A 115343-nucleotide genomic window follows, 5' to 3' on the forward strand; every position below is an offset into this window, starting at 1 on the left:
GTTCGACGACATGGCCGATGCGGTGGGGCCGGTGGAGGTGGCGCTGCTGCCGGTCGGCGGCTGGGGGCCCAATCTGGGCCACCATCACCTGGACGCGGCACGCGCCGCGCAGGTGCTGACCATGCTGAGGCCGCAGTCCGCGGTGCCGGTGCACTACGGCACGTACTGGCCGATCGGGATGGACGGTGTCCGGCCGCACGAGTTCCATGCGCCGGGGGACGAATTCGTGCGGCAGGCGGCGCGGGTGGCGCCGGAAGTGGCGGTGCACCGGCTGGGGCACGGCGAGCATGTGAGGCCGGAGGCCCGTAGGTGATGGAAGAAGTGCTGCGGCAGCTGCCGACGGAGTCGACGCAGCAGGCCGTTGCCTACCCGTCGTTGTTCCTGCTGGTGGCGCTGGGGGCGCTGGTGCCGGTGGTGCCGACGGGGGTGCTGGTGAGTTCGGTGGCCGTGGTGACGTTCCACCAGACGTCACCGTTCGCCCTGCTCATAGTGTTCGCCGTGGCGTCGGGGGCGGCGTTCCTCGGGGACATATGCCTGTACTGGCTGGGAAAGCGCGGGGTGCACTCCAAGAACGGTTCGAAGTGGCTGGAGGCGATCACCGGCCGGGCCGCTCCGGAACGGCTCGAGCAGGCGCAGCAGAAGCTGGACGAGCACGGCACGGTGGTGCTGGTGCTGTCCCGGCTGATACCGGCCGGGCGGATTCCGGTGATGCTGGCCTGTCTGCTCGGCGGGATGTCCCTGCGGCAGTTCGCCCGGGGTGACGTGCCCGCCTGTCTTGCCTGGGCGGCGACGTACCAGATGATCGGGGTCCTGGGCGGTTCGCTGTTCCACGAGCCGTGGGAGGGTCTGCTCGCGGCGGTCCTGCTCACACTTCTCGTCAGCGGGGCGCCGGCGCTCTGGCGCCGGCTGCGGGCCCGGCTGGCCGGCTGAGGAGGCGGCGCTCCGGCCGGACACGGTCAGGCCTCCAGGACCCGCGAGCCGCCGACCGGCAGGTCCCAGAGGTCGGCCCGCGGGAGACCCGCCCGCCGCCATGCCGTACGGAGCCGGGTCAGTGGTTCGAGCACCGGTTCGGCGGAGAGCAGGAACGTCGCCCAGTGCATCGGGGCCATCGCGCGGGCCCCGAGTTCCCCGTACGCCTGTACGGCCTCTTCGGGGTCGGTGTGCACGTCCGAGAGCCACCATCGCGGTTCGTACGCCCCGATCGGCAGCATGGCCAGGTCGAGGCCGGGATAGCGGCGGCCGATCTCCTTGAACCAGTGGCCGTAACCGGTGTCCCCCGCGAAGTAGATCCGCCGTCCTTCCGCGTCGCCGATCACCCAGCCGCCCCACAGGGACCGGCAGGTGTCCAGGAGGGTGCGCTTGGACCAGTGGTGGGAGGGCACGAAGTCGAACCGGACACCGCCCAGCTCCACCGATTCCCACCAGTCGAGCTCGGTGACGCAGGTGAAGCGGCGGCGCCGGCACCAGCGGCCGAGGCCGGCGGGGACGAGGAGCGGGGTGCCCCTCGGGAGCCTGCGGAGCGTGGGGGCGTCGAGGTGGTCGTAGTGGTTGTGGCTGATCAGGACCGCGTCGACGGGTGGCAGTTCCTCCCAGCGGACGCCGACCGGGGTGATTCTGGCGGGGGTTCCCAGGATGCGCCGTGACCAGACCGGGTCGGTGAGGACGGTGAGCCCGCCGATGCGGATGACCCAGCTGGCGTGCCCGGCCCAGGTGACGGCCGTCGTGTCCGGGCCGGCGGGGGGCAGCGGCCGGGGGGCGTAGGGCAGCCGGTGGATGCCGCGGAGTCCCTCGGCGCCGGGCCGCACGGCGCGCTCCCTGGCCAGGCGGGTCATGCCCCTGACACCCGGGAGCGGAGCGGTGAGCCGGTCGGCGAAGCTGTGGGGCCAGGTCCGGAACTCACCGAGCCGGCGCGGAGCGGTGACGGGACGGCCTGTGGGCGCGCGGCCGGGCCCGGCGGGCGGACGCTCGGTCTGTTCCGTCATCGAGAGGCTCCTGTCATCGGAGTTCATCGAGGGCTGCTGCGAAAATGCTCAGTGCTCCGGCGACGTGGGGCAATTCCAGGGGCTCCACCGCAGTGAGGGACTCCCTCTGCTGCTCCGGGGTCGAGCCGAGCAGCGGACCGGTGCTCAGTCGCACCCTCAGCGCTCCCAGTTCGTCACCGAAGCGGTGTCCGCCGGGAGCGGGGGCGCCGAGACGTCTCGTCAGGTAGTCCTCCAGCTCCATGGAGTCGGTGACGTCCCGGGTGGCCAGCCGGGCGCGCAGGGGGCCGAGATCGGCGTAGAGGTGCCGCCCTGCCTGCGGCGGCCTGGCCAGGGCGCCGGAGGTGAGGACCGCGCGGTGCGCCGCGGAGGCGACCTGGGCCTGGAGTCGCGCCGCCTGCCGGATCCTCGCCGTGACGGCCTCGGGTTCGCCCAGCGCGTGGGCGGCGGCCCTGGCGACCGGTTCGGCGACGAGGGCACCGAGCGCGGTGAGGACGTCGAGGACCCGGGCCCGGCGCGCGGCCGAGCGGGCGGTGGCCGGGAAGCGTGCCACAGCGACCGGCCAGGCGGACGGTGTGAGGGCTCCGGCCAGGTCGGACAGGACGGTGACCTCGTCGGGACACATCTCGGCCGGGCTGAGCAGGACGGTTTCGTGGGGCCGGTGCAGGGTGTCGCGCCAGGTCTCGTCGCTGATGATGTGCAGCCCCTCGGAGACCGCGGCCTCGCACACCTCACGGACCAGTTCCGGCGGGGCGAGGGTCGCGGTCGGGTCGTCGGCCACGGAGATCAGGAGCAGCCGGGGCCTGCCGCCCTCGGTGCGCACCCTGCGTACGGTCTCCAGCAGTGCGTACGGGTCGGGGATGCCGCCGCACTCGGCGGGCGTCGGCACGTGGTAGGCGGGCCGGCCCAGCAGCCGTGCCTGGGGCATCCACGTGGCGGGGCAGGGACGGGGCATGAGCACGTCGCCGCCGTACGCGGCGATCAGCGCGAGCAGCAGCGGCTGGATCCCCGGGGCCGCAGCGACGCCTTCGGGCCCGCCGTGCAGTCCCCGCCGCTCCCAGTAGGTACGGGCCGCCTCCCGCAGGGTCGCTCCGCCTCCGGGTGGCTCGGGACGGGTCCGTGCCGCCGAGGCCGCCAGTACGCCGGCGAGTTCCGGGAGCACCGGAAGGCCCGGGTCGGGGGCGGGCGGCCCGTACCTGACCGGGCCGTGGTCCTCCCTGAGGAGACGGGGCGGTTTCCGCTCACTCCAGTGCATCCCGGGGCCTCCCTCCGCCTGCGTCACCCTCAGGGCCCTTTATACGGAGGTTCTCCGGAGTCCGCCCGCGCACCGGCTCCGCGTGGGGGCGCTGTCCGGCCCCCGTCCGCTCACCCGGCGAACGGCGTCCCCGGCAGCCCCTGCCCCGCGTCCGGCAGCACGAGCAGGGAGCCCGACAGCGGGTGGGGGGCGTCCAGACCCGTCCGGGCGGTGGACACGTACAGGTCGCGCAGACCGGGCCCGCCGAACGCGCACGCCGTGGGCCGCCGGACCGGCAGCTCCACGACCCGGTCCAGCCGGCCGTCGGGGGTGTAGCGCCGGATCGCCGCGCCGTCCCACAGGGCGGTCCACACACAGCCCTCGGCGTCCACCGTCAGCCCGTCGGGCCACCCGGAGTCCTGCTCGACGGTGGCGAAGGGACGTCTGTTCAGCACGCGTTCCCCGTCCACGTCGAAGACATCGATGCGCCGTGTGGGGGTGTCGGTGTAGTACATCAGCCGGCCGTCCGGGCTCCATCCGGTGCCGTTGCTGACCGTCACCGTGTCCAGGATGCGGCTCACCGTGCCGTCCGGGGCGATCCGGGAGAGGGAGCCGCCCGCCTCCGCCTCGTCGTAGCGCATGGTGCCCGCCCAGAGCGCGCCGTCCGGACCCACGGCCGCGTCGTTGCCCCGCCGCCCGGGGACGGGATCGTGGACCAGCCAGGAGAAGGCGCCGCCGGCGTCGTACAGTCCCGTCCCGTCCCGCAGGACGACGACGAGGCCACCGCCCGCCCGCGGCTTCGCCGCCCCGACGTGCTGGCCGGTGGCCATGACCGTACGACGGCCGTTCGACGGGTCGTAGGTGTGGACGCGGGACGAGAGTATGTCGACCCAGATCAGCCGCCCTGCGGCCGGGTCCCAGGTGGGGCCTTCCCCCAGCTCGGCCTGCTCCCGCACGGCCACCTCCAGGACGGGCCTCATATCTGGGGCCGGTGGTGTCCGAGCCTGCCGGACAGCGCCTCGGCGCCGCTCGCCGCGAGCTGCGCCAGTTCCGCCTCACGCCCCTCACTCCAGCGGATCATCGGCACGGAGATGGAGAGCGCGGCGACGACCCGTCCGGACCGGTCCCTCACGGGCGCGGCCACACAGCTCACGTCCGGGTTCGACTCCCGGTGCTCCACCGCTATGCCCCGCTTGCGGACGACGGCGAGCGCGTCCCGCAGCTCCGCCGCGTCGGTGAGGCTGTTGTCGGTCATGGCGATGAGCTCGCGCCCGTCGAGGCGTGCGTCGAGCTCCGCCTCCGGGAGTGCGGCGAGCAGCAGCTTGCCGACGGATGTGCAGTGGGCGGGCAGCTTGCGGCCGGCGGCGGAGACCATCCGGACGGCGTGCGTGGAGTCCACCTTGGCGATGTAGATGACCTCGGTGTCCTCGAGGATCGCGACGTGGACCGTCTCGCCGCAGGTCTCGGCGACCTCACGGGCCACCTGCTGGCCCTCGGCCGCGAGGTCGAGCTGCTCGGCGTAACGGCTGCCGAGCTGGTAGGTGCGCACCCCCAGCCGGTAGCGGCCCGGCTGTTCCGGGACCGCGACCAGGTAGGACCTCGCGGCGAGCGTGGTGAGCAGTTCGTGGACGGTGGTCCGCGGCAGTTGGAGCTTGCGCGTGACCTCGGGGGCGGAAAGCGTTCCCTCTCCCTGGAGGAAGAGCTCGAGAACATCCAGCGCCCTGGTCACCGCAGGGACGAGTCGCCCCATGATCGCCCGCCAATCCTGTTCGGCACTCCGGCCAATGACCGGAATAACGAACGCAGGCTAGCCGCAGGAAACTTCTCCGGGCAACGTCCCGGGCCCGGCGGGGCGGGCCGATCGGGGACACTTCCGCGCATTCCGCATGTTCCGGTCGGGATTCCGCGGAGTCCGTCGTGCGCGCCTCCTGGTTCACCGCCCGGTCGCAGGGTATTCGCTGTCCCATGTCGACAACGAGCGGTTCCTCCTCCCCCGGCCGTCTCCGGGCCCGGTTCCACCAGCGGGATCTCGTCGTGTTCCAGCGCGTGGCCGAGAGACACTGGCCCGGCGCCGATGCCGTCCTGCCCCGGCTGAGCCGCAGCGCCAACCACGGGCTGCTGTGGGTCGGGGCGGCCGCGGGCATGGCGGTGCTGGGCTCCAGCGCGCGGTCGCGCCGGGCCGCGCTGCGCGGTGTCGCCTCGCTGGCCGTCGCCTCCGCCGCGATCAACACGGTCGCCAAGCAGGCGGTGCGCAGGGAGCGCCCGCTACTGGACAAGGTCCCGGTCGTGAGACAGCTGAAGCGCCAGCCCTTCACCACGTCCTTCCCCTCGGGGCACGCGGCGTCCGCGGCGGCCTTCGCGACGGGTGTCGCCCTGGAGTCCAAGGGCTGGGGCGCGGCCGTCGCGCCGGTCGCCGCCGCCGTGGCCGCGTCCCGCGTCTACACCGGTGTCCACTATCCGAGTGATGTGCTGGCCGGTGCGGCGCTCGGCGTGGGGGCCGCGTTCGCGCTGCGGGGCGTCGTGCCGACCCGTGGACAGCTGCCCGCCCCCGGCCGGCCGCCGGCCGAGGCCCCGGCACTGCCCGCCGGGCAGGACCTGGTGGTGGTCGTCAACCGTGAGTCCGGTTCCGCGACCAACGCGGCGGCCCTGATCCGCGATGCGCTGCCGCTCGCGGAGACGGTGGAGTGCGCACCCCCCGATCTGCCGGGGTGCCTGGAGCACGCGGCGCGGCAGGGCAAGGCCCTGGGCGTCTGCGGGGGCGACGGGACGGTCAACATGGCGGCGGCCGTCGCGGCGACCCACGGCCTGCCGCTCGCCGTCTTCCCCGGCGGGACCCTCAACCACTTCGCGTACGACCTCGGGATCGAGACCGTGCACGACACGGTCACCGCGCTCACCTCGGGCGACGCCGTCCGGGTCGACCTCGGCCGCTTCCGTCCGGGTCCGCAGGGGCCCGGCGGGGCGGACGGCTACTTCCTCAACGCCTTCAGTCTGGGCGTGTACCCGGAGCTCGTACGGACCCGGGAGCACTGGGCGCCGAGGATCGGCGGCTGGCCCGCCGGGGTGCTCGCGGCCTTCGAGGCGCTGCGCGGCTCACGCCCCCTGACCGCCGAACTCCAGGGGAGCCGACGGCCTTTGTGGCTGCTGTTCGTGGGCAACGGGTTGTTCCGGCGGGTCGGGCCCGCGCCGGGCCGCCGCCACAACCTGGCGGACGGCCTGCTGGACGTGCGCGTGGTGCACGGCGGACGCACCCCTGGGCTCCGGCTGCTCGCCGCAGCGATCGCCGGACCGCTCTCCCGCTCACCCGTCCACGCGGCCGTACGGCGGCGCAAGGTGCGGCTCGCAGGGCTCGCGCCGGGGACTCCCTATGCGTACGACGGCGAAGTAGCGCATTCCGGAACCGACCTGCTGATCGACAAGCTTCCCGAGGCATTGACGGTGTACTGCCCGATGCCCCTGTAGATCCCCACGGTTGACCACATGACGAGACAGAAATCTCAATATTCGACATGGCGGCGTACTGTCGGCCTCATCGCCTGCGACTGAGGTCCGAGAGAGGACGTACGGCCATGCCGAAAGAGACAGCGGTCTACACCCACGGCCACCACGAGTCGGTACTGCGCTCGCACCGCTGGCGCACCGCCGCCAACTCGGCGGCCTACCTGATCGGTGAACTCCGCCCGGGGCAGGCGGTCCTGGACGTGGGTTGCGGACCGGGCACCATCACGGCGGACCTTGCCGCGCTGGTGGCGCCCGGCCGGGTGACAGCGGTCGACACCAGCCGCGAGGTGCTGGACCGCGCGGCGGAGACCGCCGGCGAACACGGGCTGGAGAACGTGGAGTTCGTCGCTGCGGACGTGCACTCACTGGACTTTCCCGACGACTCCTTCGACGTGGTCCACGCCCACCAGGTGCTCCAGCACGTGGGCGATCCGGTGCGGGCGCTGCGCGAGATGCGGCGCGTCTGCCGGCCCGGCGGTGTCGTCGCGGCCCGGGACAGCGACTACGCGGCCATGACCTGGTATCCGGAGGTGCCCGGCATGCGGGAGTGGCTGGACCTGTACGGCCGGGTGGCCCGCGCCAACGGCGGTGAGCCCGACGCCGGACGCCGCCTGCTGTCCTGGGCACGACAGGCCGGTTTCACCGACATCACCCCGACCGCGGCGGCCTGGTGTTTCGCCACCCCGGAGAACCGCGCCTGGTGGAGCGGCCTGTGGGCGGAGCGCACGACCGCGTCGGTGTACGCGGAGCTGGCGGTGGACGGCGGACACGCGAGCGCCGGCCTGCTGACGGTGATCGCGGATGCCTGGCGTGCGTGGGGCGAGGAGCCCGACGCGTGGTTCATGGTGCCCCACGGCGAGGTGCTCTGCCGGGTGTGAACCGGTGGCGGGGCACCGAACGGATCACATCCGGCCGGCCCGGCAACTACCCTCGTGGGCATGGAGATCCTGGGAACCACGCTGCGTATCTGTGTCGACGACCTGGAGGCCGCGGTGGCCTTCTACGAGGGCCTGACCGGCACTCCGGCACAGCGCTTCGAGCGCGGCGGGGTGTCGGTCGCCGCGATCGGCTGCTTCCTGCTGATGAGCGGCCCCGAAGCCGAACTGGCGGTGCTGCGCAAGGTGTCGGCGACGATCGCGGTCAAGGATGTCGACGAGGCCCACGTGGCACTGACCCGGGTGGGGGCGAAGGTCGTCGCGGGGCCGGTGCCCACCCCGGCCGGCCGCAATCTGATCGCCCTGCACCCGGACGGCTCGGTCTTCGAGTACGTCGACCGGAACGTACCCGCCTGACGGCTTCAGCGGGCGGCGGCAGGTCGGCATCCGTCGCCGGACTCCGACCGCCCTCGCGGCCCTCACCGGCATGATCACCGCCCAGCGGGCGAGGGGGCCGCGGCCCGGGGTCCGAGAGGCGCCGAGGACCGCGGGTGTGCGCATGGCCCCCTGTTCACCGCCCGGGCGTGCGGATGTCCCCCCGGTCGGCGTACTCACCCGTTCCCACGCAGGTGCCGTCCCTCGGGAGTGAGTCCGTGGGCGCCCTCCGGCGGGTGCCCACGGACTCACTCACCCCCACTTCCTGCCGGCCAGCGGAGCGGTCTGCTCACCCTCCCCGCGAGAGACCCCGTGCAGGAAGGCACGCAGCGCGTCGGAGGCCGAGTACGCGGGGCGCCAGCCCAGTTCCCCACGGGCCCGGCCGCTGTTCATGACGGGGATCCGCAGCACGGCGTCGAACAGGTGCGGAGAGGCCGGCACCGCATGGGCCCGCCAGGCGGCGGCCAGTGCACTGCGCACCAGCGTCGTCGGGACGCGCACGACACGGGCGTCCAGCAGTTCGCCGAGCTGCCGGGCGTCGGTCACGGTGTCGGCGGCGAGATTGAAGGCGCCCCGGACGTCGCTGACGACGGCGAGCCGGTACGCCTCGGCCGCGTCGTCCGTGTGCAGCACCTGGAAGCGCAGCCCCTTCAGGTCGGGGACGAACGGCAGCAGGCCGGGGCGGAGCAGTGTGCCCGGCAGGTGCCGGCCGCCGAAGATCCGGCGCTGTTCGCTCGCCGCGGTCCTCTTGAACAGGAATCCCGGCCGCATGCGCACCACCCTGATCTGCGGGTTCCGCGGCTCGAAGGCGTCGAGCACACGCTCCAGGTACGCCTTCTCCCGGCAGTACGCCGCATCCGGCCACCCATGGGTGGGCCATTGCTCGTCCACCCCCGGTTCCTGCTTCGGCCCCGGCGAGTAGGCCCCCACCGACGAGGCGTGGACCAGAACCGGCACGCCCGCGTCCCGGACCGCGCCGAAGACCCGCAGCGAGCCCTCGACATTGCTGCGCCAGGTGACGACGGGGTCGTGCGTGGGCTGGAACCGCCAGGCGAGGTGGACGACGGCGTCGGCGCCGGACAGGTGTTCCGCCAGCCGCCGCGGACTGTCGCCGTGCTCCAGGTCCACCGTGCCCCACTCCACGCCGGGCACGGTGAGTCCGGGGAGCCGTCGCGCCAGGCCGAGGACCGAGGCGACGGAGGGATCCTTCACCAGCGCCCTGACGACACTGGTACCCACGTTCCCGGTGGCGCCGGTGACCACGACGCGCAGGCCCCGGGGTGCGTTCGTCATCGCTCCTCCTGCTCCGTGCGCCGGCCGCTGTCCGGCGGGGGGTTACGGGACGTCACGGCATGAGCAGGGTCTTCACCATGCCGTCCGCCTTCTTCTGGAAAGTCTCGTACGCCTTCGGTCCGTCGGCCAGCGGCAGGTGGTGGGTGGCGAAGCTGTCCACGCCCAGCGGATCGTCGTCGACGAGCAGCGGAAGGATGGACGGGACCCAGTTCCTGACGTTGGCCTGTCCCATCCGCAGCTGGATCTGCTTGTCGAACATCTTGAGCAGCGGCAGCGGGTCCACGGCCCCGCCGTAGACGCCGGAGATGGACACGGTGCCTCCCCGCCGCACGATGTCGACCGCGGCGAGCAGAGCGCTGAGGCGGTCGATGCCCGCACGCTCCATGAGGGGGCGCGCCGCGGGATCGGGCAGCATGCCCACGGCCCACTGCCCCGCCTTGGCCACGGGTGCCCCGTGCGCTTCCATCCCGACCGCGTCGATGACCGCGTCGGTGCCACGCCCGTCAGTGAGGTCGCGCACCGCGTCCGGCAGGTTCTTTCCGTACTTCCGCAGGTCCAGGGCTTTGACGCCCCGCTCGGAGGCCCGCTGCAGGCGGTCGGACACCAGATCCACGCCGATGACCAGTCCGGCCCCGCGGTGCAGGGCGATCCGTGCGGCCATGTCCCCGATCGGCCCGAGCCCCAGGACCGTCAGGCTGCCGCCGGGGGGCACAGCCGCGTACTCCACGGCCTGCCAGGCGGTCGGCAGGACGTCCGACAGGAAGACGAAGCGATCGTCGGGCGGGCCCTCGGGGACCTTGACCGGCAGGGTGTTGCCGAAGGGGACGCGCAGCAGCTCGGCCTGTCCGCCGGGCACCTGCCCGTAGAGCTTGGTGTAGCCGAACAGCGCGGCGCCGCTCCCGTACTCCCGTACCTGGGTCGTCTCGCACTGCGACTGGAGTCCCTGGTCGCACATGAAGCAGTCGCCGCAGGAGACGTTGAACGGGATCACGACGCGGTCCCCCGGCTTGACGGCGGTCACCTCGCGACCGGTCTCCTCCACGATGCCCATCGGCTCGTGCCCGAGGATGTCGCCCGGGGTGAGGTAGGGGCCGAGCACCTCGTACAGATGCAGGTCCGAACCGCAGACGCCGCTCGATGTGACCCGGACGATGATGTCCGTCGGGTCCTGGACAACCGGGTCGGGGACCGTCTCCACACGGACGTCCCGCTTTCCATGCCAGGTCAGTGCACGCATGGGCCTTCTCCTCGTTCGCCCGAGTGGGTTCGTTTCGCCGTCATGCCGTCCATCCGTTCTACCGCGCGTCCGCTCCCCCGGTGAACCGGACCCGGGTGGGGTCTCCGGGTGCCGGGAACGCCAGGGCACGGCGGCCCGCCTACGGGACGGGCAACGCCGCACTGGGCCGATCGGGTGATTCCCTGGAAGTCGCACCGGCCCGCGGCCGACGTGCGGCTCCGGTGGTGCCGCGTAGCATTGCTGGTGACTTCACCGCCCTTCCCACCTGTCCTGATGCCCGCGCGGGAGGCGTCCATGGCTGTCCGCCACCATCTGATCCATCACCCGCCCTCGGCCCTGTGGTCGGTGCTGGAGCGACCCGACCAGTACGGGGAGTGGGTTGTGGGGACGCAGGACTCCCGTCTTCTGGAGGGGCGGTGGCCCGAGGTCGGTTCCTCCATCGAATACACCGTGCGCCTCGGCCCGAAGGAGTTCCAGGGCCGCACCACCGTGCGGCGTCTGGAGCGTCCGGCCGCGCTCGAACTGGAGGCGTACAGCGGGGTCCTGGGCACGGCACGCATCGCGTTCGACATCCGGCCCTGGGGGGACAGGACCCTGGTGCTGCTCGACGAGCACCCGCTGCAGGGGCTCGGTGGCATCCTGCACAACGTCGCTCTCGACGCGGTGCTCCAGATCCGGCACCGCGCCATGCTGGCGCGGCTGGCCGAAGCGGTCGACGCGCAGGCGGCAGGAGGCCGTCCCGCCGGGTGACCTCCGCCGTCCGCCGACGCGGACGGCGGAGGTCATCCGCGGGTCCTGGCCGCGCACTCCGTCACGACGGTCCGGAGGCTGTCCGAGCCCTCCAGCAGTTCCCGCTGGACCCGGGCCCCGGTCCCCCGCGTCAGCACGGCCCGCAGCGCCATGTCCGCCGATGCGAGGTCCCCGCTGTCCTCCAGTGCGTCACCGACGTGGGTGAGGAGGGCGTGCGCGACGTCGGCGGCCGGCTCGGGGCGCATGGTGAGCGGATGGAGCAGCTGTCCCCCCATACCCGAGCGGGCCGCCTGCCAGGCGGCCATGCGCAGCACGTTCACCGGGACCGGCTCCGGCGGGTCGCCGGCCCGCCAGTCGCGCGACGCCGTCTCCACCAGGCCGCGCGCGAGCGTGGCGAGGAGCACGGTGTCCGCCGGATCCAGGCACACGTCCGCCACCCTGAATTCCACCGTGGGGTAGCGGTGCGAGAGCCGTGCGTCGAAGTAGATCATTCCCTCGTCGCGCAGCACCCCCGTGTCGACCAGCGCGCGTACCTCCTTGTGGTAGCGGTCCGCGGAACCGAACAGTTCCACCGGACCCGCCGACGGCCAGCGGCCCCACACCCTGCTCCGGTAACTGTCGTACGAGGTGTCCCGCCCCTGCCAGAAGGGGGAGTTGGCGCTCAGTGCCAGCAGGACCGGAAGCCAGGGCCTGACCCGGTCGAGCACGGCGACGCCCTCCTCGTCCGAGTCGACCGACACGTGTACATGGCAGCCGCAGGTCAGCTGCTCCTGCGCGGTCAGACCGAAGCGCTGCGCCAGCCACCGGTACCGTTCGTTCTCTCCGATGGAGGGGCTGACCGGCATCGGGGAGGTCGCCAGGGCCGCCACGGCGGCTCCCGCCTCGGCCGCGCTGTCCGCCGCCTCCGTCCGCCAGCGACGGATCTCCTCCGCCAGGTCCCCCATCTTGCTGCGCGGCTCGGTGGCGAACTCCAGCTGCTGGTCGTGCAGTTCGGATTCGAATACGGAATCACCCTCGGCGCGGCGTTCCGCCAGGGCCAGCACCGCGGTCGACAGGGCCCTGGGGTCACCGCTTTCCGCGTCGACGAGCAGGAGCTCTTCCTCGACACCGACAGTCCGCACGTTCATGTCCTCTCTGCCGCCCGCCGCCGTCCGGTACGGCCGTAGCGGGTCATGACCCGCGCATACCCCCGGTCGCACCTTTCAGACTGCCACCGCGCCATGACCTGGGCAGGTGAGGAGGACGGTGCCGGTTCCCCGACGGGCGGCCCGGGAGCGACGCGGCCCCGGGCATCGGGCTTCGGGCTTCCTTCGGCCGGGGGAGGTGAGCGTACCGGTGAGGTCAGCCGGTCACGGGGAGTTCCAGGACGCCGGTGTCCTGCGGGGCGCCGGCCACGGTGACCGGCCTGCCACCACGGTTGCCGAGGTACGCCGCGCCGCTCCCGGCGATCACGAACCTCGGTCGGTGCCCGGCCTCGCAGCGGTGGACGGCGCCGGGCAGCCCGACGGCGAACGCGCGGGGCGGGCCCCGCGCCGCCCGTGCTCCCACCGGTGTGTCACCCTGCGGTTCAGGTCAGCGCGGGCACCTGCGCGGTGAGCGTGCACCGGCCGCCGCCGGCCGGCGCGTCCAGCACCGCCGGCACGCCGAGCGGGACGGTCAGCGCCGTGGGGCCGTGTCCGAAGCCCAGTTCCTCGACCACCGGGATCCCGAGACCGCCGAGCCGGTCGGCGAGCACGGCCCGCACCCCCTCGTACGGCCCGCAGGCCTCCCACGAGCCGCACACCACCCCGGATATCCCCTCGAGAGAACCCGTGCGCCGCAGCCGGGTGAGGATGCCGTCGAGCCGGTACGGCTCCTCCCCGGTGTCCTCCAGCACCAGCAGCCCTCCCCGGGCGGAGGCCCGGGAGCCCGGGGTGCCGGCGTCAGCGGCAAGGAGACTCGCACAGCCGCCGTAGGTGATCCCCCGGGCCGTTCCGGGGACCAGTGCGGCCGCCGCTTCGAGACCCAGGACCTGCACCGACTCGGGTTCGAACAAGGTGGAGCGCAAGGCCTGCCGGGTGGCGGCGTCCTTCAGGAAGACCTCGGTGGCGACCATCGGACCGTGCAGGGTCGAGAACCCCGCACGCAGAGCGAACGCTTCGTGCAGCACGGTGATGTCGCTGTAGCCGACGAACACCTTGGGTCCGGCCGCCCGCATCGCGGGCCAGTCCAGGAGATCGACCATGCGGTGCGCGCCGTACCCGCCCCTGGCGCACAGCACCGCGTCCACGGACGGGTCGCACCAGGCCTCCTGGAGGTCCCGGGCCCTGCCCTCGTCCGATCCGGCGAGGTGGCCCAGTTGCGGGTGGACGTCGAGCGCGTGGGGCGCCACGACGGGGTCGAGATCCCAGCCGCGCAGCAGTTCGAGGCCGCGTTCCATCCGTTCGGCGGGCACGGGGCCGCTGGGGGACACGACAGCGACCCTGGCTCCCGGGCGCAGCCTGGCCGGGCGGGCGAGCGGCTCCAGGGTCACTTCTTCAGCTCCAGCCGGGGCACATCGGGACGGTCGAGGCCGAACGTCTGGGCGTACAGCGAGAGTTCGGCTTCCAGCGCGCGCCTCACCGTGTCCGCACGGCGGAAGCCATGCCCCTCCCCCTCGAAGCCGAGGTAGGCGTGCGGGACCCCGCGCCCTTCGATCGCGGCGAGGAACCGCTCACACTGGACGGGCGGACAGATCGGGTCCTCGAGCCCCTGGAGCAGCACGAACGGCGCGGTGAGCTCCTGCGTCCGGTTGACGGGCGAGCGCTCGCGGTAGCGCTCGGGGACCTCGGCGTACGGGCCGACGAGCGATTCCAGGTACTGCGATTCGAAGTCGTGCGTCTCACCGGTCGCCCAGCCCTCCAGATCGAGGATCGGGTAACTGATCGCCGCGCAGGCGTACACATCGGTCTGTGTGAGGGACGCGGCAGCGGTCCAGCCCCCCGCGCTCCCGCCCCGGATCGCCAGCCTCTCCCGGTCGGCCGAGCCCTCCTCGGCCAGCTCCAGGGCGACGGCGGCGCAGTCCTCCACGTCGACGACGCCCCACTGCCCGCGGAGCCGCTCGCGATAGGCGCGGCCGTAACCGGTCGAACCGCCGTAGTTGACCTCGGCGACGCCGATGCCCCGGGAGGTGAAGTAGGCGATCTCCAGGTCGAGTACGAGCGGGTCACGGCCGGTGGGTCCGCCGTGCGCCCAGATGACGTAGGGCGGCAGCTCACCGTCGGGCCCGGTGCGGTCGGGGTGGCGCGGCGGGTACACGTGGGCGTGGATCTCGCGGCCGGCCGGCCCGGTGAAGGTCCGGATCGACGGCTCGGGGCAGTAGGCGGGGTCGACCGCGTCCTGGTGGGGCGCCCCGATGGTCCGGGTGTGTCCCGTGGCCGTGTCCAGCTCCACCACCTCGTACGAGGTGCGGGGACTCGCCGCGATACCGATGACCCTGGTGTCCTGGACGGCGAGTGTCTCCGCCCACGCGGTCCAGGGGCCCACGGCGTCGACGAGTTCGCCGGTCTCCGGGTCGAGCACACCGAGCGCGGTGGTGCCCCGGCCGTGGATGACCGCGATCAGCCCGTTGTCCAGGAGGTGGAACCAGCGCAGGCCGATCCTCCACAGCGGTCCGCCGAATTCCTCGCTCCGGCCGGTGCAGAGCCGGCCGGCGGGCCCGGCCGCACCGCCGGCGCCGGGCCTGATCCGCTGGAGCTCCCACCAGCCGTCGGCGTCCGACACGAAGAGCAGCGAGCCGTCCCGGTCCCACTCCACCTGGACGACCGACTCGTCGGTTCCGCCGGCGACGGGCCGGGCTCCGGTGAAGGCACCCTCCTCGGTGATGTCGGCCGTCATCGCGACGGTGCCGTCCCACGGCATCCGCGGATGGTCCCACGCGATCCAGGCGGCGCGGCGGCCGTCGGGCGAGACCTTGGGTCCGGTGACGAACCGGTGCTGTCCGTCGGTGAGTTCACGCACCGCGCCCCGGTCGTCGGCAGCCGATCCGTCCAGTGGCACCGCGGCGATCACCCGCCGTACATCGGTGGGCGCCTCGCCGGTGAACTCCTCCAGCACGCACCACACCTCGCCACGTTCCAGGTCCAGGTGCGGATCCACCCAGCGCAGCCCGCCGCCGAGTTCCGACACGGGGGTGAGCGGCCACGGCTCGCCGGGTCCGTCCGGCGCGCAGGCGTACAGCCGCTGGTCGGCGAAGTGGACGAAGACGACCAGGGGCCCGCCCTCCTCGCGCGGCGCACCGGCCCACGGCACTCCGCCGTACTCGATGACACGGCTGCGGGGGTTCCACGGTTCGGGGAGCACGGACAGGGTGCCGCCGTCGGCCCTGCGGCGGACGAGGGCGCGGCGGCCGCCTTCGGCCGGGCGCGGTTCCGTCCACCACACCTCGTCGCCGACGACGCCGACGAACTCCGGCCGGCCGTCGTGCGCTGCGGTGAGCGCCGCGTCGATCGGTGACGGCCATGTGCCGTACGCCGCTGTGGACACCATGTGCGGTTCCCCCTCTTCGGTCAGGCGGTGCTGTTCATCCGACGGTGCGGTTCGTCAGGCGGTGCGCAGGAAGTGGTCCAGGACCCGGACGCCGAAGTGCAGGGCGTCGACGGGGACCCGCTCGTCGACGCCGTGGAACAGCGCCTGGTAGTCGAAGCCCACGGGCAGCTTCAGTGGGGAGTAGCCGTAGCCGGTGATGCCGAGGCGGGAGAACTGCTTGGCGTCCGTGCCGCCCGACATGCAGTAGGGAACGACATGTGCGCCCGGATCGAAGAGCTCGAGGGCCGCGCGCATCTTCGCGTACGTCGGCGAATCGACCGGGGCTTCGAGTGCGACCTCACGGTGGTCGAACTCCCAGTGGACGCCTGGACCGGTCAACCGGTCCAGGGTCTCTTGGAACTCCTCCTCGCCGCCGGGCACCATGCGTCCGTCGATGTGGGCGGTGGCGTGGCCCGGGATCACGTTGACCTTGTAACCGGCGTCCAGCATCGTCGGGTTGGTGCTGTTGCGGACGGTCGGCTCGATCAGGGCGGCGGCCGGGCCGAGTTTGCCGAGCAGTTCGTCCACGTCGAATCCGGGGGCGTCGAGGTCGACACGGATGTGGTGGAGTGCGGCGATCTCGGTGAGGGCGGCCCGTACCGTCGGCGTCAGCCGCACCGGCCACTCGTACGCGCCGATCCGGGAGACTGCGGCAGCGAGCCTGCTGACCGCGTTGGCCCTGTTGACCTTGGAGCCGTGGCCGGCCTTGCCCTCGGCGGTCAGCTTCAGCCACCCCGTCCCGCGCTCCCCCGCCGCGACGGGGTAGAGCGACAGGCCGGATCCGGCGTGGAAGGTGAAGGCCCCGGACTCGCTGATGCCCTCCGTGCAGCCTTCGAAGAGCCCGGCGTGCCGGTCGGCGAGGAAGTCCGCACCGTCGCGCGCGCTGGCTTCCTCGTCGGCCGTGTAGGCGACGACGATGTCGCGGCGCGGGCGTATTCCCGCGCGCGCCCAGGACCGGACGACGGCGAGGACCATCGCGTCCATGTTCTTCATGTCGATCGCCCCGCGCCCCCACACGGCACCGTCGCGCACCTCCCCGGAGAAGGGGTGCACGCTCCAGTCGGCCGCCACGGCGGGCACCACGTCGAGGTGGCCGTGCACCAGGAGGGCATCGGCGGACGGGTCGGTGCCCGGGATCCGGGCGACGACGTTCGTCCGCCCCGGGGTGCGCTCCAGGAGGGCGGGCTCGAGCCCCGCGCCTGCCAGCCGCTCGGCGACGTACTCGGCGGCCGGGCGTTCCCGGCAGCTGCCGTCGCCGCGATTGGTCGTGTCGATCCTGATCAGCTCGGAGGTGAACGTCACCGATTCCTCGAGCGCCTGCTCGTCGACCGGCCCGATGGGGTTGCCCGCCTCAGCCATACTGTTCCTCCACGGCGGCCGACACGATCGTCGTCACCGCCTTGAACGTGCGAATACCTTCGTACATCGTCCCGCTGGTGTAGGCGACTCGCCGCTCGCCGCTGGGCGCCACGCCGGGGACCACGGTCGCGGCGGCGGCCAGGTGCTCGGCGTCGAATTCCAGCTCCACCGTGTACGAGCCGCCGGTCACGGGTGTGTGGCGCACGGCGAGGGCGGTCGCGTCGGCGGCGGCGGCCCTGATGTCGGCGGCTGTACGGGTGGGGGTACGGCACACGGCGGCGTACCGCGAGACGTGGTCCTTGACCGCGACCGTGCGCGCCGCGGGGGCGTAGCCACCGGCGTCCTTGCAGGTCAGGTCGTCGCCGGTGACCAGAATGACGGGAACGCCGTACTCCGCCGCGACATGGGCGTTGAGCAGGCCCTCACTGGCGCGGACGCCGTTCAGCCAGACCCCGGTGATGGAGTTGGCGAGGTAGGTGTGGGCGAGCACGCCCTCCGTACCCGCACCCGTGTGATAGCCGACGAATGCCACCGCGTCCACGTCGCCGTGCTGGATGCCCTCGACCATGGAGAGGGACTTGTGCTTGCCGGTGAGCATCTGGACGCGCTCGTCGAGCCGCTCCAGGAGCAGATTGCGCATGCTCCAGTGGGCCTCGTTGACGAGCACCTCGTCGGCGCCCCCGTCGTAGAAGCCGAGCGCCGCGGCGTTCACATCGGAGGTGAAGAGCGAACGGCACCGCTCCCACTGCGGGGTGCCGGGCAGCACATCGGCCGGCCAGGTCACTCCGGTGGCGCCCTCCATGTCGGCGCTGACGAGGATCTTCACGGTGCGCGGTCCTGTCGCTGGTCGGTCGCTCCCCCGCCCGTCCCCGGGAAAGAGGATCTTCGTGCCGCATCACGGTACGCGCCGGGAGAGCGCCGGACCAGAGCCTTCGTGATCTGCCACTGGTCCAGTCCGGTGAAGCCGTCCGCCGCGCGGACACCGGACGGCGGACGGCTCAAGGGTCAGACCTGGGCGGTTGCCTTGACGAGCTCTTCGATCCGGGCGAGTTCGTCCTCGCCGAACTCCAGGCCGCGGACCGCCTCGACGCTGTTCTCCAGCTGGGCGACACTGCTCGCGCCGACGACGGCGGAGGTGACCCGGCCGCCGCGCAGCACCCAGGCCAGCGCCATCTGGGCGAGGGACTGGCCTCGCTCGCGCGCCACTTCGTTCAGCGCGCCCAGCCGGCTCACCAGGTCGGGGGTGACGGCTTCGGCCGACAGGAACGGGCTGGTCCCCGCCGCGCGCGATCCCTCGGGGATGCCGTGCAGATAGCGGTCGGAGAGGATGCCCTGCTCCAGCGGGGAGTACGCGATCGAGCCGGTGCCGAGCTCGTCCAGCACGTCCAGCAGTCCGTCCTCGACCCAGCGGTCCAGCATGGAGTAGCGCGGCTGGTGGATGAGGAGGGGGGTGCCCAGCTCGTCCAGGATGCGGGCGGCCTCACGGGTCTGCTCGGCGGAGTAGTTGGAGACACCGGCGTAGAGCGCCTTGCCCTGGCGCACCGCCGTGTCGAGCGCGCCCATCGTCTCCTCGAGCGGGGTCTCGGGATCGAAGCGGTGCGAGTAGAAGATGTCGACGTAGTCGAGGCCGAGCCGGGTCAGGCTCCGGTCCAGCGAGGAGCGCAGGCTCTTGCGGGAGCCCCACTCCCCGTACGGCCCCTCCCACATGTGGTAGCCGGCCTTGGTGGAGATGACGATCTCGTCCCGGAGCCCCGCGAAGTCCGTCTTCAGGGCACGGCCCATGGCGGTCTCGGCGGAGCCGGGCGGCGGGCCGTAGTTGTTGGCGAGGTCGAAGTGGGTGATGCCGAGGTCGAAGGCCCTGCGCAGGATCGCGCCCTGGCTCTCGGGGGTGCGGTCGCCCCCGAAGTTGTGCCAGAGGCCGAGTGACAGCGCGGGGAGCAGCAGACCGCTGCGCCCGGTGCGCCGGTAGGGCATGGCGGTGTAGCGGTCGGCGGACGGAAGGTACATGCGGGCACTCCACGGGGCACGGCGTAGCGCGCCAGGTCTGGTGCGCACCGTCAAGACTGGCGGAGAACGATCCAGCGGTCCAACAGGAGATTCCGCTGGGATCCATCGACTAGATTGCTCAATCATGGAACTGCGTCAGCTGGAGCACTTCGTCGCCGTCGCCGAGGAGCGGCATTTCACCCGGGCGGCGGAGCGTCTGGCCGTGTCCCAGTCCGGGCTGTCCGCGTCCGTCCGGGCACTGGAGCACGAGCTGAAGACGCCGCTGTTCAGCCGCACCACACGCACGGTCCGGCTCACCGAGGCGGGGGCGGCCCTGCTGGTGGAGGCGGAGCGCACGCTGGCGGGTGCCAGGGCGGCGCGGGACGCCGTCGACGCCGTACGAGGACTGCTGCGGGGCACGTTGACGCTGGGGGTCGAGCAGTGCGTGGCCGGGGTCAGCACGGCGCGGCTGCTCGCCGCTTTCCACCGGGAGCATCCGCACATGGAGATCAGGCTCCGGCAGGAGGGCACGTCCAGTCTGCTGGAAGGGGTGGCGGGCGGCCGGCTGGACCTCGCGTTCGCCGCGACCGTCAGCCCGCCGGAGTGGCGGGGCGAACTCGTGCCGCTGGCGCGTGAGCCGATGGTCCTCCTGTGCGCCCCTGGTCACCGGCTCGCCCAGGAGGACGGGCGCGTGGCGTGGGGTGAGCTGCGCGGTGAGTCGTTCATCGACTTCCATCCGGACTGGGGGCCCCGGCGCGCGGCGGACGAGGCGTTCGCCGCGGCGGGGGCCCGCCGCACGGTGGCGCTGGAGGTCAACGACGTGCACAGCCTGCTGGAGCTGGTGCACGAGGGCCTCGGGATCGCGGTGGTGCCGCACCACTTCTCCCGTAAGCCGGAGGCGTGCGGCCTGGTCGCGGTGGAGCTCGACGGGGCGGACCGGCCGGGCTACGAGAGCGTCGTGGTGCTCCCGCCGGCCCGGGCCATGAGCCCCGGGGCCAAGGCGCTGATGACGCTGGTCCGGAAAACCCAGCCGCGCTGAACCGGACCGGCCGCCCGGCCGTCCCTCACCCGCTCAGGGCCTCGGCGAACGCCCCGCGTCCTGGCCGACTCCGCTGCAGGTGCCCGAGGCGGCCGCCGTGTCCTCGTCCGCGGCGCACTCCTGGTCGCGGAAGGCCGCCCGCAGAGAGCGCCGGCTCCCCGGCGCGTGGCGAAGGAACGGAGCGAGGCGGCGTCGTCGTCGAGGGTGAACGTCTCTCCCTCGACGTCGTTGGCGCCGATCATCACGGTGATGTGCAGCGCCTTCCGTGCCGCGTCCCGCGGGAGCCCGAGCAGGTCCACGAGCTGGTCCTCGCGTGGGTGCTGGTCGCGGTCACGGTGGTGTGCTTCGGCTGGGTCGAGGACCTCGCGGCGGGCCGGAAGCCCCGCTGCCGCCGTGAGGTCCCGGGGTGTGCGGGTGTTCCCGCACACCCCGGCTCATCCTCGGTCCTCGTGTCCCAGCCGGAGGTCGCGTTCGGTCCGTCCCCCTCCGGGGAGCTGGAGCACGGTGGCGACCGGTGGATAACCGGCGGCGATCACGGTGTACTCACCGGTCGACAGGTCCACGAAACGGAACGCCCCGTCGGAGCCGGTGGTCAGGGTGCCGACCACATTGCCCGCCGCGTCCAGCAGCGTGACCCTGGCATCCTCGACGGCCCGCCCGCCGGGGGCCCGTACGATTCCGCGCAGCACGGCGCCGCCCGCCAGCTCGATGTCCTGCCTGGTCTCCCGGGCCGCCTGCACACTGACCGGGAGAGCCGCGGAGCGGAAGGCCGGGGCGCTGGCCGCCAGGGTGTATTCACCGGCCACCAGCTCGCTGATGACGTAGGCGCCTTCGCGCCCGGTGCGGGTGGTCGCGACGACTTCTCCCCGCACGTCGGTGAGGGTGACCGCCGCGTCGCGGACCGGGGCGCCGTCGGGTGTGGCGACCGCGCCGGCGAGCCGCCCCGCCCCTCCCAGGACCACGTCGAGCTCCACCGGCCGGTCGCCGGCCGTGACGCTGACGGCCTGCGGCTGATGCCCGCCGGCTGCGGCGATCAGTACATAGGAACCCGCTGCGGGCGCGCTCAGCGCGTACCGCCCGTCGTCACCGCTCGCGCCCCGCCCCACCTGCCGCCCGTGTACGTCGATGAGGGTGAGCGCCGCCCGCCCCACCTTCGTGCCGTCGGGATGCTGGACACATCCGCGCACCGGGAGCCCGGAGAGGGGGCCGGACTGCGGCGGGCCGGGGTCGGTGCGGGCGGCGGGGACCGTGGGGGGCGCCACGGCCGGGTCGGGGGCCGTCTGCGGGATGTGGTGGGACACCAGCGGTTTCTCCTTGAGGAAGAAGGCGAGGAACAGGCCGAGCAGAAGCACCGGCACCAGGTAGAGGAAGATCCGCGGCATCGCGTCGGCGTACGCCTGGATGTAGGCGTCACGCAGCGCGGGCTCCATGGCGTGGACCAGCTGCGGGGTGATCGACTCCGGGTCGGGCAGGTCGGCCCCGGAGGGGAGCCGCACCCCGAGCGCGTCCGAGAGCCTCCCCGCGAACAGGGTGCCGAAGACCGCGGCGCCGACACTGCCGCCGATCTGCCGGAAGTAGTTGTGCGCACTGGTGGCGGTACCGAGATCGGACGGGCGTACGGAGTTCTGCACGGCCAGCACCAGGACGGACATGACGAGACCGATCCCGACACCCAGCACGGCCTGCCAGATCCCGTACTCCAGGGCCGAGGTGCCGGTGCCGAGGAGTGAGAGCAGCCACATGCCGACGGCCGACACGGCTCCGCCGACCAGCGGGTGGACACGGTAGCGGCCGGTGCGCGAGACCAGGTGTCCCGAGACGACGGAGGAGATGACGATGCCGCCCATCATCGGCAGCATCAGCAGACCGGACTCGGTGGCGGACACACCCTCGACCATCTGGAGGTAGGTCGGCAGGTAGCTGGCGGCCCCGAAGAGCGCGACCCCGACGACCGCGCCCACCAGCGAGGTGATGGTGAACACCGGGTCACGGAAGAGGCGCAGCGGAATGACGGGTTCGGCGGCCCGGTGCTCGACGACGAGGAAGAGCAGGGTCGTTCCGGCGGCCCCGGCGGCGAGTCCCAGGATGGTCCGCGAGCCCCACGCGTACTCCGTACCGCCCCAGCTCGTGAGCAGCACCAGGCAGGTCGAGGCGGCGGCCAGGAGCAGCGCGCCCAGCACGTCGAGGCGTGGGCGGGCGGCCGGCTTGGGCAGTTTCAGCACGAGCGCGATGACGGCGAGGGTGACGAGGCCGAACGGCACGTTGATGTAGAAGCACCAGCGCCAGGAGGCGTGGTCGGTGAAGAAGCCGCCGAGAAGCGGTCCGGCGACGGAGGCGACACCGAAGACCGCCCCGATGAGGCCCATGTAGCGGCCCCGCTCCCTGGCCGGGACGATGTCGGCGATGATCGCCTGGACGCCGATCATGAGTCCGCCGCCGCCGATGCCCTGGACGGCCCGGAAGGCGATGAGTTCGTCCATGGTGCGCGACCAGCCCGCGAGGGCGGACCCGATGACGAACACGATGATCGCGAACTGGAAGACGCTCTTACGGCCGAAGAGGTCGCCGAGCTTCCCGTAGAGCGGCAGGCCGATGGTGGAGGCGAGCAGATAGGCGGTGACCGCCCAGGACATCTTGTCCAGTCCGTGCAGCTCGCCGACGATCTTCGGCAGGGCCGTGGCGACGATCATCTGGTCGAGCGCCGCGAGCAGCAGGGTGAGCATCAGCCCGAGGAAGACCAGCCGGATCCGGCGGGGGCCGGTCTCCTCCGGCGCGGACGGTCCCGCGGCGGACGGCGGCCGGGGCGGCTCGGACTGCGCCCCGGCGCCGGGCTCCGCCCGGGGGCCGGGCGGCCTGCACTCCGCACCTCCCGGTTCGTCCTCCACCAGAGTGATCCCACCCACCACGTGACGCTCCCCTCATCGCAGCTGCGCCGCTCATTTCTCGCATCAGGCGGTGAGGCGGGGCAAACGCGACCAGGCGCGCCGCACGGCGCGCACAGAGGGCTTATGCGCCGGTGGGAGGCGCGGGGACGCGCAACCGGCCACCCCGGAGAACCACTCGTTCCGGTGAGGCCGGCCGCAGCGTCAACAGCGGGGGGAACGGGCTTACTTCTCGACCTCGGTGGCGAGGTTCTGCAGCAGTTCGTCGTAGATCCGGCCGAGCCCCTTGGGCGCGAAGGTCTTCTCGAAGAACCCGCCGATGCCGCCGGCGCCGTTCCACACGGTCGTGACGACGGCCCTGGACTTCCCCTCGCCTGCCGGGGTGACGGTCCAGGTGGTGACCATCGAGGAGTTGCGGTCCTTCTCGACCAGCTGTCCGTCGGTGGGCTCGGTGACCTCGAGCAGGCAGTCGCGGACCCGCTTGCTGGTGGCCTGGAGCTTCCAGTGGACGAGGGTGCCCTCCCCGTCCCCGCCCTCGCGCACCTCGTACTCGCTGAAGTGCCCGGTCAGCACCTTGCCCCGGACCTCCTTGTAGTCGGCCAGCGCATCGAACACCGTCTCTGCGTTCGCCGCGATGATCCGCTCCGTCGTGGCCTCGACCTGCGCCATGCCTGCTCCTCCAGCACTCGGTTGTTCGGGGTGCTGCTGAGCCAACCACCTCGGGTACGGCCCCTCAAAATCGAGCCCCGCACGCCGCCGCACCCGATCAAGGGAACACGTGTTCTATTCTCGGCGGAGTACTACCAAGGAGGCGTGCATGCGCTGGGACAGTTCGGCGGAGAACATCACAAAGGAAGGGAGCGGCGCCCTCTTCGCCGCGGACGCGGTGACCACACGTACCTTCGACAGCCCGGAACTCAGGGGGATCACCTTCCACGAGATCCGGGCCCGCTCGATCGTGAACCGGGTGCCCGGGGCCTCCCGCATGCCGTTCGAATGGACTGTGAACCCGTACCAGGGCTGCTCCCACGCCTGCGTGTACTGCTTCGCCCGCAAGGCCCACAGCCGTCTCGGCCTGGACACCGGTCCCGGCTTCGACTCCCAGATCGTCGTCAAGGTCAACGCCGCCGAGCTGCTGGGCCGGCACCTGTCCTCCCGCCGGTGGCACGGCCAGCACATCGCGATGGGCACGAACGTCGACTGCTACCAGCGCGCGGAGGGCCGCTACCGGCTGATGCCCGGCATCCTCGCGGCGCTGCGTGATCACGCGAACCCCTTCTCCGTCCTCACGAAGGGCACCCTGATCCTGCGCGACCTCGACCTGCTGCGACAGGCTGCGGAGGTCACCGAGGTCGGCGTCTGCGTCTCCGTCGGATCCACCGACCCCGGCCTGTGGCGCACGGTCGAGCCGGGAACCCCTTCCCCCGAACGCCGCCTGGACGTCGTCCGCGCCATGGCGGACCACGGAATCGGCTGCGGGGTGCTGATGGCCCCGGTCATCCCCTTCCTCGGCGACCACCCCGACCAGCTGCGCGCCACGGTCCGGGCCGTCGCCACCGCCGGGGCGACCTCGGTCACGCCGCTCGTCCTGCACCTGCGGCCCGGCGCCCGCGAGTGGTTCATGCAGTGGCTCGCACACCACCATCCGCACCTGGTGCGCCGGTACGAACGGCTGTACGCGGACGGGGCCTACGCGCCGACCTGGTACCAGCGGGGCATCACCCGCCGGGTGCACGAGCTGGCGACCGAGTTCGGCATCGGCCCCGCGGACCGGGGCGGCGCCCGCCGTGTCGTCCGCGAGTCCCCCGCACCCCGCACGGACGGCCACGCGCCCGGACCCGCCCGGCTGACCCTGCTCTGACCGCTCGGTCTCCCTGCCCGAACGGGTCAACTCCGGACGACACGTGACCTTCCGTGTCCGGATCCGGGAAGCATGCGGCGGGGGCTGTGCCACCCACAGCCGCGTTCCCCGACCCCGGGAGGCCATATGACGAAACGTGCAGGAATTCTGATCGCCGTGGGCGCCACGGTCGCCGGTCTGGTGACAGCCGCGCCGTCCACCGCGTCCGCACCCCCCGCCGCGTCCGCCGACGCGGGTCCGGCCGCCTCGCGCGCCGCGCTGAAGTGGACCGGCTGCGGGACGAAGTCGTATCCGGCCCTGCAGTGCGCGACCGTCCGCACACCGCTCGACCACGACGACCCGGCGGGCCGGCAGGTCACCCTCGCCCTTTCCCGGATCCCGCACACGGCGAAGACCTCGCAGGGTCCGCTGCTGGTCAATCCCGGCGGCCCGGGCGGCAGCGGGCTTCCCATGGCCGGTTTCGTGGCGTCCTCGCTGCCCGGCGAGCTCGCCGCGCAGTACGACGTGATCGGGTTCGACCCGCGCGGTGTAGGGAGGAGCACTCCCGCCCTGGACTGCGCGCCCGGGCACTTCGCGCCCGTACGCCCCGACACCGTGCCGGACTCCTACGAGGCGGAGACCACCGCGCGCAACCGGGCCGCGTCCTTCGCCGCCGCCTGCGACGAGAAGCACGGCGACCTGCTGCCGTACATGGACACCGTCAGTACCGCGAAAGACCTCGACGTCATCCGCCAGGCCCTCGCCGCACCGCGGATCAGCTACTTCGGTTACTCCTACGGCACCTACCTGGGCGCGGTCTACGCCAAGTTGTTCCCCGAGCGCGTACGCCGTCTGGTGCTGGACTCCGCCGTCGACCCGGACGGCGTCTGGTACGAGGACAACCTGGCCCAGGACCACGCGTTCGACGCCCGCCACAAGGCCTTCGCCGCATGGGTCGCGAAGAACGACGCCGCGTACGGGCTCGGCAGCGACCCGGCCGCGGTGGAAGCCGCGTGGTACCGGATGCGCGACGCCGTGAAGAAACGGCCCGCGGCCGGCAAGGTCGGGCCCGGCGAACTCGAGGACACCTTCATCCCGGGCGGTTACTACAACGGCTACTGGCCGCGTCTCGCCGAGGCGTTCTCGGCGTACGTGAACGACGGGGACCAGGAGGAACTCGCCACCGCGTACGAGGACTTCGCCGCAGTCGACAGGAGCGGGGACAACGGGTACTCCGTCTACACGGCCGTGCAGTGCCGCGATGCCGGCTGGCCCCGGAACTGGAGCACCTGGCGCGGCGACACCTGGCAGGCACACCGCAAGGCACCCTTCATGGCGTGGAACAACACCTGGTACAACGCCCCGTGTGCCGCGTGGCCCGTAAAGCCGCTGGAGCCCGTCCGGGTCGCCAACGACAGGATTCCGCCCGCTCTGGTCCTCCAGGCCACCGACGACGCGGCCACTCCCTACGAGGGCGGAGTCACCATGAGCCGCCGGCTCAAGGGCTCCGGCCTCGTCGTCGAGCAGGGCGGCGGCAACCACGGCATCACGCTGAGCGGCAACGACTGCCTGGACGCCCACCTGGTGGCCTACCTCACCGACGGCACCCTCCCGGACGGCGGCGGCAGCGGTCCGGACGCGGTGTGCGAGGCCCTGCCCGATCCGAAGCCCGCTCCGGCCACGAAGGCGGGCGCCGACATGAGGGGAAAGACACTGCACGGCCTGCTCGGTTTCCGCGGCTGAGGGACGACGGGCCCCGCGCCGGGGGTACGCCAGGACGGGCCGCGTGACCACACGCCCCGATCCCGCGTACGCCCCGGCGTAAGGGATACCCGCTACGCATGGCTCGTCGTCAGCTACGGGAGGGCAACGGCGCGTCAGGAGAGGGAAGAAGGGCTCGCGAAACCGTCAGCTCGGTACGGGAGGTGCTGCCTGGCGCATACCGTCGCCGCCTCGGCTCCGCGACGGATTTCGGCAGAAGCTCGACGCCGGCGAAGGCGCGTAGGCGGCCCGGTTCACAGACGACTCCACGACCCCGGGAATCGACGGTCGGAGCAGCCCCGCGAAACAGACCCTCCGAGCTTCGTCGATCGATTACCGTATCCATGCGGACATACGGACAATCCGCCTGATCAGGCCGTCATGGTGACGCCACGGGCGAGCCGAGGAAGAGGACCGAGGACCGACGTGCAGACCACTCCCCTCAGCCCCGAGGACCCTGCGGAACTCGGTGGCTTCGAGCTGCTCGGGCGGATCGGTCACGGAGGCATGGGGCAGGTCTTCCTCGGTGAGTCCCAGGGCGGCGAGCCTGCAGCCGTGAAGGTGATCAAGCCGGCGGTGGTGGACTCCGAGTCGCGGCAGCGTTTCGCGCAGGAGATCGAGATCCTCAAGACCGTGTGGGGCCCGCGCATCGCTGCCTTCCTCGGCGCGGATCCCGAGGCGGAGCAGCCCTGGCTGGCGACCGAGTACGTGGACGGTCCGGACCTCGGCAAGCACGTCACGACGCACGGCCCCCTGCCGTCGCTCCTCGTCGCCTCACTCGGTGCGACCCTCGCCGAGGCGCTGGCCTCGGTGCACACGCAGGGGCTGCTGCACCGCGACCTCAAGCCGGCGAACATCCTGCTCGGCCCCAACGGCCCCAAGGTCATCGACTTCGGGCTCGCTGTCTTCACCGAGTCGAACGTGTCACTCACCGCGCCCAACCAGGTGGTCGGTACCCCGGTCTGCATGGCCCCGGAGCAGGCGGCCGGCGTCAAACCACTCACCGGCGCGGTCGACGTGTACGCACTCGGTGCCCTGCTCCTGTACGCGGCGACCGAGCACTACCCGTACCAGGGAGCGACCCCGTTCGTGGTCTTCCACCAGACGACCGACCCGAACACTCTCCCCGACCTCAGCGGTCTCCCCGCCGAGCTCACCCCGCTGCTGACGGCGATGCTCGCCCAGGACCCCACGGAGCGACCGGCACTTTCCGAGGTCGTCAGCCGTTGCAGGGCGGTCATCGAGGCCCAGGGCATGAAGGTCGCGCAGGCCCGCCGCAAGTTGACCGCGTACACGGCGAGCACCGCACCGCACAACGTCGCCCCCGAGCCCCTGCCCGAGCCCACCGTGCCGCCGACGGTGCCGTTCGCGGACCTGCGCACGATCACAGCTGCCGAGCCCGCACCACAACTGCCGGAGCCCACGGTGGAATCGCCCGCTCCCACCGCACAGGAACCGCAGCCACAGCCGGTGACCCCGGCCCCGAGCACACGTCGCCGCGTGCCCGCCCCCCGCACGCTGCGCCACTCCGCCCAGGCCCGCAGGACCGCCGAACAGCTTCGCAAGGCCTACGCGGCGAAGACCCCGTTCTGACCGACGGCCGCGGGGAGAGCCGCGCCCCGGCACCACAGCCACACCACCATCACCGTCCAGGAGGCCGCGGGTGACCGCCGACCAGAGCACCACCACCACGTCGAGCGACAAGGACGCCCAGTACCCGCCGGGCGCCCAGATCCTCGTACGCGACGAGGTGTGGCTCGTGCGGACCACCACCCGCACCGAGCACGACGGCGCCCGGATCGAGGCCGTGGGCGCCTCGGAGTTCGTGCGCGACCGGGAGGCGGTCTTCTTCACCGAGCTGGACCGCGTCGAGCTGATCGACCCGCGTGAGACCGACCTCGTACGCGACGACTCACCGAACTTCCGCCGCTCGCGCCTCTTCCTGGAAGCGGTGCTCCGCAAGACGGCCCTGCCCCAGTCGGAGCGCGGTCTGGCGCTGGCGGACCAGTTCCTGATGGACGCGCTCCCCTACCAGCAGCGCCCGGCCGAGCTCGCCCTCTCCGGCCGCAACCTGCGTCCCCGCTTGCTGATCGCGGACGTCGTCGGTCTCGGGAAGACTCTGGAAATCGGGCTGACCCTCGCGGAGTTGATCCGCCGGGGCCGCGGTGAGCGCATTCTCGTCGTCACCCCGCAGCATGTCCTCGAACAGTTCCAGCACGAGCTGTGGACCCGGTTCGCGATTCCGCTGATCCGCCTGGACTCGGTGGGCATCGAGCGCATCCAGCGTGAGATCCCGGCCGGGCGGAACCCGTTCACGTACTTCAAGCGCGTGATCGTCTCCGTCGACACCCTGAAGAACACCGACCAGTACAAGCACCACCTGGAGCGGATCAACTGGGACGCGGTCGTCATCGACGAGTCGCACAACCTCATCAACAAGGGCTCCCTGCGCAACCAGCTCGCCCAGATCCTCGCCCCGCGCACCGACGCCCTGATCCTGGCCTCCGCGACCCCGCACAACGGCAACGCCCGCTCGTTCGCGGAGCTGATCTCCCTCCTCGACCCGGCGGCGATCAGGGACGCGGAGAACTACCGCGCCGACGACATCAAGCACCTCTTCATCCGGCGTACGAAGGTCAGCCCCGAGGTCCGCGACCAGATGAAGGGCCAGTGGGCGGACCGCGGCCCCTCACAGTCCGTGCGCTGCTCCGCCACCCCGGCGGAGGAGAAGATCTTCGAGGAGCTGGCCGAGGTCTGGCTCCCGGCGGACGGCCGCCCGTCGGTGAGTGATGTCCCCCTCTTCCCCTACACGCTTCTCAAATCGTTCCTCTCCTCGCATGCGGCACTGAAGGCGACCGTCGCCGCGCGCATCAAGACGTTGGAGAAGAAGAACGCTCCTCAAGGCACGGCGGCCGAGATGGCGGCGCTGTATCGACTCCGCGAGCTCGCGGCCGGTATGACGGAGGCCGACTCGGCGAAGTTCGCCGCGCTCGTCGAGCAGTTGAAGGCCATCGGGGTCGGCCCGAAGTCGGACGCACGCGCCGTCGTCTTCTCCGAGCGCGTGCAGACCTTGGAGTGGCTGCGCACCGTGGTCCCGGCCGCGCTCGGCTTCCGTACCGGCAAGGCCGCCGAAGCAGCCGCCCGCGTCATGCACGGCGGGCTCTCCGACGAGCAGCAGATGAGTTGCGTGGAGGACTTCGGGCTCGCCGACACCCCCGTACGCATGCTGTTCACCGGTGACGTGGCCTCCGAGGGTGTCAACCTGCACCGCCAGTGCCACCAGCTCATCCATTACGACGTGCCGTGGTCGCTGATCCGCATCGAGCAGCGCAACGGCCGTATCGACCGCTACGGGCAGGCACACCAGCCGCAGTTCCGCGCACTGATCCTCACCAGTGAGGTGGAGGGCGCGAAGGACGACACCCTCGTCGCCGAGCGCCTGCTGGACCGTGAGGACGAGGCCCATCGGGCGCTGGGGACGGCGGAGGCGGTGTCCGGGCTGTACCGCGCGGAGGCCGAGGAGAAGTCCCTCATCCAGGACCTGCTGCGCGGGCGCACGGTCGACGAGTCGCTCGCTGCCCACAACGCCTCATCGGCCGACGACGACGCGGGCATGGACGACTTCCTGGCGGACTTCTTCGGTTCGGTGGGGGACGAGACTCACGCGGAGCCGGACGGTTCAGATCCCGCGCAGGCCGGGCACGGCGGCGGAAGCGTGCCGCAGGCGCGTGTGCCCCGGCTGTTCACCTCCACCCGCGAGTTCTTCGACGAGGCGCTGCGCGAGGTGTTCCCCGACGCGCAGGACCGGCTGGATCTGTCCATGGACCAGGAGTCGGGCCTGATCTCGTTCCGGCCTCCCGCCGACCTCGTCCACCGTATGAAGGCTCTCCCGCTGGACTACGTACGCGAGCAGCGTCTGCGCGAACGCCTCCTGGTGACGCTCAACCGCCGCCTGGCCGAGCACTCCCTCCAGCGTGCCCGCGAGTCCTCGACGTCGAGCTGGCCGGAGATCTCGCTGCTCACGGAGCTGCACCCGGTGGTGGAGTGGCTGACCGACAAGGTCCTGGTACGCCTCAACCGCCAGGAGGCGCCGGTCGTCACGGCGGCGGTCGACCGCGCGACGTACCTCGTCCAGGGCATCTACTCCAACGCGCTCGGCCGGCCGACCGTCGTCAAGTGGATGGCGGTCACCGGTGACGGCGCGGTCGACGACGACATGGTGGCCGTCCTGCACCGGGCCGGAGTGGGCCCGTCGATGGCCAACCCGATGCAGGCGCACGACACCGCGCGGCTGCGCGAAGCGGTCCCGGACGTCCTGCACGCCGCGGAGGCGTTCCTGGAGGAGCACCGCGAGGCCTGGGACGAGCCGCTGCGCGAGCCCATCGAGAAGTACAAGCAGCGGTTGGGCGAGTGGAAGCAGCCGACCCTCGCGGAGGGTGGCGCGTCACTCGCGGGCGACCACGCGAAGGAGCGTCTCGCCTCGCTGGCCGACTCGCTCCTCACCACCGGCCGCCCGATGCTGCGGGTGCTGGCCGTCCTGGCACCGACGGCGTCATGAACCCCGCCGTCACGCCGGCCTCCGCACGCCGGTCATCGCCCCTTCTTCCCTCCGCCTCCCGTTCCCGCGAAGGTTCTGACTGATGACGTACGACTCCTTGATGAACCGCGGTGAGTACTTCTCCGCGCACTATCTGGCCGAGGTCCTGCCCAAGGACCTCAAGTCCGGGCTGCTCGCGGAGTGGAAGCAGCGCGAGGACGAGGCGGCGGAGGCGCTGAAGGCAGCCGCCGAGGCATCCGGCGCCGAGGCGGAGCCGGCCCCCGATGCGCTGCCGGTCACTCCGCGCGCCGGGCTGCGCGCCCTGCGCCGCCCGTACTTCCGGGCGCGTTCGTACTTCGCCCTCGGTGAGGAGCACGACGCCACGGAGTCCTCGGCGGCAGCGAGTGACGACGACACCGTCACGTACGCGTCCCCGGAGTGGCGGGAGCGCGTACGCGCACTGAACGCGGATGTCCTGCGCGCCCTCGGTTTCGACGCCAAGCCGCGCACGATCACCGTGGAGCGGGCGGAGCAGGCGTACGAAGTGCGGGTCGCCCACTTCGAGAAGGGCCTCGTCGCCCTGGACTGCGGCTGGTCCGCCGAACCGGACGCCGCCCTCGACCCGAACGGCCCCGGCCGTCTGCTGGAGCAGCTGGTCCTGGACGGCCAGCACCGGGTGACGACGGGCTCCAAGCTCGCCTCCTTCCTCTTCGCCTGCGAGGACGCCCCTCGCTATGTCCTGCTGCTGGTCGGCGGTGTCGTCGTCCTCGCGGACCGTGCGGCCTGGGGCGAGGGCCGGTACCTGGCGGTATCGCTGGACGCCGCCCTGGAGCGCAACGACACCAAGGCCGGTGGCGAGCTCGACACCGTGGCGGCCCTGTTCGGCGCGGACTCGCTCCGTACGCCGGAGGAGGGCGGCGAGAACCCGCTCGCCGGACTGGTCGACAAGTCGACGAAGCACGCGGTCGGCGTGTCCAGCGAACTCCGCGACGGCCTGCGGATCAGCGTCGAGCTCATCGCCAACGAGATCCTGGAGCGCCTGCGCGAGCAGGGCGTCCGCCCGGAGGACGTCAAGGAACTCCCCGAGCTGGGACGCCAGCTGACCCGCGAGTCGCTGCGCTTCCTCTACCGCATCCTGTTCCTGCTGTACGCGGAGGCCCGCCCCGAGCTCGGCATCCTGCCCTCCGACTACCCCGAGTACCAGCAGGGCTACGGCCTGGCCCGCCTCGGTGACCTGGTCGCGGAGCAGGACCTGGTGGATGAGAAGTCCCGCCGCGGCTTCTACCTGTACGAGTCCCTGGACCTCCTGTTTCGCAAGGTCCAGGAGGGCTACCGCCCGCGCCGCACCCACGGGGCGCCCTCGGCCGATGCAGCTGACGAGAAGGCGTCCGAGGACCTGGGCCTGCGCTTCGAGCCGCTGCACTCCAAGCTGTTCGAGCAGGAGTCCATCAAGCTGATCGGCGAGCGCGCCGTCCCGGACCCCCGCCACGACGCGGACGAGCCCGGCTCGGAACGCTTCCTGGACACCCGTCTGCGCAACGCCACCCTGTACCGCGTGCTGCGCCTGCTGATGCTCACGCGCGGCAAGCGCAAGGAGCGCGGCGGCTTCATCTCGTACGCCCAGCTCGGCATCAACCAGCTGGGCGCGGTGTACGAGGGCCTGATGTCGTACTCCGGTTTCGTCGCCGGCGAGGAGCTGTACGAGGTCGCGAAGAACGGCGACCCGAAGGACGGCTCCTGGCTGGTCCCGTCCTCGCGGGCCGACGAGTACGCCGACTCCGTGTACGTCCGGGAGCGCGACGAGTACACCGGCGAGGAGCGGCGCGTCCGCCACGCCCCGGGTTCGTTCGTCTACCGCCTCTCCGGCCGCGACCGCCAGACCTCGGCCTCGTACTACACCCCGGAGTCCCTGACCAAGGTCACCGTCCAGCTGGCGCTCCAGCACCGCTTGGACCAGGACGACACGGTGACTCCCGCGCGGGAGATGCTGGACTGGAAGATCTGCGAGCCGGCGCTGGGTTCGGGGGCGTTCCTCAACGAGGCGATCAACCAGGTGGCGGCGGAGTATCTGCGGCGCCGTCAGGACGAGTTGGGCGTCGCGATCGATACGGAGAAGTACGCGCAGGAGCTCCAGAAGGCGAAGGCGTACATCGCCCTGCACAACTCCTACGGCGTCGACCTCAACGAGACGGCCGTCGAGCTGGCCGAGGTGTCGCTGTGGCTGAACACGATGCACCCCGGCATGGAGGCCCCGTGGTTCGGCCTGCACCTGCGGCGCGGCAACTCGCTGATCGGCGGGCGGCGTGAGGTGTACGGCCCGGAGCGCCTGAAGAAGGGCGGCTGGCTGGGCACCACCCCGGAACGCTTCCCGCTGGCGGACGCGGTGGCCGGTGCGGAGCTCCCGGAGGGGGCGGTGCACCACTTCCTGCTCCCGGCGAAGGAGTGGGGCGCGGTCGCGGCCGAGAAGGAGGCCAGGGCGCTGGCGCCCGAGGCGGCGAAGGCGCTGGGCGCGTGGCGGAAGGCGATCACGAAGTCCCCGAGCGCGAAGCAGACAGCACGGTTGCAGGGGCTGGCGCGGCGGGCGGAGTACCTGTGGGGCCTGGTGGTGCGCCGCCTGGAGATCTCGGAGCGGGACATCTCGCGCCGGATCGACGTGTGGGGCGCGGAGGAGGGCTGGCTGCGGTCGCCGGAGGTCGCGGTGCAGCGCGAGAAGGTGCTGGACGACCTGGAGGCGGTGGACACCCCGTACTGGCGGCTGAAGACGCTGATGGACACGTGGTGCGCGCTGTGGTTCTGGCCGGTGCAGGAGGCCGCGCTGCTGGACGGCTCGGCCGAGCAGTACGCCCGGCCGGCCGAGGTCGCGGGCGTCACGGCGGACCACGAGTCCGGCGTGCTCATGTCCTGGGAGACGGACGACCTGTTCGGCGAGACGACGGACACGCGTGAGCTGACCCGGGAGTCGGTGGAGCGGCGACGCGGGACGGGCCGCCGGAAGGAGCAGATCCGGGAGCAGAGGCGCCCGGTGATACCACTGGCGGCGCTGGAGGACTGGCTGGACTTCGCGGAGTCGCTGCTGGGCACGCAGGAGGTCCCGTCGGACTCGCTGGTGGCGTCGTTCTCGACGCTGGACGAGCTGGAACCGTACGAGGACGCGCTGCCCGAGCTGATGGGGATGGACCGGGCGCACTGGCTGGAGAACCGGTTCCCGTGGGTGGCGGTTGCGGGGGATGTGGCGGCGCGGCAGGGGTTCTTCCACTGGGAGCTGGAGTACGCGCAGGTCTTTGCGCGGGGTGGGTACGACTTGCAGGTGGGGAATCCGCCTTGGGTGCGGCCGCGGTGGGCGGAGGACCTGGTGCTGGCTGAGCTGGAGCCATGGTTCGCGCTAGTGGAAAACCCCGGGGTGACAGAATGGCGGCTACGAAAAGAGGAGAAACTGCAAGCCATAGGCGACAGCACCTACTACCTAAACGAGCTGTCCAGCAATACTGGCGCAGCAATGTCAATGGGATCAAATTCCACCTACCCTTTGATCGCCGGCACCCAACCAAATCTATATCGGGCGTTCATGTGTCAGTCATGGAACAATCTGGCGCATGGAGGAATTTCAGGACTCGTACATCCAGTTACACACTTTAGCGGGACCCTGGAGGGGCCGCTGCGCGCGGCAGCATACCGAAGGCTACGCTTCCAAGCGCATTTCATGAACTCCCTATTTCTTTTCGACATCAGGGATCGAAACGAGTTCGGAGTGAATATTTATGGGGGCGATAGCGAAGTCAACTTTAAACACATGAGCTGGCTATTCACCCCAGAAACGATCATAGAGTCGATGACACACTCAGGCGACGGGCCCATCCCCGGAACAAAATTCAACAGAAAATGGGATGTGAGACCCCATCAAGCCCGCCTGGTGCAAGTTGATGCCGACCGACTAACACAGTGGAATCAGCTATCCGGAGAACGGGGGATTCCAGACTCTCAAGCATCTCTTCTCTACCCTGTCACAACCGATGAACAGGGAGCAATCACAGCTCTTTCCAAAGTCCACCAGCGCCTATCTTCCTACCTCCCTCGGATCAGCTCGGGCTATCACGAGAAAATGGGGAAGCAACACGGATTTATTAAATGGGACACCGCCATCCCTGAAAATCTAACGGACACGGTACTGCAGGGCCCTCACTTTTCAGGCGCCACGCCCTTCAACAAGCAACCAAACATCCCCTGCCTGAACAAGAACGACTGGACATCTTGGGATCTTACAAAAATTCCAGCGATTTTGACTCCGGTAACAAACTATAAGCGCGCCTGCCCTGCCGACGACTACGTTGCCGCCCAGGACCGTTGGGACGGCCGCCCCTACACTCAGTTTTTCCGACTGGCCTGGCGTCGTATGATTCCATCCTCCAATGAACGGAGCTTGTTCGCCGCCCTAATCCCGCCTGGCCCCGCTCACATTGACGCCGTGCATTCAATGGCACTGGAAGACAACCGCCTGACTGTCCTCAACTCGGGTTTCTGGGCATCCCTGCCTCTGGACTATCTACTTCGAATCACGGGCCGTTCGGACCTCCGGGTAGCCGAAGCCCTCAAAATGCCCGCCGCGTATTCCGCTCATCCTCTAGCCACGTCGCTACTGATCCGATCTCTGCGCCTCAACTGCCTCACCACCGCCTACTCGTCTCTCTGGGAAGAACTTTTCCACCCCACCTGGCCCGGCTACGAGAACTGGGCCAATCCCACCTGGCCCAACCTCGCTCCGCTCGCCTCTTCCCTCACCCCCACCTGGCAATATGGCACTCCCCTCCGCACCGAATACGAGCGCCGCGCGGCCCTCGTAGAGCTCGACGCGCTCGTCTCCGTCTGGCTCGGCATCACCGCCGACCAGCTCGTTGCGATCTACAAGTCCCGGTACCCCGTCCTCTCCGACTACGAGTCCGAGATGTACTTCGACGCACACGGCCACAAGATCGCCCGCAATCACAACACCTACGGTCACGGCCAGACCAAGCAGGATTACCTCGATCTCCTAGATCACCTCGCCTCCCCCACCACCACCCCACCCCCCACCGGCTACACCGTCCCCTTCTACAAGGCCGACCGCGAAACCGAAATGCGTGCCGCCCACGCCCACTTCCAAGCCCGCCTGGACGCCGAGATCGCCGCAGGCCGCTGGTCCCCGCCCGAGCCGGCCCTCACCCCGGAAAGCACGCCCGTCCCGGAATGACATGACCGCCGCCCCACTCACCCGATAGGTTCGCGACCATGCCCGGCCGTCTGCTCGAACTCCACGTGGAGAACTTCCGCAGTCTCCGAGACGTGACCGTCCCCCTCGGCCCCCTCACCGTCCTGGTGGGGCCGAACGGGGTCGGCAAGTCCAACCTGCTGAAGGTCTTCGACCTGCTCTCGGACATCATCCGCACGGACCTTCAGCCCGCCCTTGACGCCCGGGGCGGCTTCGACGAGGTCGCGTTCTGGGGTGGTCCGAAGCCGCCCACGTCCATGACGATCCGCCTCAAGGCAACGTGGACGACTCACGCGAGCGTCAACGCACCCGACGAGTACGAGCTCACCGTCCGCCGCCGCAAGCTCCGCAGCAGCGAGGAGGCCTACAGCCTGTCCCGGATCGAGAGCTTCCAGTTCAAGCGCACGCAAGGGCGTGGCCGACGTATCACCGTCTCCGGCGAGGAGGCCAAGGTCGTCGACAAGCGGGCCGGGAAGGAATCCGACAGCGGAAGCTTCGGCATCCAGCGGCTGAGCAGTGGTCTGTCCACCCTGCCGCGCCTGGCCAGTTCGGACGGCGGCGAAGAGGTCTCCAAGGTCGCCCAGCAGCTCTCCACGTTCCGGGTGTTCGACGTCGACGTACCCGCCGCGCGACTTCCTGCCCGCCTCCGCCGCAGCCGCTTCTTCGATCTCTCACCGGACGCGGACAACCTCGCGGAGTTCCTCTACTACCTCAGCTCCGCAGAGGAGACCTGGCAGGACCTGGTAGCCGACGCCCGGACCGTGCTGCCGCAGCTCGACGACATCGAGTTCGCCAGGCTCGGCGGCTCCGCCGACCAGGTGACCGTCATCCTCCGCGAACGAGGCCTGCGCCGGCCGACCCCGCTGGCCGACGCCTCATACGGAACCGTCCGCCTGCTCGGCCTCCTCGCCATGCTCTACGACCCGGACCCGCCGGCCCTCACCTGCGTCGAGGAAATCGACCACGGCCTGCACCCCCAGGCCCTGGAACTGATCGTTGAACGCCTCCGCGAGGCCTCCACACGCAGCCAGTTCCTCGTCGCCACCCACTCCCCTGCCTTGGTGGACCGGCTGGAACCCGAGGAGTTCATCGTCTGCGACCGCGACGAGGACGGGGCCTCGATCATCCCGGCTCTCACCACGGACGAGGTCCATGCCATCGTCGAGGAGTCCGGTGACCAACCACTCGGCGACCTGTGGTTCTCCGGCGTGCTCGGAGGCGACCTCACCGGCGGTGAACTGTGAGCCGTAGGGCACCGCTCATCCCCCGCCAGGGCCGAGGTGTCATCGTGCTCGCGGGTGAGGACGCCAACGACTGCGACATCCTGGCGTCGATCATCCGCCAGCACCACCCGAACCTGGGCTCGGCGAAGATCGTGCGCATCAATGACCCGGTGCGCTTGAAGAAGAAAACCGGACGCGAACTCGCCACAGCAGTGAGCACGCTGGTCGGCAAGGCCAAGGGCAAGGCGCTCCAGCAGCGCGGCCCGCTGGTCGGCCTGGCCGTCCACGAAGACCTGGACGGCTTCACGGACAACCGCTACCGCACCGTACGCAAGACACTGTCCGAGGAGCTCTCCCGCCAGAGCCCTTGCGATGCGGCACTCGCTCTGGCGGCCTGGGAGTCGGAGGCGTGGTTACTCCTCTTCCCTGGAGCGTTTCCGCACGTTCGCCCGCGCTGGAAGGTGCCGGCCCAGCTACGTGGGAATGACACGGGGATGCTCAAGGACCCCAAGGAGACGCTGAAGACCAAGCTCGGCTCGCCCACCTTCCGCGAGAGCGACGGTGCGCTGATCGCGAAGACCGCGTACGAGCGAGGGCTGCTCGCCAAGCCTCAGGGCAAGAACCGCTCGTACGACGACTTCGTGGCTGAGCTGACTACGTGGGGCTGAGGGGCCGGGCGGGCTGATTCGCCGCCCAGCCTGCCTCACACCTCGCGGGCGAACTTGATGAACGCAGTCCAAGTCGACGGAGCGAGGGCCAGGCCGGGGCGTGTGATGTCCTTCGAGTCGCGAACGTGTACAGCGTGCGGGCAGTCAGCTACCTCAACACACTCCCCGCCCTCTTCGCTGCTGTAGCTGGACTTGTGCCAGGCCATCGCAACCTCAATGCATTCGCCGCCGCCACCGCTGCTGTAACTGCTCTTGAACCACGCCAGTTCAGAGTTGAGGCTCATGTCTCTCCCAGCAACTTCTCGACGAAGGACAGCGACTCACGGGGAGTGAGCGCCTGAGACCGAAGAATCGCGTAACGAGCGTCCAGCTCTCGAACCTTCGGGTTCCCCGTGTACAAGCGACTGTCGTCCTGTACCTCGGTATAGGCAATCCTCCGCTCTTCCGCTGTGTCGATCAAGTTGAACGGCCCGCCCATTGCACCGTGGTCCTCTCGATCCACAGGCATCACCTGAACCTCCACGTTGCGCTTCCTGCCAATGAGCAGGATCTGCTCCAACTGGCCCCGCAGCACTGACTGGCCGCCAGATGGTCTGCGGAGTACAGGCTCCTCAATGATGAAGCTGAGTAGTGGAACTGGGCGCCGGGAGAAGATCTCGTGGCGCGCCAAACGAGCACTGACGCGCTGCTCAATCACCTCGTCGTCGAGCAACGGACGCTGCATCCGGAAGATCGCCCGCGCATACTCCTCAGTCTGCAACAGCCCTGGTACTACCTGGTTCGCGTACACGTGCAGCTCCAATGCACTTGCCTCCAGCCGTGCCGCATCGCGGAAGAATGCCGGATACCGCGCCCGAGCCACCTCCGCCTTCATCGCAATGAGCAGCCCGCCCGCCCCCAGCACCTCGTCCGCCCGGTCGATCATCTCCGGCTTCGGGATACGCCGCCCCAGCTCCACCGAGGCGATCTGGTCCTCCCCGTACCCCAGCCGCGACCCCAACTCGGCCCGCGTGAGGCCCTCCCTCTCCCGCAGCAGCCTCAGCTGCATCCCGAAGCACCGCAGGAATCCCACGGCTCCGTCGTCCCGTTCCGTCTCCGCCATCGCTCACCCCACCACGTACACCGCGCACACTCTGTCGGTCCCAAAACTACGCACAGCAACCACGCCCCGTACCCGAATCCGTCCCGCTCCCCCGAACGAGCGCTCCGCGTCACCCACCCGCCCGCCGACCGGCCTGTCAACGGTGTACGCAAGCCCCAGCAGCCCGTACAACCGGCCCCCGTACAAGCGTTTCTGCTGGTGAACGCGGTGCAGGTCCCGCCAACCTCACTCCCATGACTTCCTCCCCCACCGCCTCGCACAAGAGCGCGCCACCGCACACCGGCCACGAGTTCGTCATGCGCTTCACGTCCACCCCGCGCGGTGCCCGCCTCGCCCGGCTCCTCGTAGGTGAACGGCTGGACGCCTGGGGCATCCCCTACCGTTCCCCCGCCCACGAGACGCTCTCGCTCATCACCGGCGAGCTCTGCGCCAACGCCGTGCAGCACGGCCACGTCCCAGGACGCGACTTCCGCGTACGCCTGACCGTGACGGCGGAGGCACTCCGCATCGAGGTGACCGACACCCGTACCGAGCGCCGCCCCGTCGGCACCCGTCGGCCCGCCACCCCGCCCCCGGACTCCGAGACCGGCCGCGGGCTCTTCCTCGTCGAGCACCTGGCCACCCGCTGGGGTGTCACTCCACGCGTCGGCGCACCTGGCAAGACGGTCTGGGCCGAGCTGTGAAGGAGCCGCCTGGGGCTCGATAGGGCGTTCGTGCGACCGCCGGCCCGTCCTGCCCGTATCTCCGTGCCCGGTTCCGAGACCGACCGCTTTGTGCGCAGGGCGTTCGCACGTCCGCGGATCACGTAGATTAACTGCGTTCAGGGGGAGTTGGGCCGGTCGGCCTCGGGGCAGGCAAGAGGCCAGTGATCATCAGCGTTTCCGTGCCGGTTGATCACATGAGGGTTCATGCCGTTCCTGTCGGGCGTCAGCCGTAGGCGGCTGTGGGCGTACAAGGGGGAGACGATGATTGACTACCGCAAGGCACCAGCCGTTCCGGTGTGGACACTCGCAACGGGTGACGTCCGGGTGCCCGCAGTGGCCGGTGACGGGCCGATGACGGCTGAGCGCCTGGGCGAACTGCGTAGTGTGCTGGCCGCCCTGGCCGACGAGCCGATCGCCACGCTTGAGGTGCATCCGCTGCCCGGCGACCTCGACCGCAGCCGAGGCATCCCGCTCGATGCCGTGAGTCCCCTGGCACAGCACCTGTCGCAGCTCGTCACGCGGACAGCGCGGAACTCCTCCGCGGCGGCTACGGCGACCTCTGCCGGCGAGAACCTGTATCGCATGGTGGTTCCGGCGAAGGTCGCCGCCCAGCTCGGCCAGGGCACCCTTCGCCCGATGGTGTCGAAGGCGGTGGCCGGTGGCATCCGCGGCCCACTCGTGGACGGCGGGGGCCGCATCGCCGCCGGTGTGACGTTCGTGCCGGTCGGCAAGGCGGCAGCGGCGGGCGCAGCCGGTGGGGCCGGCGCGACGGCCGGTGTCGCGGCCGCCGGCAGCGCGGCGCTCACCGTGGCCGCCCCGCTCGTGCTCATGGCCGTGGCGGTGGGGGTGAGCGCACATGCCGACCGCCAGCGCCAGCAGGCCATCGAACACATCACGGAGCTGCTGGAGCAACTGCACGAAGAGAAGCTCGATGACGAGCACAGTGAACTCGACGGCTGCCGCGATGCCATCGACAAAGCGACCGCCATCCTGCTCGACCAGGGCAAGCTCGGTGTCTCGCTGGGGCTGGACTCGGCGGTGCATGCCATCAACACAGCGCTGGGCAGGGCTGATCGCCGCCTCGCCCGGTGGCGGAGTGCACTCGACAAGCTGCCCGACGGCGAGGCCGTCGAGATCGCCGCGCTGACCAAGTCGTTCCCCGGCATCGACGACCAGGGAGGCACCTTCCGCGCCCACCTGGAACTCGCTTCTCTGGCCCTTGCGCTGAAGCGACGGGTCATCGTCCTGCAAGCCGTCGAGCATGCCCAGAACGACCCTGGCAACCTGTTCGAGAGCTTCACCCGCGCACTGCGGCGCGACCAACAGCGCCTTGACGAACTGGAGTCGGGCATCGCCGGTGTCCTGGTGCGTCTGTCGGCGTTGGAGCTGGCCCGCCCGAACGGTTTGCGGCCCGTCTTCACGCCCGGTGAAGTCGATCGCCTGATGCGCGCGACCCACCGGATTCACCAGCTGGGCGATGGCATCACGGTCAACAGCCGCGCGACGGACGTGGCGATCGAGATCGCCCGCAACAGGGACGGCTCAGTGGTCGTGTTCCCCGCGCTGCCCGTCTGAGGGCTCTCGAGAAGACGACTCCGCGAGTTAGTGCTCGGGGCGTGGTGTCGGGCTGCGGCCGGCGATGGCGTGGAGTTGCTCGGTGGAGGTCGCTGCGAGCGGACCGGCGGGGATGACGTGGTCGAGTGCGGCGAGGGCAGGGGCGGCATCCCGGAGAGTGGTGCCGACCCGGTGCTGATCACGGGCTGGCCGGCCTGGGTGAGCTCTCCGGCCTGATCGTTGATGTAGCGGAACTGGCATCGCGGTCGGGGTGCCGGGCCCCTCGGGTGTGCGCGAGGTGCCTTGCAAGGAGAAGCCCTCCGCCTCGGGAAGGGCGACCACCGTGTCGTGCCCGATGCGGTGCCCCTGGAGCGATAGCTCCCTCGCCGGCGCCCCAGCACCAGGTCTGCCCGTCTCTCCCGATCGCGCAGGGCATGGCGGGCAATCGTATGGTGGGTCGAGCTGATGATCTGTCAATCGGGGGTTTGCATCGTGGGGTACACGATTCCTGAGGGTGTCGACACGATGCTCGATGTGGTCGGTGTGGGCTGGCCGAATGTCGACGAGGACGCGTACCGCGATATGGCGGACGCACTGCGGGAGTTCGGCGATGACGCGGACGACGATGCGTACGCCGCGTACCAGCACATCCAGAAGCTGTTGGCGAGCGGCCAGAGCGAGTCGTTGGCCGCTCTGGACGCGCACTGGTCGAAGGTGCAGGGCAAGCACAAGGATCTGGCGAAGGCGGCGCGGCTCGTCGCGGGTGCGCTGGACCGGGTCGCCGACATCATCGTGGCCCGGAAGATAGCCGCTGTGGCCGAACTGGCCGATCTGTGTGCGACGGTGGGGATCACGCTGGCGTTCGCTCCACTGACCGCCGGGCTGTCGACGCTCCTGGCCGGCGCGAAGATCGCAGCTACCCGAATCGCCTTCAAGCGCATCCTGAAGGAGATGGCTGAGGCTGCCGTATCGGAGATCGTCGCGACGCTCACCGAGCCGGCGGTCGCCGCGATCGAGAACATAGTCGCGGACCTGGCTGTGCAGACCGCGCTGAACGTCGCGGGTGTGCAAGACGGTTACAACACCGGGCAGACGGCGCAGGCAGGCAAGGACGCGCTGCAGATCAACTCGGTGGGTGGGTCCGGTGGTCCGGGTTCCGGTGGCGGCCCGGTGATCGACCACGATGCGCACAGCAAGGCCGGAATGCACCTGGCCGGCGTACAGATCACGATGCGTGAGAAGACGGGCGGCAAACTCGGCAAGGCCAAGGGGCACCACGGCCGGGCCAAGGGCAAGGACTCCCTGACCGCCGTACTCGACACCACTATCGACGGGGTGGTGGAGAAGCTCGGAAAGGCGCTCGGTGATCTCGGCGACCACGTGGGCAAGACGGTGCCCGAACGCATCGCCAAGAGTTCCAAGACGCACAAGGACACCGACCACGACATCCGTGACGGCCTGAACAAGATCACTTCGGGCGACGGCAAGGACGACGACGGTCGCCGTGGCGCCGTGCGGGATCGGCCGGCCCGTAGGGGCGGCGGGACACGCCTCAAGCCGGCTTCCCTCGACGGCGCCAGGGACAACACCCGCCGTCACGCCATCTCCCTGGAGAAGAAGACCTGCAAGAACGATCCGGTCGATGTCGCCACCGGCGAGATGGCACTGCCCCAGATCGATCTCGTGCTCCCTGGCACCCTGCCCCTCGTGCTGCGCCGTACCCATCTGTCCGACTACCGCTGGGGCAGCTGGTTCGGACGCAGCTGGGCTTCCACCCTGGACGAACGCATCGAGCTGGACCCCAGGGGGCAGGGCGCGGTCTGGGCGCGCGAGGACGGGTCGTTGCTCGTCTATCCGCGGCTGCCGGTCCCGGATGACGTGGAGGGAGTTCTGCCGATCGAGGGGCCTCGTCTGCCCCTGGCCCATGTCGGGCGGGACGACGCATCCGCGACGACCTACTGCATAACAGATGAGTCGGCAGGGGCTACGCGCTACTTCACGGGCAGCCCTTACAAGGAGTCGACCGCGTACTGGCTGAGCGAGGTCGAGGACCGCAATCACAACGGCATCACGTTCGTCCGGCGCAGTGATGGAGCTCCGGTCCGGGTCATACATGACGGCGGCTACCAGGTTGCGTTGTGCGTCGACGACGACCGGGTGACCGAGCTGTCGCTGCGGACACCCGAAGGGCCCGTCACCGTACGGCATTACGGCTACGACAGTGAGGGCAACCTCGACGCGGTCATCAACTCCTCCGGCCTGCCCATGCGGTTCACCTACGACTCGGACGCCCGCATCACCTCCTGGACCGACCGCAACGAGTCCACGTTCCGGTACGTCTACGATGCCGTCGGCCGGGTTGTCAGGACGATCGGCCCGGACGGCATGCTCTCCTCCACGTTCGCCTACGAGACGCCCCCCGAAGCGGCTGGGGGGACGACCCGGTACACGGACTCGACCGGCGCCACCAGCGTCTTCCACTGCGATGACCGGCTTCAGGTCGTGGCTGCGACCGACCCGCTCGGTGCCACGCAGAGGAGCGAGTACGACGAGTCCGGCCGGCTCCTGACCCACACGGACGCCCACGGGGCGACTTCCCGGCAGAGCTACGACGATGACGGCCGGCCGGTCGAACTGCTGAGGGCGGACGGTCACCGCACGACCGTCACCTACGACAGCCACGGACTCCTGGCCTCCCTGACCGAACCTGACGGAGCGAGGTGGCTGCACAGCTACGACGAGAGGGGTAACCGCACTGCTCTCACGGATCCGAGCGGGGCCACCACGCACTACACGGTGGACCCCCGGGGCGCCGTGACCGCCGTGACCAATGCTCTGGGCGAGCGGGTGGAGATCACTCGGAACGGAGCCGGGCTCCCCCTGAGTGTCGCCGACGCGTCCGGGACCGTGCGTCGTTACACCTACGATCCCTTCGGCCGCCCGATACTCGTCGCCGGCCGTGAGAAGACCGACGCGACCCGGCTGGAGTGGTCGGTGGACGGTTGGCTCGTACGCCGGACCGACCCCGACGGAAGCTCCGAGCAATGGGAGTTCGACGGTGAGGGCAACTGCACCCTGTACACCGATCCGCTCGGAGCGACAGCGCGTACCGAATACACGCACTTCGATCTGCCGACCGCCCGGATCACACCTGGCGACGCGCGCCACACCTTCACGTACGACACCGAACGACGGCTGATCGAGGTCACCGATCCGCGGTCCCTCTCGTGGACATATGACTACGACGCGGCTGGGCAGTTGATCAGCGAGACCGATTTCGACGGTCGTACCACGACCTATGCCTACGACGACGTCGGCCGTCTCACGCGGCGGACCAATGCCGCCGGCCAGGCCGTTGCCTACCGCTACTCCGCCTCCGGGCAGCTGACCGGCAAAAGTGTCGACGGGCGCGAGATTCACTTCAACAATGACGCGTGCGGACGTCTGGTCCATGCTGTCGGTCCCGATGCCACGCTGGCCTACCGCTATGACGCCGTGGGCCGCATTGTCGAGGAGACCGTGGACGGCAGGACGCTCTCCACCGACTGCGACGCGGTGGGCCGCCGTACGCACCGTACGACTCCGCTGGGTATCGCGACCACGTATGCATACGACCCGACGGGAAACTTCGAGACAGTGACGGCATCCGGCCGCACTCTTTCTTTCGAACACGACGCGGCCGGCCGCGAGATCCGCCGTACGCTGGATGACCGCCTCGCCCTGACCTACAGCTGGGACCAGGCGGGTCGGCTCTCCGCGCAGACCGTCACCTCCGACCGATCCGTGCAACCGGCGATCGACCGCACATACGCGTATCGAAGGGACGGTCACCTGACGGGCGTGACCGATCTATACGCGGGCCACCGCGCCTTCACCCTCGACGGGGCCGGCCGTGTCACGGCCGTCGAGGCCGAGAACTGGACGGAGCGGTACGCCTACGACGCATCCGGTAATCAGACGCACGCCTCGTGGCCTGACAAGCACCCCGGGAGCGAGGGCCGGGGAGCTCGCAAGTACACCGGAAGCAACCTGGTGAGTGCCGGCGGTATCCGTTACGAACACGATGCCCAAGGGCGCGTGGTGGTGCGCCGGAAGAGCCGCCTGTCGCGTAAGCCCGACACCTGGCTGTACACCTGGGATGCCGAAGACCATCTCACGTCCGTCACCACCCCCGACGGCACCCGCTGGTGCTATCTGTACGACCCATTGGGCCGCCGCATCGCCAAGCAGCGCCTCGACGCTGACGGAACTGTGGCCGAGGAGACCCGCTTCACCTGGGACGGAACCACCCTCACCGAACAGACGACCTCCGCCGCCGGCTCCCCCGAGCTCATCACGCTCACCTGGGACCACGATGGCCAGGCACCACTCGTGCAGACGGAAACCAAAACCCTGGCCGGGGCCCCGCAAGAATCGATCGACCAGCGGTTCTTCGCGATCGTCACCGACCAGGTGGGCACCCCGACCGAGCTGGTCGACGAACACGGCACCGTGGCCTGGCGAACCAGGGCCACCCTGTGGGGCACCACCACCTGGAACCGGGACGCGGACGCCTATACGCCGTTGCGTTTTCCCGGCCAGTACTACGACCCGGAAACGGAACTCCACCACAACTACTTCCGCCACTACGACCCGCAGACCGCTCGCTACCTCAGCCTTGACCCGCTCGGACTCGACGCCGCGCCGAACCCCCACACCTACGTCGAGAACCCGCACACCCTGACAGATCCCCTGGGTCTCGCGCCGTGCGACGAGAGCGACGTCAGCTGGGGCGGCCGCGTACGCTACGGACGCCCCGGGCCGGGCGGACGGGCAAGCACCATGCGCGCAACGATTGAGGCGGATATGACAGGCGGACAGACCAACCCGAGCGCGAAGGTGGCGGGCTACGTGAAGTACAAGAAGCTGAACAAGACCCATCTGCTCGGCGCGCAGATCGGTGGCTCGAACAAGGACTCGCGAAACTTCGTCACGATGCACCGCTTCGCCAACTCCCCAGTCATGCGAAAAGTCGAGGACCAGATCAGGGCGGCCGTCGACAAGCGAGGGGAAACCATCGAGTACTCCGTCACGCCCGTCTACCGGACCAACGACCCCACCGACGTCGTGCCGATCGGGCTGACCATCGAAGCCCGGGGCAACAAGGGTTTCAGCTTCACGCCCTACGAAGGCGGCAGCAACACCAACACCGTCACTATCCTGAACGTCCCCAAACGCGTCTGACCCGGTACAGAAAGAGACGATCATGCACCCCGCCGTGGAACGCCTCACCGAACTCGTCGCGCCTTCCGGTCCGCGCCGCTCCAGGGACTGGCCGGCCGTCGAACGGGCACTCGGCACCGCGCTGCCGACCGACTACCGGCAGCTGGTCGAGACGTACGGGGGGGGTGTCTTCGACGAGACGATCTGGCTCCTGGATCCTGCCTGCCCGGACGACGACTACGAGCTGCTCGCGCAAGCAACCGAAAGGGCCGAGACCCTCAAGAAGCTGTGGGAGGTCGAGCCCAGGCCTGCTCAGCTTCAGGAGTCCGGTACGGAAGTGCTGCCCTGGGCCTACATCGAGGGCACAGGGGCAATGCTGTACTGGCTGGTGAAGCCGGGACAGGAGCCGGACGAATGGACGGTCATGTTCAACGAGGGCCGTGGGCCGTTGTGGGAGCACCACAACACTCAGTGCGCGTCCTTCCTTCTGGCCGTTCTCACGGGGCGAGCGGAGACCAACTACTTCCCGGCACTCCCTGCTGATCAACATCAGTTCGATTCCAACGACGAGATCCTCGGTTAGCCGCGCCGGCGTTCCGCCCACGCGCAGAGAACGCAGCTTGGCTGCACCGGGTTCGAGGCTCAGCGCAGCCGGGCGTCGGGATGCCTCAACAGGTGTCCCCACTGTCGGACGCCGGATATACGGTTGTCCGTAGATCGTCGGCTTTCGTCGGCGTCGTCCCCTCCGCACATGTACACGAAAGGGCGCCGTCGTGAAACCCACCCTGGCCGCCGCACAGTTGCGCGGCAGTCTGACCCAGTACCTCACGACGACGTACGCACTGGCCGACGAGGACACCCGGCTGGCACTGGAGAGGTTCCTCGGCGACCCGGAGTCCGGGATCTTCCGCGGGCCCTACCTGCGTATCCGTACGCCGTTCCACACAGCGGACGACGGGTGGCAGTCGGCGCTCGAATGGGACCCGGGGTTTCCGCCGTACCGGCATCAGGCCAAGGCCTGGGAGCGGCTGAGCACACTGCGCGGGGCGGCTGAGCCGACGCTGGTGACGACGGGGACGGGGTCGGGCAAGACCGAGTCGTTCCTGGTGCCCGTGCTGGATCACTGCCGTCGGCAGAAGGCGTCGGGGCGCCAGGGTGTGAAGGCGGTCCTGCTGTATCCGATGAACGCCCTGGCGACCGACCAGGCCGGGCGCATCGGTGAGTATCTGGCGCAGCCGGAGCTGGCCCAGGTCACGGCCGGGCTGTACATCGGGGACAGGCCGGACACCGACTTCCGGCGGGTGATGACGCGGCGCGAGGAGATGCGCAGGACGCCGCCGGACGTGCTGGTCACCAACTACAAGATGCTGGATCTGCTGCTGCAGCGGGCAGAGGACCGGTCATTGTGGGAGGGCGCGGACCTCACGTACGTGGTGCTGGACGAGTTCCACACGTACGACGGGGCGCAGGGCACGGACGTGGCGATGCTGCTGCGCCGGCTCGGGGCGACGGTCGGGGCCTCGCGGGCAGGGCGTCCGCTGGGCGACATCTGTCCGGTGGCGACGTCGGCGACGCTGGGTGAGGGCACCGGTGGGCTCGGTGGGATTCTCGAGGTGGCCGAGCAGGTCTTCGGCGTGCCCTTCGGGACGGATTCGGTCATCGGTGAGGAGCGTCTGACAGCCGACCAGTTCGTCGGTGACGTGAATTACGAACTGCCGGATCCGCCCACGCCGAAGGAGGTGATCGAGGCCTCCGGCGGCCCGGGGATCGAGTCCCGGCCGGACCGGCTCGATCTCGACGAGCTGGCGTATCTGCTGCTGAACAGGCGCGCACTCGATCCCTTCAAGCTCGGGCGCATGCTCAAGCAACACGACTTCACGCACGCGGTGCTCGCCCTGTTGAACGGGGAGCCACTGGACGAGTGGGGCCTGCGCGACCGTATGGCCCGCTTCGGATACTCCTGGGCGCGTACGGCCCGGGAGAACCCGCGCCTGGCACTGGAGGCGTTGTCCCGGTTCGTGGCGCTGCTGTCCGCGGCGCGGGACCCCGCGTCGGACGAACGGCGGCTCCGTCCGCTGCTGCACATCGAGGCGCACCTGTGGGTGCGTCCGGTGAGCCGGGTGCTGCGCGGGGTCGGTGCCGCGCCCGAGTTCCGGTGGTACGAGGACGAGCGGACGGCCGCCAGGAAGGCGGCGCTGGGCGCCGCACCGCAGGAGGAGGCGGAGGGCCGGGACAGCGCGGAGTGGCCCGCCGCCGACTCCCGCCGGGCGGCTCCGCTGCCCGGCTCGGACACCGTGCGCCGGCCGGCACAGACCCAGCTCCCCGCCGTCTACTGCCGGCACTGCGGGCGGTCGGGGTGGGCGGCGATCTCCCCGGAGTCCGACCCGCAGCAGCTCGTCACCGCCGCGGACAAGATCTGGCGGGCAGGTGTCGGCCGGGACAAGCGGCGTATCCGGTACTTCATCGCGGCCACAGCAGCCGAGGCGACGGGGGCGCTCGACGCCCTGGCGGGGACGGCCCCCGCGTCGGGCGGCACGGATCCTCTGTCCGTCGTCGTGCTCGACGGCGCCGGGGGCACGTACCGGATGCCGGTCCCGGGCGATGCGGAAGAGTTGCAGGACGCCTGGTTCGCCCTCGCCGTCCTGGACAAGAAGACGGCGGACGGTGCGGCGAAGGACGACCGCTGTCCGGCGTGTGCCACGGACAACGGCATCCGGTTCCTGGGTACGGCGCTGGCCGCGCTCGCCTCGGCGACGGTGACGCAGCTGTTCACCGGTGATGATATCGCCCTGCTGCCGGAGGAGCGCAAGACTCTGCTCTTCAACGACTCGACGCAGGACGCCGCACACCGCGCTGGGTACGTGGCCAATGCGTCGTACAAGTTCTCCCTGCGATCCCTGCTCGCGCACAATCTGGACGAGTCCGGGGCGCCGCTCGCACTCAACGACCTGATCGGCAACGTGCTGGACTCGGTCGACGATCCTGAGGCCCTGGCCGCTGTCGTGCCGCCGGACCTGCACGACGAGGCCGGTGTGGACCGGCTGCTGTCCGGCCGGGGCACCGGCGACGCCCGGACGTGGAAGCTGATCGGGGAGCGTCTGGCGTTCGCGACCGTGATGGAGTTCGGACTGCGGTCCCGGATGGGCCGGACGATGGAGCTGACGCGGACAGCGGCCGCCGAGGTCACGGTGCCCGGCCCGGACCGGGTGGCGGCGCTGGCCCGCGATCTGCATCTGACTCTGCCCGGGCAACTGGTGATGAGGCAGGGGTTGCCCACGACGGACCGGTATCTTGCTTTCGTCCGTGGGCTGTTGGAACGGATGCGGACGCGCGGCGGCATCCGGCACCGCTGGCTCGACACGTGGATCAGGGAAGCCGGGGTCAATCAGTATCTGATCTCCGGGCAGCGGGCGGAGGGCATGCCCGCGTTCCCGGAGGGGTACGTGGCCCCGCCGCGGTTCCTGCTGGACAGCCCGAAGGAGCGCAGCACGTTCGACACCGTCACCGGCCGGGGCGCCTGGTACCAGGACTGGACACGGCGCTGCCTGTCGCTGGACGCGGCCGGGGCGAGCGAGTACCTGCGCCGGCTGCTCCCGCTTCTGGCGGAGGAGGGGCTGCTGTCGGTGAAGGTGGCGGCCGACCGCGTCACCCGGGTGTACGGGCTGCAGCCGGGGCACATCGAAGTGCGGCTGCTCGACGACTCCGTGGTCAACAAGGCGTTCGTCGGCTGCGACGCATGCGGCTGGCAGCAGGTCGTACCGCCCGAGCGGCGCACCCGCTGGTACGGGCACCCGTGCCCGCGCTACCGGTGCAAAGGCTCACTGACTCCCCCGCAGTACGGCACGTCGTCCACAGGCTCAGGCTCCGGCGGTTTCGGCGGAAAGCTGGAACGCGACTACCGGGGTGACTACTACCGGCGGCTGTATCTGACCGGCGGCACGTACCGGGTAGTGACCGCCGAACACACCGGCATGCTGACCCGCCCCGAACGTGAGCAGGTCGAGCGGACGTTCCGCGAGGGTACGCACTACACCGATCCGAATGTGCTGTCCTGCACGCCGACGCTGGAACTCGGCATCGACATCGGCGACCTCTCCGCCGTGCTGCTCGGCTCGCTGCCAGGTGGCCCGGCGAACTACGTACAGCGAGCCGGACGGGCAGGCCGCAGGACCGGCAACGCCCTGGTGGTGGCCTTCGGCGGGCGGCGTGCCCGTGACCTGTACTACCTCGACGATCCGCGCGAGATGATCGCGGGAGACATCGTGCCTCCCGGGTGCTATCTGTCGGCCGTCGAGATCCTGCGCCGCCAGTACACGGCGCACCTCCTGGACCTCGCGGCCCGTGGCGCCCTGGTGACGGCGGACGGCGAGCAGTTGCAGCCGGCGCCCCGGCTCGCTTCGGCCCTGTTCGGGGCGACGGGGTGGTGTCAGGACCTTCAGGACGCGGCCCTCACCGAGGGGCCGCGCCGGGTGGAGGAGTTCCTGGACCTCTTCCCGACGGGCGAGGACGAGGACAGCGGGGTGTCGGAACACGCGGCCGGGGAGCTGCGTGCCTACGCGACCGGCGGTATCGTCCGTGCGCTGCAGGAGGCTGAGGCGGACTGGACCGGCCGGCGTGAGGAACTGCGGCGGCGTATCGCGGCGATCGACGTGGCCGTGGACGGGCTGCTGGCCGACGACCGCGAGCAGGGTCCTGAGCGGAGGGAACTGCTCGCGGAGCGCCGGTCGACCGGTGATCTGCTGCGCAATCTCAGCCAGACGAGCGCGCACGGTGTGCTGGTGGAGCTGGGGCTGCTGCCCAACTACAGCCTGGCCGACACGGTGACGACCCTGGAAGGCACGCTCTACTGGAAGGAGACGGCTGATCCCGGAGAGGGGGATGCCGACAACGCTCCGACCAGCACGTACCGCAGTGAGGTCCGTGACTACGAGCGCTCGCGCAAGCTCGCCCTGACCGAGCTCGCCCCGGGCAACAGCTTCTACGTCAACGGCTACAAGCACGTGGTGCGTGCCCTGGACATCGGCAGCCCGGAGCGGCGCGCCTGGGCGGTGTGGCGGTTGTGCCCCGCCTGTGGCTACACACGGACGAAGGACGCCCGGACGGACACGTCCGCCTGTCCACGCTGCGCTTCGCGCGAGATCGCGGACGCGGGGTGCGTGAGCTACGTACTGGAGCCGAAGCGGGTCATGGCACGCGACAAGCGTGACGACGCCCGGGTTCGCGACGACCGGGACGAGCGGGAGCGCAGGCGGTACTCGGTACTGAAGACGGTCGACATCGACCCGGCCCATCTCGCCCCCGGATCCTGGCGCCATGACACCGCTGTGTTCGGCGCCGACTTCACTCGGCGTGCGGTGGTCCGGACGCTGAACCTGGGCCTGGACCGTCAGGACGGCAGCTCGACGGTATCGATGGCGGGGGAGGACGTGCGGCTCAACCCGTTCTACGTGTGCACGAGCTGTGGTGGCGCCACGTCCGAGGGCCAACCGGTCGTCGATCAGGCGCAGCACGCACTGAGTGAGTCGTTGAGCAGGTCCACCCGGGCCAGTGCCCATCACCAGCTCTGGTGCCCGCGCCGTCGGCAGCGCGGTGCCACCGAGGAGCAGGGCAAGGGCGAGGACGTACCGCTGCTGCTCGCCCATGAGCTGGTCACGGAAGCCGTACGCATTCTGCTGCCGGTCTCCGTGGCGCGCGCGAAGGAGCGGCTCGCGTCGTTCACGGCAGCACTGTTCGCGGGCATCGCCGCCCGGTACGGCGGCGATCCCGACCACATCGACATCGCGGCGGCCTCGATGCCGGACAGCGGGGACGGGCTGGGCGCCGAGTACCCGAGGCGCTTCCTCGTCATCCACGACCGCCTGCCCGGGGGCACGGGCTACCTGCATCGTCTGGCGTCCGCGGACGGCTTCCGGGAGGTGCTGCTGAAGGCGCGCGAGGTGATCGAGAACTGCGGCTGTCGCGAGAAGGGCCTCGACGGCTGCCACCGCTGCCTGCTGCGCCGCGTTCCGCCGGGCGACTACGACAAGGTGAGCCGCCAGGAAGTACGCCAGATGCTCGACGAGTTGCTGGGCGCGGACGGTGAGCGGTGGAGTACTTCGCCGGTCGCGACCACGCAGCACATTCCGATGGAGCAGCAGGCCGAGAGCGACCTGGAGGTCGTCTTCATAGACACGCTGCGCAAGTGGGCGTCGCTGCCCGGCAGCCGTGCGAGCGGTGACGCGTACACCACTCCGGCGGGTACGCATGCCCTCGACCTTCGGCTGACGGGGGCCGGTGGCAAGACGTTCAGCTGGCGGGTCTCCCAGCAGCGGGTGCTGGACGGCACCCGCCCGGACGTCCTGTTCGAGCGGCTCGACGCACCGGGCCCCCGGGTTGCGCTCTACCTCGACGGTTACGCGTTCCATGCCGGCCGGAAGTACAACCGGATGGCGGATGACGCCGCGAAGCGGACCCGGCTGCGGGCGGACGGCATACGGGTCTTCCAGCTGACGTACGCGGACGTGAAGGAGTGGCAGCGCCGGGTCCTGGACACCGGATATGCGGGGGCCGGCCCCGCTTCCCCGGTCTGGCGTCCGTACGGTGACCAGGGGCAGGCGAAGGCCCGTGGCTACTACGCGAGTGTGCGCAAGGGGCTGCCCGGCGAGCTTTCCGAGGCCGTGTGGGTCAATCCTTCGGATGTGCTCCTCGCGTACCTGCGTGACCCTTCGGCCGACCGGTGGCTGTGGCGGGCGGAGGCGGCGGTCGCAGGACTGCTGGGAGCCGGGGCACGGGGCGGGCCGGTGGACTCGGTCGGAGACGAGATCGTCCGGGCGTTGAAGGGCGCGGATCCCGTGGCCGGGCCCGTGGGGCGGGTCCAGGCATACGCCGCGGTGGACGCCTCGCAGTGCAGGCTGGTGTTCGCGGTGGACGGTCGCAACCGCCCGCCCTCGTGGACAGCCCTGACCATCATCGATGACGCGGACGGCGTCTTCGCCGACGAGGAGTCACACAAACGGCGTTGGCGTGGCTGGCTGTACTGGAGCAATCTGCTGCAGTTCCTGGAGCACGGAGGAGGCGACAGCCTTCAGCTGACGGCCGGGCAGCTGGACGGCTTCGCACCCGAGACTCTGGCGGTCACGGGTGGGGCGGGACTCCTCTCGACGATGCTCTCCTTGGAGGCGATGGCCGTTCCGGTTCCGCCGACCGAGCCGGCCGAGACCGTCATCGTTCCTGCCACGCCTGCCACGTCAGCTGCACCCGGCCGGGACCCGGGCTGGGACCAGGTCATCGAGCACCTCGACCCGGACGAAGTGGGGCTCCAGGACCTCGTCCTACGCCTCGCTGCGGTATCCGGCATCCCCGTTCCGGCTGACGGACACGAGCTGGACGACCGTGGCTGGATGGCCGAGTTGGCCTGGGTGGATGCGCGCATCGGTGTCGTCCTCTGTCCGCATCCCGCCCCTGGGGACGAACGCGACCCCGAGGCCGAGGACCGGGACCGGGCCTTCGCGGCCGCCGGCTGGGAGGTACGTCCCGCGACTGCGTGGACGGCCGAGGAGATCGCCGAGCGGCTCGGCGTACAACCATCGGTGGGCGGCACGGGTCGTCACCAGGAGAACCACCGCACCATGAAGGACGGGGAAGACCAGTCGTGACCAACCAGAGTGTGACCCTCCGCCTGCTCGACAAGGCGGACAGGGAGATCCTCAAACTTCCCCGCTCGGTCAAGGGCGCGATCTACGACTTCCAACACAAGTTCAAGAACAACCCGGGCTCCACCGGCCTGCAGCTCAAGCAGCTCAAGGGTCACGAGAAGCTGTGGTCGGCGCGCATCAACGACGAGTACAGGGCGTTGCTCCTGCGCCTGGCCGATGAGGACTGGCTGATCGTCTCGGTCAAGCACCGCAAGGACGTCTACGAGCACCTCGACCGGCTCGCGTACTCCGTCAACCGCATCACCGGTGGTATCGAGTACGTCGACCTGCAGGTCGTGGAGGAAAGCCTGCTGGCGGCGCAGGCCGCGAGCACGCCCCCGGCAACGGCCACCGCCGCCCCCGAACCGGCCCCCCGTGCGGAACCTGCACCCGAACAGGCGGTCTCCCCGGCGCACGCGCCGTTGTTCGTGGACTGGACCGAGCAGCAGCTCATGGACCTCGGTGTGGCCGGGCCCCTGATCCCGGTCATTCAGGCGCTCACCACCGAGGACCAGCTACTGGGGCTCGTCGACTACGCGCCTCAGCTGACCGGTGAGGTCCTGCTCGCGCTGTACGACAAGAAGTCGTTCGACGAGGTCCTCGAACAGGTCACCGCGCCTGTCGCCACGCCTGAGACCGTCGACACCGATGACTTCCAGGCCGCCGTCGAGCGCCCCGCTACGATCGTCACGACGACCGACGAGGCTTTGCGCGAGGCCCTGGAAGGCGAGGACTTCGGTCGTTGGAAGGTCTTCCTCCACCCCACCCAGGCCAAGCTCGTGAACCGCGACTACAACGGTCCCGCACGCGTCGGAGGCGGCCCCGGCACCGGCAAGACCATCGTGGCTCTGCACCGGGTGAAGCACCTGGTCGAACAACTCCCCCCGGGCCGGGACAAGCCCATTCTGCTCACGACGTTCAACAAGAACCTGGCCGCCGACCTACGGTCCCGTCTTCTGGCGCTCGGCGGGGAAGCACTGCTCGGCCGTGTCGAGATCAGTCACGTCGATCAGCTGGCCCTGCGGATCGTGCGCGAGGCGGAGCCGGGCAGCCGCAAGCAGACCATCGACGACAACCAGGCTGTCCGCGAATGGCGTTCGCTGCTCGAGGAACTCGACGAGTCGGGCTGGGACGCGGAGTTCCTGCAGGACGAGTGGTCACAGGTCATCCTGGGGCAGGCCGTCGCCTCCCGTACGGAATACTTCCGCGCCCGCAGGGCCGGACGTGGCCGCACACTCACCCGGTCGGAGCGTGCTGACATCTGGCAGCTCGCCGAGCGCTTCACCCAGCGTCTCGACCGCCTGGGCAGGCAGACCTGGGACCAGGTGTCGGAGCGGGCCGCGCGCCTGGAGATGCAACGCGAGCAGCGGATTCTGGCCATCGACCAGCAGCGGGAGGAGGCCGGCGGGCTCGACAACATTCACCTGCAGGCAGGTTCCGGTGGATGGCTCCGCTACCGCTACCGGCACATCGTGGTCGACGAGGCTCAGGACCTGCGGCCGGCGCACTGGAAGATGCTGCGTGCGATGACCGCGCACAGCCGCAACGACCTCTTCCTGGTCGGCGACACCCACCAGCGCATCTACAAGAACCAGGTGACGCTCGGCAGCCTCGGCATCAACATCCGTGGACGGGCGTCGAAGCTGAGCCTGAGCTACCGCACGACCCGCCAGATCCTGCGCTCTGCGCTCGACATGCTCAGCCAGGAGAAGTACGACGACCTCGACGGCAACGAGGAAACCCTGGCCGGATACCGGTCAGTTCTCAGTGGCGGGGAGCCCGACCTGCACGGCTACACCGACTGGGAGGCCGAGCGGGAGGCCATCGCCGTGCTGATCGACAGCTGGGACGACATCCCGCACGAGCAGATCGCGATCTGCGTGCCGACGAACCAGATGGCGAGCGAAACGGCGACCACTCTGGCGGAGCACGGAATCCGGGCCGTGGAGATCGGCCCCGACGGTCCACGCGGCGACGACGGCGTGCATATCGGCACGATGTTCCGCTTCAAGGGTCTCGAGTACCAGCGCATGATCGTGGCCGGGGTCAGCGACGGGCTGATCCCCAGGGACGACGTGAACCGGAGGCGTACCACCGATCCGGTGCGCCACCGGCGCGAGGTCCAGCAGGCACGCTCGCTGCTGTTCGTCGCCACCACGCGGGCCCGCGACAGCCTGGACATCTTCTGGCACGGCACCCCGAGCCCCTTCCTGGCGCCGTTGGTGGCCGCCGGACGGTAATGGGCGCCGGTCGGCTGCCCCTCTCCTCGCACGCAGCACGTCCCTCACCCCACCCCCAGCCGCCTGAGCGCCTCCGCCGCCGCCTCGCCGAGCCGGGGGTGCGGCAGTGCGGCCTCCAGGACCGGGCGGGCCCTGCCGTCCCCCAGGCTCCCCAGCCCCTCGACGCAGGCGAGGGCGACCCGCCAGTGCGGCTCGTCCGGGGCCAGCAGCCGGTGCAGCGTGCTGACCAGGGCGGGCACCGATTCGGGTGCGCGCAGGGCGGTCAGCAGCCGCACCGGGTGGAGGGCGTAAGCCGTCCGCAGGCTGTTGGTGGCGAGCGCGGCCGCCGCCCTGGAGGTCCGGGGGTCGCCGAGGAGCAGAAGCGCGTGTGCGGCCGATACACAGCGTTCGGGATCGCGGTGGTTGAGGAGGAGGACCAGCGTCTCGAAGGCCCGGCGGTCGCCCCGGCAGCCGAGCCGGAACGCCGCGGTCTCCCGGGCCCACAGCGGACGTTCGCGCTCGACGAGTGTCCGGGCCAGCTCCTCGTCGTCCTCGGTGGCGAGCAGCCGGTGGAAGACCTCCGGCTCGTCGGCCTCGCTCCCGAGCCGGTCCGTCAGCGAGCGGAACTCCTCATCCATGACGCTGAGTTTAGAACAGTGAACGCAGTGTGTCCGGGTAGGGGTCTCCCCTGCTCGAGCGGAGCCGAGAGCTTGGGGAACTGTGTGCCAGCGCACAGGCGTCCAGGGCTGGCGCGCTCGTTACCCGCCGGTTAATCTCAGGTGAGCGGGACACACACCCGCCGGCTCCGGTGGCCTGGTGACGCAGCCACCCGGAGTGCTTGTCGGTTCGGCAGTTCGTGAGACGTGGCTCCGGGACAGAGCCCGTCACCCTCCCCCGGTGCGCCCAGAGCGCCCGGAACCGTGCACCACGACACGCAGTTCACGCGCCCCGGGCGCCGGTCGGTTCCGGCCACGCGCACCCGTCGTGCTCCTCTCAGTCGTCACTCACCCTGGAGTCCCGTGATGGACACCCCGCTCACCACCATTGCCGTCGTCGGCCTCGGCACCATGGGCACCGGCATCGCCGAGGTCCTGGCCCGTGCGGGCCGTGAGGTCATCGGCATCGACGTCAGCGAAGCCGCCGCCCGCCAGGCCGTCGCCTCCCTGGAGGCCTCCACCGCACGCTCCGTGGCCCGCGACCGGATCACGGAGCAGGAGCGGCGCGACATCCTCGCCCGCTTCCGCACGTTCTCCGATCCGCAGGCCGCCGCGGACGCCGAGCTGGTCATCGAGGTCGTGCCGGAGACGTACGAGATCAAGCAGCAGGTCTTCCGGGAGCTCGACGCGGTGGTCTCCCCCACCGCGATCCTCGCGACGGGTACGAACGCCTTGTCCGTGACACGGCTGGCCGCCGAGTCGCAGCACCCGGAGCGTGTCCTCGGTCTGCACTTCTTCAATCCGGCGCCCGTGATGAAGCTGGTCGAGGTCGTCTCCTCGGTCCTGACCGCCCCGCCCGCCGTGGAGAGCGTCACCCGGCTCGCCCGTGAGCTGGGCAAGGAGCCCGTCGCGGTCGGCGACCGGCCCGGTTTCGTCGCGGACGGCCTGCTGTTCGGCTATCTCAACCAGGCCGCGGCGATGTACGAGGCGAACTACGCCTCCCGTGAGGACATCGACGCCGCGATGAAGCTGGGCTGCGGGCTGCCGATGGGCCCCCTGGCGCTGCTCGACCTGATCGGCATCGACACGGCCCGGACGGTTCTGGAGGCCATGTACTCCGCGTCCCGCGACCGGCTGCACGCCCCGGCCCCGGTGCTCGGGCAGCTCAGCGAGGCGGGTCTGACCGGCCGCAAGACGGGCCGCGGCTTCTACACGTACGACTCCCCGGGCGGTCAGGACGTGGTGCCGGACGCGCTGACCCCGGTGGACGACACCGGCGGGGTCACCGGACGCACGGTGTCCTCGGTGGGTGTGGCCGGCTCGGGGACGATGGCCTCGGGCATCGCGGAGGTCTTCGCGAAGGCCGGGTACTCCGTGGTCCTCGCCGCGCGCAGTCAGGAGAAGGCGGACACGGCCAAGACACGGATCGCCAAGTCCCTCGGGCGTTCGGTCTCCAAGGGGCGTCTGACGGAGGAGGCCCGGGACGAGACACTCGCCCGGATCACCCCGGCGGGCTCGCTCGACTCCTTCGCCGACGTCGACCTCGCGGTCGAGGCGGTCGCCGAGGACCTGGAGATCAAGCGGCAGCTCTTCCAGACCCTGGACAAGGTCTGCAAACCCGGCGCGGTGCTCGCGACGACCACCTCCTCGCTGCCGGTCGTGGCGGTCGCCCGGGCGACCTCGCGCCCCGAGGACGTCGTCGGGATGCACTTCTTCAACCCGGCGCCCGCGATGAAGCTCGTCGAGGTGGTCCGCACGGTGCTCACCGCCGACGACGTGCGCGCCACGGTCCGCGAGGTCTGCGTGAGGGTGCGCAAGCACCCGGTCGACTGCGGCGACCGGGCCGGCTTCATCGTGAACGCGCTGCTGTTCCCCTACCTCAACAACGCGATCAAGATGGTCGAGGAGCACTACGCGACGCTCGACGACATCGACGCGGCGATGAAGCTGGGCGGCGGCTACCCCATGGGGCCCTTCGAGCTCCTGGACGTCGTCGGCCTGGACGTCTCGCTCGCCATCGAGAAGGTCCTGCACGGCGAATTCCGCGACCCGGGCCTCGCCCCGGCGCCGCTGCTGGAGCATCTGGTGGCCGCGGGCTGCCTCGGCCGCAAGACGGGACGTGGCTTCCGCGAATATGCCCGCCGCTGAGCGCGGGGCCGGGTGGGGCGGGTTGCTGGGGCCCTCGGGCGACCCGCCCCCACAGGCGCGCTCCCCTGCGGCGATGGGTTACGTTCACCTCATGTCCCAACCCGCCAGGTCCCCCCGTTCCTCCCCCGCGACGGACGCCCCGGAGAGTGCCGCAGGCACCCGGGCCGCCGCCCAGCGGCTCAAGATGCGCCGCGAACTGGCCGCCGCGGCAATGGAACTGTTCGCCACGAAGGGGTACGAGGCGACCACGGTCGACGAGATCGCGGGAGCTGCCGGCGTCGCCCGGCGGACGTTCTTCCGCCACTTCCGCTCCAAGGAAGAGGCCATCTTCCCGGACCACGACGACACCCTCGTCAGGGCCGAGGCCGTCCTCAACGCCGCTCCCGCGCACGAGCACCCGCTCGACACCGTGTGCCGCGGCATCAAGGAAGTCATGAAGATGTACGCGGCGAAGCCGGCGGTCTCCGTCGCGCGCTACAAGCTGACCCGTGAGGTACCCACGCTCCGCGAGGCGGAAATCGCCTCGGTGGCCCGCTACGAGCGGCTGTTCACACGCTATCTGCTGGGTCATTTCGACGAGCGCGACCACCAGGTGGGCAATGACGACCCGCTGCTCGCCGAGGTCGCCGCCTCCGCCGTCGTGACCGCGCACAACCATGTGCTGCGGCGCTGGCTGCGCGCGGACGGACAGGGCGACGTGGAGTCGCAGCTCGACCACGCCTTCGCGATCGTGCGGGAGACCTTCGGCACGGGGATCGGGGCCGGGCGGACCGCGGGGGGCGAGTCCGGGAAGGCCCCCGCCGCCGCGGTGTCCGGCCAGGGCGAGGTGCTGGTCGCCGTGGCCCGTACGGACGCGCCGCTCGACGAGGTCATGCGTACGATCCAGCAGGCGCTGGAGGAGCGCTGATACCGGCCCCTGCGGGTCAGTACTCGGCGGGCTGCACGGCTGCTCCCGCGTACCAGGGCGGCGCCGCGGCGCCGTCGCTCCATGCGGTGAGTCCGTCGAACCCCACACAGACGATGTCGCACTGCGCGGCGTACTCGAGAGCCGGTTCGGTGAATTCCCCGGTGGTGACGAGGACGGCCACCTCGGCCTCGTGCACCGCGTAGCAGGTGCCGCCGAAGCGCTGGAGGTCCTGCGAGCCGACCTTGTTGTCACTCGTGTACCTCTTGCACTGCACGACCAGCCGGCGGCCGTCCGGCGTGGTGGCGACCACGTCCGCGCCCAGGTCGCCGGCGCCTCCGACGACCTCGACGTCCAGGCAGCCGTCCCGTCGGCAGAGACCGGCCACGGCCTCCTCGAAGTCGTACGGGTCCATGGCCGTGTAGTCGACCCGCCGCACCGGCTCGGGGGCCGCGGCGGCCTCGGCTGCCTGCGGCTCCGCCAGGGCGGCGTCCACCACCTCGTACGCGGTCTCGACGGCTGCCGCCGCCGCCCTGGCGGCCGCCCTGCGACTGCGGCGCACGCGCAGGAGAGCCGCGCCACCGGCCACCAGCAGGACGGAGAAGGCCCCAGCGGCCACCGGATGCCGTTCGGCGGCATCCAGGGCCGTGCGCAACGCCAGTCCGGCACCGCAGACCAGGAGGGCGAGGAAGACGAAGCCGAACGCCGTCCTCCGGACGTCGAATTCGGGCCTGCGGCCCTGCTGGACGCTTCGGCGCACCCGTATGCCCATCGCGTTCCCACCCCTGTCCGTTGCGGCGACGTCAAGATCACTTCCGTCTGCCCCGTGGCCGGCGCTTGACGCACCGCTGCGGAAACCCGATGGCCGGGCCGGGGGCCGCGTGCTCGGATACGCGGATGGAACCTGACGAGGTGCTGGCCCTCTTCGACCACGAGATGCGGGAACACGCCCGGCCCGACGGTCCCGGGACACGCGTGGAGCGGGTGGGTGACGTCGTACGCCGGACCGGGGGCGCCGACGACTGGAACGGTGTCGTGTGGACGGCTCCGGACCTCTCGGCCGGCCGCGCGGAGGCGGAGATCGCCGCACAGATCGAGTACTACACCGCCCGGGGGCCGGTGAGTTCGAGTGGAAGCTGTACGCACACGACGGCCCGGGGAATCTGGGCCGCCTCCTGGCCTCGGCCGGGTTCGAGCCGGAGCCGCCCGAGACCCTGCTGGTGGCACCGGTCGCGGACCGACCCATTCCGGTCGCACTCCCCGAGGGTGTCCGGCTGCGGGACGTCACCGACGCGGAGGGCGTGGACCTGATGGTGCGGGCCCATGAGCTGGCCTTCGGCACCGATGGTTCGCGGCTGCGCCACCGGACCCTGGCCCGTCTCGCCGGCGCCCCGGGGACCTTCGCCGCGGTGGTCGCCATGGCGGGCGGCGAACCGGTGAGCTCGGCCCGTATGGAGACGTACCCCGGCACCGGCTTCGCCGGGCTGTGGGGTGGCGGGACCGTCGCCCCGTGGCGTGGCAGGGGTGTCTACCGGGCCCTGGTCGCCCACAGGGCCCGGATCGCCGCCCGCCTCGGCCACCGCTTCCTCCAGGTCGACGCGACGGACCGGTCCGCCCCGATTCTGCGGCGGCTCGGCTTCACGGCCCTGAGCACGACGACGCCGTACGTGTACCGCACCGCGCCATAGCGCGGACAAAAGAGGGGCCAACGTCACATAACGCGCATGATATTGCTCATGCGTGCCTACGAGATGACAAGTGAGAGAAATTGTTGGCACTGGGTGCCTTGTCACCTGTCACGCAGTGCCATACGTTGAAGGGGTCCGGGCGGCCGGCGTGCAGAGATCTCTCGTACGCCGGCTGTCCCCGCAGACCACGTGTCCGCGCGCCCGGACGCCTGCGTCACAGGCACACCCTTCTGCTCCACCGGGCAGGCCAGAAGCACCACCCGCCGAACCGACGGCACACCTCCACACCGCACCGCTCCCCTGACCCCAGGGGCCCTCCGAGCGTTCCCTCGACGCCGGAGACCCGATCTGCCGGAGGCATCACCGTGAAGGAAATCCTGGACGCGATCCAGTCGCAGACCGATTCGAAGAGCGGCTCCGCCGCGGGCACGGCCGCGGACTTCGCGGCCCTGCCCCTCCCCGAGTCGTACCGCGCGGTGACCGTGCACAAGGACGAGGCCGAGATGTTCGCCGGCCTCACCAGTCGCGACAAGGACCCCCGCAAGTCCCTCCACGTCGAGGACGTGCCGGTGCCCGAACTCGGCCCGGGCGAGGCCCTGGTGGCGGTCATGGCCAGCTCGGTCAACTACAACTCCGTGTGGACGTCGATCTTCGAGCCCGTCTCGACCTTCGGCTTCCTGGAGCGGTACGGCAGGCTCAGCGACCTCAGCAAGCGCCACGACCTCCCGTACCACGTCATCGGCTCCGACCTCGCGGGCGTCGTGCTGCGCACCGGACCCGGCGTCAACGCCTGGAACCCGGGCGACGAGGTCGTCGCGCACTGCCTGTCCGTCGAGCTCGAATCGAGCGACGGCCACAACGACACGATGCTCGACCCGGAACAGCGCATCTGGGGCTTCGAGACCAACTTCGGCGGCCTGGCGGAGATCGCACTCGTCAAGTCGAACCAGCTGATGCCGAAGCCGAAGCACCTCAGCTGGGAGGAGGCCGCCTCCCCGGGCCTGGTCAACTCCACCGCCTACCGCCAGCTCGTCTCGCGCAACGGCGCCGGCATGAAGCAGGGCGACAACGTGCTGATCTGGGGCGCGAGCGGCGGACTGGGCTCCTACGCCACACAGTTCGCCCTGGCCGGTGGTGCCAACCCGATCTGTGTCGTCTCCAGTGACCAGAAGGCGGAGATCTGCCGGAAGATGGGCGCGAGCGCGATCATCGACCGCAACGCCGAGGGTTACAGGTTCTGGAAGGACGAGCACAACCAGGACCCGCGCGAGTGGAAGCGGTTCGGCAAGCGCATCCGTGAGCTGACCGGCGGCGAGGACGTGGACATCGTCTTCGAGCACCCGGGCCGCGAGACCTTCGGCGCCAGCGTGTACGTGACCCGCAAGGGCGGCACGATCGTCACCTGCGCCTCGACCTCGGGCTACAACCACGAGTACGACAACCGCTACCTGTGGATGTCGCTGAAGCGGATCATCGGTTCGCACTTCGCCAACTACCGCGAGGCGTGGGAGGCGAACCGGTTGATCGCCAAGGGCAAGATCCACCCGACGCTCTCCAAGGTCTACTCCCTGGAGGACACCGGCCAGGCCGCGTACGACGTGCACCGCAACCTGCACCAGGGCAAGGTCGGTGTGCTCGCGCTGGCACCCCGTGAGGGCCTGGGCGTGCGCGACACGGAGCTCCGCGAGCAGCACATCGACGCCATCAACCGCTTCCGCAACGTCTGAGGTCCACGATGACCGAACGTCAGAAGGACCGCCCGTGGCTCATGCGGACGTACGCCGGCCACTCGACGGCCGAGGCGTCCAACGAGCTCTACCGGCGCAACCTCGCCAAGGGCCAGACGGGTCTCTCGGTCGCCTTCGACCTGCCCACGCAGACCGGTTACGACCCCGACCACATCCTCGCCCGCGGTGAGGTGGGCCGGGTGGGCGTCCCCGTCTCGCACCTCGGTGACATGCGGCGGCTGTTCCAGGACATCCCCCTGGAACAGATGAACACCTCGATGACGATCAACGCCACCGCGATGTGGATGCTGGCGCTCTACCAGGTGGTCGCGGAGGAACAGGGTCTCGACGGGGACGCCCTCGGCAAGCTCCAGGGCACGACGCAGAACGACATCGTCAAGGAGTACCTGTCGCGGGGGACGCACGTCTTCCCCCCGGGCCCGTCACTGCGCCTGACGACCGACATGATCACGTACACGGTCAACCGCATCCCGAAGTGGAACCCGATCAACATCTGCAGCTACCACCTGCAGGAGGCGGGGGCCACTCCGGTCCAGGAGATCGCGTACGCCATGTCGACGGCCACAGCGGTGCTCGACGCGGTGCGCGACTCCGGCCAGGTCCCCGAGGAGAGGTTCGGCGACGTCGTCGCCCGCATCTCCTTCTTCGTGAACGCGGGAGTCCGCTTCATCGAGGAGATGTGCAAGATGCGCGCCTTCGGCCGCATCTGGGACCAGGTCACGCGCGAGCGGTACGGCATCGCGAACCCGAAGCAGCGCCGCTTCCGCTACGGCGTACAGGTCAACTCCCTGGGGCTGACCGAGGCACAGCCGGAGAACAACGTCCAGCGCATCGTGCTGGAGATGCTGGCCGTCACCCTCTCCAAGGACGCCCGTGCCCGCGCCGTGCAGCTGCCCGCCTGGAACGAGGCGCTGGGACTGCCGCGCCCCTGGGACCAGCAGTGGTCGCTCCGTATCCAGCAGGTGCTGGCACACGAGAGCGATCTGCTGGAGTACGAGGACATCTTCGCCGGTTCGCACGTCATCGAGGCCAAGGTCGACGAGCTGGTCGCCGAGTCGCTGGCGGAGATCGACCGGATCCAGCAGATGGGCGGTGCGATGGCCGCCGTGGAGTCCGGCTATCTCAAGTCGGAGCTCGTCTCCTCGCACGCCGCGCGGCGGGCCCGGATCGAGAGCGGCGAGGAGAAGATCGTCGGCGTCAACATCTACGGGACGACCGAGCCCAGCCCGCTGACCGCCGACCTCGATGCCGCGATCATGACGGTGGATCCCGAGAACGAGGCCCGGGTCGTCGCCGCTCTGCACGAGTGGCGCGACAACCGCGACGAGGCACGGGCCACGGAGTCGCTGGCAGCCCTGAAGAAGGCTGCGGCGGGCACCTCGAACCTGATGGAGGCGACCGTCGAGTGCGCGCGGGCGGGTGTCACCACGGGCGAGTGGGCCTGGGCCCTGCGCGATGTGTTCGGTGAGTTCCGGGCGCCGACGGGCGTCTCGTCCGCACCCGTGGCCGTCGCCGCGGAGGCGGGGACACCGCTGGCGCTGGTCCGCGAGAAGGTGACCCGAACCGCCGGGGACCTGGGCGTCGGGCGACTGCGTCTGCTGGTCGGCAAACCGGGTCTCGACGGGCACTCCAACGGCGCCGAGCAGATCGCCGTACGCGCCCGGGACGCCGGCTTCGAGGTGGTCTACCAGGGCATCAGACTGACGCCCGAGCAGATCACCGACGCCGCACTGGCCGAGGACGTGCACTGCGTCGGCCTGTCCGTCCTGTCCGGCTCGCACGCCGAACTGGTGCCGGACGTGCTGAACCGGCTGCGCGACGCCGGAGCCCCGGACATCCCGGTCATCGCGGGCGGCATCATTCCACCGGCCGACGCGAGCGCCCTCATCGCGGCCGGCGTCGCCGCCGTCTTCACGCCGAAGGACTTCGGCATCACCGAGATCATCGGCCGTATCGTCGACGAGATCCGGAAAGCGAACAAGCTCGACCCTCTGGAGGTCCCCGCATGACCACGCCCAGCCCGTCGCCCGCCACCACCCCGGTCCCGGGCGGCTCCGCCGCGCGGAACCCGTCCCCCGTGAACCGCCTGCGTCCGCGCCGCTCCTGCCTCGCCGTGCCCGGCTCGAACCCGCGGTTCCTGGAGAAGGCCCAGGGCCTCCCGGCCGACCAGGTCTTCCTCGACCTGGAGGACGCCTGCGCGCCGCTGGCCAAGGAGGGCGCCCGGCACCACATCGTCGACGCGCTCAACAACGGCGACTGGAGCGGCAAGACCCGGGTCGTGCGGGTCAACGACTGGACGACGCACTGGACGTACCGCGACGTCATCACGGTCGTCGAGGGTGCGGGCCCGAACCTCGACTGCATCATGCTGCCCAAGGTCCAGGACGCCCAGCAGGTCGTCGCACTGGACCTGCTGCTGACCCAGATCGAGAAGACGATGGGCTTCGAGACCGGCCGGATCGGCATCGAGGCGCAGATCGAGAACGCCAAGGGCCTGGTGAACATCGACGACATCGCCGCCGCCTCGCCCCGCCTGGAGACCCTGATCTTCGGCCCGGCCGACTTCATGGCCTCGATCAACATGAAGACCCTGGTCGTCGGCCAGCAGCCGCCCGGCTACCCGGCGGACGCGTACCACTACATCCTGATGCGCATCCTCATGGCCGCCCGCACGCACGACCTCCAGGCCATCGACGGCCCGTTCCTCCAGATCCGGGACGTGGACGCCTACCGCGAGGTGGCGGGCCGTGCGGCCGCGCTGGGTTTCGACGGCAAGTGGGTGCTGCACCCCGGTCAGGTCGACGCCGCGAACGAGGTGTTCTCGCCCTCGCAGGAGGACTACGACCACGCCGAGCTGATTCTCGACGCGTACGACTGGTGCACCTCGGAGGAGGGCGGCAAGAAGGGTTCGGCGATGCTCGGCGACGAGATGATCGACGAGGCCAGCCGCAAGATGGCCCTGGTCATCGCGGGCAAGGGCCGCGCCGCCGGTATGCAGCGCACTTCCAAGTTCGAAGCCCCGGAGGCCTGATCATGCAGTTCGGACGGACTTATGAGGAGTTCGAGGTCGGTGCTGTCTACAAGCACTGGCCCGGGAAGACGGTCACGGAATACGACGACCACCTCTTCTGCCTGCTGACCATGAATCATCACCCGCTGCACATGGACAGCAACTACGCCGAGAAGACGACGGATTTCGGAAAGAACGTCGTCGTCGGCAACTACATCTACTCGCTGCTGCTCGGCATGTCCGTGCCGGACGTCTCCGGAAAGGCGATCGCCAATCTTGAGGTGGAGTCGCTGAAACACGTCGCTCCGACCTTCCACGGGGACACCGTCTACGGCGAGACGACCGTGCTCGACAAGACGCCGTCGAGGTCGAAGAGCGACCGCGGCATCGTCCATGTGGAGACGAAGGGCTACAAGCAGGACGGCACGCTGGTCTGCGTGTTCCGCCGCAAGGTGATGGTCCCCACCGAGACGTACGTCAAGGAACGAGGCGGAGAGCAGCCCGGCCGTCCCGAGATCGATCAGCCGTCGAGCAAGAACGTGGAGAAGCAGCCATGAGCCGACTCGCACAGACCGCCGGTCTGACGGATGTCCAGCAGGAGATCCTTTCCACGGTCCGGGATTTCGTCGACAAGGAGATCATTCCTGTCGCGACCCAGCTGGAGCACCGCGACGAATACCCGACGGAGATCGTCGAAGGACTCAAGGAACTCGGCCTGTTCGGGCTGATGATCCCGGAGGAGTACGGCGGTCTGGGCGAGTCGCTCCTCACCTACGCACTGTGCGTCGAGGAGATCGCCCGGGGCTGGATGAGCGTGTCGGGCATCATCAACACGCACTTCATCGTGGCCTACATGCTCAAGCAGCACGGCACGCAGGAGCAGAAGGACACCTTCCTGCCGAGGATGGCACTGGGTGAGGTACGGGGCGCGTTCTCGATGTCCGAGCCGGCCCTCGGCTCCGACGTCTCCGCGATCTCGTCCAAGGGTGTGAAGGACGGTGACGAGTACGTCCTCGACGGTCAGAAGATGTGGCTGACGAACGGCGGCACGTCCACGCTGGTCGCCGTCCTCTGCAGGAGTGACGAAGGACACTCCCCTTCGGAGGTGGCCGCGGCCCCTCACCGGTCGATGACGACCTTCCTGGTGGAGAAGGAGGCGGGCTTCGGCGAGGTCCGCCCGGGTCTCACCATCCCGGGGAAGATCGACAAGATGGGCTACAAGGGTGTCGACACGACCGAGCTCATCATGGACGGCCTGCGCATTCCGGCCAATCGCGTGCTGGGCGGCACCACCGGCCGGGGTTTTTACCAGATGATGGACGGCGTCGAGGTCGGGCGGGTGAATGTGGCCGCACGTGGCTGCGGCGTCGCACAACGTGCGTTCGAGCTGGGTGTCTCGTACGCCCAGCAGCGTCAGACCTTCGGAAAGCCGATCGCTCAGCACCAGGCGATCCAGTTCAAACTGGCCGAAATGGCCACCAAGGTCGAGGCCGCTCATGCGATGATGGTGAATGCAGCACGCAAGAAGGACTCCGGGGAGCGGAACGACCTGGAGGCAGGGATGGCGAAGTACCTCGCCTCCGAGTACTGCAAGGAAGTCGTCGAGGACGCCTTCCGTATCCACGGCGGTTACGGCTTCTCCAAGGAGTACGAGATCGAGCGCCTCTACCGTGAGGCCCCGATGCTGCTGATCGGTGAAGGTACCGCCGAGATCCAGAAAATGATCATCGGTCGCCGGCTGCTCGAAGAGTACCGGCTCCAGGGTTGAAATGCCCCTTTCTAGGTGATTTGGTGGCGAAGAACATCACACCCGGTCAACCTCGTCCGGAGCCTTTCAGCTGTCCGACTCGGCGGCTGGCTTGCCCAGTTGCCGCTCGCACCCGATAGCATCGCCGGAAAGCCGCCGTCCCCCCGTTACCAGCGCGGCATCATCCGCTACGAAGGTCATCCATGCCCGACACCCAGAACTCTGCACCACGCGGCGGGGTCCGCCTTGCGCGCGGAGCTTCGCCGTGGCTCCTCCCGACCGTCGCCACCGCGGCGCTCAGCATCGCCCGGGCCCGCCGGTCCGGCCGCTGGGCCGCTGTGGCCGTGCCCACCACCGCGCTCGCGGCGGGCATGCTGTGGTTCTTCCGCGACCCCGAGCGCGAGATCACCCAGGGTCGCGTCATCTCGCCGGCCGACGGCGTGGTGCAGAGCATCATGCCGTGGAAGGACGGGCGCACCCGCGTCGCGATCTTCATGAGCCCGCTGAATGTGCACGTCAACCGGGCCCCCCTGTCCGGCACCGTGACATCGGTCGAGCACATCCCGGGCGGGTTCGTCCCGGCGTTCAACAAGGAGAGCGAGAACAACGAACGCGTTGTCTGGCACTTCGACACCGAGCTCGGCGACATCGAGATGGTGCAGATCGCAGGAGCGGTCGCCCGTCGCATCGTCCCCTACATCCCGCAGGGCACGAAGGTGGAGCAGGGCGAACGCATCGGTCTGATCCGCTTCGGTTCGCGCGTGGACATCTACCTTCCGGAAGGTGTCGATGTGGCGGTCGAGGTCGGCCAGGCCACGACCGCGGGGGTGACTCGCATTGACCGTGATTGATCCCGATACCCAGGCGAGCTGGGTGCCGGAGGCCGAGGAGGAGGACGACACCGAGGACATGCCGCTCTCCATGCGGCTGTCGATAGCGGACACGCTCACCCTCGGTAACGCCACGTGCGGTTTCATGGCGGTGTACTTCACCACCACGGGGATCCTCATCCCCCACCTGACCGGCAGCGACGAGACGGGCATGGCCAGGCACTCCGCGGCGACCGCGGTGATCCTCATGCTCATGGCCGCCGTGTTCGACCTGTTCGACGGACTCGTGGCGCGCAAGCTGCGCTCCTCCCCGATGGGTGCGGAGCTGGACAACCTCTCCGACCTGATCAGCTTCGGCCTCGCGCCGGCGTACTTCGTGCTGGTGTACGGAATGGTCGCGGACGACGCACACCAGCGGGTGTCGGCGCTCGCGGCGATCGTGGTGCTGCTGGCGGTGGTGCTCAGGCTTGCGCGGTTCTCGTGCGTGACCTTGAAGGACGGCGTGTTCCAGGGCATGCCGAGCCCCTTCGGAGCGCTCACGGTCGTCTCCATCGTGCTTCTGGAACTGCCCTTCGTGCCGACACTGCTCGCGATCATCGGAGTCGCGTGGCTGATGGTCAGCCGGGTCGAGTACCCGAAGCCGCGGGGTGTCCTCGCGGTGGCGATGCTGAGCTGGATCGTGGCCGCGATGGGGCTCCTCGCCGCCTGGGCGTTCGACGCCCCCGGCGGCCAGCTGCTCCTGCAGACCGGTTGCGCCCTGCAGGTCGTCCTGGGGGCGGTGATCCCGCTCTTCGCCACGGCGCGGCGGGTGAACACCTTCCGTGACAACCGGCGCGAGGCACGGGCGGCGCAGCTCCCGTAACGACGCGTGGTGGCACGCACGAGGGCCCGGACACCTGCAGGTGTCCGGGCCCTCGTGCGTGGTGGCACGCCGGCTCGGCGTACCGCGCACACCGGTGAGCCCGTCAGCGGGTGCGCGGCCGCTCGCCACGGGAGACGCTTGAAGGCGTGCAGGACCATGCCGCCGCTTTCGCCGCCACGGGTTCGGGCACGGAGCTGCTGGACAGCGCCGTGGCCCGCGTCGTACGCGAGAGCGGCGCTTCCGTGGCGATGCTGTACCTCCTGCCGAGGAACGGCACCACGCTGCACCTGGCTGTGCTCGCCGGTGTGCCCGGTCAGCTGGCCACCCCGTGGGCCCGGGTCCCGCTGTCCGCGCCGATGCCGGTGGCGGACGCCGTACGTCTGCGGTGCCTGATCTGGCTCGGCAGCCAGGAGGAGCTGGCACGCCGCTATCCGCGCGCCGCACTCGTGCTGCCGTACCAGTTCGCGCTGGCCGCCGCTCCCGTCCGCGCAGGAGCCGCCGAGCAGGGCGGGCTGGTGCTGTTGTGGCCCGGGTCGCATCCGCCTCAGATGACGTCCGACGAGCGGGAGGCCGCCGTCAGGGGATGTCACCGCATCGGCCTGCTCCTGGACCGGGCGGAGAGCAGCGGCTACCCGGTCCTGGCGGGAAGCCAGCCGCGGGTGCTGCCTCCGCCGGATCCGCCCGTGCCGGACCGGGCCGATGCCGCGGCGGCGGCGGAGTTCGTCCAGAGGCTGCCTGGTGGAAGCTGCACGCTGGCCCTCGACGGCACCGTCACGTACCTCAACGACGCCGCGGCGGAGCTGCTGGGGAGCGAGGCCGGCAACGTGCGCGGCACCCTGCCCTGGATTTCGCTGCCCTGGCTGGCCGACCCCGCCGTCGAGGACCACTACCGGGCCGCGGTCATCAGCCGCCAGCAGACCTCCTTCACCGTGCTGAGGCCGCCGGGGCAGTGGCTGTCGTTCCACCTGTTCCCGAACGCCACCGGTATCAGCGTCCGCATCCTGCCCACCTCGGAACCCGGTCCCACGCCGACCCCGGCGCCGGCCCTGCCCCCCTCCTCGGGCGTGCCGAGCCGGGCCACCGCCCTGTACCACCTGATGCACCTGGCGGCGGCGCTCACCGAGGCCGTCGGCCCGCAGGACGTGATCGAACTGGCCGGCCACCAGGTGATGCCCGCCTTCCGGATCCAGACCCTCGTGGTGATGACCTCGGAGGAGGGGCGCCTGCGGGTGGAGGGCCGACGGGGCAGCCACCCCGCGCTCATGGACCGCTTCGACGGCGCCCCGCTGACCTCGTCCACGCCCGCCGCGCACGTGCTGACCACAGGCATACCGGACTTCTACCCCACCTTCGCCGAACTGCAGCGGGCCTATCCCTCGGCCGGCCTCCGCAACGCCGTGGCCGCCTGCGCCTTCCTGCCGCTGACCGTCTCCGGGCGACCGATCGGCTCACTGGTCCTCGCCTACGACCGGCCGCACCCCTTCGAGCCCGAGGAACGCGCCCTGCTGACCTCGGTCGCGGGGCTGCTCGCGCAGGCACTGGACCGCGCCCGCCTCTACGACGCCAAGGACCGGCTCGCGCACAGTCTGCAGGCCCACCTCCTGCCGCAGAGGCTGCCCCGGATCGCCGGGCTGGACGTGGCGGCCCGCTACCTCCCGTCGACCCGGGGCATGGGCATCGGCGGGGACTTCTACGACCTGATCCGGCTCGACGACACCACGGCCGCCGCGGCCATCGGCGACGTACAGGGCCACAACGAGAACGCCGCCGCACTCATGGGGCAGGTCCGTACCGCTGTGCACGCCTCTGCGGGCGCGCCGCCCGACGAGGTCCTGACCCGCACCAACCGCCTGCTCACCGACCTCGACCCCGGCTTGTTCACCAGTTGCCTCTACGTGCACCTCGACCTGGCCGCGCACAGCGCCTGCCTGGCCACCGCGGGCCACCCCGCGCCGCTCATGCGACAGCCCGACGGGCAGACCGAGGTCCTCAACCTGCCGCCCGGCCTCCTGCTCGGCATCGACCCCGCGGCCCGCTATCCGACCGCACATGTCCCGCTGCCTCCCGGCGCGGCGCTCGCTCTGTACACCGACGGGCTCGTGGAGGCACCGGGCGTGGACTTCGAGGACGCCACCGCCGAGCTGGCCGCCCACTTCGCCCTCGCCCTGGACCAGGACATGGAGTCCGTCGCCGACACGCTCGTGCGGTACGCGAAGCGGTACACCCCTGGCAAGGACGACATCGCGCTGCTGCTCCTCAACGCCCTGCGGCCGCAGGGCCGGGAGCCGGACCGGTGAGGCACCGGCAGGGTGGTGGAGAGCCCTGGGGTGCCGAGGCGGTGGGTGTCATCGGCACCCCAGGACGTCAGGGGGGTGGTGCTGCGGGCCGGGCCGGAATTCGGCCGGCACGGAAAGGCCAGGATCATGGGAGCGCTCCCATGTGTTGTTCACATGAAGCCAGTGAAGCAGATGCGCTGTCAATGGGCATGACAATCTTCAGTTGTCGAAGCCGCGGGGGAAACACACAGACGGCGTACGGACGGGCCCGGCCGGTCGGCCGGGCCCGTCCCACGGGGTGCCAGGTGTCAGGGTTCGAGCGTGAAGGACTCGGCTGCGGGGGCCACCTCGGCCGGGCGGACCACCTTCAGGCCGCCGGGGGTCCTGGCGTCCGGCTTCATGACGACGGTCTCCCGGGTGGAGGGCGCCGACGGGTCGGTGAAGTCGTGCGAGATCCCGAAGTCGGCGCCGAAGTCCTTGATGGTGAGCAGGGCCTTGCCGACACCTTCACGGGTGAGGTCCTTCGACTCGCAGGCCTTCTTCAGCGCCTCGCCGAAGACGGTGGCCGCATTATACCCGGCGATGACGCCGTTGTCGAGGCCGTCCTTCGGGTACTGGGCCGCGTAGGCCTTGGAGAGCTTCGCCGGTCCGGCGGCCGAGTCGCCGATGGGCAGGGTGGAGGAGCCGATGTAGTAGTCCTTCTGCAGGGCGGCACCCGCCTGGGTGGCCAGGAGCTGCGGCGCGTACGCCGAGTTGTTGCCGACCACCGGGACGGCGAAGCCCGTGGCCGCGGCGACGCCGACCAGGGAGGCCGCCTGGCGCGGACCCGCGCTGACGATGACCGCCTTCACGCCGGCCTGCTTGAGCGCGGAGACCTGGGCGGTCATGTCGTTGTCGGTCGGCTTGATCTTCTGCTCGACGACGGTGAGGCCCGCTTCCCGGGCCGCGTGCTTCGAGCCGGCCAGGGCGTTCTCGCCGTAGTCGCCCTCGAAGTACACATGGCCGATCTTGTCGCCCTCGGCGATGCGCTTCTCGTCGAGGAGGAAGTCGACGAGGTTGATCGTCTCGACGTCGTACGTGGCTCCGATGACACGCACGTACGTGGAGCCGACCAGGTTCGCCGACCAGGCCTGGGGCAGGACGATTCCCTTGTCCTGGCCGTCGATGCGCGACTCGACGGCGGAGACGAACGGAGAGCCGATGAACTGGGTGAAGCCCAGCACGTCCGGTTCGAGCTCGGTGTAGGCACCGATCGCCTTCTGCGGGTCGTATCCGTGGTCACGGACGGTCAGCTCGACCTGCCGGTCGCAGATGCCGCCGGCCTTGTTGGTCTCCTCCACCCAGAGCTGCTGGGCCTGGGTGACACTCTTGCCCAGGGAGGCGTAGACCCCGGTCATGTCGGTCAGGGCCCCGAGGGTGATCTTCGAGTCGGTGACCCCCTCCCCGGTCTTCACGCCGTTCTTGTCCGCGGCGCCGTCGCCGGACGACTTCGCCTTCTCGCTGCATCCCACGAGCGTGAGGCTGAGAGCCGCGACGACGGCTCCGACAACACGTAGCTTCATTTCTTCTTCTCCCCTGGAGTCTTCAGACGCGCAATGCCGCCGGGCAGGAACAGGACGACCGCGACGACCGCGGCGCCGTACAGATAGCGGGACGCCTCGCCCGGTGCGATTCCGCCCGTACCGGGGGCGGACACCAGGGGGAGGGAGTCGCTGTAGTGGGTGAGCACCTGCGGGAGCAGCGACACGAAGGCGGCGCCGACGACGGCTCCCGCGACGCTGCCCAGCCCGCCGATGACGATCATGGCGAGGTATTCGAGGGACAGGATCATGCCGAAGTACTCGGGCACGGTCCGCTGGAAGACCAGGGCGAGCAGGACGCCCGCGAGACCCGCGTACATCGAGGACAGGACGAAGACACCGGCCCTGTACCTGGCCACGGGCACCCCCATCACACCGGCGGCGATCCGGTGGTCGCGGATGGCGTTGAGCGCCCGGCCGGGCCTGCCCCGCAGCACCCCGCGGGCGAAGAGTCCGCCGGCCAGCAGAGCTGCCAGCCCCAGGTACCAGAGCTTCTCGGACGACTGGAAGGGCACTGCGGCCACGACCACTTCGGTGTCGTCGAAGGTGAACCCGAAGAGGGAGAGGGGCGGCACCGGGCGGCCGTTGAAGCCGCCGGTGAGTGAGCCCGCGTTGAACAGGACGTGCTGGCCGATGAAGATCAGCGCGAGGGTGGCGATACCGAGGTAGGCGCCGCTCAGCCGCCCCGCGATGGGGCTGAAGAGCCCGCCCGCGGCGCCCGCCAGGAGCACGGCCAGGACGGCCGCGAGCCAGGTGGGCAGGCCGAGACCGGTGAGGGCGTGCCCGTTCTCCGTGCTGCTCTCACCGCCCAGGATGCAGTAGCCGTACGCGCCCACGGCCAGGAAGAAGGCGTGGCCCATGGAGAGCTGGCCGGTGGAACCGGTGAGCAGGTTGAGCCCGATCGCCCCGATCGCGGCGGCCATCGCGAAGAGTCCGGCCTGGAGCCAGAAACGGTCCAGGTAGAACGGGAAGAGGAGGAGCAGGACCGAGCCGGCGAGCCAGAGGTACGGGGCGGGGCGGCGCAGCCGGCCGGTGAACGGCGCCCCGGTGGCCGGACCCCCGGCAGGGGCCGGCGCGGTGGCGTCCTTGGTGGCTTCAGACACGGGACAGCTCCTTCGTACCGAAGAGCCCCGCCGGCCGGATGAGCAGGACGACCACCATCACCAGGTAGGGCGCGAGATCGCCGATGCCGCGTCCGAGGAAGGAGAGGTCGCTCTGGTAGCCCGTGGCGAGTGACTCGGTGACGCCGACGACGAGCCCTCCGACGAGTGCCCCGGTCGTCGAGTCGAGGCCGCCGAGGATCGCGGCGGGGAACGCCTTGAGCGCGGCGAGTGAGGTGGCCCGTTCCAGGCCGGGGGTCGGGAACACGGTGAGGAAGAGAGCGGCGACGGCGGCGAGTGCTCCGGCGACCGCCCAGGCGGAGAGGGAGACCCGGCCGAGCCGGATGCCCATCAGCGCGGCGGTCTGCGGGTTCTCGGCCGCGGCGCGCATGGAGACGCCCCACGAGGTGAAGCGGAAGGCGAGCAGGAACACCGTGATGAGCAGCCCCGCGACGAGGAAGGCGGCGATGCGGGTCTCGGCCAGGGTGACGCCCCCCACGGTGACGACGTCGTCGCCCCACGGGTCACCCGGCGACATGACGTCCGTGCCCATGCGCCGGACGAGTTCGGTGGTGAGGAGGATGTCGACGCCGATGGTGACGATGGCCAGGACGCTCTGGTCGCTCCCGCGGTAGCGGCGCATCACGAAGAACTCGACGGCCGAGCCGACGACCGCCGCGCCCGCGATGCCGACGCCGAGCGCCGGCCAGAAGCCGATGTCGTCGTGGAGCACGGCGGTGACGTAGCCGCCCGCCAGGAGCAGCGAGGCGTGGGCGAAGTTGACGACCTCGGTGGCTTTGAAGATGACGACGAAGCCCAGGGCGATCAGCGCGTAGACCGAGCCGATCGACAGGCCGCCGAGGAGGAGTTCGATGAAGGTGGTCATTCCTGTGCCCCCAGGTAGGCCTGCACGACGGCCGGGTCGTTCTGCACCTCGGCGGGCGTGCCACCCGCGATCCTGCGTCCGAAGTCGAGTACGGTCACGGCGTCCGCGAGCCGCATCACCACCCCCATGTCGTGTTCGACCATGACGATCGAGATGCCGAGGCTGTCGCGCACACCGGCGACGACGGCCGCGGTGCGTCGGCGCTCCTCGGCGGTCATGCCCGCGATGGGCTCGTCCAGGAGGAGGACCTTCGGCTCCATGCACAGGGCTCGGCCGAGCTCGACGAGCTTCTGCTTCCCGTACGGGAGGGCACCGGCAGGGAAGCCGAGTTCCTTGTCCAGGCCGATGAACGCGGCTATCTCACGCACCCGTTCGAGATGCCGGCGGGCTTCGCGGGTCGCGGAGGGCAGCCTCAGGCCCGAGGCCACGAAGCCGGCGCGGGTGAGCCGGTGCCGGCCGAGCAGGAGGCTTTCGGCGACGGTGGCGTGCGGCGGCAGGGCCAGGTTCTGGAAGGTACGGGCCACGCCTAGGCCGGCGATCCTGTGCGGGGCCAGACCGGTGAGTTCGGTGTCCCCCAGGTGCACGCTGCCCGAGGTGGCGCGGTAGACGCCGGAGAGCACGTTGAAGGTGGTGGACTTGCCCGCGCCGTTGGGGCCGATGACGGCGTGCACGCTGCCCGGCTCGACGGTGAAGGACACCGCGTCCAGGGCGGTGAGCCCGGCGAAGCGTACGGTCACGTCGCGCACGGCGAGGGGGGCCGGGGTGGTCGTCACGCGGACCACCTGCTCAGGGTGCGGGTGACGCCTTCCGCCCGGGCCGCGTCCTCGGCTGCCGTCTCGTCGACGACACCGAGATAGCGGCGGCGTACCTCGTCGGACGCGGCGAGCTGGTCGGCCGGGCCGTGGAGGGCGACCTCGCCGACGTCCAGGACGTACGCCGTGGAGGCGAGGCGCAGCGCGATGGCCGCGTTCTGCTCGACGAGCATGACGGAGGTGCCGCCCTCGTTGATCTCCTGGATCGTCTCGGCGATCTTCGCCGCCATGAGCGGGGCGAGGCCGAGGGACGGCTCGTCCAGCAGCAGCAGCCGGGGGGCGGCCATCAGGGCCCGGCCCATCGCCAGCATCTGCTGCTCGCCGCCGGACAGCAGACCGGCCCGCTGGTGGGCGCGCCGGCCGAGCACCGGGAACAGTTCGTGCACGCGCCGGAGGGCGGCGGCAGTCGCTTTGCGCCCGCCGCGTGCCCCGAGAGCACCCGCCCGCAGATTGTCCGCCACCGTCATCCGGGCGAACACCTGCCGCCCCTCCGGCACCTGGATCACTCCCGCCGCCACCACCTGGGCGGGGCGGAGCCCGTCCAGGGGGCGGCCGTCGAAGCGGATGGTGCCCGTGCCCGCCCCGCGGTGGAAGCCGAGGGTCCGCGACACGGCCCGCAGCAGCGTGGTCTTGCCGGCGCCGTTGCCACCGAGTACAGCGGTGATCGCGCCGGCCGGCACGTCGACGGAGACGTCGCGCAGTGCCCGTACCGGGCCGTAGCCCACGGACAGTTCGCGGATCTCGAGCGTTGCCATGCGTCCTCCTCCTTCCGACTGGTCGTCGTGGTGCCACAGACCAGCAGCGGGCGAGGCGCGCGTCCACGGTCCCGGGCGCAACCGCTGCGGGTGACCAGTCTTCGAACGGCCCGGTTGTGCGGCTGCACAGAGCGAGGTGATGCGCCGTGGTCCCCGGCGCGGCCGGTGGCATCGTCACCAGCCATGAGCGGCTCGGCTGCGGGACGGAGCGAAGAGATGCGGCGGCGCGGTGACGAGCGGGACGGGGCGCTGCTCGACGCCTTGCTGGAGGGCCGGGACGACCCGGGCCTCACGGTGCGCGCGGCGTGCGGTCTTGACCTGCCGGAGCAGGGCCGTTACGCGGTGGCGGTGCTGCGGGCGGGCGGGGACGGGCCCCCGGGCGCGGTGATGGAGGCGGAAGGTCTGCGGTTCTTCCGGCGGGGACGGACGGACCGGGAGATCGTCGTCGTCGCCCTGGGTGACCGGGACACGGCGGTGCTCGCCCCGCTCCTGGAGCGGTCGTGCCCGGGCCCCGGCGGAATCGGGCCGGTCGCCGACGGCCTGGCCGGACTGGGGGCCGCCTGCCGGCTGGCCGAGCTGGCGCTGCTGACGTGTCCGCCGGGCACGACGGGAATCGTCCGTCTGGAGGACCGGCTGCCGGCGGCGCTGCTGGTGAGCCAGCCCGAGCTGTCGGCGCGGCTGGTCTCGGATGTCCTGGGCCCGCTGCTCGCCCTGGCCCCGGCGGACCGGGCGCTGCTGGTGCGGACGCTCGATGCGTGGCTGGAGTGCGGGGGATCTGCCGGACGGGCGGCGGGGCGCCTGTACTGCCACCGCAACACCGTGCTCAACCGGCTGCGGCGACTGGAGCGGCTGACCTCGCGGTCGCTGTCACGGCCGCGCGAGCTGATCGAGATGACGCTGGCGCTGGACGCGTTCAGACTGACGGCACCGCAGCCGTGAGGGGAGCCCGGCGGGCGGAGATGCCCGGCGGGCGGCCCTCTCACGGCGGTGTGTCAGGACAGGAAGTCGCGGGCGATCGCCTCGGCCGCGCGTTCCAGCAGGGGTCCGGCCTGGGCCATGCAGGCGGCCGGGTCCGGCTCCAGGTCCGTCAGGGCGTACGCCCGGCGGATGCCCGCCCTGCTCAGCGCCTCCGGCGGAAGGGTGAGGCGTCCGCATACGGCGACGGCCTCCACGCCCGCGGCGCGCGCCGCGGCGGCGACGCCCGCCGGGGCCTTGCCGTGCAGGGTCTGCTCGTCGAGAGACCCCTCACCGGTGATGACGAGCGTGGCCCTGGCCAGTGCGGGGGCGAAGCCCAGGACGTCGAGCATGACCTCGATGCCGGGCCGGAAGCGGGCGCCCAGGGCGACCAGCGCGCCGTAGCCGATTCCTCCGGCGGCGCCCGCTCCGGGCAGTTCGGCGGTCTCGGGCCCCAGCACGGACGCGTAGTGGACGAGCGCCGCGTCGAGGACCGCGATGTCGTCCTCGTCGGCGCCCTTCTGCCGGCCGTAGACCTCGGGGGCGCCCTTCGGCCCGGTCAGCGGATTGTCCACGTCGCTGGCCAGGATCAGGTCGATATCCGCGAGACGGGGGTCGAGCCCGGACAGGTCGGCCTCGGCCAGGCCGGCGAGTGCGCCGCCGCCGGGGCCGACGGGTGCGCCGTCGCCGTCCAGGAAGCGCGCTCCCAGCGCGGCGAGCATGCCCGCGCCGCCGTCGGTCGTGGCGCTGCCGCCGACGCCGAACACGATCGTCCGTGCGCCCGCGTCGAGCGCGGCCGCCAGCAGTTCACCGGAGCCGTAGGTGGTCGCCGTGAGCGGGGCGAACTCCCCGGCGGGCAGATGCTGGAGACCCGAGGCCTCCGCCATCTCCACCACGGCGGTCGTGTCGCGCACCGCGTACGCGGCCGTGACCGGGGTTCCCAGCGGCCCGGTCACGCGCGCCTCACGGCGCTCGAATCCGGCGGCCACCGCCGCCGCGACCGTACCGTCGCCGCCGTCCGCCACCGGCAGGGTCTCGACCCGCAGACCGGGTACGACGCGCCGTAGCCCGGCCGTCACACGCTCCGCGACCTGTACGGCCGTCAGGGAGCCCTTGAACTTGTCCGCCGCCACGAGCACGCGGGGGGTCTCCATCACTGCTCCGTCCGTCACCTTGTATCCCTTTGCTTTCGAACAGGCAGTCGCGCCGCCCCGACCATATCCGGACCACCCCTGATCTGCCCATGGCTGTCCGAAACCGCGTGGACGGCCTCTACGCTGCCTCCGTGACCACCTCTGACGACTATGCCGCCTACATCGCAGGACTCCCCCGTGTGCTGGCCGGGGCAGCCACCCTCTTCAGGGACGAGCGGGGACGGGTCCTGCTCGTCGAGCCGAACTACCGGGAAGGCTGGGCGCTGCCCGGCGGCACCATCGAGTCGGGCGACGGCGAGACGCCCCGGCAGGGCGCGCGCCGCGAGACGGCGGAGGAGATCGGTCTCGACCTCACGCCCGGCCGGCTGCTCGCGGTCGACTGGGTGCGGGGCGTGGCCCGTCCGCCGATCGTCGCCTACGTCTACGACGGCGGTGTGCTGGCCCGGGAGCAGTTCGACGCGATCCGCATCCAGGAAGCCGAGCTCCTCTCCTGGCGGCTGGTGGACCGCGCCGACCTCGCCGGCTACCTGCCCGACCGTCTCGGACGGCGTGTCGGGGCGGCACTGGCAGTGCTGGACTCCGGTGCGGGTGCGGCCGAGCTGGAGGACGGCGAACCGGTCACGGGATGAGCGGTCAGCCCTGGGGTTCCTGCGGCCTGGCGTCGCCTTCCCTCAGCGCGTCGTCCTGCGCGGCGGCCCGCGCCTCGGTGCGGTGGCCGCGGGCGATGTAGTCGCGCACGACGAGCTCGACGGCGTCCTGTGGACTGCCGACGCCCGCGAGCACCATGACTTCCACGACGAGTTCCGCGTCCAGAACGACATTCACCTTGGCCATGGACCGGACCCTATGGGGTGCCCGCGGAAATGTCATCGCGGCGGGGCGGGGGCGTCCGTAGGCTCGGGCCATGACTCTCGTCGCGATCCTCAGCGGCGCCGGCATCTCCACGGACTCCGGCATCCCCGACTACCGCGGGCCCCAGGGGCTCTGGAGGAAGGACCCGGAGGCGGAGAAGCTCGTCACGTACGACTTCTACATGGCCGATCCGGAGATCCGCCGCCGCTCCTGGCAGATGCGCCGCACCGGCGCGGCGTGGAACGCCGAGCCGAACGCCGCGCACCGGGCGGTGGCCTCGCTCGAGCGGTCCGGCACCCCGGTCCGGGTGATCACGCAGAACGTCGACGGGCTGCACCAGCTCGCGGGGCTGCCGGCCCGCAAGGTCGTCGAACTCCACGGCACGGCACGCGAGGTGGTCTGCACCCGGTGCCACGCCCGGTCGGCGACGGCGGACGTCCTGGCCCGGGTCGAGGCCGGTGAAGCGGACCCGCCGTGCACGGTCTGCGGCGGGATCCTGAAGCCGGCGACGGTGATGTTCGGCGAGCGCCTTGACCCTCAGGTGCTGGCCGAGGCGATGGCGATCGCCGAGGCGAGCCAGGTGTTCATCGCCGTGGGCACGACGCTCCAGGTGCAGCCCGCGGCCTCGCTCGCGGGGATCGCCGTGGAGCACGGGGCCCGGCTCGTCGTGGTGAACGCCGAGCCGACGCCGTACGACGAACTGGCGGAGGAGACCGTCCGCGAGCCCATCGGGACGGCCCTGCCGGCGCTGCTGGAGCGGCTGACCGCGGAGCCTGCCCGAAGGATTTCCCGCGGCCTTCACGCGCGGCCCCGGCCGTAGAAACGCACGTGGTCGACCGTCATCGTCGCGGGGGACGGCGTCGAGGCGTCGGGAGGGCCGGGCCAGTCACCCCCGACGGCGACGTTGAGCAACAGGTGCATGTCCTGCTCGAAGACCCAGTCGTCCGGTTCGGGCAGCATCGAAGGAGTCAGCGTGAAGTAGGGCTTTCCGTCGACGGACCAGGTGATGCGTCGCGGTTGCTTGTCGACGGCGTAGGTGTGGAACGCCTGTGACGCGTCGGCCGCGAGGGTGGTGGAGCCGTCGATCCCGTCCTCGTTGAAGTAGGTCGGCCCGTGCACGGTCCCGTACACCGTTCGCGGTTCCCCGCCGACGACCTCACAGATGTCGATCTCACCCTGTCCGGGCCACTCGGCCCCGTTGTCGCCCAGCATCCAGATCGCCGGCAGCAGTCCCGTGCCGGTGGGCATCTTCGCGCGGATCTCCACACGTCCGTGGGTGAGCGCGACCTTCCCCCCGGTGTTCAGGCGGGCCGACGTCCAGGGGCAGAACTCCTGTGTCCAGCATGGCAGTTCGGACCCTGCGGAGGCCGGCCGCGCCGAGATCACGAGATGGCCCTCGCCGTCGAGGGCGGAGTTGGCCACATCGTCGGTGTAGTACTGCAGCTCGTTGTTCCCCCACCCCTCAAAGTCCCGGTTCCCGGTTTCGGTGGTCCAGTACCGTTCCGACGGGCGGGTGGCCGCCGCTCCGTCGAACTCGGCCTGCCAGAAGGGCTCTTCTCCTGCCGGCGGGGTGCCCGTGCGCACCGGGGCGGGTCCCCCGCACCCGCTCAGCAGTCCTCCCAGCAGTGCGCCCAGTGCCAGCACGGACGTCAGACGGGTACGCCGGCGCTCCGCGCCGCCCCTGCCACGCCTCCGGGCTTTCAGGACTCCTCACCGTCCAGTCCGGCGCGGATCCGGCGGGAGGGGCTGAACGCGTACAGGTCCAGGATCTCCGGCGCGTCCGCGAGACCGGGCCCGCCCTCCGCCGCCCAGGCGGCGATGTCGGCGACGGCGTGCGGGTCGTTGACCAGTCCGAGCCAGACGGGGCGCCCGCCCGCGCGGCGGCCCTCGGCCGAAGGCTGTACGACGATGACGTTGCCGTGCTCGCAGGCGTCCAGGCACTCCACCGCACGCACGGTCGCGGCCCCGTCGAGGGACTGCCGCAGTTGCGCGAGCTGACCGGCGTGGTCCACGCCCGGAATCTTGGGGGTTCCGCAGCAGCAGCCCCGGCAGACGCTCACCGTGGGACGGGGCTGTCCGGATCCGGCGCCCTTGCGCGGTCGGCGGCTCATGCGGGGGTACTCCCGGGGGCGGCTTCGATGATCACCGTAGGACTGTACCGAGCCGCTCCCCCGCAGTCCGGGTGGGGTATCGTTGACGGCTGCGAAGGGGAGTAGCCCCGCAAACCGGTCGTCGACACACTGGAACCTCCGGGTTCCCGGTGGCCGGGCTCGTAGATCCTTACGGGTGGGCGAGACCTTCGGTCAGGTATGACGCGCCCGCGGCCTGCGGGTGCTGCGGTCATGCCGGGCCGAGTGGTCCTCCGAAGCAGCCCGAGCGGCACTTCGCGAAAGGCCCGGGGCCCGGCTCACACAGAAAGCCACCCGGAATGCATCTCGACCCCCTGGCGATCGTCACCGCCTTCGGGCTGATCTTCCTCGCGGAGCTCCCCGACAAGACGATGTTCGCCTCGCTGGCCATGGGCACCCGCATGCGCCCGCTCTACGTCTGGTTCGGTACGTCGTCCGCGTTCATCGTGCACGTCGCCATCGCCGTCGGTGCGGGCGGGCTGATCGGCCTCCTGCCCGACTGGACCGTCAAGCTGGTCTCGGCCGCCCTCTTCGCCTTCGGCGCGTTCATGCTGCTGCGCGGTGGTGGCGGTGACGACGACGAGGGCGAGGAGATCAAGACCGTGACCGGCTTCTGGCCGGTCTACTCGACCGCCTTCATGGCGGTGTTCATCAGCGAGTGGGGTGATCTGACCCAGATCACCACCGCGAACCTGGCCGCGAGCAACGGCGCCTGGCCGACGGCCGTCGGGGCGGCCGCGGCCCTCATGTCGGTCTCCGCGCTGGCACTGCTGGCAGGGCGCTTCATCGCCAAGCGGGTCCCGCTGAAGACGGTGCAGCGCATCGGCGGTCTGTGCATGCTCGCTCTGGCGGTCTGGTCGGTCGTGGAGATCTTCACGGGCTGAGGCGACCGGGCGGGGCCGGAGGCCGGGGGTGCCGGGGTGCCCGGCACCGGCCGGACACCCCGCTCAGAAGAGGGCCGGCACCTCGCTGCCCGCACCCCGTTCGAAGGCGAGCAGCCTCTGCTTGCGGTCCAGTCCGCCGCCGTACCCCGTCAGGCTCCCCGAGGCTCCGATGACTCGGTGGCAGGGAACGATGATCCCGACCGGGTTCCTGCCGTTGGCGAGTCCCACCGCACGGGAGGCGCCGGGCTTGCCGAGGCGCTCGGCCAGTTCGCCGTAGGAGCGCGTCTCGCCGTACGGGATCCGTACGAGTTCCGCCCAGACACCACGCTGGAACGGGGTGCCGTGCAGACACAGCGGGAGGTCGAACTCGGTCAGCTCGCCCGCGAAGTAGGCGTCCAGCTGGCGGGAGGCTTCACCGAAGGGCCGCGGGTCGGGTACGCCGAAGGTCTCCTCCGGAGGGCGGTGCCGCTGCCCGGCCATGTACAGGCCGGACAGCACCCCGTCGGTCGCGACCAGGGTGAGCGCCCCGTACGGGCTGTCGATGACCGTGTGCTGCCTGGTCATCGGGGATGTGATGGTCATCGTTGGTCCTCACGCCCTCAGGCGGGCAGATGGTTGACGGGGTGGTCGTCGACGGTCCACAGGTACTGCACGGCGTACGCACGCCAGGGGCGCCACCGCGCGGCGCGTGCGGTGAGGGCCGCGGGGGTCGCCGGGAGGCCGAGCTGACCGGCCGCCCTGCGGATCCCGAGGTCGGTGGGGAGGAAGGCGTCCGGGTCCCCCAGGGCGCGCATGGCGATGACCTCGACGGTCCACGGGCCGAAGCCGGGCAGCGCGGCCAGTTCCGCGCGGGCCTCCTCCCAGTCGGTTCCCTCCCCCAGGTGCAGGGACCCGTCGGCCAGGGCGGCCACGAGGGTGGTGAGGGTGGCGCGGCGGCTACGGGGCAGGGCGAGCGCCTCGGGGTCGAGGCCGGCCAGGGCGCCGGGGGCCGGGAAGAGATGGGTCAGGCCGCCTTCGGGGTCGTCGACGGGTACTCCGTGGGCGCGGACCAGCCTGGCCGCATGGGTGCGGGCGGCGGCGGTGGAGACCTGCTGGCCGAGCACCGCGCGGACGGCGAACTCCTCCGCGTCGACCGTACGCGGCACCCGGCGGCCTGGAGCCGCGTCGACCAGGGGAGCGAGCAGCGGGTCCGAGCGCAGCAGGCCGTCCACGGCGACCGGATCGGCGTCCAGATCGAGGAGTCTGCGGCAGCGGCTGACGGCCTGGGTCAGGTCGCGGAGGTCGGTGAGGGAGAGCCGGCAGTCGATGTGGCCGGGTCCGGGGGACAACGCCACGATGCCGTGCCCGTGCGGGAGGGTGAGCGTGCGGCGGTAGGCGCCGTCGCGCCATTCCTCGACGCCGGGCACGGCTGTCGCGGCGAGGTGCCCGAAGAGATTGCTCGGGTTGAGCGGGGACCGGTAGGGCAGCCGCAGGGCGATGGCACCCGGGGTCCCGGACCCTCCGCTTCCGCGTTCCGCACGGGTGCGCAGTTCGCCGGGGGTGAGCGCGAAGACCTCGCGCACGGTGTCGTTGAAGGTGCGGATCGAGGAGAATCCCGCCGCGAAGGCGATCTCGGCCATGGGGAGTCCGGTCGTCTCGATGAGCACACGGGCGGTCCGGGCGCGCTGGGACCGGGCCAGTGCGAGCGGTCCCGCGCCGAGTTCGGCCAGGAGCCGGCGCTCGACCTGCCGGGCGGAACAGCCGAGCCGGGCCGCCAGTCCCGGTACCCCTTCCCGGTCGACGATGCCGTCCTGGATGAGGCGCATGGCGCGGGCGACGGAGTCGGCGCGGTTGTTCCACTCGGGCGAGCCGGGGCTGGTGTCGGGCCGGCACCGCTTGCAGGCCCGGAATCCGGCCTGCTGACACGCGGCGGCGCTGGGGTAGAAGGTCATGTTGCGGGCTTTCGGTGCCACGACCGGGCAGCTGGGGCGGCAGTAGATCCGGGTGGTCAGGACAGCGGTGAAGAACCAGCCGTCGAAACGGGCGTCCTTCGACTGCACGGCTCGCACGCAGCGCTCGATGTCGGTGTGCATGGTCCAAGCATCGGGCACGGAGGGGCCGGATGGCTGGCGGAAATCCGACATCGACCTTGTGTGGATGTCCGGCACGGTACTGCGGCTCCGGGCAGATACCCGGGCGTACTGAGAAGGCGCATCCAGCTCGTTTGTTCAGATCAATGAACTCTAATCACGTACAGATGTATTGACGCGAGCACGACACGTACTTACGGTCGGAGAAAGCGCTTGCCCATCGTTTCGGCACGGTGCCGACCGCGCCATCCGTTCAGCCACTCGGACGGGTCGTGACGCCGCGCCCCGGCCGCGACAGGAAGGGCCACACCCATGCACCCGCCCGGCCCCCTCGTTCCGGGCACCTCCGGACCGGGCCGGGCCTCCTTGCCCAGGAGTTGCCGGATCACCCCTCCGGAACCCGTCGGCCGGTCGAGACCACCCCTACCTGGAGACGATCGATGCAGAAGAAGAAGTCCGTCATCGCGCGTGTCAGCCTGCTGGCCGGTTCGCTCGTCGCACTGTCCGGCACCATGGCTCAGGCCGCCTCCGCCCCCGGCGACGCGTCCTTCGGCACCGGTGCGGTCAGCGCCCCGGCCACGGTGACCGCCGACGCCCTGTACGTGGCACCGGACGGCAGCGACGAGGCGGCCGGCACGGAGTCGGACCCGACCACCCTTTCCTCCGCGATCAGCCGCGTCTCCTCCGGCGGGACGATCTACCTGCGTGGCGGAACGTACGAGCACTCCGAGACGGTCACCATCCCGCCGGGCAACGACGGCACCTCCGGCGCCCGCACCACACTCGCCGCCTATCCGGGGGAGTCCCCGGTCCTGAACTTCGCGGCCATGAGCGAGGATCCGGCGAACCGAGGGCTCGCGGTGAACGGCACGTACTGGCACATCGACGGCATCGTCGTCGAACACGCCGGCGACAACGGGATCTTCGTCGGCGGCAGCAACAACGTCATCGAACACGTCGTGACCCGCTTCAACCACGACTCGGGCCTGCAGATCTCGCGGATCGCCTCCGACACCCCCGACGACGAGTGGCCGGCGAACAACCTCGTCCTGAGCTCGGAGTCGCACGACAACGCCGACTCCGACGGTGAGGACGCCGACGGCTTCGCCTCGAAGCTCACCTCCGGCCCCGGGAACGTGTCCCGCCACACCGTGGCGCACAACAACATCGACGACGGCTGGGACCTCTACACCAAGTCGGAGACGGGCCCCATCGGTCCGGTGACCATCGAGGACTCCCTCTCCTACGAGAACGGCACCCTCTCCGACGGGACCGTGAACTCCGACGGCGACCGCAACGGTTACAAACTCGGTGGCGACGGCATCGAGGTCGATCACCTCGTCCGGCGCAACATCGCCTACGACAACGGCAAACACGGCTTCACCTACAACAGCAACCCCGGCTCGATGACGGTGTCGGACAACGTCAGCATCGACAACGCCGAGCGCAACTTCTCCTTCGACAAGGGCACTTCGGTGTACCGCGGCAACGTCTCGTGCCGCAGTGACGACGGGTCGAACGACAAGACCGTGGGCGACGCCGACAGCTCCAACCAGTTCTGGAAGGGCTCGAACGGTCCGGCCTGCTCCGCCTACTCCGGCGCGATGGACTGGTCCTTCGCCCAGGACGGCTCCCTCGTCGTGACCTTCGGCGGCAGCGAAGTGACCCGTTAGCCGCGGACACACCCGCCGCCGGCGGCCGGTCCCTCCGCCTGACCAGGACCGGCCGGCGCCGGCCGTCGGCAGCCGTCGGTGGCTTTCGCAGGGGGTCCGGCCCCCTTGACGCGACGGCGTCCTCCGCGAAGCTCACGCCCGCGGCTCTCTCCGGGCCGGGGCCCACTCCGCCCCGAGGAGAACCCCCTCCGGATCCTCGTGCCCCTGGTCGCGGAGGACCCCGGCACAGGCGGCACCGCCTGGCTCCTCGGTGCCCCACCACCGGTCCGGCCCGTGCCGGCGCCGTCTTCGTCGACGCCGGTCTCGTGATGCCGCGTCCCTCACGCGGCCCTCAGGCGCCGCCACACCGCCTTCGCCGCGTGGTGCCCCGACATGCCGTGCACTCCGGGGCCGGGCGGGGTGGCCGAGGAGCAGAGGAAGACCGCGGGGTGCGCGGTGGCGTACGGCACGCGGGCGAGCTTGGGCCGGAGCACGGTCTGGAGCCCGGCGAACGCCCCGGTGGCGATGTCGCCGTCGACGTAATTGGCGTTGCGTACGGCGAGCCGGGGAGGTCCGGCGACCGCACGGGCCAGGACCAGGTCGCGGAAGCCGGGGGCGAAGCGCTCCAGCTGCCGCTCGATGACCTCGGTGGCGTCCCCCTCCCAGCCGGCCGGGACATGCCCGTACACCCAGAAGACATGGCGGCCTTCGGGGGCACGGGTCGGATCGACGAGGCTGGGCTGCGCGGTGATCAGGAAGGGGACGCTCGGGGCGCGGCCCGCCACGGCGGCGCGCAGAGCCGCATCGATCTCGGCGGCGGAGGGGCCGATGTGGACCGTGCCGGCGGCGCGGGCCTGTTCCGCCGTCCAGGGCACGGGGCCCGACAGCGCGTAATCGATCTTGAAGCAGGAGGGCCCGTAGCGGTAGTGGTCGTAGGCGCCGCCCAGCCCGGCGATCCGGGCGAGCGCGGTCGGCGAGGTGTCGAAGACGTACGCGCGGGCGGGCGGGAGTTCGTCCAGGCGTTTGACTTCGACGCCCGTGCGGATGGTGCCGCCCTGCTCACGCAGGAAGGAGGCGAGCGCGTCGGAGATCGCCTGCGAGCCGCCGCGCGGAACCGGCCAGCCGCCCTCGTGCGCCGCCAGGGCGAAGAGCAGGGCGATCCCGCCGGTCGCGAGTCCACCGGCGGGTGCGATGGCATGCCCGGCGAGGCCCGCGATCAGACCGCGCGCCTTCTCCCCCCGGAAACGCCGGGAGAGCAGCGTGGCCGGCTGGACCGCCTCCAGTCCGAAGCGCGCCCAGCGGTACGGGTCACGGGGCAGTCCGTCCCACGGGGTGCGCAGGAAGTCCCCGGCGAGGGTGTCCCAGTGCCCCGTGAAGGGCGCGACCAGCCTGCGATAGGCACCCGCGTCCTCCGCGCCCAGCGACATGGCGGTCTCCCCGACGGACTTGGTGAGCACCGCGGCGGAGCCGTCCGGGAAGGGGTGGGCGAGCGACAGGGGCGCGTGGAGCCATTCGAGACCGTGCCGGGCGAGCGGCATCGCCTTGAAGGCCGGGGACCCGATGCCCAGCGGGTGCACGGCGGAACACGGGTCGTGCCGGAAGCCGGGAAGGGTCAGCTCCTCGGTGCGGGCGCCACCGCCGACGGTCTCACCCGCCTCGAACACCTGCACGGCGAGGCCGCGGCGGGCCAGCTCGACCGCGGCCGTCAGCCCGTTCGGGCCCGCCCCCACGACAACGGCATCCAGCATCGACGGCACCTTCGGACTCCTTTGTCAGCCGATGGCCAGGGCACTCAGGATATTCGGGCGCACCCGCGGCCGGTCGCCGGGTAGCCTCCCGCTCGATGAACGACGCATGCGTACCCTGCCCCGCCGTCGCCGCGATGGCGTCCCGGCTCGCCCGGCTGCCCGGTATCCGGGCGGTCGTCCTGGGCGGGAGCCGGGCCCGTGGCGCCCATCGCCCCGACTCCGACTGGGACCTGGGCCTCTACTACCGGGGCGCCCCGGACCTGGCCGCCCTCACCGCGGTGGCGTCCGAGGTCCAGGGGGCGCCGGCCGACGTGGCGGGGCCCGGCGGGTGGGGTCCCTGGGTGAACGGCGGGGCGTGGCTGACGGTGGACGGCGCCGCCGTCGACTGGATCCTGCGCGATCTGGACCGGGTGGAGGCGGTGTGGTCGGACTGCCGGGCGGGTCGCTTCGAGGTCGGTGTCCAGCCTGGCCATCCGCTGGGCTTCTGGTCCCCCTGCTACGTGGGCGAGGTCGTCCTCGGCCAGGTGCTCGAGGACCCGGGCGGTGAGCTGGCGCGCCTTCGGTCGTCGATGCGGGCCTACCCCGAACCGCTGCGCCGCGCGCTGACCGATGCGGCCTGGGAGGCGGACTTCTCCGTGACCGCCGCCCGTAAGTCGGCCCCGGCCGGCGACACACTCCATGTCGCCCTCTGCCTGTCGAAGGCGTTCGGGATCCTCGCCCAGGCCCTGCACGCCCACCACCGCGTCTGGTGCCTCAACGAGAAGGGCGCGCTCGCTTCCGCCGCCGCTCTGCCGGGCACCCCGGCGGACTTCACGGACCGGGTGTCCGAGGCGCTGCGGGGTCTGGACGCGGCCGCGGTGGAGACGGCGGCCGGCGTCGTCCGGGACGTGAGGGCGGTGCTGCAGGGCGAGTCATGAGCCACCGGCGGGGTCCGGGCCCTGCCGGCATGGCCCGGGTCCACCGGCGTGGCCCGGTCCCTGATTCCGCGGGCCGGCCCGCAGGGCCTGGAGGACCCGCTCCGCCGTCGCTCCGTCCCGGGCCGCGGTGAACGGCAGGTCGTTTCCGCCGGTGATGCGGTAGGGCGCCCCGGAGAGCGTCGACTGGGCGCCGCCCGCCTCCATGACCAGGAGCAGGCCCGCCGCGTGGTCCCAGGCGAACTCCCAGTTGAAGGCGACCGCGTCCTGCGCGCCGCAGGCGACGGCCAGGTACTCCAGGCCCGCCGACCCGCACGCGCGGGCGTCGATGCCGTCCGTGCGCAGGCCGAGCAGGGCGCGCTTCTGGGCGTCGGAAGTGTAGTCGGGGTGGGACATGGCCACCTTGAGCACGGCGCCCGGCGCGGGCGAACCGCTGTGCAGGGCCGTGCCGTTGAGCGTGGCACCCCGGCCCCGCACGGCGACGGCCATCTCGTCGAGCACGGGGGCGTACGTCCACGAGGCGTACACCTCTCCGTGCCGGGCGAGGGCCACCAGGGTGCAGAAGCCGGGTTCCCCGTGCACGAACTGGCGCGTGCCGTCGACCGGGTCGACGATCCACACGGGCGCATCACCGGCGAGAGCGTCGAGGACCGCGGGGTCGGCGTGGACGGCCTCCTCACCGACGACGGCCGAGCCGGGCAGCAGCCGGGTCAGGGACGCGGTGAGATGCTCCTCGGCGAGGCGGTCCGCGGCGGTGACCAGGTCGTGCGGGCCGCTCTTCTCGACGATCTCGTGCGCGGCCAGCTGCCGGTAACGCGGCATGATCTCGGCGGCGGCCGCCGCCCGGACCGCCGCCTCCACCTCGGCCGCCGGCCCGGCGTGCCCGGCGGTCCCGTACAGAAAGTCATCGATCATGACTCCAGCTAAGCACGGCCCGCCGGGGGCACCCCGGGCAGGTGGTCAGCGGCCGACCGCGTAGCCCTGCATCCCGCGAGGATTGGCGGCGGCGGACAGGACGCCGGTCTCCGGGTCCCTGGCGACGGCGCACAGCCGGCCCTCGGACCACGGGTCACCGACCGTGACGTCGTGGCCGCGGCGGCGCAGTTCCTCCACCACCTCCGGGTCCATGCCCCCCTCGACGGTGACGCTGCCGGGGCGCATCCCGCGCGGGAAGAAGGAGCCGGGGAAGCTGTCGTTGTGCCAGTTCGGGGCGTCGACGGCGCCCTGGAGGTCGAGGCCGCCGCGGACCTCGGCGCGCAGCGCCACGGCGAGGAAGAAGTGCAGCTGCCACTGGTCCTGCTGGTCGCCGCCGGGGGTGCCGAACGCCATGACGGGGACTCCGTCGCGCAGGGCGAGGGACGGAGTGAGCGTGGTGCGCGGGCGGCGGCCGGGGGTCAGGGTGTTGGGCAGGCCCTCGTCGAGCCAGGCCATCTGCAGCCGGGTGCCGAGCGGGAAGCCGAGTCCGGGCACGACCGGGTTGGACTGGAGCCAGCCGCCGCTGGGCGTGGCGGAGATCATGTTCCCCCAGCGGTCGACGATGTCGAGGTGGCAGGTGTCGCCGCGGGTCGCGCCGTTCTCGGCCACCGTCGGCTCGCCGGCTCCGGCCACGGGGGCGCCCGTGCCGTCGGGTCCGCCGGAGGCGACGGCACGGGCGTGCGCGCTGAGCACCGGGCTGCGGCCCCCGGGGCTGCCGGGCCGCAGTTCCAGTGACGCGGTGTCCTTGACCAGGGTGCGGCGTTCGTCGTTGTACGGCGCGGAGAGCAGCGTGTCGAGCGGTACGCCGGCGGCGTCGCCGTACCAGGCTTCGCGGTCGGCCATCGCGAGCTTGCAGCCCTCGATGAGGAGGTGGACGTAGTCGGCGGAGCCGTATGCCGGGAGCTCGGCCGGGAGGAGGGCGAGTTGCTGGAGGAAGGCGGGCCCCTGGCTCCAGCCGGCCGCCTTGGCCAGCGTCCAGCCGTTCCAGTCGTACGTGGCGGGCGCCTCGTACGTCGCGGACCAGTCCGCCAGGTCGGCGGCGGTGAGGGTGCCGGTGTGGCGGGTTCCGCTGGTGTCCATGGTGGGCACGGCGGCCTGGCGGACCAGTGCCTCGGCGATGAAACCCGTACGCCACACGGCGCGGGCCGCGTCGATCTGCGCGACGCGGTCCTCGCCGCCCTCCGCCTCCGCCTCCGCTATGAGGCGGCGCCAGGTGGCGGCGAGGGCCGGGTTGCGGAACAGCCTGCCGGGTTCGGGCGCCTTTCCGCCGGGGAGGTAGACCTCGGCGGAGGCCGGCCATTCGGTCTCGAAGAGCTCGCGGACGGTCTCGACGGTCCGGCCGACGCGTTCGACGGGGGCGTGGCCGTCATCGGCGTATCCGATCGCGTACCTCAGGACCTCGGCGAGGGTCTTGGTCCCGTGGTCGCGCAGCAGCAGCATCCAGGCGTCGAAGGCACCCGGTACGGCGGCGGCGAGCGGACCGGTGCCGGGGACCAGGTGCAGACCGAGCGAGCGGTAGTGCGCGGCCGAGGCGCCCGCGGGGGCGGGCCCCTGGCCGCACAGCACCTCCACCTCGCCGTCCTTCGGCGCGAGGATCATCGGGACCTCGCCGGCCGGGCCGTTGAGATGCGGTTCGACGACGTGCAGGACGAAGCCGGCGGCGACGGCCGCGTCGTAGGCGTTGCCGCCGCCCTCCAGGACGGCCATCGCGGACTGCGAGGCGAGCCAGTGGGTGGAGGACACCATGCCGAAGGTGCCCTGGAGGGTGGGACGGGTCGTGAACATCGTGCGCCACCTTGCTGGTCGTACGGGCCGGGCGGACCGATCACGGTTCACGAGCGGGTCCGGGAAGAACCTGGAGGGCTCCGCCCTGCGAGGTCGTTCACCTGATCGCCGAGCAGGCTATCGATCACCTGTCGCCCTCTGCGACCCGCCTCCGGCACGAGGTGCGCGCAATGGCCGGGCGTGAGGGCGGGTGGCCCGTTCCGGCCACCTGGCCGATGTCGCCGCTGCTTCCCGCCTCAGGGACGAGGGAGGCATACGTGTGCCGCGGTGAACCGTTCCGGACGATGCTCCGTCATGAAGTTCCCCCGCGGTCCCGGACACGGGGCCCGGCTTCTCCGCCGGCCCACCGCGGAGCGGCGGAGAAGCCGGAACGCTCCACCGGGTTCATGGCGGTGTCCCGGTCGGACTCGGCCAAGCGTCCGTTCCGGCGCACCAGCGGCCGGGGCAGCCGGTGGGGGAACTGCCGGCCTGCCGGCCGGACGTGTCTTTCGGCCCCGGACGGCCGCGGTCGAGCCGGTCCGCCACCCGGCCTCGCACGCCGGCCATGCGTCCGCCTCCGGCGGCGATGTCCGACGCATCGCCGTCGGAGTGCGGGATCGAGAGGCCTGCGCCCAGACCTCCGCCGCCTCCGGCTCGACACCCTCGTCCGGGTACGTGTCCACCCGCGCCGGTCAGGGCTCGTGCCGTCCGTACGCGGCACGACTGCCCCAAGGCCGCCCGACCCGGTCCACGGAAGTACCCACGCCTGTCTCCTGGCCACCATCGAAGATGCCCGGGGCACCGGCCGGTCGCCGGTACCCCGGACCACCGAGGCGTGCGGGTGGCGGCCGGCACGGTGCGCAGCCTCCCCCACGGCGGTGAGGAGGGCCTGGGCCAAGATGCGCCCCGGCAGTGCCGTGGCGGGCTCGCGTGCCGGTGGAGCCGACGTCGGCCGGGCCGGATCCGCGATGTCCCCTGTGCTGCCATGGCAGGGCCTCCGGCAGCATGCCTTCCTCGCACCGCCGCACGGCACCGTGGACGCCGGGGCTCCGGCTCCTCGCGGATCAGTGGCTGCTGAGCGGGGGCCTGTCAGGCGGTGAGGGCGGAGTCGTCCTGGGTGAGCACCCCGGACAGCCGGTGGCGTGCGACGGTGAGGGCGGCGTCGATGTCGCGGGTGCCGGTGGACACGCAGAGCGTGTAGGCGATGTCGTCCATCCGTTGCCGCACCTCGTCACTGCCCTTCTCCGCGTGCAGGATGCGCAGGGTGTCGTACTGCTCGACGAGGTTTCGCAGCACTGCGGGGTGTGCCATCAGCACCGGATGTCTCCTTCTCACCGTCATCTGCTTGAACTGTGCATCCGTCTGCCCCGCATCCCGGCCTGTACACCACTGCCGCACAACGCGGGCCCGGGCGGAGGCGAGCCCGGCCGTCAGTCGGTGGACAGGGCCTGGAGCAGGTCGCCGACCTGCGGGTCGGGCAGTGACCGTGCCACGTCGGCCTGGGCCACCATGCCGACCAGGTCATGGCCGTCGATCACGGGCAGACGGCGGACCTTGTGTTCGGTCATGGTCCGCAGGATCTCCTGGGCGTCGTCGTCGGCGCCGATGGTGACGGCTTCGCCCTGGGCGAGGTCGCCGGCCGCACACGTCGCGGGATCCTTGCCCGCACCGAGAACCTTCACGACGATGTCGCGGTCGGTGAGCATGCCCTTGAGCTTGTTGTCGGTGCCGCAGATCGGCAGCGCTCCGACACCGAGGTCCTTCATCTTGCGGGCGGCGTCCAGCACCGTCTCCTCCGCCCCGACGCACTCGGTTCCGCCGGTCATGATCTCTCGCGCCTTCGTCATGGCGCATCTCCTTCATCGGGTATCAGCCGGGTCGTCACGCCGCTCCGTACGTGCGACGACCTGTGGACGTGAAACATATTCCCGAATGCGACAAGTGGTAACAAAGACGGCTCATCATTCCGAATGCCCCGCGCTCATGGCCTTCGTCGACGCGGTTCGCAGGGGCTGATCGGCGTCGGCGGGCCTCCCGCCGACGCCGTGTACCGGTCTGCGGCCGGAGGGCCGCCCGGAACCGAGACGCCGGGCAGAGGACTTCGCCTTGCCCGGGGGTGACTGCGGGGAAGACGCTGTCAAGCGTCCAGGCGCCCCTCACGGGCCCCGGTCACCAGGCCGCGTCAGGAGGGGCCGGACCACCCAGGAACCGGCTCGCGGCCCTGACAGCCGTGCTCGAAGCGCACTTCGACCGGTGAGTCGCTCGCCCGTACCGGCCGGCGCCGGAACGGCTCCTGGACCCGGCGCCATGGACACGGCGTTCCTGTGACCGGTCTGGAACCCGTCGCCGACGACGGCGCGACCGGGACGGTCGTCCACTTCCGCCCGACCGGGCACCTGTGTGAGGCGAGCGGTTCTCCGGACGCGCTCGCGCCCGTGGCCCTGCCATGACCACGGCTCGCCGTCGGAGTCGGGCATGAGGCGGATCGGCGGCATGCGACGGCTGCCACGTCGCGCCCGCCCGGGTGACCCGCCCCGCCCGGCCCGGGTCCGTCGGCCGAAGCGTACGCGGAGCGGGACCGGCGGGCGGATGACCGCGAGGCTCCGGCCGCGGTCATCCGCCCGCTCCGTCCCGGGGCCGGCGGCGCCGGCCTGCAGAGCGAGGGCGCGCCCTCGACCTCCCCAGGTTTCGGACGCGCCCTTTCGCCCCTGCGCGCAGGGGCGACCGTCACGACTCCTGCCCCCGATCCACCCCGGTACACCGGTCTGCCCGCGTACGCTCCCACCCGGTCCCGCCGCTCCCCGCCCCAGGGCTGACACCTCGGCCTCACGGGCTCGAAGTCCGTGAAAACCCCGGCGCAGGGCCCGCAGCACGGAATCCGGCGGCGCCGGCGCATGTGCGTCAGGCCAGGAGAGCGCCGAGGAGCATCCCGCCGACCAGGCCGACAGCGCTGACCACGAGAGCGGGGACGGCGAGCCGCTCGTGCCGGACGGTCTTGGCGATGACAGCCAGGATCACGCCGATCACACCGAAGACGATCGGGAGGAAGAGCAGCGAGATCACGCCCAGCACCATCGCGATGATGCTCAGCACGTTGCCGGTCGCCGTGCCCTGCGGTGCGCCGTGGGGCTGCTGCCCGGTCGGTCGGTCGCCATACTGTGTCGACATCTGCCTCTCCTTCGAGCGATCGCCCTGAGCCCGGTCCCGGATGGACCGGCGCACCTTACGAGTGCCCCCAAATCCCTTGGCAACACAGCGGCTTGTCGCCCGGCCCCCCGCGAGGGAGATCCTCTGCGGACCGGTTCCCGGCCGGTGAGGACCTTGGCCTCGAAGGAACGGACCCGCCGGGCGGAGACGTCGAGGCGGCACCGGAGCCGCGTGGCCACTCGTCAGGAGCGAGCACTAGGGTGCGATGTGAGGTACGTGCGTGTCTATCCGGATATCTGAGCACCGGGCTCGGGATCCACGCCGCGTACCGGAAGGGGACAGAACCGTGCATGGCGAGTACAAGGTGCCCGGCGGCAAGCTCGTCGTCGTGGATCTGGACGTCGAGGGAGGCGTGCTGCGCGACGTGCGCGTCGCCGGGGACTTCTTCCTGGAGCCCGACGAGGCGATCCTGTCGGTCGACAGGGCTCTGGAAGGCGCCCCTTCCTCCACGGACGCCGCAGGCCTTGCTGCCCGGATCACGGCGGCACTGCCCGAGTCGACCGTCATGCTCGGGCTCACCGCGGAGGGCATCGGCATCGCTGTCCGGCGGGCCCTGGCCCACGCCGCCGAGTGGAGCGACTTCGACTGGCAGCTGGTGCACATGGGACCCCAGGCCCCGGCCCTGCACATGGCTCTGGACGAGGTCCTCACCGCCGAGGTGGCCGCCGGGCGACGGGCGCCCACGTTGCGGGTCTGGGAATGGGCTTCGCCCGCTGTGGTCATCGGCAGCTTCCAGTCGCTTCGGAACGAGGTGGACCCCGTAGGGGCGGCGGCGCACGGAATGACCGTGGTACGCCGTATCTCCGGTGGCGGAGCCATGTTCGTGGAGCCCATGAGCACGATCACCTACTCCCTGTCCGTGCCGGAATCGCTCGTGTCGGGCCTCTCGTTCGCCGACAGTTACGCATATCTCGACGACTGGGTCCTGGGCGCGCTCGGTGACATGGGAATCAAGGCCTGGTACCAGCCCCTCAACGACATCGCCACCGACGCCGGCAAGATCGCGGGCGCCGCCCAGAAACGTGTCGTCGGTCCTGACGGCGGCCCTGGGGCCGTCCTGCACCACGTGACCATGTCGTACGACATCGACGCCGGGAAAATGCTCGAGGTCCTGCGCATCGGCAAGGAGAAGATGTCCGACAAGGGCACCAGGAGCGCCAGGAAGCGCGTCGACCCGCTCCGCCGCCAGACCGGCCTCGCCCGTGAGCAGGTGATCGAGAACATGATCGCCTCCTTCCGTGGGCGCTACGGGCTGACCACCGGCGAAGTCACCGCGGAGGAGCTGGCCCGGGCGGAGGAGCTGGTGCGGACGAAGTTCGCCACCGAGGAGTGGACCGCGCGGGTGCCGTAGGCGCCGCCCCTGCCGCACAGCCGGTCCCCGGCGGGCCTGACCGCGGAGCGCCCGGTTCTCAGTCCCCGGGCGGGCGGGCGAGGGAGACCAGCGCGTCGACGTGGGCGAGGCCGCTCTCCGCAGCGATCTCATCGAGAGTCTGGGCGGCCCGGACCGTCGTCAGCCGCACGCTGCCGGACCGTCCGGTCGTGAAACCGTGCACGGCGGGTCTCGGCAGGCTGTTGTACGCCCAGGGCGTCGAGAAGTAGTAAGCGCCGGTGTCGTACAGGACGACGAGGTCGCCCTCCTCCAGCTCCGGGAGTTCCCGGCCGTGGGCGACGACGTCGCCGGCGAAGCAGCAGGGGCCCGCGATGTCCTGGCACAGCGGGGCGCCGGTCCGGGGATCGCCCCCGGCGTCGAAGGCGCCGATCCGCAGCGGCCACGCGTCGGGCATCAGGACGGTACGCGTGGCCGTCTGTGCTCCCGCGTGGGTGACGGCGATGCGCCGGCCGCCGGCCTCCTTGACGTACTCCACGCGGGCACCGATGAACCCGTTCTTCGCGAGCAGTGAGCGGCCGAACTCCGTGACCAGCGCGTAGCGGCCGTCGAAGAGGCCCGGGACGGCCGCGCCGAGCATCCGGGTGTGCGCGGCGAAGGTCGGGCGCGTCTCGTCGCCGTCGAAGTTGACCGGGAGTCCGCCACCGATGTCGAGGCTCGTGATCTGCCGGGTGCCCAGGGTCCGGTTGATCTCCTCGGCCAGCCGGTACGTCTCCGCGACGCCCTCCGCGATGAGGGCCGGCGGGCATCCCTGGGAGCCGACGTGCGCGTGGAGGCGGGTCAGCCACGGGCGGTCGGCGAAAGCCCTCACCACACGGTCGCGCGCACCGGGATCGCGGAGCGCCACGCCGAACTTCGAGGTCGCGGTGGCGGTGCTCATCGCCCCGATGGAGCCGCCGCCGACCTGCGGGTTGACGCGCAGGCCGACGACCGACGTGCTCCCCGCCGGGCGGAGTGCGTCGATGCGGCGCAGTTCGCCGAGGTTGTCGGCGTTGACCGCGACGCCCAGGGCGAGGGCCTCACTGATCTCCTGCCGGGTCTTGGCGGGCGAGTCGAGGACGATCCGCGAGGGCGCGACACCGGCGTCGAGCGCGATGCGCAGCTCTCCCGGACTCGCCACCTCGCAGCCCATGCCGAGCCCGGCGAGCAACCGCAGCACGGGTGTCAGGGAGGCCGCCTTGACGGCGAAGGTGTGGAGGACTTCCGGGGCGTGGGCGAAGGCGGCGTGCAGGCTCGTGACCGAGGCCCGGATGCCGTCCGTGTCGAGGAACCCGGCGACCGGCTGATCCTCCCCGACGAGCCCGGTGGCGACGGCCCGGCGCAGTACGGCGGAGACGCGCTGGGCGGAAGTGAGGGGAGCGGTACCGGAGCTGTCGGACGCCGGAAGGGCGGCCGGTTCCGGAGAGGTGCCGTCGGCAGATGTCACGGGAGGACCTTTCGGTGGGACCGTGCCACGTGTGCGGAAGCGGCGTGGCGGGACGGTGACAGGATGGCCGCCGCATTCCCCGCCTGTCTTCACCGCCGGGGACGAAGCAACGCCGGCAGGCCGGATCCCGGCCGCGGTCTCCCACATGATCCCGGTCAGGTGCGCCGTCGGGGCGCGGACCTGGCGCGTGTCGTGGTCGTCGGGGTCGGTGCCGAAGCGTTCACGTGCCCGGCCCGGCCGGTATCGGAGGGTGCCCGGGTGCGCGGCCTCGCGCCTGGCGGCCCGGAGGAGGTCCCCCGCGGTCCCGGGGCAGGGCGCGGGGGAGCGCATCCGGCCCGCCGCCCGCCGCGAGGCCCGTGCGGATCGGTTCGTGGGGGCCGGCGGCCCTGACGGGGCCGCGAGTCCCCGGTGGCGGAGTCCGCCATGCTGCCGCTGGCGCGGACCCGGTCGCGGACCGCAGCGGTGCGGGATGCCCGCCCCGGCCCACCTGGTCCGCCCGTTCCGCGCGGGCGAGCAGCGCGGTTCCGCGTTCCCCGGCCGCGGCCAGGACTTCCGCCGGCACGGGCGCCCCCTCCGGGCCGTCCCTGGTGTCGTGCGCCGAGGACGCGGGCGAGGCCGGAGGGCCGCACGCACGACCGCCCCGGCGGGCGGACGGCCTGCCGGGGCGGTCGTGCGTGCGGTGTGCGGCCCGGGGATCAGCCCAGGGTCGCGATGGCCTTGTTGAAGGTGGCCGACGGACGCATCACGGCCTCCGCCTTCGCCGGGTCGGGCTGGTAGTAGCCACCGATGTCGGCCGGCTTGCCCTGGACGGCGATCAGCTCGTCGACGATGGTCTGCTCCTGCTCGGACAGCGTCCTGGCGAGCGGCCCGAACGCCTCGGCGAGCGCGGCGTCGTCGGTCTGCCGCGCCAGCTCCTGGGCCCAGTACAGCGCCAGGTAGAAGTGGCTGCCACGGTTGTCGATGCCACCGAGCTTGCGGCTCGGGGACTTGTCCTCGTTGAGGAAGGTGCCCGTCGCCCGGTCCAGGGTGTCGGCGAGCACCTTGGCGCGCGCGTTGCCCGTGGTGGTGGCCAGGTGCTCGAAGCTGACCGCGAGGGCGAGGAACTCACCCAGGCTGTCCCAGCGCAGGTAGTCCTCCTTGACCAGCTGCTGGACGTGCTTGGGCGCGGAGCCGCCGGCGCCCGTCTCGAACAGTCCGCCGCCGTTCATGAGCGGGACGACCGAGAGCATCTTCGCGCTGGTGCCCAGCTCGAGGATGGGGAACAGGTCGGTGAGGTAGTCACGGAGCACGTTGCCGGTCACCGAGATGGTGTCCTCGCCACGGCGGATGCGCTCCAGGGAGAAGGCCGTGGCCTCCTCCGGCGTCCGGATGGAGATGTCCAGGCCGTCGGTGTCGTGGTCGGCCAGGTAGGTGTTGACCTTGGCGATGAGGTTGGCGTCGTGCGCGCGGCCCTCGTCGAGCCAGAACACGGCCGGGTTGCCGGTCGCGCGGGCGCGGGTGACGGCGAGCTTGACCCAGTCCTGGATCGGGAGGTCCTTGGTCTGGCACATCCGGAAGATGTCACCGGCGCCGACGGCCTGCTCCAGCACGACGTCGCCGTTGCCGTCGAGGACCCGCACCGTGCCGGTGGCGGGCACCTCGAAGGTCTTGTCGTGGCTGCCGTACTCCTCGGCCTTCTGCGCCATCAGGCCGACGTTGGGCACCGAGCCCATCGTCGACGGGTCGAAGGCGCCGTTGGCGCGGCAGTCGTCGATGACGACCTGGTAGACGCCCGCGTAGCTGCTGTCGGGCAGGACCGCGAGGGTGTCGGCCTCGTTGCCGTCCGGACCCCACATGTGGCCGGACGTACGGATCATGGCCGGCATGGACGCGTCGACGATGACATCGCTCGGCACGTGCAGGTTGGTGATGCCCTTGTCGGAGTCGACCATCGCCAGGGCGGGCCCCTCGGCGAGCTCGGCCTCGAAGGACGCCTTGATCTCGGCGCCGACGTCCGGCAGGGAGTCGAGGCCCTTGAGGATGCCGCCGAGGCCGTCGTTCGGGGTCAGTCCGGCCGCCGCGAGCGCGTCGCCGTACTTGGCGAAGGTGTTCGGGAAGAAGGCGCGGACCACGTGGCCGAAGATGATCGGGTCGGAGACCTTCATCATCGTGGCCTTCAGGTGTACGGAGAACAGCACGCCCTCGGCCTTGGCGCGCGCGACCTGGGCGGTGAAGAACTCGCGCAGTGCGGCGACGCGCATGACGGCCGCGTCCACGACCTCACCCGCGAGGACGGGGACGGACTCGCGCAGCACGGTGGTGCTGCCGTCGTCGCCCGCGAGCTCGATGCGCAGCGAGCCGGCCTCGGAGATGACGACCGACTTCTCCGTCGAGCGGAAGTCGTCGACGCCCATGGTGGCGACGTTCGTCTTCGAGTCGGCGGTCCAGGCGCCCATGCGGTGCGGGTGCGCCTTGGCGTAGTTCTTGACCGACGCGGGGGCGCGGCGGTCGGAGTTGCCCTCACGCAGGACGGGGTTCACCGCGCTGCCCTTGACCTTGTCGTACCGCGCGCGGACGTCCCTGTCCTCGTCGGTCTGCGGGTCGTCCGGGTAGTCCGGAAGCGCGTAGCCCTGCGCCTGGAGCTCTGCGATCGCGGCCTTCAGCTGCGGGATCGAGGCCGAGATGTTGGGCAGCTTGATGATGTTCGCGCCGGGAGTCCTGGCCAGCTCGCCGAGCTCGGCGAGCGCGTCATCGATACGCTGTTCGGCCTCGAGACGCTCCGGGAAACCGGCGATGATGCGCCCCGCCAGGGAGATGTCGCGGCGCTCCACCGTGACGCCTGCGGTCGAGGCGTACGCCTCGATGACGGGCAGGAACGAGTACGTCGCCAGGGCAGGGGCCTCGTCGGTGTGCGTATAGATGATGGTCGAGTCAGTCACCGGGTGCTCCGCTCCACGTCTGCAACATTGCTTGACATCAAGATATCTCGTGACCGGTCCCCTCTCCACAGTGGCCCGCGCCCCTTCCGGCGGAACCGGCCACTCAGGTCCGGCGGGGCGGGGAGTACCGGGGTCCTGCGCGCTTCGGCCGGCCCGGACTCGTACGCGAGGACGGCCGGCCGGGCCCGGCCACGGGCGGCGGTCTCCTCGCCGGCCGGGCCCCCGGGGCGCCCTGCCGCGAGCCGGGTGCGGGGCGTCAGCGCCCGTCGGCCGGCGGCACCCCCGGGACCGGCGGCCGGTGCTCGTACCAGCGCCGGTCGGCCTCCAGCTGTGCGGCGAGCGAGATGAGCCGGGCCTCGCTGCGGGAGGGGCCGAGGAGCTGGGCGCCGAGAGGCAGACCGTCGTGGGTGAAGCCCGCCGGGACGTTGACACCGGGCCAGCCGAGGACGTTCCAGGGCCAGGCGTAGGGGCAGGCCGAGGTCATCGCGAGTTCGGTGCGCCAGGCGCTGAGGTGGTCGAACGCCCCCACCCGTGGCGGCGGGGCGGCCGTGGTCGGGGTGAGCAGCACGTCGTATCCGTCGCGGGCCGTGTCGAAGAAGGCGCCGATCCTGGCGTGCTGGCGCACCTCCCGGGCGCGGGCGGCCCGCACGATCCGGCCGCCCAGACGGGTCCCGGTGCGCAGGGCACTGCGGGTCCGCGGGTCCAGGAGCCCGGGCTCGGGATGCAGCGCGGCGAGCTCGGCGATACCGGCGGTGGCCCGGGGGACGAAGGAGAGGCCGATCAGTCCGTAGCGGGGGCGCGCCTCCTCCACGTGGTGACCGAGCCGGGCGAGGGTTTCGGCGAGAGCGGTGACGGCGCGCAGGATCTCCGGGTGGGGCGCGTTGCGGGTGAGGGTGAACGGAGCCCCCAGGGAGAGGCCGATGCGCAGCCTGCCCGGGTCGCGGCGGGCCGCGGCGGACGCGTCGACGGCGGGCGGGCGGTGCGGGTCACGGGGGTGCGGTCCGGCCGCGGCGTCCAGGAGGAGGGCGGCGTCCGCGACGGTACGGGCGAGGGGGCCGTTGACCGTGAGGCCCTGGAAGGCGTCGCCGCGGGGGTGGACGGAGATCCGGCCGCGCTGCGGTTTGATGCCGACGAGATGGGTCCAGGCGGCGGGGATACGGATGGAGCCCGCCCCGTCCGAGCCCAGGGCAGCCGGGACGAGCCCGGCGGCGACGGCCGCCGCGGAGCCGCCGGACGACCCGCCGGGCGTGTGTGCGGTGCTCCAGGGGTTGCGGGTGATGCCGAAGGCCGGGCCTTCGGTGAAGGCCCACTGCCCCAGCTCGCAGGAGTTGGTCTTCCCGACGACGACGGCCCCGGCGGCCCGGAGCCTGCGGACGGCCTCGCTGTCGTCGGTGGCGGGCGGCAGCGCGCCGTCGCAGCCGAAGTAGGTGGGCATGCCGGCGACATCGGTGTCGTCCTTGACGGCCACCGGCACCCCGAGCAGCGGAAGCCGCTCCCCCGCTTCGAGCCGCCGGTCGGCCTCGGCCGCCTCGGCGAGCGCGGCTTCCCTGCGCAGCTGCCGGAAGGCGTTGAGGGTGTGGCGGCTCGCCTCGATGCGCGCGAACGCCGCACCGACCAGCGCGGACGAGGTCGTCCGGCCATCGGCGAGCTCCCGGGCGCAGTCGGCGAGCCCGGGCTGTACGGGCGGATCCACCGGTCCGGCCGGCCCGGTCCGCTCCGTGGGGTCTGCTGAGGACATCGCCACCGCCTCTTCGCGTCCGCCGGAGCACCGGCCCCGGGGCCCGCCCGGAGTCCGCCCGAGCATGCCTACTGGAGAGTAATCAGGCGTGGAGACCCGCTCAAGGGCACCGCGCAAGGATCGGAACCCGTCTCCCACCGCCCGGCGAAGGACCCTGCGGGAGCCGGGCGTCCGGCCACGGGGAACTACGGCCGTACGTGGATCTCGCCGATCCCCGAACCGAGGCCGGCGCAGTGGGCGGTCGACTGCCCGGAGGCACCCGGTCGCAGGGTGACGCGCTCACCGTCCACGTCGGGAGACCAGCCGCAGACCAGGTGCACCCAGAAGGTCTGCGTGGTCGAGCCGTTGTTCCTGCAGAGCGCGTAACCGGTGTAGTCGTCGATCGCGTGCTTGCCGGTGTCGCACGACAGTCCGGGCGGGACGGCGGCCACGGGCGTGACGGCCACCGCCGCGGTAGCCGGTACCGCCAGCGCGGCGATCAGGCCGACGACTGCGGCACCCCGTGCCGGCGTGCGGACGGCGGCCCTCATGAACAGCTTCTCCATGTCTCCCCTTGGCTCCGGTGATCCCGGTCGGATTCCGGCGATCTCCAGGGCAGCTCCTCCCCCACTCTCCGTAGCCGAAAACAGCGCCGAACATCACCCTCCGTACACCCGCCCCACCGGGCGTGCAACCGTACGCGGGCGTACGCTCGCCAGTAGGGGTGAACCCGGTCGAAAAGGTCCTGAGCAGGGATGTTTCCGAGGAGGCGCCGTGACAGGACAGCGCATCGCCAGGCGTGCTGCCGCCTGCGCGGCTGTGGCCGTACTCGCCGCCACCGGCGGTACGGCGGCGCAGGCGGGCGACGACATCGACTCGCTGCCCGCCGAGCAGATCGCCGAGCGCTCACGGAAAGCCCTGCTGGACGTCCGGTCCGTGCATCTGCGCGCGCGGGGCGACCTCGGGGAGAACCGCTCCCCGATGACGTCGGACCTCAGTCTGGACCGCAGCGGCAACTGTGCGGGTGATGTCGACCTCGGCGAGGACAGGGGTTCGGTCGAGATCGTCAAACGGGGCGACGACGTCTGGCTGAAGCCCGACACCGACTTCTGGGAGAACCAGGTTCCGATCGGCGGGCAGGCATTCGAGGACGTCCTTGCCGGGCGCTACATGAAGGGCTCCGCCTCGGACCCCAGGCTGCGGCCCGTCGTGGAGGCCTGCGATCTGGACACCTTCCGCGAACTGGTCGCCGACGACGCCGGCACGGCCGCCGGGGCGTTCACCAAGGGCGAGGTGACCAGGGTCGACGGCGTGAGGACCGTCCCGGTCACCCGGGCCCTCCACGGCCAGGAGCTGACGACGTACGTGAAGACAGGGGGCGAGCACCACCCGGTGCGGATCACCGTGCGGGGCGACGGGGCGGACGCGGCCGTGGACTTCTCCGGCTTCGACGAGCCGGTGCCCGCGGCCACACCGTCCGCGGACGAGACGGTCGACGTCAGCACGGTTCTCGGCCGGAAACCGGCGCAGTCCTGAACCCCGGCTCAGCACCGGGTACAGCACGAGCGGGGGTGAGGATCGCGTCCGAGCGCGACGGAGAGACGTACGGGAAGCACACTTCGGCCACTCAGGTGCCGCCTCCGCAGGTCCTTTCGGCCCCGGCGCGGAGGCCGGGGTCCCGGCTGCGGTCCGTGGTGGCCCCTGGGGTGGAGCAGGGGCATGCCCGCGTACGGGAGGAGGACGCCGTTCCACCCCGAGGCCGGACGGCTGACACTGCGGTCGTGGACCGGGCCGGACGCCGCCGGTGCCGCCGCCCCTCCGCACGTCCCGGTCCCACCCACGCGAGCCGCCCGTGGGCCGGCCTCCGCGTCCCGGCGGCGAGTCCGACGGGCGGGGGGCGGGACGGCAGCGGTCGCGGTGGCGCGCCCCTTCTCCTGGGGGAGGGCGCCCTGCGGGCTCGGAGGCCCGGCGTCCGGGCGGTCGCCGCGGATGCGTGTGGGTCAGGCGGCCAGTGCGGGAATGACCGTGGAGCCGTAGGCGTCGATGGTCGCCTCCCGCGCGTCGTGCATGTTGTAGACGGCGAACTGGTCGACGCCCAGTTCGCGCAGGACCCGGAGCTTCTCGATGTGGGCCTCGGCCGGCCCCAGCAGACAGAAGCGGTCCACGATCTCGTCGGGGACGAAGGCGGTGTCCGGGTTCCCGGTGCGGCCGTGATGGCTGTAGTCGTAGCCGGAGCGTCCGGCGATGTACGCCGTGAGGGCCTCGGGCACGAGGCCGGAGTGCTCCCCGTACCGGGACACGAGGTCGGCCACGTGGTTGCCGACCATGCCGCCGAACCAGCGGCACTGTTCGCGGGCGTGATCCAGGTCCTCACCCACGTAGGCGGGCGCGGCGACGCAGACGGTGACGGAATCCGGGTCGCGCCCGGCTGCGGAGGCCGCGTCGCGTACCGCCTTGACCATCCACTCCGTGAGGTAGGGATCGGCCAGTTGGAGGATGAAGCCGTCGGCCTTCTCCCCGGCCAGTGCGAGGGCCTTGGGGCCGTACGCGCCCATCCAGACGGGCAGTCTGCCGTCCTTCACCCACGGGATGCGCACCGGCCGGCCGCCGATGGTGGCCTCCCGGCCCTCCGCGAGGTCCCGGATCACCTCGATGGCCTCACCCAGCCTGGCCAGCGTGTCGGGCTCGCGGCCCGCCACCCTCATCGCGGAATCTCCCCGCCCGATGCCGCAGACGGTGCGGTTGCCGTACATCTCGTTGAGCGTGGCGAAGGTGGAGGCGGTGACCTCCCAGGTCCGGGTCCCCGGGTTCGTGACCATCGGGCCGACGACCATACGCTCGGTGTGCTCGAGGATCCGGCTGTGGATGACGAACGGCTCCTGCCACAGCACCGCCGAGTCGAAGGTCCATCCGTAGCGGAACCCGTTCCGTTCCGCGCGGCGCATGAGTCCGACGACGGCCGAGGCGGGCGGGTCGGTCTGGAGGACGAGTCCGAAATCCATGACGGATGCTCCTACTCGAAGTACTGGCACATGGCGTGCGGGTACGGATGCCGTGGCCGGACCGGCGGATGAGCCGCCCGCTCGCGTACGCCGGACGGTCGGCGCGCGGGCGGAAGGGCTGCGGGCGGTGCTCTCGGCGAGGTGCTCCGGGCAGAGCTTTCCACATCGGGCAGCGCCCGGCCTGCTGCCACGGCTGATCGGAACGCGAGTCGCGGGGGGACAATCCTGGACTGCTTCCCGGGCTTTGGGAAGGGGGAGTCTACGCGCGAAGCCTCCGTGTGCGCGGAGCGTGGACGGCGGGCCCCGGCGCCCGCGCCTGACGGACGACGAGGACCGGCGCCCGGGGGTCCCCGGAGCCCCGCGCTCCCCTCCGCCGGGCCGGGGGGGGTGTTCCGCGCGACTTCTGTACCACCGAGGGCCACCGCTCCCCGCGGCGGCACACCGCCGAACACTTCGTGACGGCCGCCCCGGGGCCTGTCCGATTCCCGGGTGACGGGACGCCCTTCGGCGTACGGGCAGGGGCCTCCGGCCGGGGAGGCGGAGCCGGATGTCCACCACGGCGCCGGTCCCTCCGGCGGGCGCCGCGCCGGAACCGAGCGCGTCGGCGAGACAGCGGCAGGCTCCGCCCCGGCCCCACGGAGTCGAGGGCGCCCCGGTTCCGCTCGCCTCACCCGCCCAGGGCGGTCCCACAGCTGTCCGCCCGGTACGCCGGGACCCCGAAGGCCGCAAGCCGTCCCGGGCCCGCGACGCCGGTACGAGCCACCCGGAATCCGCCATTGGCCCCACAGGGCGCGCCTCCCGGCGAGGCGTGCACGGCCACTCTCCGTGCCCACACCCCATCATGGCGTTGTCGTGCGGGAACAGCCCTCCACGCCCTCATGTGAAGGCGACTGCACACGACCTTCACCTTACGACCACTTTCGGCCGCACCGTGCGCGTGGTGATTCTCAGGGTGCAGACGGTACGTCGGGGCCGTGCCTAACCTCCCGGGCCATGAGATTCACTCGCACGAGACGCCTCGGTCTCGCCACGATCATCGCTCTCGCCCTCGCCCTCTTCGGCCTGACGCCCTCCGCGAGCGCCGCCGCGCCGGCCCCCGCCGAGCTCTCGTTCAGCACCGACGCCGCCACCACCACACCCGGCGGCACAGTGAACCTGTCGATGACGCTCAAGAACAACCAGACGTACGACATCTGGTTCATCTACCAGACCATCGACCCGACCTGGCTGACCACCCAGCGCCCCGACCTCAAGTACAGCTTCACCGGCTGCAGTCTGGCGACGGACACCGGGGCCGTCCCGTGTTCCGGCACCGGACCGGCCGACCTCGGGGGCAACTACGGCACCACCATCGCGCCCGGCCAGAGCCGCACCGTCACCCTGACCCTGCAGGTCGCCGCCGACTCCGGCTGCAACGGCAACATCGGCTTCTACTCCTACTTCTACGCCGAGTTCAGCGACAGCACCAGCCTCAGCGGCGGTCCGGTCCACACACCGGAGACCCGCGTGCTGTGCGCGTGACCGCGCCCCTGTGCGCCCCGGACGGCGCACGCCCCCGCTGAGCGGGGATCTCATGGACGAAGACGGCGGCCGGCCCCTGCTCCACGCCGGCCGTCGCCGCCATGCCGCCCCCCGAAGTGACTTGATCCAGCTCCACACCGGCCGGCGTTTCGGTCCGGACCGCTGACCTCCCGACTCCACGCCATCCGGCGGCCTCCGGCCCGCCGTCCGCCTTCCGCAGCAGCACACGGGCGGTACGGGCCGGCTCCACCCCGACGGCCAGCGGCGCCGCCCCGCTCGTGACGGACTCCCTGTCACATCGACAGACACATACGTTTTTCCGCCAAGTCCCCTTTCGGGCGCACAAAAACTCCACACAGACCTCACTATGTGACACGACGGATAAGTCGACGACCGGCGCCTCAGGGGGGGCGACGGCGTGGTCGTGGGGGTGGGGCAGGCTCCGGCAGGAGCCCGGCCTCCCCTGCCCTGGGGAGGGGTTTCCACCGCATGAAGCGGACCATTCGCACCACCGCGCTCGTGATGGGCGCGTTGATGGCAGTCATCGGGCTGCCGGCTGCCACGGCCCAGGCGGACGATCCGGCACCGCGCATCGATCTGCGCGTGCTGGTCGTGAGCGACGGGGGGCCGTCGACCGACGCCATCGCCGCCGAACTGGAGAACGCCGGGACGCCGTACACCGAGGTCGACCTGCAGGACGCGGACCGGGCCGTGATCGACGCGGGCTTCCTCGCGGACACGGTCGAGGGCCGGCCGCGTGCGAAGTACCAGGCCGTCGTCCTGCCCAACGACAACCCGTTCCCGACGGGATCCGCCGAGATGGCGGCCCTCGTGGCCTACGAGCGGACGTACTCGATCCCGCAGGTCGACGCCTACACCTACGCGCGTCCGCAGGTGGGGCTCAACGCGGCGGTCGGCACCGGCTACGCCGGCAGCATCGACGGGGTGCGGGCCGAGGTGACGCAAGCCGGGAAGGCCGGGGCCTTCGGCTATCTGGAGGGCGCCGTCCCGTTCGAGGACAACTCCCCCACCGTGGGCGAGTCCTACGCCTACCTCTCGACGCCGGCGGCGGGCGCCGACTTCGTCCCCTACGTCCAGGCGGCCATCCCCGGCAGGCCGACGAAGGGTTCCCTGGTCGGTGAGTACCGGCACGACGGGCGGCGCGAACTCGTGGTCACCTTCGTCTACAACCGGTACCAGCAGCAGTACCGGCTGCTGGCCCGGGGCATCGTGGAGTGGATGACCGGCGGGGTGCACCTCGGCGCCGACCGCAACTACTTCGCGGTCCACGTCGACGACGTCCTCGCCGCCGACGACCGCTGGGACTCCGCGCTCAACTGCACCCCCGGCGACGTGGACTGCCAGCCGGGCGAGGGCACCCCGAACCCCATCCGCATGGTCCCGGCCGACGTCGACCACGCGACAGCCTGGCAGAACAGCCGCGAATTCACCTTCGACTTCGCCTACAACGCCTCCGGCACCGTGGACCACCGCGAGGACAACGGGGGCCATGACGCCCTCGCCGACAAGCTGATGTCCGACCGCGACCGGTTCCGATGGATCAACCACACCTACACCCATGCCTTCCTGGGCTGTGTCCAGGACACCGCCGTGGTGCCGTGGAAGTGCGCGACGAACGCGGACGGCTCCACCCGGTGGGTCGGCCGGAACGAGATCGCCGACGAGATCGCGGCCAACGAGGCGTGGGGCGAGGCTGCCGGACTCCCCCTCCTGAGCGAGGAGCTGGTCACCGGGGAGCACTCCGGCCTGAAGGTGGCCCCGCAGCAGCCGGTGGACAACCCCAACCTGGGGCCCGCCCTCGCGGACACGGGCATCGAGTGGCTGGGCTCGGACAACTCCCGGGACCCCGTGCAGCGCCGGGTCGGCACCGCCACGACCGTCTCCCGCTATCCGATGAACGTCTTCTACAACGCCGGGCGGGCGGCCGAACAGGTCGACGAGTACAACTGGATCTACACCGGCCGCGCCCAGGGCGGCAGCGGGATCTGCGAGGACAACCCCGCCACCTCCACCTGCCTGGACGCGCCGCTGGACATCGCCACCGGCTATACCGAGCACATCGTGCCGCTGGAGACCCGGATCGCGCTGGGGCACGTCCTCGCCAACGATCCCAAGCCGCACTTCATCCACCAGTCGAACCTCGCCGAGGACCGCATCGCCTACCCGGTGCTCGACGGTGTGCTCGCCGGCTACGACGCCCTGTTCACCGACGACACCCCCGTGGTGAATCTCCGCATGAAGGACATCGGCGTCGAGATGCGGCGCCGGGCCGCCTGGCAGGCCGCCCTCGACGCGGGCCAGGTCACCGCCTACCGGATCGGCGACAGCGTGACCGTGCGGACGCCCGACGGCGTGGCGCTCACGGCCACCATGCCCGTCGGTACCCAGCACGGCGGCGCGGGCTTCGGGACCGCCTACGCCGGCGCCGTCTCCGGCTGGGCCTCGGCCGACGGCCTGCCGTACACCCTGGACCTGCCCACGTCCGCCGGTGCGCCGGCCGGGCCGGACGGAACCCCCGCCGTGACCGGCGCACCGGCGGTCACCGCGCCCCGGACCGAGGTGCCGGCCGGCGTCGAGGAGCGAGTCCCCTACGCCGCGGAGCGCTGACAGGCGTACGCCCTTCCTGTCCCGGCCGCCGGCGCGGCGGCCGGGCCGGCGGCCGGGACCCCCGGGCCCGGCACACCCCCACTTCACGGCCGTGGAGCACTCTGATGCACTTTCGCCACGGCGCGCGACACCCCGGCACGTCGCGCGTCACCCTGCTCACCGAAGGCACCTACCCGCACAGTCACGGCGGTGTGAGCGTCTGGTGCGACCAGCTCGTCACCGGCATGCCCGACATCGTCTTCGACGTGACCGCGGTCACCGGAACCGGCCGTGAACCGGTCGTCTGGGACGTCCCCGCCCACGTCGGCCACATCGTCTCCGTTCCCATGTGGGGCCCTGCCCCGGACGGGCGCGCCCCGCGCGGGCGCCGTCTCGGGCGGCTCACCGAGTCCTACGAGCGGTTCGTGACCGCTCTGCTCGACCCGCACGCCGAGGACGGCTTCGGCCCCGCCCTGTACGCGCTCGCGCGGGCCGCCGAAGACGGCCTGCTCAGCCCGTTCCTGCGCGGGGACCGGGCCATCGGCATCCTGACGGCCCTGTGGAACCGGCCGGGCCTCGCGGTCCGCGAGGCCCGGCCGACGCTGCAGGACGCCGTGACCGCGACCACGCTGCTGGAGCACGCGCTGCGGCCGCTGGCCGCGCCGTTCCCGGAGTCGGGTGTGGCGCACGCGGTCAGCGGCGGTGTGGCCGTCCTGCCGGGCCTCGCCGCGCTGGAACGGCACGGCGTGCCGCTGCTGCTCACCGAGCACGGTGTCTACCTGCGCGAGCGCTACCTCGGATACCGCACCGCTCCCTACCGGTGGCCGGTGAAGGCCCTCGTGCTGGGCTTCTTCCGGCTGCTGGCGGAGGAGACGTACCGGAGGGCCGCCCTGATCACCCCGGGCAACCGCTACAACCGGCTCTGGGAGGAGCGGGGTGGTGCCGCGCCCGATTCGATCCGGACGGTCTACAACGGCGTGGACCCCGCCGCGTTCCCGCCCGCCGGCCCCGAGCCGGCCGATCCCGTGCTCAGCTGGGCCGGCCGTGTCGACCCGATCAAGGACCTGGAGACCCTGATCCGTGCCTTCGCCCTCGTACGGGCGCGGGTGCCCGCCGCGCGGCTGCGCCTGTTCGGCGGGACACCGCGCGGCGGGGAGGGGTACCGCGACCGGTGCGAGGCACTGGCCGCGGAGCTGGGCCACGCCGACGCGGTCACCTTCGAGGGCCGCGTCGAGGACATCAGGAACGCCTACGCGGCGGGCAACGTCGTGATGCTCTCCAGCATCAGCGAGGGCTTCCCCTTCACCCTGATCGAGGCCATGTCCTGCGGGCGGGCGACCGTGTCCACGGACGTGGGCGGCGTACGGGAGGCGGTCGGTGACACCGGTCTCGTGGTGCCGCCCCGCGATCCGGCCGCGATGGCCGCGGCGGCCCTGGAGCTGCTGGCCGACGCCGGGCGGCGCCGGAGGATGGGCGAGGCGGCCCGGCTCAGGGTGATCGAGCAGTTCACCCTCCGGCAGACCGTCGACACCTTCCGCTCCATCTATCTGGAGCTGTCGTCGTCCGGCGGCCGGAGCGGGCTCGTGGCCGTCGGGGAGCGCGCGCCGGCGTCGGCGGGCAGGTCACCGGTGAGGAGCGCGGCCGGATGAGCGGGCCCATGTCGCTGGAGCCGGGCGGCGCGGAACAGGACACCCTTGCCCTGCGCCTCGCCGACGACCGCCCTCCCTCTCCGCGCCTCACCGATCAGCACATGTTGGCCCTGGTCCTGCCCGGCCACGGAGCGCGCCGCGACGCGGTGGACGGGCTCGCCGCCGAACTGGCCGACCGCGTCGCGCCCGCGGTTCACCCTTATGAGGTCGCCGCGCTGCTGGAGTCCGAGGGGCTCACCGGCGAGATGATCCGCAAGACGTACGGGCACGCCGATCTGTTCTCGCTGGCGACCGCGTTGTACCAGCGCGTACCGCGGACGTTCCCCGAGCCGCCGCGGCCCGTCGATCCCTGGCGGCCGGACCATCTGCGCTGCGCCTTGCGAGGGCTGCTGTTCGCGTTGCCGGGCCTCGCCTACGCGCTCGCCGGGCGGCTGCTGCCCCCTGACGGCACGGTGCGGGCGCTGGTGGTGGCCGGACTGATCTCCTGGGCCTGGAACCAGGCACTGGGCCACCGGGCTTACGCGCGCCTGGCGAGCGGGCGCCTGGAAGCGGGCCGCACCCTGGCGAAGGGGGCGCCGCTGGGCGCTGCCGCGGCGACCGCCGCCGGAGCCGCGCTCTCGGGGGCGGGCGTGACGGCCCTGGCCGTCGCGGCCCAGTCGGCGTACCTGGCGGCGGCCGGTGTGCTGCTCGTGCTGGGCCGCGAGCGGCTGCTGCTGGCGGTCCTCGTGCCGGTCGCCGCCGGCGGGACGGCGCTGCTGTGGTGGGAGCCCGGGGCCGTGCTCCGGGCCGGGCTGCCGCTGCTGTCGCTCCTCGGCACGGTCGCGGCGGCCGGCTGGGCGCTGCGCGCCACCCGCACGGTCCCCGCCGCGCCCGGGGCCACGCGCCCGGGGCTGTGGCCGTCCCTGCCGTACGGGCTGTTCGGGCTGGCCGCCGGGTCGCTGGTGTTCCTGGCGGGCCGGGACCATCCCTGGGGGGTGATCGTGCTGACCCTGAGCATGGGGCCGGCCGAGTGGCTGCTGTACCGCTACCGCGGACTGTCGGTGGCGGCTCTGCGGTCCACGAGGACACTCGCCGGGTTCCGGGCCCGTTCCGCCGCCGTTCTCGCCGGCTGCCTGCTGGTGTATCTCGCTCCGCTCGCGCCGGCGGCGCTGTTCGTGGGCGCCGATCCCGTCACGCTGCTGCTGCTCGCCGCCTCGCTGTGGATCTCCCTGCTGCTCCAGGCGTTCGGCACCGCCTGGCCGCCGGCGGCCCTGTGTCTCACCGCGGCGGTGTCCGCCGGCGCGGTGATGCTGACCGGTTCCCCACCGGGTGCCACGGCTCTGCCGTTGTGCTGCGGCGGCGCCGTGCTCTGCCTCGGCGCGGTGGCCGTACGACGGCTGGGCCGCCCGGCCGCCCACGGCTGACACCGCTCCGCCGACCGCGCACGTGCCACCGCACCGCCGTCCGTCTTCGCGGGCCGTGACCCCACGGCCCGTCACCACCCACCGGAAGGACACCGCCTTGACCGCTCCACCGCTCGCCGCCGTCACCGGAGCCGAGGGCTTCATCGGTTCCCACCTCACCGAGGCACTCGTCGCCTCCGGGTACCGGGTGAGGGCCATGGCGCAGTACAACTCCTTCTCCTCGTACGGCTGGCTGGAGACCCTCTCCCCCGACGTCCTCGGCCAGGTCGAGATCGTCCTCGGCGACGTCCGGGACCCTGGTTCGGTGCGTCATCTCGTCGAAGGGGCCGACACCGTCTACCACCTGGCCGCCCTCATCGCCATCCCGTACTCCTACCGGGCGCCCCACAGCTACGTGGACACCAACGTCACCGGCACACTGAACGTGCTGGAGGCGGTACGGGCCGCGGGCACACCGCGGCTGGTGCACACCTCCACCAGCGAGACCTACGGCACCGCGCAGACCGTGCCGATCACCGAGGACCACCCCATCAACACCCAGTCGCCGTACGCGGCTTCGAAGGCGGGCGGGGACCGGCTGGCCGACAGCTACCACGCCAGTTTCGACACCCCGGTGGTGACGCTGCGGCCGTTCAACACCTTCGGGCCACGGCAGTCCATGCGGGCCGTGATCCCGACCGTCATCGGCCAGGTCGCGGCCGGGGACCGGACCATCACCCTCGGCGACCTGCGTCCCACCCGTGACTTCACCTTCGTCAAGGACACCGCGCAGGCGTTCCTGGCGGTCGGTTCGGCGCCCGCCGAACAGGTCGTGGGCCGCACCTTCAACGCGGGAACCGGCGGCGAGATCTCCGTCGGCGATCTGGTCGCCCTCATCGGCAAGGTGATGGACACCGCGCTCGACGTGCGTGAGGACACGCAGCGACTGCGGCCCGCGAACTCCGAGGTGATGCGGCTGGTCGCGGACGCCGGCCGGTTGCGCGCGGCGACCGGCTGGAGCCCGGCGCACACCCTGGAGGAGGGCCTCGCCCACACGGTGGAGTTCTTCCGTGAGCCGGCCAACCTCGCCCGCTACAAGACCGGCATCTACAACATCTGACCACATCCGGCACGTCGAGCAAGGGGAAGACCATGCACGCAGTGATCCTGGCCGGAGGCAAGGGCGTCCGGCTGCGGCCCTACACCACGGCCCTGCCCAAGCCGCTGGTGCCCATCGGCGACCAGCACGCCATCCTCGAGATCGTCCTGCGCCAGCTCGCCTCGGCCGGCTTCACCGGCTGCACCCTCGCCATAGGTCATCTCGGTGAGATCATCCGGGCCTACGTCGGCGACGGGTCCCAGTGGGGCCTGACGGTCGACTACTCCACCGAGGAGTCCCCGCTGGGGACCATGGGCCCGCTGCTGACGATGCGTGAGCGGCTGCCGGAGCACTTCCTCGTGATGAACGGGGACATCCTCACCGACCTCGACTACGCCGACGTCCTGCACCGCCACCGGACCTCCGGAGCGCCCCTGACGATCGCCACGTACGCGCGCCAGGTGCGCATCGACTTCGGGGTGCTGACCACC

General features: G+C 71.2%; 86 protein-coding genes and 2 pseudogenes (2 of these 88 running past the window's edge). 46 read left to right on the forward strand and 42 right to left on the reverse strand.

Going from position 1 to position 115343, the window contains the following annotated elements; genetic code table 11:
• Both ACF1FZ_RS14355 and ACF1FZ_RS14360 read left to right on the forward strand, forming a co-directional pair.
• Positions 1-313, forward strand: the final stretch of a protein-coding gene (locus ACF1FZ_RS14355; RefSeq protein ID WP_391773685.1) for an MBL fold metallo-hydrolase. The gene continues 464 nt to the left of window position 1, outside the view; only the last 313 of its 777 coding nucleotides appear in the window; the start codon falls outside the window, past its left edge; the stop codon is at positions 311-313.
• Positions 313-930 carry a DedA family protein gene (locus tag ACF1FZ_RS14360; RefSeq protein ID WP_391773779.1) on the forward strand — a complete coding sequence of 206 codons (618 nt, stop codon included), beginning with the start codon at positions 313-315 and terminating at the stop codon, positions 928-930. Before ACF1FZ_RS14355 ends, ACF1FZ_RS14360 begins: the two co-directional genes overlap by 1 nt.
• 26 nt (positions 931-956) lie before the next feature.
• Here ACF1FZ_RS14360 and ACF1FZ_RS14365 read toward each other — a convergent pair whose 3' ends face one another.
• The 4 genes from ACF1FZ_RS14365 to ACF1FZ_RS14380 form a co-directional block, all read right to left on the reverse strand.
• On the reverse strand, positions 957-1982 hold the full coding sequence (locus ACF1FZ_RS14365; RefSeq protein WP_391773686.1) for an MBL fold metallo-hydrolase: 1026 nt from the start codon (positions 1980-1982) through the stop codon (positions 957-959).
• 13 nt (positions 1983-1995) lie between these two features.
• A complete protein-coding gene (locus ACF1FZ_RS14370) occupies positions 1996-3234 on the reverse strand; it encodes an aminotransferase class I/II-fold pyridoxal phosphate-dependent enzyme (RefSeq protein ID WP_391773687.1) in 1239 nt (412 codons plus the stop codon).
• A gap of 110 nt (positions 3235-3344) precedes the next feature.
• A complete protein-coding gene (locus tag ACF1FZ_RS14375; protein WP_391773688.1) occupies positions 3345-4193 on the reverse strand; it encodes an SMP-30/gluconolactonase/LRE family protein in 849 nt (282 codons plus the stop codon).
• A complete protein-coding gene (locus tag ACF1FZ_RS14380) occupies positions 4190-4963 on the reverse strand; it encodes an IclR family transcriptional regulator (protein WP_391773689.1) in 774 nt (257 codons plus the stop codon). The genes ACF1FZ_RS14375 and ACF1FZ_RS14380 overlap by 4 nt, the downstream gene beginning before the upstream one ends.
• A gap of 215 nt (positions 4964-5178) precedes the next feature.
• Between ACF1FZ_RS14380 and ACF1FZ_RS14385 the strand changes: the two genes are divergently transcribed.
• The 3 genes from ACF1FZ_RS14385 (at position 5179) to ACF1FZ_RS14395 (ending at position 8006) form a co-directional block, all read left to right on the forward strand.
• Complete coding sequence (locus ACF1FZ_RS14385; protein WP_391773690.1) at positions 5179-6675, forward strand: bifunctional phosphatase PAP2/diacylglycerol kinase family protein; 1497 nt, start codon at positions 5179-5181, stop codon at positions 6673-6675.
• Positions 6676-6782: 107 nt separating this feature from the next.
• The gene (locus tag ACF1FZ_RS14390) at positions 6783-7592 is read left to right on the forward strand and encodes a methyltransferase domain-containing protein (protein ID WP_391773691.1); all 810 of its coding nucleotides are present in this window, start codon (positions 6783-6785) and stop codon (positions 7590-7592) included.
• A gap of 60 nt (positions 7593-7652) precedes the next feature.
• On the forward strand, positions 7653-8006 hold the full coding sequence (locus ACF1FZ_RS14395; RefSeq protein WP_391773692.1) for a VOC family protein: 354 nt from the start codon (positions 7653-7655) through the stop codon (positions 8004-8006).
• 270 nt (positions 8007-8276) lie between these two features.
• Here the strand turns inward: ACF1FZ_RS14395 and ACF1FZ_RS14400 are convergent, their stop codons facing one another.
• Together ACF1FZ_RS14400 and ACF1FZ_RS14405 are read right to left on the reverse strand one after the other, a co-directional pair.
• Positions 8277-9317, reverse strand: a complete 1041-nt coding sequence (locus tag ACF1FZ_RS14400) for an NAD-dependent epimerase/dehydratase family protein (RefSeq protein WP_391773693.1) — start codon at positions 9315-9317, stop codon at positions 8277-8279.
• Positions 9318-9369: 52 nt separating this feature from the next.
• Positions 9370-10554, reverse strand: coding sequence for an alcohol dehydrogenase catalytic domain-containing protein (locus ACF1FZ_RS14405; RefSeq protein ID WP_391773694.1), 1185 nt, complete (start codon positions 10552-10554; stop codon positions 9370-9372).
• Positions 10555-10848: 294 nt separating this feature from the next.
• Here ACF1FZ_RS14405 and ACF1FZ_RS14410 point away from each other — a divergent pair, with 294 nt between their 5' ends.
• Positions 10849-11304 carry an SRPBCC family protein gene (locus ACF1FZ_RS14410; protein ID WP_391773695.1) on the forward strand — a complete coding sequence of 152 codons (456 nt, stop codon included), beginning with the start codon at positions 10849-10851 and terminating at the stop codon, positions 11302-11304.
• Between the two features lie 32 nt (positions 11305-11336).
• Here ACF1FZ_RS14410 and ACF1FZ_RS14415 read toward each other — a convergent pair whose 3' ends face one another.
• The 7 genes from ACF1FZ_RS14415 to ACF1FZ_RS14445 form a co-directional block, all read right to left on the reverse strand.
• A complete protein-coding gene (locus ACF1FZ_RS14415; protein ID WP_391773696.1) occupies positions 11337-12431 on the reverse strand; it encodes a glutamate--cysteine ligase in 1095 nt (364 codons plus the stop codon).
• 214 nt (positions 12432-12645) lie between these two features.
• The gene (locus tag ACF1FZ_RS14420; RefSeq protein ID WP_391773784.1) at positions 12646-12852 is read right to left on the reverse strand and encodes a hypothetical protein; all 207 of its coding nucleotides are present in this window, start codon (positions 12850-12852) and stop codon (positions 12646-12648) included.
• A 19-nt stretch (positions 12853-12871) separates the two neighbouring features.
• Positions 12872-13816: an LD-carboxypeptidase gene (locus tag ACF1FZ_RS14425; RefSeq protein ID WP_391773697.1), complete on the reverse strand. Its 945-nt coding sequence runs from the start codon at positions 13814-13816 to the stop codon at positions 12872-12874.
• Positions 13813-15810 (reverse strand): prolyl oligopeptidase family serine peptidase, encoded by a 1998-nt coding sequence (locus ACF1FZ_RS14430; protein ID WP_391773698.1) that lies wholly within the window; start codon positions 15808-15810, stop codon positions 13813-13815. Before ACF1FZ_RS14430 ends, ACF1FZ_RS14425 begins: the two co-directional genes overlap by 4 nt.
• Positions 15811-15864: 54 nt before the next feature.
• Positions 15865-17208 (reverse strand): M20/M25/M40 family metallo-hydrolase, encoded by a 1344-nt coding sequence (locus ACF1FZ_RS14435; protein WP_391773699.1) that lies wholly within the window; start codon positions 17206-17208, stop codon positions 15865-15867.
• Positions 17201-18034, reverse strand: a complete 834-nt coding sequence (locus ACF1FZ_RS14440) for a M55 family metallopeptidase (protein WP_391773700.1) — start codon at positions 18032-18034, stop codon at positions 17201-17203. Before ACF1FZ_RS14440 ends, ACF1FZ_RS14435 begins: the two co-directional genes overlap by 8 nt.
• Before the next feature lie 179 nt (positions 18035-18213).
• Positions 18214-19215, reverse strand: coding sequence for an aldo/keto reductase (locus ACF1FZ_RS14445; protein ID WP_391773701.1), 1002 nt, complete (start codon positions 19213-19215; stop codon positions 18214-18216).
• A 124-nt stretch (positions 19216-19339) separates the two neighbouring features.
• Here ACF1FZ_RS14445 and ACF1FZ_RS14450 point away from each other — a divergent pair, with 124 nt between their 5' ends.
• A complete protein-coding gene (locus ACF1FZ_RS14450; RefSeq protein WP_391773702.1) occupies positions 19340-20233 on the forward strand; it encodes a LysR family transcriptional regulator in 894 nt (297 codons plus the stop codon).
• 434 nt (positions 20234-20667) lie between these two features.
• Here the strand turns inward: ACF1FZ_RS14450 and ACF1FZ_RS14455 are convergent, their stop codons facing one another.
• The gene (locus ACF1FZ_RS14455; RefSeq protein ID WP_391773703.1) at positions 20668-23139 is read right to left on the reverse strand and encodes an MFS transporter; all 2472 of its coding nucleotides are present in this window, start codon (positions 23137-23139) and stop codon (positions 20668-20670) included.
• 201 nt (positions 23140-23340) lie between these two features.
• On the reverse strand, positions 23341-23784 hold the full coding sequence (locus ACF1FZ_RS14460; RefSeq protein ID WP_391773704.1) for an SRPBCC family protein: 444 nt from the start codon (positions 23782-23784) through the stop codon (positions 23341-23343).
• A 148-nt stretch (positions 23785-23932) separates the two neighbouring features.
• Here ACF1FZ_RS14460 and ACF1FZ_RS14465 point away from each other — a divergent pair, with 148 nt between their 5' ends.
• From ACF1FZ_RS14465 to ACF1FZ_RS14495, 7 genes are all read left to right on the forward strand, one after another.
• Complete coding sequence (locus ACF1FZ_RS14465) at positions 23933-24976, forward strand: Rv2578c family radical SAM protein (protein ID WP_391773705.1); 1044 nt, start codon at positions 23933-23935, stop codon at positions 24974-24976.
• Between the two features lie 126 nt (positions 24977-25102).
• On the forward strand, positions 25103-26698 hold the full coding sequence (locus ACF1FZ_RS14470) for an alpha/beta hydrolase (protein WP_391773706.1): 1596 nt from the start codon (positions 25103-25105) through the stop codon (positions 26696-26698).
• A 444-nt stretch (positions 26699-27142) separates the two neighbouring features.
• On the forward strand, positions 27143-28309 hold the full coding sequence (locus tag ACF1FZ_RS14475) for a protein kinase (RefSeq protein ID WP_391773707.1): 1167 nt from the start codon (positions 27143-27145) through the stop codon (positions 28307-28309).
• Between the two features lie 70 nt (positions 28310-28379).
• On the forward strand, positions 28380-31274 hold the full coding sequence (locus ACF1FZ_RS14480) for a DEAD/DEAH box helicase (protein ID WP_391773708.1): 2895 nt from the start codon (positions 28380-28382) through the stop codon (positions 31272-31274).
• A gap of 82 nt (positions 31275-31356) precedes the next feature.
• Positions 31357-36477: a class I SAM-dependent DNA methyltransferase gene (locus tag ACF1FZ_RS14485; protein ID WP_391773709.1), complete on the forward strand. Its 5121-nt coding sequence runs from the start codon at positions 31357-31359 to the stop codon at positions 36475-36477.
• 38 nt (positions 36478-36515) lie between these two features.
• Positions 36516-37739, forward strand: coding sequence for an AAA family ATPase (locus tag ACF1FZ_RS14490; RefSeq protein WP_391773710.1), 1224 nt, complete (start codon positions 36516-36518; stop codon positions 37737-37739).
• A gap of 44 nt (positions 37740-37783) precedes the next feature.
• Entirely contained in the window at positions 37784-38386 is a 603-nt protein-coding gene (locus ACF1FZ_RS14495; protein WP_391773711.1) for a hypothetical protein, read from the forward strand.
• Positions 38387-38421: 35 nt separating this feature from the next.
• Here the strand turns inward: ACF1FZ_RS14495 and ACF1FZ_RS14500 are convergent, their stop codons facing one another.
• Positions 38422-38670, reverse strand: a complete 249-nt coding sequence (locus tag ACF1FZ_RS14500; RefSeq protein WP_391773712.1) for a DUF397 domain-containing protein — start codon at positions 38668-38670, stop codon at positions 38422-38424.
• Positions 38667-39488, reverse strand: a complete 822-nt coding sequence (locus ACF1FZ_RS14505) for a helix-turn-helix domain-containing protein (RefSeq protein ID WP_391773713.1) — start codon at positions 39486-39488, stop codon at positions 38667-38669. The genes ACF1FZ_RS14500 and ACF1FZ_RS14505 overlap by 4 nt, the downstream gene beginning before the upstream one ends.
• A gap of 233 nt (positions 39489-39721) precedes the next feature.
• On the opposite strand from ACF1FZ_RS14505, the gene ACF1FZ_RS14510 reads away from it, so the two are divergent.
• Both ACF1FZ_RS14510 and ACF1FZ_RS14515 read left to right on the forward strand, forming a co-directional pair.
• Positions 39722-40171, forward strand: a complete 450-nt coding sequence (locus ACF1FZ_RS14510) for an ATP-binding protein (protein WP_391773714.1) — start codon at positions 39722-39724, stop codon at positions 40169-40171.
• Between the two features lie 282 nt (positions 40172-40453).
• A complete protein-coding gene (locus tag ACF1FZ_RS14515) occupies positions 40454-41767 on the forward strand; it encodes a hypothetical protein (protein ID WP_391773715.1) in 1314 nt (437 codons plus the stop codon).
• A 173-nt stretch (positions 41768-41940) separates the two neighbouring features.
• Here ACF1FZ_RS14515 and ACF1FZ_RS14520 read toward each other — a convergent pair.
• A pseudogene (locus ACF1FZ_RS14520) lies at positions 41941-42133 on the reverse strand (ISAzo13 family transposase); the annotation flags it as partial.
• Between the two features lie 105 nt (positions 42134-42238).
• Between ACF1FZ_RS14520 and ACF1FZ_RS14525 the strand changes: the two are divergent.
• The 4 genes from ACF1FZ_RS14525 (at position 42239) to ACF1FZ_RS14540 (ending at position 56861) form a co-directional block, all read left to right on the forward strand.
• Entirely contained in the window at positions 42239-46969 is a 4731-nt protein-coding gene (locus ACF1FZ_RS14525) for a DUF6531 domain-containing protein (protein ID WP_391773716.1), read from the forward strand.
• A 22-nt stretch (positions 46970-46991) separates the two neighbouring features.
• The gene (locus ACF1FZ_RS14530; RefSeq protein ID WP_391773717.1) at positions 46992-47531 is read left to right on the forward strand and encodes an SMI1/KNR4 family protein; all 540 of its coding nucleotides are present in this window, start codon (positions 46992-46994) and stop codon (positions 47529-47531) included.
• 190 nt (positions 47532-47721) lie between these two features.
• Positions 47722-54582, forward strand: coding sequence for a DEAD/DEAH box helicase (locus ACF1FZ_RS14535; RefSeq protein WP_391773718.1), 6861 nt, complete (start codon positions 47722-47724; stop codon positions 54580-54582).
• On the forward strand, positions 54579-56861 hold the full coding sequence (locus ACF1FZ_RS14540) for a UvrD-helicase domain-containing protein (protein ID WP_391773719.1): 2283 nt from the start codon (positions 54579-54581) through the stop codon (positions 56859-56861). Before ACF1FZ_RS14535 ends, ACF1FZ_RS14540 begins: the two co-directional genes overlap by 4 nt.
• Positions 56862-56905: 44 nt before the next feature.
• On the opposite strand, the gene ACF1FZ_RS14545 is transcribed toward ACF1FZ_RS14540, so the two are convergent.
• Positions 56906-57478: an adenylosuccinate lyase gene (locus tag ACF1FZ_RS14545; protein ID WP_391773720.1), complete on the reverse strand. Its 573-nt coding sequence runs from the start codon at positions 57476-57478 to the stop codon at positions 56906-56908.
• A 384-nt stretch (positions 57479-57862) separates the two neighbouring features.
• Here ACF1FZ_RS14545 and ACF1FZ_RS14550 point away from each other — a divergent pair, with 384 nt between their 5' ends.
• Both ACF1FZ_RS14550 and ACF1FZ_RS14555 read left to right on the forward strand, forming a co-directional pair.
• On the forward strand, positions 57863-59644 hold the full coding sequence (locus ACF1FZ_RS14550) for a 3-hydroxyacyl-CoA dehydrogenase family protein (protein WP_391773721.1): 1782 nt from the start codon (positions 57863-57865) through the stop codon (positions 59642-59644).
• Between the two features lie 91 nt (positions 59645-59735).
• Entirely contained in the window at positions 59736-60551 is an 816-nt protein-coding gene (locus ACF1FZ_RS14555; protein ID WP_391773722.1) for a TetR family transcriptional regulator, read from the forward strand.
• Between the two features lie 16 nt (positions 60552-60567).
• Here ACF1FZ_RS14555 and ACF1FZ_RS14560 read toward each other — a convergent pair whose 3' ends face one another.
• Positions 60568-61320, reverse strand: coding sequence for a restriction endonuclease (locus ACF1FZ_RS14560; protein WP_391773723.1), 753 nt, complete (start codon positions 61318-61320; stop codon positions 60568-60570).
• A gap of 125 nt (positions 61321-61445) precedes the next feature.
• Between ACF1FZ_RS14560 and ACF1FZ_RS14565 the strand changes: the two are divergent.
• The 9 genes and pseudogenes from ACF1FZ_RS14565 to ACF1FZ_RS14605 all read left to right on the forward strand — a co-directional run bounded on the left by ACF1FZ_RS14565 (position 61446) and on the right by ACF1FZ_RS14605 (position 72730).
• A pseudogene (locus tag ACF1FZ_RS14565) lies at positions 61446-62236 on the forward strand (GNAT family N-acetyltransferase).
• Positions 62237-62601: 365 nt separating this feature from the next.
• Positions 62602-63963, forward strand: a complete 1362-nt coding sequence (gene ccrA / locus ACF1FZ_RS14570; protein ID WP_391773724.1) for a crotonyl-CoA carboxylase/reductase — start codon at positions 62602-62604, stop codon at positions 63961-63963.
• Positions 63964-63971: 8 nt separating this feature from the next.
• Positions 63972-65993, forward strand: coding sequence for a protein meaA (locus ACF1FZ_RS14575; protein ID WP_391773725.1), 2022 nt, complete (start codon positions 63972-63974; stop codon positions 65991-65993).
• On the forward strand, positions 65990-67015 hold the full coding sequence (locus tag ACF1FZ_RS14580) for an HpcH/HpaI aldolase/citrate lyase family protein (RefSeq protein WP_391773726.1): 1026 nt from the start codon (positions 65990-65992) through the stop codon (positions 67013-67015). Before ACF1FZ_RS14575 ends, ACF1FZ_RS14580 begins: the two co-directional genes overlap by 4 nt.
• Positions 67016-67017: 2 nt before the next feature.
• On the forward strand, positions 67018-67551 hold the full coding sequence (locus ACF1FZ_RS14585; RefSeq protein WP_391773727.1) for a MaoC family dehydratase: 534 nt from the start codon (positions 67018-67020) through the stop codon (positions 67549-67551).
• Positions 67548-68762, forward strand: coding sequence for an acyl-CoA dehydrogenase family protein (locus tag ACF1FZ_RS14590; RefSeq protein ID WP_391773728.1), 1215 nt, complete (start codon positions 67548-67550; stop codon positions 68760-68762). The genes ACF1FZ_RS14585 and ACF1FZ_RS14590 overlap by 4 nt, the downstream gene beginning before the upstream one ends.
• A gap of 182 nt (positions 68763-68944) precedes the next feature.
• Entirely contained in the window at positions 68945-69592 is a 648-nt protein-coding gene (locus ACF1FZ_RS14595; protein WP_391773729.1) for a phosphatidylserine decarboxylase, read from the forward strand.
• 22 nt (positions 69593-69614) lie between these two features.
• Positions 69615-70433: a CDP-diacylglycerol--serine O-phosphatidyltransferase gene (gene pssA / locus ACF1FZ_RS14600; RefSeq protein ID WP_391773780.1), complete on the forward strand. Its 819-nt coding sequence runs from the start codon at positions 69615-69617 to the stop codon at positions 70431-70433.
• A gap of 146 nt (positions 70434-70579) precedes the next feature.
• Complete coding sequence (locus ACF1FZ_RS14605; RefSeq protein WP_391773730.1) at positions 70580-72730, forward strand: SpoIIE family protein phosphatase; 2151 nt, start codon at positions 70580-70582, stop codon at positions 72728-72730.
• A gap of 287 nt (positions 72731-73017) precedes the next feature.
• Here the strand turns inward: ACF1FZ_RS14605 and ACF1FZ_RS14610 are convergent, their stop codons facing one another.
• From ACF1FZ_RS14610 to ACF1FZ_RS14630, 5 genes are read right to left on the reverse strand one after another with little or no spacing between them, the layout of a single operon-like run.
• Positions 73018-74271 carry an ABC transporter substrate-binding protein gene (locus tag ACF1FZ_RS14610; RefSeq protein ID WP_391773731.1) on the reverse strand — a complete coding sequence of 418 codons (1254 nt, stop codon included), beginning with the start codon at positions 74269-74271 and terminating at the stop codon, positions 73018-73020.
• Positions 74268-75392 (reverse strand): branched-chain amino acid ABC transporter permease, encoded by a 1125-nt coding sequence (locus ACF1FZ_RS14615; RefSeq protein WP_391773732.1) that lies wholly within the window; start codon positions 75390-75392, stop codon positions 74268-74270. Before ACF1FZ_RS14615 ends, ACF1FZ_RS14610 begins: the two co-directional genes overlap by 4 nt.
• Complete coding sequence (locus ACF1FZ_RS14620) at positions 75385-76275, reverse strand: branched-chain amino acid ABC transporter permease (protein ID WP_391773733.1); 891 nt, start codon at positions 76273-76275, stop codon at positions 75385-75387. Before ACF1FZ_RS14620 ends, ACF1FZ_RS14615 begins: the two co-directional genes overlap by 8 nt.
• Entirely contained in the window at positions 76272-77048 is a 777-nt protein-coding gene (locus ACF1FZ_RS14625) for an ABC transporter ATP-binding protein (RefSeq protein ID WP_391773734.1), read from the reverse strand. The genes ACF1FZ_RS14620 and ACF1FZ_RS14625 overlap by 4 nt, the downstream gene beginning before the upstream one ends.
• The gene (locus tag ACF1FZ_RS14630; protein WP_391773735.1) at positions 77045-77842 is read right to left on the reverse strand and encodes an ABC transporter ATP-binding protein; all 798 of its coding nucleotides are present in this window, start codon (positions 77840-77842) and stop codon (positions 77045-77047) included. Before ACF1FZ_RS14630 ends, ACF1FZ_RS14625 begins: the two co-directional genes overlap by 4 nt.
• A 183-nt stretch (positions 77843-78025) precedes the next feature.
• Here ACF1FZ_RS14630 and ACF1FZ_RS14635 point away from each other — a divergent pair, with 183 nt between their 5' ends.
• On the forward strand, positions 78026-78781 hold the full coding sequence (locus ACF1FZ_RS14635) for a PucR family transcriptional regulator (RefSeq protein ID WP_391773736.1): 756 nt from the start codon (positions 78026-78028) through the stop codon (positions 78779-78781).
• A gap of 53 nt (positions 78782-78834) precedes the next feature.
• Here ACF1FZ_RS14635 and ACF1FZ_RS14640 read toward each other — a convergent pair whose 3' ends face one another.
• Entirely contained in the window at positions 78835-79950 is a 1116-nt protein-coding gene (locus tag ACF1FZ_RS14640; protein ID WP_391773737.1) for a glycerate kinase, read from the reverse strand.
• Positions 79951-80081: 131 nt separating this feature from the next.
• Between ACF1FZ_RS14640 and ACF1FZ_RS14645 the strand changes: the two genes are divergently transcribed.
• A complete protein-coding gene (locus tag ACF1FZ_RS14645; RefSeq protein ID WP_391773738.1) occupies positions 80082-80579 on the forward strand; it encodes an NUDIX domain-containing protein in 498 nt (165 codons plus the stop codon).
• 4 nt (positions 80580-80583) lie between these two features.
• Here the strand turns inward: ACF1FZ_RS14645 and ACF1FZ_RS14650 are convergent, their stop codons facing one another.
• Positions 80584-80784 carry a type II toxin-antitoxin system VapB family antitoxin gene (locus ACF1FZ_RS14650; protein ID WP_391773739.1) on the reverse strand — a complete coding sequence of 67 codons (201 nt, stop codon included), beginning with the start codon at positions 80782-80784 and terminating at the stop codon, positions 80584-80586.
• Between the two features lie 70 nt (positions 80785-80854).
• Here ACF1FZ_RS14650 and ACF1FZ_RS14655 point away from each other — a divergent pair, with 70 nt between their 5' ends.
• Positions 80855-81622 carry an NAD-dependent deacetylase gene (locus tag ACF1FZ_RS14655; RefSeq protein WP_391773740.1) on the forward strand — a complete coding sequence of 256 codons (768 nt, stop codon included), beginning with the start codon at positions 80855-80857 and terminating at the stop codon, positions 81620-81622.
• On the opposite strand, the gene ACF1FZ_RS14660 is transcribed toward ACF1FZ_RS14655, so the two are convergent.
• Both ACF1FZ_RS14660 and ACF1FZ_RS14665 read right to left on the reverse strand, forming a co-directional pair.
• Positions 81601-82446: a family 16 glycosylhydrolase gene (locus ACF1FZ_RS14660; protein WP_391773741.1), complete on the reverse strand. Its 846-nt coding sequence runs from the start codon at positions 82444-82446 to the stop codon at positions 81601-81603. The genes ACF1FZ_RS14655 and ACF1FZ_RS14660 overlap by 22 nt on opposite strands.
• A 56-nt stretch (positions 82447-82502) precedes the next feature.
• A complete protein-coding gene (locus tag ACF1FZ_RS14665; protein ID WP_391773742.1) occupies positions 82503-82913 on the reverse strand; it encodes a (2Fe-2S) ferredoxin domain-containing protein in 411 nt (136 codons plus the stop codon).
• A 317-nt stretch (positions 82914-83230) separates the two neighbouring features.
• Between ACF1FZ_RS14665 and ACF1FZ_RS14670 the strand changes: the two genes are divergently transcribed.
• The gene (locus tag ACF1FZ_RS14670; protein ID WP_391773743.1) at positions 83231-83815 is read left to right on the forward strand and encodes a TMEM165/GDT1 family protein; all 585 of its coding nucleotides are present in this window, start codon (positions 83231-83233) and stop codon (positions 83813-83815) included.
• A gap of 63 nt (positions 83816-83878) precedes the next feature.
• On the opposite strand, the gene ACF1FZ_RS14675 is transcribed toward ACF1FZ_RS14670, so the two are convergent.
• Positions 83879-84379 (reverse strand): methylated-DNA--[protein]-cysteine S-methyltransferase, encoded by a 501-nt coding sequence (locus ACF1FZ_RS14675; protein WP_391773781.1) that lies wholly within the window; start codon positions 84377-84379, stop codon positions 83879-83881.
• Between the two features lie 35 nt (positions 84380-84414).
• Positions 84415-85887, reverse strand: a complete 1473-nt coding sequence (locus ACF1FZ_RS14680; RefSeq protein ID WP_391773744.1) for an AlkA N-terminal domain-containing protein — start codon at positions 85885-85887, stop codon at positions 84415-84417.
• 437 nt (positions 85888-86324) lie between these two features.
• Here ACF1FZ_RS14680 and ACF1FZ_RS14685 point away from each other — a divergent pair, with 437 nt between their 5' ends.
• Positions 86325-87557 carry a right-handed parallel beta-helix repeat-containing protein gene (locus tag ACF1FZ_RS14685; protein ID WP_391773745.1) on the forward strand — a complete coding sequence of 411 codons (1233 nt, stop codon included), beginning with the start codon at positions 86325-86327 and terminating at the stop codon, positions 87555-87557.
• 320 nt (positions 87558-87877) lie between these two features.
• On the opposite strand, the gene ACF1FZ_RS14690 is transcribed toward ACF1FZ_RS14685, so the two are convergent.
• Complete coding sequence (locus ACF1FZ_RS14690) at positions 87878-89293, reverse strand: phytoene desaturase family protein (protein ID WP_391773746.1); 1416 nt, start codon at positions 89291-89293, stop codon at positions 87878-87880.
• Between the two features lie 86 nt (positions 89294-89379).
• Between ACF1FZ_RS14690 and ACF1FZ_RS14695 the strand changes: the two genes are divergently transcribed.
• On the forward strand, positions 89380-90201 hold the full coding sequence (locus ACF1FZ_RS14695; protein WP_391773747.1) for a nucleotidyltransferase domain-containing protein: 822 nt from the start codon (positions 89380-89382) through the stop codon (positions 90199-90201).
• On the opposite strand, the gene ACF1FZ_RS14700 is transcribed toward ACF1FZ_RS14695, so the two are convergent.
• The 4 genes from ACF1FZ_RS14700 to ACF1FZ_RS14715 form a co-directional block, all read right to left on the reverse strand.
• Positions 90196-91113: an inositol monophosphatase family protein gene (locus ACF1FZ_RS14700; protein WP_391773748.1), complete on the reverse strand. Its 918-nt coding sequence runs from the start codon at positions 91111-91113 to the stop codon at positions 90196-90198. The two genes, ACF1FZ_RS14695 and ACF1FZ_RS14700, sit on opposite strands and share 6 nt — an antisense overlap.
• Before the next feature lie 45 nt (positions 91114-91158).
• A complete protein-coding gene (locus ACF1FZ_RS14705) occupies positions 91159-92958 on the reverse strand; it encodes a gamma-glutamyltransferase family protein (protein WP_391773749.1) in 1800 nt (599 codons plus the stop codon).
• 1068 nt (positions 92959-94026) lie between these two features.
• Complete coding sequence (locus ACF1FZ_RS14710; RefSeq protein ID WP_391773750.1) at positions 94027-94254, reverse strand: DUF5133 domain-containing protein; 228 nt, start codon at positions 94252-94254, stop codon at positions 94027-94029.
• A 113-nt stretch (positions 94255-94367) separates the two neighbouring features.
• A complete protein-coding gene (locus tag ACF1FZ_RS14715; RefSeq protein ID WP_391773751.1) occupies positions 94368-94784 on the reverse strand; it encodes a CBS domain-containing protein in 417 nt (138 codons plus the stop codon).
• Positions 94785-95261: 477 nt separating this feature from the next.
• Between ACF1FZ_RS14715 and ACF1FZ_RS14720 the strand changes: the two genes are divergently transcribed.
• On the forward strand, positions 95262-95387 hold the full coding sequence (locus ACF1FZ_RS14720) for a hypothetical protein (RefSeq protein ID WP_391773752.1): 126 nt from the start codon (positions 95262-95264) through the stop codon (positions 95385-95387).
• Positions 95388-95838: 451 nt separating this feature from the next.
• Here ACF1FZ_RS14720 and ACF1FZ_RS14725 read toward each other — a convergent pair whose 3' ends face one another.
• Positions 95839-96105, reverse strand: coding sequence for a hypothetical protein (locus ACF1FZ_RS14725; RefSeq protein ID WP_391773753.1), 267 nt, complete (start codon positions 96103-96105; stop codon positions 95839-95841).
• A gap of 325 nt (positions 96106-96430) precedes the next feature.
• On the opposite strand from ACF1FZ_RS14725, the gene ACF1FZ_RS14730 reads away from it, so the two are divergent.
• Entirely contained in the window at positions 96431-97495 is a 1065-nt protein-coding gene (locus ACF1FZ_RS14730) for a biotin/lipoate A/B protein ligase family protein (protein WP_391773754.1), read from the forward strand.
• A gap of 58 nt (positions 97496-97553) precedes the next feature.
• Here ACF1FZ_RS14730 and ACF1FZ_RS14735 read toward each other — a convergent pair whose 3' ends face one another.
• The 4 genes from ACF1FZ_RS14735 to ACF1FZ_RS14750 form a co-directional block, all read right to left on the reverse strand.
• Positions 97554-98957 (reverse strand): diaminopimelate decarboxylase, encoded by a 1404-nt coding sequence (locus tag ACF1FZ_RS14735; RefSeq protein ID WP_391773755.1) that lies wholly within the window; start codon positions 98955-98957, stop codon positions 97554-97556.
• 695 nt (positions 98958-99652) lie between these two features.
• Positions 99653-101875: an NADP-dependent isocitrate dehydrogenase gene (locus tag ACF1FZ_RS14740; protein WP_391773756.1), complete on the reverse strand. Its 2223-nt coding sequence runs from the start codon at positions 101873-101875 to the stop codon at positions 99653-99655.
• A gap of 256 nt (positions 101876-102131) precedes the next feature.
• The gene (locus ACF1FZ_RS14745; RefSeq protein ID WP_391773757.1) at positions 102132-103613 is read right to left on the reverse strand and encodes an amidase; all 1482 of its coding nucleotides are present in this window, start codon (positions 103611-103613) and stop codon (positions 102132-102134) included.
• A gap of 185 nt (positions 103614-103798) precedes the next feature.
• Positions 103799-104143 carry a hypothetical protein gene (locus tag ACF1FZ_RS14750; protein WP_391773782.1) on the reverse strand — a complete coding sequence of 115 codons (345 nt, stop codon included), beginning with the start codon at positions 104141-104143 and terminating at the stop codon, positions 103799-103801.
• Between the two features lie 223 nt (positions 104144-104366).
• Between ACF1FZ_RS14750 and ACF1FZ_RS14755 the strand changes: the two genes are divergently transcribed.
• Positions 104367-105128 (forward strand): hypothetical protein, encoded by a 762-nt coding sequence (locus tag ACF1FZ_RS14755; protein WP_391773758.1) that lies wholly within the window; start codon positions 104367-104369, stop codon positions 105126-105128.
• Positions 105129-105592: 464 nt separating this feature from the next.
• Here ACF1FZ_RS14755 and ACF1FZ_RS14760 read toward each other — a convergent pair whose 3' ends face one another.
• Positions 105593-106594, reverse strand: coding sequence for a TIGR03842 family LLM class F420-dependent oxidoreductase (locus tag ACF1FZ_RS14760; protein WP_391773759.1), 1002 nt, complete (start codon positions 106592-106594; stop codon positions 105593-105595).
• 993 nt (positions 106595-107587) lie between these two features.
• Here ACF1FZ_RS14760 and ACF1FZ_RS14765 point away from each other — a divergent pair.
• The 6 genes from ACF1FZ_RS14765 to ACF1FZ_RS14790 form a co-directional block, all read left to right on the forward strand.
• Positions 107588-108115, forward strand: a complete 528-nt coding sequence (locus ACF1FZ_RS14765; protein WP_391773760.1) for a hypothetical protein — start codon at positions 107588-107590, stop codon at positions 108113-108115.
• A 489-nt stretch (positions 108116-108604) separates the two neighbouring features.
• Entirely contained in the window at positions 108605-110743 is a 2139-nt protein-coding gene (locus ACF1FZ_RS14770; RefSeq protein WP_391773761.1) for a hypothetical protein, read from the forward strand.
• Positions 110744-110847: 104 nt separating this feature from the next.
• Positions 110848-112371 (forward strand): GT4 family glycosyltransferase PelF, encoded by a 1524-nt coding sequence (gene pelF, locus ACF1FZ_RS14775; protein WP_391773762.1) that lies wholly within the window; start codon positions 110848-110850, stop codon positions 112369-112371.
• Entirely contained in the window at positions 112368-113774 is a 1407-nt protein-coding gene (locus tag ACF1FZ_RS14780) for a hypothetical protein (protein WP_391773763.1), read from the forward strand. The genes pelF and ACF1FZ_RS14780 overlap by 4 nt, the downstream gene beginning before the upstream one ends.
• A gap of 97 nt (positions 113775-113871) precedes the next feature.
• Positions 113872-114873, forward strand: coding sequence for an SDR family NAD(P)-dependent oxidoreductase (locus tag ACF1FZ_RS14785; RefSeq protein WP_391773764.1), 1002 nt, complete (start codon positions 113872-113874; stop codon positions 114871-114873).
• Between the two features lie 32 nt (positions 114874-114905).
• On the forward strand, positions 114906-115343 hold the 5' portion of the coding sequence (locus tag ACF1FZ_RS14790; protein WP_391773765.1) for an NDP-sugar synthase. It continues 276 nt past the right edge of the window; only the first 438 of its 714 coding nucleotides appear in the window; it begins with the start codon at positions 114906-114908; its stop codon lies beyond the right edge, outside the window.

Origin of the sequence: Streptomyces sp. NPDC014623, assembly GCF_043088245.1 — a bacterium.
GTDB lineage: Bacteria > Actinomycetota > Actinomycetes > Streptomycetales > Streptomycetaceae > Streptomyces.

Excerpts from the sequence above, each read along its gene's own strand:
- ACF1FZ_RS14360 (WP_391773779.1), top strand. The coding sequence starts at position 313 with ATGGAAGAAGTGCTGCGGCAGCTGCCGACGGAGTCGACGCAGCAGGCC.
- ACF1FZ_RS14365 (WP_391773686.1), bottom strand. The coding sequence starts at position 1,982 with ATGACGGAACAGACCGAGCGTCCGCCCGCCGGGCCCGGCCGCGCGCCC.
- ACF1FZ_RS14370 (WP_391773687.1), bottom strand. The coding sequence starts at position 3,234 with ATGCACTGGAGTGAGCGGAAACCGCCCCGTCTCCTCAGGGAGGACCAC.
- ACF1FZ_RS14375 (WP_391773688.1), bottom strand. The coding sequence starts at position 4,193 with ATGAGGCCCGTCCTGGAGGTGGCCGTGCGGGAGCAGGCCGAGCTGGGG.
- ACF1FZ_RS14380 (WP_391773689.1), bottom strand. The coding sequence starts at position 4,963 with ATGGGGCGACTCGTCCCTGCGGTGACCAGGGCGCTGGATGTTCTCGAG.
- ACF1FZ_RS14385 (WP_391773690.1), top strand. The coding sequence starts at position 5,179 with ATGTCGACAACGAGCGGTTCCTCCTCCCCCGGCCGTCTCCGGGCCCGG.
- ACF1FZ_RS14390 (WP_391773691.1), top strand. The coding sequence starts at position 6,783 with ATGCCGAAAGAGACAGCGGTCTACACCCACGGCCACCACGAGTCGGTA.
- ACF1FZ_RS14395 (WP_391773692.1), top strand. The coding sequence starts at position 7,653 with ATGGAGATCCTGGGAACCACGCTGCGTATCTGTGTCGACGACCTGGAG.
- ACF1FZ_RS14400 (WP_391773693.1), bottom strand. The coding sequence starts at position 9,317 with ATGACGAACGCACCCCGGGGCCTGCGCGTCGTGGTCACCGGCGCCACC.
- ACF1FZ_RS14405 (WP_391773694.1), bottom strand. The coding sequence starts at position 10,554 with ATGCGTGCACTGACCTGGCATGGAAAGCGGGACGTCCGTGTGGAGACG.
- ACF1FZ_RS14410 (WP_391773695.1), top strand. The coding sequence starts at position 10,849 with ATGGCTGTCCGCCACCATCTGATCCATCACCCGCCCTCGGCCCTGTGG.
- ACF1FZ_RS14415 (WP_391773696.1), bottom strand. The coding sequence starts at position 12,431 with ATGAACGTGCGGACTGTCGGTGTCGAGGAAGAGCTCCTGCTCGTCGAC.
- ACF1FZ_RS14430 (WP_391773698.1), bottom strand. The coding sequence starts at position 15,810 with ATGGTGTCCACAGCGGCGTACGGCACATGGCCGTCACCGATCGACGCG.
- ACF1FZ_RS14435 (WP_391773699.1), bottom strand. The coding sequence starts at position 17,208 with ATGGCTGAGGCGGGCAACCCCATCGGGCCGGTCGACGAGCAGGCGCTC.
- ACF1FZ_RS14445 (WP_391773701.1), bottom strand. The coding sequence starts at position 19,215 with ATGTACCTTCCGTCCGCCGACCGCTACACCGCCATGCCCTACCGGCGC.
- ACF1FZ_RS14450 (WP_391773702.1), top strand. The coding sequence starts at position 19,340 with ATGGAACTGCGTCAGCTGGAGCACTTCGTCGCCGTCGCCGAGGAGCGG.
- ACF1FZ_RS14460 (WP_391773704.1), bottom strand. The coding sequence starts at position 23,784 with ATGGCGCAGGTCGAGGCCACGACGGAGCGGATCATCGCGGCGAACGCA.
- ACF1FZ_RS14465 (WP_391773705.1), top strand. The coding sequence starts at position 23,933 with ATGCGCTGGGACAGTTCGGCGGAGAACATCACAAAGGAAGGGAGCGGC.
- ACF1FZ_RS14470 (WP_391773706.1), top strand. The coding sequence starts at position 25,103 with ATGACGAAACGTGCAGGAATTCTGATCGCCGTGGGCGCCACGGTCGCC.
- ACF1FZ_RS14485 (WP_391773709.1), top strand. The coding sequence starts at position 31,357 with ATGACGTACGACTCCTTGATGAACCGCGGTGAGTACTTCTCCGCGCAC.
- ACF1FZ_RS14490 (WP_391773710.1), top strand. The coding sequence starts at position 36,516 with ATGCCCGGCCGTCTGCTCGAACTCCACGTGGAGAACTTCCGCAGTCTC.
- ACF1FZ_RS14500 (WP_391773712.1), bottom strand. The coding sequence starts at position 38,670 with ATGAGCCTCAACTCTGAACTGGCGTGGTTCAAGAGCAGTTACAGCAGC.
- ACF1FZ_RS14505 (WP_391773713.1), bottom strand. The coding sequence starts at position 39,488 with ATGGCGGAGACGGAACGGGACGACGGAGCCGTGGGATTCCTGCGGTGC.
- ACF1FZ_RS14510 (WP_391773714.1), top strand. The coding sequence starts at position 39,722 with ATGACTTCCTCCCCCACCGCCTCGCACAAGAGCGCGCCACCGCACACC.
- ACF1FZ_RS14515 (WP_391773715.1), top strand. The coding sequence starts at position 40,454 with ATGATTGACTACCGCAAGGCACCAGCCGTTCCGGTGTGGACACTCGCA.
- ACF1FZ_RS14530 (WP_391773717.1), top strand. The coding sequence starts at position 46,992 with ATGCACCCCGCCGTGGAACGCCTCACCGAACTCGTCGCGCCTTCCGGT.
- ACF1FZ_RS14545 (WP_391773720.1), bottom strand. The coding sequence starts at position 57,478 with ATGGATGAGGAGTTCCGCTCGCTGACGGACCGGCTCGGGAGCGAGGCC.
- ACF1FZ_RS14550 (WP_391773721.1), top strand. The coding sequence starts at position 57,863 with ATGGACACCCCGCTCACCACCATTGCCGTCGTCGGCCTCGGCACCATG.
- ACF1FZ_RS14555 (WP_391773722.1), top strand. The coding sequence starts at position 59,736 with ATGTCCCAACCCGCCAGGTCCCCCCGTTCCTCCCCCGCGACGGACGCC.
- ACF1FZ_RS14560 (WP_391773723.1), bottom strand. The coding sequence starts at position 61,320 with ATGGGCATACGGGTGCGCCGAAGCGTCCAGCAGGGCCGCAGGCCCGAA.
- ACF1FZ_RS14575 (WP_391773725.1), top strand. The coding sequence starts at position 63,972 with ATGACCGAACGTCAGAAGGACCGCCCGTGGCTCATGCGGACGTACGCC.
- ACF1FZ_RS14580 (WP_391773726.1), top strand. The coding sequence starts at position 65,990 with ATGACCACGCCCAGCCCGTCGCCCGCCACCACCCCGGTCCCGGGCGGC.
- ACF1FZ_RS14585 (WP_391773727.1), top strand. The coding sequence starts at position 67,018 with ATGCAGTTCGGACGGACTTATGAGGAGTTCGAGGTCGGTGCTGTCTAC.
- ACF1FZ_RS14590 (WP_391773728.1), top strand. The coding sequence starts at position 67,548 with ATGAGCCGACTCGCACAGACCGCCGGTCTGACGGATGTCCAGCAGGAG.
- ACF1FZ_RS14595 (WP_391773729.1), top strand. The coding sequence starts at position 68,945 with ATGCCCGACACCCAGAACTCTGCACCACGCGGCGGGGTCCGCCTTGCG.
- ACF1FZ_RS14610 (WP_391773731.1), bottom strand. The coding sequence starts at position 74,271 with ATGAAGCTACGTGTTGTCGGAGCCGTCGTCGCGGCTCTCAGCCTCACG.
- ACF1FZ_RS14620 (WP_391773733.1), bottom strand. The coding sequence starts at position 76,275 with ATGACCACCTTCATCGAACTCCTCCTCGGCGGCCTGTCGATCGGCTCG.
- ACF1FZ_RS14630 (WP_391773735.1), bottom strand. The coding sequence starts at position 77,842 with ATGGCAACGCTCGAGATCCGCGAACTGTCCGTGGGCTACGGCCCGGTA.
- ACF1FZ_RS14635 (WP_391773736.1), top strand. The coding sequence starts at position 78,026 with ATGAGCGGCTCGGCTGCGGGACGGAGCGAAGAGATGCGGCGGCGCGGT.
- ACF1FZ_RS14640 (WP_391773737.1), bottom strand. The coding sequence starts at position 79,950 with ATGGAGACCCCCCGCGTGCTCGTGGCGGCGGACAAGTTCAAGGGCTCC.
- ACF1FZ_RS14650 (WP_391773739.1), bottom strand. The coding sequence starts at position 80,784 with ATGGCCAAGGTGAATGTCGTTCTGGACGCGGAACTCGTCGTGGAAGTC.
- ACF1FZ_RS14655 (WP_391773740.1), top strand. The coding sequence starts at position 80,855 with ATGACTCTCGTCGCGATCCTCAGCGGCGCCGGCATCTCCACGGACTCC.
- ACF1FZ_RS14665 (WP_391773742.1), bottom strand. The coding sequence starts at position 82,913 with ATGAGCCGCCGACCGCGCAAGGGCGCCGGATCCGGACAGCCCCGTCCC.
- ACF1FZ_RS14670 (WP_391773743.1), top strand. The coding sequence starts at position 83,231 with ATGCATCTCGACCCCCTGGCGATCGTCACCGCCTTCGGGCTGATCTTC.
- ACF1FZ_RS14675 (WP_391773781.1), bottom strand. The coding sequence starts at position 84,379 with ATGACCAGGCAGCACACGGTCATCGACAGCCCGTACGGGGCGCTCACC.
- ACF1FZ_RS14680 (WP_391773744.1), bottom strand. The coding sequence starts at position 85,887 with ATGCACACCGACATCGAGCGCTGCGTGCGAGCCGTGCAGTCGAAGGAC.
- ACF1FZ_RS14685 (WP_391773745.1), top strand. The coding sequence starts at position 86,325 with ATGCAGAAGAAGAAGTCCGTCATCGCGCGTGTCAGCCTGCTGGCCGGT.
- ACF1FZ_RS14695 (WP_391773747.1), top strand. The coding sequence starts at position 89,380 with ATGAACGACGCATGCGTACCCTGCCCCGCCGTCGCCGCGATGGCGTCC.
- ACF1FZ_RS14700 (WP_391773748.1), bottom strand. The coding sequence starts at position 91,113 with ATGATCGATGACTTTCTGTACGGGACCGCCGGGCACGCCGGGCCGGCG.
- ACF1FZ_RS14705 (WP_391773749.1), bottom strand. The coding sequence starts at position 92,958 with ATGTTCACGACCCGTCCCACCCTCCAGGGCACCTTCGGCATGGTGTCC.
- ACF1FZ_RS14715 (WP_391773751.1), bottom strand. The coding sequence starts at position 94,784 with ATGACGAAGGCGCGAGAGATCATGACCGGCGGAACCGAGTGCGTCGGG.
- ACF1FZ_RS14725 (WP_391773753.1), bottom strand. The coding sequence starts at position 96,105 with ATGTCGACACAGTATGGCGACCGACCGACCGGGCAGCAGCCCCACGGC.
- ACF1FZ_RS14745 (WP_391773757.1), bottom strand. The coding sequence starts at position 103,613 with ATGTCCTCAGCAGACCCCACGGAGCGGACCGGGCCGGCCGGACCGGTG.
- ACF1FZ_RS14750 (WP_391773782.1), bottom strand. The coding sequence starts at position 104,143 with ATGAGGGCCGCCGTCCGCACGCCGGCACGGGGTGCCGCAGTCGTCGGC.
- ACF1FZ_RS14760 (WP_391773759.1), bottom strand. The coding sequence starts at position 106,594 with ATGGATTTCGGACTCGTCCTCCAGACCGACCCGCCCGCCTCGGCCGTC.
- ACF1FZ_RS14765 (WP_391773760.1), top strand. The coding sequence starts at position 107,588 with ATGAGATTCACTCGCACGAGACGCCTCGGTCTCGCCACGATCATCGCT.
- ACF1FZ_RS14770 (WP_391773761.1), top strand. The coding sequence starts at position 108,605 with ATGAAGCGGACCATTCGCACCACCGCGCTCGTGATGGGCGCGTTGATG.
- pelF (WP_391773762.1), top strand. The coding sequence starts at position 110,848 with ATGCACTTTCGCCACGGCGCGCGACACCCCGGCACGTCGCGCGTCACC.
- ACF1FZ_RS14780 (WP_391773763.1), top strand. The coding sequence starts at position 112,368 with ATGAGCGGGCCCATGTCGCTGGAGCCGGGCGGCGCGGAACAGGACACC.